We start from the raw sequence: 84,066 nt of genomic DNA, 5'->3' as shown, positions 1-84,066 counted from the left end.
CGGCGGCTTCCAGCCACACGGTATCCAGGCCATTTATCCTGGCCAACGTGGCGCCTGCCGTTACCGTCATCCCGCTTCTTATATCCAGTGCCTGGATCAAGCCTGCGATGGGAGCCGTAATAGTCACGACGGTTTGCGGACGTCCGCTCTTTTCGACGCGGCCGATCAAATCGCTGCTCATCCCGAGCAGTTGAAGACGCTCGCGGGCGGCTTGAGTCAATGCCGTATCGTTTGTCTTGAGCATCGCCAAAAATTCCGCCTGGGCGCCGGCCCATTCAGGAATCAGCAAATCGACCAACGGCGCACCACGTGCGACGACATCGCCGGGGGCCCGTGCATAGACGCGCTCCACAAAGCCGCTGCTGCGGGACTGGACGATCGCAATCTGGCGATCATTCAACTGCACGCTGGCGACGGCGTTCACGATTGCCGACAAACTGCCTCGCTCCACTTTCGCGGTGCGCATCCCCAGATTCTGGACAATGCCGGCATCGATCTTGACGCCGGCGCCACCTGCCTGCTCATCGGCATATTTCGGCACCAGTTGCATGTCCATGAAAGGCGACTTGCCCGGCTTGTCGAAGCGTTGATTCGGCATCATGGGGTCGTACCAATACAGCGCCTTGCGCTCCGCTTGCGCGGCCTGGCCAGCTGCCTCGCCGTGCATGGCCTGAGCACCGCCGGTCTGGCGGGCGAACCAATAACCGCTTGCGCCGCTTACGGCAGCAACCGCGACCATCAGCACGGTAATTTGATAGGTATTTTTCTTCATTGCAGATCTTCTCCGTAAGCGAAATAGAGTTGTGCGGCCATGCCCGTACGCTGAGCTTCCATATCGATGATTCTCAGACGCTGGTCGACGATGTCACGGCGCGCAGCCAGTACCGCCGTCAAGTCGCTCTTGCCCGCGCGGTAGCCGGCGTACTGGAGATCGAGCTTCTGCTGCGCCAGGGGCAACGTGGTCTGATCGGCGCGTTCCAGCTGGCGGGTCAAGGCCTGGTAGTCGGCGAGATCGTTTTCCAGTTCGTTGGCGTGATCGCGCAACATGGCTTCACGATCGGCATCGATCCGAGACAACTCCTGCTGTTTGGCGGCAATGCGGGGATCCTGTCGCGTTGACGGAGAAACAGGGATTTCGAAGGTGAATTGCACCGAAACCATGTTGCCGAACCGCGCATCGCGTCTCTGGTAGGCCAACTCGACACCCCAGTCGGACTTTTTCATGGCCTGGGCTTCGCGGACCTCGGCCTCTGCCTTGCGCGTTTCGGCGACAAAGGCTTGCAGTTCCGGATGCCGGTGCAAGTGCTGCCGGAGACGATCGGCATCGATACTCAGGGCGGGCAAGGCATCCACCAGCGGCTCATCCGCCTCGCCGCCCACATAGCGACGCAAGCCCGCCTTCGCTTTGACCAGATCGCGGATCAGATCGTCGCGACGGTCGGCAAGTTGAGCCGCCTCCTGTTTAGGCATGACGCTATCGGCAATCTGCGTGCGCCCCGATGCGACCTGGGCGCGTACTGCATCTGCCCAAAGCCGATTCTCCTTGTCCAGGTTGTCGAACAATGCAATCTTGCGTTCCAGGTAGTAGCGATTGAGCCATGCCAGGGCAGTCGCCCGACGCAATTTCAAACGCTCGACCAGCCGTTGCGCTTCAGCGGTTTCGATCGAGGCTTCGGCCACGGCAACGCGGGCCTGGCGTTTCGCCGCATTGGGAAAATCCTGCATGACGCCGATCTTTTGCATCGTCATTGAGTCCGCATTGAGCCGTCCCCGATCCGGACCGGACACGGGATAGTTGTCGATGCCGGCAAAGATTTTCGGATCAGGCAAAGCGCCGGCGGGTATCGCCGACGCTTGAGCCGCCTGGATTTGTGCCCTGTTCGAGGCGAGGTTGGGAGACTGGCGCTCGGCAATGTCGAGCGCAGCATTAAAAGACAAGGGGCCGGCGTGGGCAAGACCGGACATCCCTGCGAGCAAAGCAAGCAAGGTACTGGATATCCTGCGAAGGGACATATATTCACTCCATGGCGTGACGGCGCGCGCAAAGGCGCGCAAACAATCGCCCGGCAGCTAGGCCGGACGCATCAACGAATCAATGAGAGTTAGAGCGAACGAGGGGGACGCCACAACCCGGACGGGTCGTGAGAAGGCAAAAACGACTCTGGCAGCAGTGAAACGGTATCGATCAGCGGCAGGATCAATGGATCGATGTCGACGGAAGATGTTGTCGATGGGAAAACCTGGCAAATCTTGCAGGCATCGCCCATTTTGCATGGCGCCGTCGATTTGGATGATTTGCCGGTGTCCGACATGTTCATCACGCAAGTCTCATCCGCGGCGTTGGCGGATGTCGCGGATGTCGCGGATGTCGCCATTTCCATAGGCGCAGAACCGGTGTGCATCATTTCGACCATGCGTACCGCCGCCAATCCCTCAAGGGAAATGGCAATGGCCAACAGCAGGATCAGAAATGTCCGCAGCATTTTCATGGCCCAGATTATAGACGAAGATTCCTCAGCCTTTGTAAATCCCGCAGCCGATCACGAAACCGCCGACTTCTTCGATGTAGGTGGTCTTTTCTTCGAGCACTGCCGTCACCGGGTTCGGCCAGCGATAATCGATCCAGCCCTTGCCGGCGCTCCTGGCGGTGTCGACGAATTGCTTGATGAAGAGCTTGCCGTCGGCGTCTTTCAGATCGATCAGGTTGCGGCCGATCAGTTTGGCGTTTTCGCCGTGGGCCAGCGTGTTGCCGTTGAGGTCGATGACGTTGATGTAGAGGTCGCGCTGTTTGAATTCCGGCGCCGGACGGCTGAAGTCGGCGAGCGCGGCTTCCTTGCCTTGTTGCTTCACATGCTGCACGGCGCGCCGGACCATGGCCACCGCTTCTTCGGTGTGATTTTCCAGCCGGAAGGCGCTGACCGATTGCGCCAGCGACGTCGCCAGTTGCTGCATGCGGACGGCGGCCGACGCAGCCTGCTCGACCATCGCGGCATTCTGTTGCGTCATCCGATCCATCTGGGTGATGGCCTGATTGACTTCGGTGATCCCGCCGCTCTGCTCTTTGCCGGCCTGCGTGATCTCGGCGATGATGCGCTCGACATGTTGCACCGACTCGACGATTTCGCGCATGGTGCCGCCGGCCTGATCGGCCAGCGCATTGCCGCTTTGCACTTTTTGCACGGAGTCGTCGATGAGGGATTTGATTTCTTTCGCGGCGACGGCCGAGCGCTGCGCCAGGTTGCGCACCTCCGCGGCCACCACGGCAAAACCGCGCCCCTGCTCTCCCGCCCGTGCCGCTTCCACCGAGGCATTGAGCGCGAGGATATTGGTCTGGAAAGCAATACCGTCGATGACGCTGATGATCTCGACGATCTTGCGTGAACTGTCGTTGATCGAACTCATGGTCTCGAGTACCTGGCTGACCACCTGCCCGCCTTTGACCGCGAAGCTGGAAGCCGCTTCCACCATCTGATTGGCGCGTGCGGTGTGATCGGCATTTTGCGTGACGGCGGAAGTGAGCTGCTCCATCGACGAAGCGGTCTGTTCCAGCGAACTGGCCTGCGCTTCGGTGCGCGCGGACAGCTCGCCGTTGCCCGCGGCGATCTGGCCGGAAGCCTCGGAAATCACCTGGGTGCTGGAACGCACTTCGCCGACGATATCGAGCAAGCTCTGGTTCATGGCTTGCAAGGCGCGCAACAGATCGCTGACTTCATCGCGCCCCTCGACGACGACCTTGGACGACAGATCGCCGGTGGCGACGCGACGCGCAACCGATACCGCCGCCTGCAAAGGACGCGTGATGCTGCGGCTGAGCCGCCATGCGATAAGGCCGCATGCCAGCACCAGCGCAATGCCGGTGAGCGCGGCAAACTTCAGCAGTACCTGGCGCGCGCCGTCGGCGTCTGCCAACGCCGTGGCGATGGCCTTTTGCTGCGCGGCAGGCACCGTCGCGGCAATCTGCATCAGCTGCTGCGACAATCCGTTTTGCAAGGAAGCCGCCTGCATGGCAATCACGCCCCCCAATGCCGCCAGCAGCACGAACAGCAGCGCAAAGCCGCCGCTCAGACGCACACCGATTGAAAATCGACGCAGGTTCATTGTCTCCACTCCCGTTGTTGTTGCCGGCGCATCTGCTGGCGATCTTCGTCGCAATGCCGCTCCGTTTTGCCTGGCCCTATCCGGCTTTATTCCGTCGTTTCAGTGCTTGGCGAAGCCGAGATAGCTTTCGATGATCTGCTTGTTCGCGGCCAGCTCCGCCGCCGGACCTTCCATCACCGGCTCGCCCATTTCCAGCACGTAGGCATAATCCGCGACCTGCAGGGCCGCGCGCGCGTTCTGCTCGATCAGCAAGGTGGCGACGCCGCTCTTGCGCAGTTCGCTGATGATGTGAAAGATTTCCCTGGTGATCAGCGGCGCCAGGCCGAGGCTCGGTTCGTCCAGCATCAGCACCTGCGGCTTGGCCATCAACGCCCGGCTGACCGCCAGCATCTGGCGCTCGCCTCCCGAGAGCGTGCCGGCGGCCTGCTTGCGGCGCTCCTGCAGACGCGGGAACAAGGCATACACCGAATCGAGCTGGTCCATGTAATTGGCTTCGCCGTTCTTCTTGCGCTTGTAGGCGCCGAGCTGCAGATTGTCTTCGACGCTCATGGTGGCGAACAGCTCGCGCTTTTCCGGCACCAGGCAGAGTCCGCGCGCGACGCGGTCTTCGACGTCCATGCTGCTCAGTTCCTGGCCGAGGTAAACGACGTTGCCGCTGGCGGTGCCGCTGGTCGGCAACGCGCCCATGATGGCGTTGAGCAAGGTCGATTTGCCGGCGCCGTTGGGGCCGATCACGGTGACGATCTGGCCGGCGCGCACCTGCAGCCCCGCGCCATGCAAGGCTTCGACCTTGCCGTAGCGCGCATGCAGGTTGCTCACGTCGAGCAGGACTTCTCCTTTGTTCACAGCATTGCCACTCATCATTCCACTCCTCCGAGATAGGCTTCCAGCACGGCGGGATGGACCTGGATCTGCGCCGGCGTTCCCTCGGCGATCTTGGTGCCGAATTCCATGACCACGATGTGATCGGTCAGTTGCATCACGAAGTCCATGTCGTGCTCGACCAGCAGCACGGCCATGCCCTCGGCGCGCAGTTTTTTCAGCAGCTCGGACAACGCCTGCTTTTCCTTGTAGCGCAAGCCGGCCGCCGGTTCGTCGAGCAGCAGCAAGGCCGGGTCGCAGCACAGCGCGCGGGCGATTTCCAGGATCCGCTGCTGGCCCAGCGCCAGGCTGCCGGCCGGGCGATACAGCATGTCGCCGAGGCCGACGCGTTCCAGCTGGCGTTTGGCTTCGAGCAAAATTTTGCCCTCTTCCTTGCGGTTCAGCCGCAGGATGCTGGCCAGCGCGCCACCCTGGGCGGCCCGATCGCCGCGCAGATAGGCGCCCATCGCGGCGTTCTCGAGCACGCTCATGCCCGGCACCAGACGCACGTGCTGGAAGGTGCGCGCGATGCCGCGGCTGGCGATCTGCCGCGACGACAGGCCGGCAATCGAACTGCCGCGATAACTGACCTCGCCGCTGGTAATCGGCAACACGCCCGTCACCAGATTGAAGGTGGTCGACTTGCCCGCACCGTTGGGACCGATCAGGCCGACCACTTCGCCGGCCTTGACCGAGAAGCTCACGTCGTTGACCGCCACCAGGCCGCCGAACTGCTTGCGCGCCGCCTTGACGTCGAGAATGACGTCGCCGGCCGCGGGCTTGCTTTTCTGTTCCAGCGGCGGTGCTTCGTCGGGCGCCCTGGCCGACGGCTTGCCGGGAAAGCGCGCCTGGATGAAAGGCCACAAACCTTCGTTGGCATATTGCAGGAACAGCACCAGCGCGATGCCGAAGACAATCGCTTCAAAATTGCCGCTGGCACCGAGCACGCTCGGCAACCATTCTTGCAGGAAGTTGCCGAGCAAGGTGATCAGCCCCGCACCCAACAACGCTCCCCAGACATAACCCGCCCCGCCGACGACGACCATCAGCAGATAGTCGATGCCGTACTTGAGGCCGAACGGCGTCGGATTGACCGCATGCTGCAAATGCGCATACAGCCAGCCGGACACGCCGGCCAGCATGGCCGCGTAAGCAAAGATCACGATCTTGATCCAGGCGGTATTGACGCCCATCGCTTCCGGCATGACATAGCCGAACTTGAGCGCCCGTACGGCGCGGCCGGTGCGCGAGTTGAGGAAGTTCTTGACCGAAATCAGCGCCAGAATCACCACCACCCAGATCAGCACATACATCGAGCGGCCGCTGCTGAATTCAAAGTTGAACAGCGAAATCGAAGGAATGCCGCCGATGCCGTCGTACTTGCCGAGACTGTCCATGTTCCCGAACAGGAAGTACAGCGACAAGCCCCAGGCAATCGTCGAGAGCGGCAGATAGTGCCCGGAGATGCGCATCGTGACCGCGCCGATCAGCAACGCCGACGCGCCGGTGATGAGCAAGCCGGCCAGCAGGCCAATCCACGGCGACAAGCCGAATTGCGTCGTGACGTAGGCGGTGGTGTACGCGCCAATGCCGACGAAAGCCGCCTGGCCGAAGGATGTCAGGCCGGCGACGCCGGTCAGCATCACGAGGCCGAGCGCGACGATGCTGTACAGGCCGACGTAGGACAGCAAGGTGATCCAGAACGGCGGCACCGACAGGAACGGCAAGGCCAGCACCACCAGCAGTACGACGACCGGTGCAATGGTAGAAAGAGCGGTCGAGAGAACGAGTTTGTTTTTCATATGATTCGCCTCAAGCTTCTTCATCGACGTGATTGCTGGTCAGCGAGCGCCACAGCAAGACGGGGATGATCACGGTGAAGACGATGAGGTCCTTGAACGAGCTGGCCCAGAACGAGGAAAAACTCTCGATCAGACCGACGCCGATGGCGCCGGCGGCGGCAATCGGATAACTGGCCAGGCCGCCGAAGATGGCGCCGACGAAACCCTTGAGCGCGATCAGGAAGCCCGACTCGTAATTGATGATCGTGAACGGCGCGATCAGGATGCCGCACAAGGCACCGATACCGGCGCTCAGCGTGAACGACAGCTGGCCGGCCTGGTTGGTGCCGATGCCGACCAGCCGCGCGCCGAGACGATTGACTGCGGTGGCGCGCAGAGCCTTTCCCGACAAGGTCCGTTCAAAATAAAAGTAGATGCCGACGATCAGCGCAATCACCGTGCCGATCACGATCAGGCTCTGGCCGGAAATCGTCATCTCGCCGAGAGTGAATTGCGCATCGGTGAACGGCAAGGTGTTGGAGCCTTCCGGCCCGAACATCAGCAGGCCGAGACCGACCATCGCCAGATGCACGCCCAGCGACACGATCAGCAACACCAGAATGCTGGCGTGCGCCAGCGGCTGATAGGCAAGCCGATACACCATCGGTCCCATCGGCACCACGATGGCCAGCGTCAGCGCGATCTGCACCAGCATCGGCAAGTCCTTGAGCGGGGCATAGAGCGTGACGGCGTACACGGCGACGGGAAACAACAGGTATTTGCCGACCAGCACCGGCAACAGGCCGAGCAGTTTTCCGCGACGGTCGGCGCGACGCAGATTGCTCGCCAGTTCGCACAAGATGGTCGCCACGCCCAGCGCCACCAATAGCAGCGCAGTCTGCGGCGCATGGCCGCCCTGAATCGCGGCCAGCGTCAGCGCGCCGAAGGCGACGAATTCGCCTTGCGGCAACAGGATGACTCGCGTCACCGAAAAAACCAGTACCAGCGCCAGCGACAGCAAGGCGTAAATTGCGCCCGTCGTAATGCCGTCTTGCACCAGGACCGCAAAGATACTTGCGTCCACGTCCATCCTCCCTTGGTTGCACGGCGGCAGGCGCGCGCCGTGCAGATTGAAATAATGTTGTCGAAGACGAAGTCAATCAATCGCGACCGCCGCCTTCCGTCCTGCGTGCGCACTCCGAAATCCAGAAGCGCTGCCGCAGGCTTTTTGTTATTGGGTGTTGCCGGGTATTACCGTGATTAACTCTTCTTGGCGACCAGCGTCAGGATGTCGTACGACGCCACCAGCTCGCCATCCTGGTTGGTCACTTCGACGTCCCATGCAACCACGCCCTGGCCGACGCCGTTGGCGTCTTTCTTGTTGCGGTCGATCTTGCGCTTGCAGGTCAGGCGGGCGCGAATCGTATCGCCGATGCCGACCGGCTTGACGAAGCGCAGCGTGTCCAGCCCGTAGTTGGCCAGCACCGGTCCAGGCGCCGGCGAAACGAACAGCCCGGCCGCTGCCGACAGCACGAAGTAGCCGTGCGCGATGCGCTTGCCGAACGGCGATTCCTTGGCGGCGATCTCGTCGAAATGCATGTAAAAGTAGTCGCCCGACAGGCCGCCGAAGTTGACGATGTCGGCTTCGCTCACGGTACGGCGATGCGTCAGCAGCGAGTCGCCGATCTGCAGGTCTTCGAAATGATGGCGGAACGGATGGATGTCCGATTCGCGCACGGCAGCGCCGCGTACATGCTCGCCGGTGACGGCCGCCAGCATGGTCGGCGAACCTTGCACCGCTGCGCGTTGCAGATAGTGCTTGACGGCGCGTGCGCCGCCCAGTTCTTCCCCGCCGCCGGCGCGGCCGGGGCCGCCGTGCTTGAGCTGCGGCAAGGGCGAGCCGTGGCCGGTGGATTCCGCCGCCGCTTCGCGATCGAGGATCAGCAGGCGACCGTGCCATGCAGCGGCAATCGGAATGGCCTTGGCGGCGACCTTGGGATCGTGCGTCACGAGGCTGCCGACCAGGCTGCCGCGTCCGCGTGCCGCCAGATCGAGTGCGCCGTCGAAATCGTCATAGGCGATCAGCGTGCTGACCGGACCGAAGGCCTCGACGTCGTGCACCGCCGGATTGGCAATACCGTCGCGGCACAGCAGCAGCGTCGGCGCAAAGAATGCGCCCTCGCCGACCGCCTCGCCGACCGGATTGAAGCCGTCGCCGGCGCCGAATATCTGCTCATTGCCGGCCCTGAGCAAGGCCAGACGCTCCGCCACGTCGTGCTGTTGCGCCCTGGAAGCCAGCGGCCCCATGCGCACCTGTTCCAGCGACGGATCGCCGACCACGGTCCTGGCCAGGCGCGCGCGCAGGCGTTCGGCAACGGCGTCGATGTGTTGGCGCGGCACGATGGCGCGACGAATGGCGGTGCATTTCTGCCCGGCCTTGGTGGTCATCTCGCGCGCCACTTCTTTGACGAACAGCTCGAATTCTTCGTCGTCCGGCGTGACGTCCGGACCGAGGATGGCGCAATTGAGCGAATCGGCTTCGGCGTTGAAAGGAACGGAATTGCGAATCAGGTTCGGATGCACGCGCAGCTTAGCGGCGGTGTCGGCCGAGCCGGTGAAGGTGACCACGTCCTGGCCTTGCAGGCGGTCCAGCAGATCGCCGGTGCCGCCGATGATCAGTTGCAGGCTACCGGCCGGCAGCAAGCCGGAGGCGTTGATCAGGCGCACCGCTGCTTCGGTCAGATAGCTGGTTGCGGTGGCCGGCTTGATCAGGCACGGCATGCCGGCGAGGAAAGTCGGCGCGAATTTTTCCAGCATGCCCCATACCGGGAAATTGAAGGCATTGATGTGCACCGCGACGCCGCCGCGCGGCACCAGGATGTGCGTGCCGGCGAACTTGCCCTGCTTGCCCAGCGGGATGGCCGGACCTTCATGCACCAGGTTGCCGGACGGGAATTCGTTGCCGCCCACGCTGGCGTAAGCGAACAAGGTGCCGGAACCGCCTTCGATGTCGATCCAGCTGTCGGCGCGCGTGGCGCCGGTGTGGGCGGAGACGGCGTAGAGCTGTTCCTTGTGTTCGTTGAGGTACTTTGCCAGCGCGCGCAGGATGCCCGCGCGCTGCTGGAAGTCGAGCGCCAGCAAGGCAGGCAATCCCTGTTTGCGCGCATAGGTCACGGCTTCGTCGAAATCGATGCTCTCGGCGTGCGTGGACGCGATGAGGCGGCCGTTGACGGCGCTGTTGAGCGGCTGCGCGGCGGTGGCGCCGATCCAGCGGCCGCCGATGTAGCTTTGCAAAAGTGTGGATTGTGCTGTCATTGCTGTTTTCGTTGTTTGCTCAAAAATGCGGAGATGCGAGGACAATCAGATCGACTGCCCCGCCCGCTCAGAAATGCATCGGATTAATTAAGGCTGGTATTTCCAGGCGCCATTGACGATCTTCACCATCACGCGGGCGCGCTGATCCAGGCCCAGGTGATCGGTGGCCGACATGTTGTAGACGCCGTGAACGCCGTTGACGTTCTTGATGGCTTCGAGGGCGTCGCGCAAGGCGGCGCGAAATTCAGGCGTGCCCGGCTTGCCCTTCTTGAGCGCGGTCGGCACGGCGGCTTGCAGCAGCAGGCCGGCATCCCAGGCATAACCGCCGAACAGCGAGACGCTGTCCTTGCCGTTGGCGGCTTCGTACTTGGTCACGTATTCCAGCGCCACCTTGCGCACCGGATGATCGGCCGGCAATTGCGCCGCCACCAGCACCGGACCGGACGGCAGCAACGTGCCTTCCACTACCTTGCCGCCCACGCGCAGGAAGTCGGCGTTGGCAACGCCGTGGGTCTGATAGATCTGGCCTTGATAGCCGCGTTCTTTCAGGGCGCGTTGCGGCACCACCGACGGCGTGCCGGAGCTGGCGATCAATACGGCGTCAGGCTTGGTCGACATGATCTTGAGCGCCTGCGCGGTGGCGGAGGTATCGGTCGGCGCAAAGCGTTCGTTGCTGACGATGTCGATCTTCTTCAGCGCGGCGGCCTTGCTGAACTCGCCAAACCAGCCGTCGCCGTAGGCATTCGAAAAGCCGATGAAACCGACGCGCTTGACGCCCCGCGCCACCATGTCCTGCACGATCGCCAGCGACATCATGATGTCGTTTTGCGGCGTCTTGAAGACCCACTTCTTCTTGGCATCCATCGGCTCGACGATGCGCGAGGAGGCCGCCAGCGAAATCATCGGCGTCTGCGCTTCGGCCACGACTTCAATCATCGACAGCGAGTTGGGGGAAACAGTCGAACCGATGACGATGTCGACGTTGTTTTCCGAGATGAAGCGGCGCGTGTTCTTGACCGCTTGGGTGGTGTCGGACGCGTCGTCCAGCACGATGTAGTTGACCTTCTGGCCGCCGATGGTGGTCGGCAGCAAGGCAATCGTGTTCTTTTCCGGAATGCCCAGCGATGCAGCGGGGCCGGTGGTCGACAGGGTGACGCCGACGTTGATGTCGGCATGGGCCAAACCTGCACAGCTCAGTAGCACCAGCGCACTCAGCTTCGTCAATACGGCGATCTTGCGGACGGATTTCATTCTTGCGGTCTCCTTGGTTGATTTTCTGATCACTTCCTGTTTGAGCGAATCGGCTTGTGGCCGTCCGTTCTTGTTGTTTGTCAGAAGTGACCGTGCTCAACCTGGAGTCCGCGTCACCTCTGCTGCTTCGTTTCCATCTGTTTTGCCTTGGGCTTTTTCTCGGCCTCTTTTTTATGGTTCGCAACGTCCAGGTTCACTGCGCCGATGCCGCCGAACAACAGGTCCGACACCACCACGGCCATTCTTTCGTGCGTCAGCTCGCCGTCCGGCTTGAGCCACATGAACATCCAGTTGATCATGCCGAACAACAGCATCGTCAACGGCTTGGCCATCTTGCCGGCCTCCAGCTCGGGGCGCACGCCGATCATCGCCTGCGCCATGGCTTCCACCACTTTGCGTTCGCCGCCGAGGATGCGTTTCTGGTCCTTGGCTTCGAGAAAACGCACGTCTTCCGTCAGCACCCGATGCTCGTTCTGGGCATCGGCATATTCTTCAACGAAGCGCTGCACCATCAGCCGCAACCGCGGCTCCGGCGCCAGGTCGAGCCGGGCGACTTCGTCGACCAGGGCGCACAGGCGCTCGATGTGCCCTTCGCAGATGTACATCAACAACTGGTACTTGTCCGACACGTAGTGGTACAAGGACGCCTTCGACAAACCGCAGGCCTCCGCTACCTCATTCATCGACGTACCGGGAAAACCGTTACGCGCAAACAAGGTCGCGGCTTGCTCGATGATGAGCTCGCGCTGATTGTCAAATCCTGCTGCACGTTTGCGTGGCATAGTTCTTTATCCTTTCAACAATTTCCAAGAAGCCATGATTGTGCCGCAAATCATGGCTTGTTTCGCGGCATTGCCGGCTGGCAGTCACTTGTCGCCATGCAAGTTCGTGCTGGCATTCCGGCATGTCGCGTCATGCTGAAAGAACGAAAAACTATTCCCCACCCCTGCTTCAATACGGCTCTATCCCGCCATGGTCGCGGCTTTTGCGCGCACCACCCCACGCAGAAAAGACGCCACGAATAACGAAAAAACTTAAAAACATTATTGACCGACCGGTCGGTTGAATTTATTATTAACCAAAATTCGATGCCAGGCAAATGTTTTTTGAAATGCCCGGCCAGGCAAAACAAACGGCTCAAGACGTAAAAAAACTGCCCCGCGCCATGATCCGGGGCAGCAGGCAAACAAGGAGACAGCAATGCCGTGTTATTCGATAGAGGGCGTGATTCCGGTCGTGGACCCGAGCGCCTATGTCCATCCGACCGCCGTGCTGATCGGCGACGTGATCGTCGGCCCGGACTGCTATATCGGACCGGCGGCGTGTCTGCGCGGCGACTTCGGCCGCATCGTATTGCACCGCGGCGCCAATGTGCAGGACACCTGTGTCGTCCACGGTTTTCCTGCGCACGATACGGTGGTGGAAGAAAACGGCCACATCGGCCACGGCGCCGTGCTGCATAGCTGCGTGGTGCGCCGCGATGCATTGGTTGGCATGAATGCCGTCGTCATGGACGACGCCGAAGTCGGCGAAGAAGCCATCGTCGCCGCCAGCGCCTTCATCCGCGCCGGCATGAAAGTGCCGCCGCGCTCGCTGGCCGCCGGCGTACCGGCAAAAGTCCTGCGCGAACTCAGCGAACAGGAAATCGCCTGGAAGCGCGAAGGCACGCATACCTATCAGGACCTGACCAAACGCTGCCTGGCCAGCATGAAGGAAGTCCGGCCGCTGCAAGAGATCGAGGCCGACCGCCCGTCCCTGAAAACGCCCGCCGTGGAGCCGCTGATTACGGCAAAAAGAAACTGAAGCGTCACAGTATTAGAAACAAACAGTCGCGCCGCGGCGAATCATTGATCACCGCACGCGGCCCTATCACCTCAGTGGAGATGAACATCATGTATGCACAACTGGTAGAAACCGGACTCAAGAACGTGCGCTCGCTCGACGAAATGAGTCCTGAAGAACGCGCCTTCCAGGCGCGCATCGACGAAGGCGTCAAGATCGAACCCAAAGACTGGATGCCGGAAGCCTATCGCAAGACGCTGATCCGCCAGGTGTCGCAACACGCGCATTCCGAAATCGTCGGCCAGCTGCCCGAAGCAAACTGGGTCACGCGCGCGCCGACGCTGGAACGCAAAGCGGTCCTGCTGGCCAAGATCCAGGACGAAGCCGGCCACGGCCTGTATCTGTACAGCGCCGCCGAAACCCTGGGCGTGACGCGCGACCAGTTGCTGGCGGACCTGCACTCGGGCAAAGCGAAGTATTCGAGCATCTTCAACTATCCGACGCTGTCGTGGGCCGACATGGGCGCCATCGGCTGGCTGGTGGACGGCTCCGCGATCATCAACCAGATCCCGTTGTGCCGCTGTTCTTACGGTCCCTATGCGCGCGCCATGGTGCGCGTGTGCAAGGAAGAATCCTTCCACGCGCGCCAGGGCTACGACATCATGATGTCGCTGTGCAAAGGCACGCCGGAACAGAAACAGATGGCGCAGGATGCGCTCAATCGCTGGTGGTGGCCGGCGCTGATGATGTTCGGCCCGTCGGACGCCGCTTCGGTCAACAGCGCACAGTCGGCGCAATGGCGCATCAAGCTGTTTTCCAACGATGAACTGCGTCAGCGCATGGTCGACCAGACCGTGCCGCAGGCCGAGTATCTCGGCCTGGCCGTACCCGACCCCGACCTCAAATGGAATGAGGAAACCGGTCACTACGATTTCGGCGAAATCGACTGGGAAGAATTCCACAACGTCCTGCGCGGCAACGGCCCTTGCAACCGCGAGCGCCTGCAGACGCGCAAGCAGGCTTACGACGACGGCGCATGGTTCCGCGATGCGCTGGTCGCCCACGCCGACAAAAAGCAGACGGCTCAGGCCGCCGCATAAAGACTAACCGATACGACAAAGCCACGACCGGCCTGCATGGATTTGCATCACGCAGGACCGGTCCGGTGAGAAGGAAAAAAGGAAAAGATGATGAGTAAAGAATGGCCATTATGGGAAGTTTTCATCCGCAGCCAGCACGGTCTGGCGCACAAGCATGTCGGCAGCCTGCACGCGCCCGACGGTGAAATGGCGATCAACAATGCGCGCGACGTCTATACGCGCCGCAACGAAGGCGTCGGCATCTGGGTCGTGCGCGCCGCCGACATCGTCTCCAGCAGCCCCGGCGACAAGGGTGCGTTGTTCGAGCCGGCCAACAACAAGGTGTATCGCCACCCGACCTTCTTCCCGATGCCGGAAGAAGTAAAGAACCTTTAAACCTTGCGCTCAGGATACCGGCATGTCAGATAAAGCAACTTATGTACGCCGCCTCGGCGACAACGCGCTGATCCTCAGCCAGCGTCTGTCCGAATGGTGCGGCAAGGGACCGGCGCTGGAAGAGGATATGGCCTTGACCAACGTCGCACTGGATTTGATCGGCCAGGCGCGCCTGTGGCTGGCTTACGCCGCCGAGCTGGAAGGCGCCGGCCGCAGCGAAGACCAACTGGCCTTCCTGCGCGACGCGCATCAGTTCAGCAACCTGCTGCTGGTGGAGCAGCCCAACGGCAACTACGCCGACACGCTGGTGCGCCAGTTCTTCTTCGATGCATGGCACTATTTCCTGCTCAACGAGCTGGCGAAATCGAGCGATCCACGCATCGTCGAAATCGCGCTCAAGTCGATCAAGGAAGTGACCTACCACGTGCGCCGCAGCGGCGACCTGATCGTACGCCTGGGCGACGGCACCGAGCTGAGCCGGCGCATGGTGCAGCAAGCCGTCGATCAGCTGTGGATGTATACCGGCGAACTGTTCAGCAGCGACGCCGCCGATCAGGCGATGGTGCAAGAAGGCGCAGCGCCGGCCACGGAGATGATCCGCACCCAATGGCTGCAGCACGTGCAGGAAATCCTTGGCGAAGCGACCTTGCAAACGCCGCCGGCCGACGCCTGGATGCAAAGCGGCGGCAAGCAAGGCAAGCACACCGAGCACCTCGGCTATCTGTTGGCGGAAATGCAGTTCCTGCAACGCGCCTATCCCGGAGCGAGCTGGTGAACGCGAGCGCTTCCGATCGACGGCTTCAGCTCAGAGAGCAGATCTGGGGCTGGCTGCATCAGGTCCCCGATCCTGAAATCCCGGTGATTTCGGTGGTGGACCTGGGCATCGTGCGCGACGTGCACATCGGCACGCCTGCGGACATCGACGCTGCCGATCAGGAAGTGCAATGCACCGTCGTGATCACGCCGACCTACTCCGGCTGCCCCGCCATGAACGTGATTTCCAAGGAGATCATCGCCGTGCTGCAACAGCACGGCGTCTCCGACGTCGCCATCCAGACCAGGCTGTCGCCGGCCTGGAGCACCGACTGGATGAGCGAACACGGCAGGAGCCAGTTGAAGGACTACGGCATCGCACCGCCGGCGCAGCAGGTCATCGACATCAGCGGCATCAGCCGCAAACGGCTGCAGGCGCCCAAGGTGGCCTGCCCGCATTGCGGGTCGATGCATACCGTCTGCGTCAGCCAGTTCGGCTCAACCTCCTGCAAGTCCTTGTACCAGTGCAAGGATTGCCTGGAGCCGTTCGATTATTTCAAGGCCCATTGAGCCATCAATAGGCAACTCCGTATCCAGTATCCAGGACATCAGGCAGACACTCATCATGAGCAAATTTTATCCTCTGACCGTCGGCAGCGTGAAGAACGAAACCCGCGACACCATCGTCGTCTCGTTCGACGTGCCGGCAGAACTCAAAGCGACCTTTCAGTACAAGCAAGGCCAGCATCTGACGCTGCGTTCCGAAGTCAACGGCGAAGACTTGCGCCGCTCCTACTCAATCTGCTCCGCCGTGCAGGACGAGCAGTTGCGCGTGGCGATCAAGCGCACCCAGGGCGGCGTCTTCTCCACCTGGGCCAACGACACGCTCAAGCCCGGCCAGAGCCTGCAAGTGATGCCGCCGATGGGCCACTTCAACCTGCCGCTGGACGCCGCCAACCAGAAGCACTACCTGGCCTTTGCCGCCGGCAGCGGCATCACGCCGATGCTGTCGATCATCAAGACCACGCTGCTGGCCGAACCGGACAGCCGCTTCACGCTGGTCTACGGCAACCGCGCCTCGTCGTCGGTGATCTTCAAGGAAGAACTGACCGACCTGAAGGACACTTATCTTCAACGCCTCAACATCGTCTACGTCATGAGCCGCGAACAGCAGGACGTCGAATTGTTCAACGGTCGTATTACACGCGAAAAGTGCGACCAGTTCTTCAAGTCGTGGATAGCTCTCGACGACATCGACGCCGCCTTCATCTGCGGTCCGGAAGACATGCTCCACGCCGTCAGTGAATCGCTGCAAGCCAACGGCATGGACAAGGCCGACATCAAGGTCGAACTGTTCGCCGCCAGCATCCCGAAACACAAGGCCGTGGCCGCCCGTCCGGTGGTCGGCAGGCAGGAATGCGAAGTCACCGTGATCGTCGACGGTTACCACACCGTCTTCACCATGGAGAAGGAAAAAGAATCGCTGCTGGATGCCGGCCTCAAGCACGGCATCGACATGCGCTACTCGTGCAAGGGCGGCGTCTGCGCCACCTGCCGCTGCAAGATCGTCGAAGGCAAGGTCGACATGGACGCCAACTACTGCCTGGAAGACTATGAAATCGCGCGCGGCTTCGTGCTGAGCTGCCAGAGCTTCCCGGTCACCGACAAGCTGTTGATCGACTTCGATCAGGACAATTAATCCCAGGTCGGCCAACACCCATCATTCAGGAGACAACATGACGACCACTTTTTTTGAGCGCCACCGCGCCACGCTGGACACGGCGCTGCAAGCCATCGCCGAGCGCGGTTACTGGAGCCCGTACAGCGAAAGCCCAAGCCCGCGCGTCTATGGCGAAACCGCTGCCGACGACGGCAAGACCGCTTACGATGCGCACCTCAACCGTCCATTCGAGATCGATCAGGCCGGCACCGTCGGCGGCGCTGGCATCGGCAACGAAGTCTCGCCTTACGGTCCCGCGCTCGGCATCACTTATCCGAAAACCGACGTCGACCAGTTGCTGCAAGGCGTGGCCGCAGCCGGCGCCACATGGCGCAAAGCCGGACCGGAAGTCTGGACCGGCGTCGCGCTGGAAATCGTCGCCCGCCTGAACGCCCGCAGTTTTGAAATCGCCCACGCCGTCATGCATACCACCGGCCAAGCCTACATGATGGCCTTCCAGGCCGGCGGCCCGCATGCGCAAGACCGCGCAGTCGAAGCGATCGCCTACGCCTGGCAGGAAACAAGCCGCATCCCGGCCGGCGCACACTGGGAAAAACCGCAAGGCAAGCACGATCCGCTGAAGATGCAGAAGAGCTTCCGCATCGTGCCGCGCGGCATCGGCCTGGTAATCGGCTGCTGCACCTTCCCAACCTGGAACAGCTATCCCGGCCTGTTCGCCGACCTGGCGACCGGCAATGCCGTCATCGTCAAACCGCATCCCGGCGCCATCCTGCCGCTGGCGATCACCGTCGAAATCGCCCGCGCGGTTATCGCCGAAGCCGGCTACCACCCCGACGTCGTCACCCTGGTGGCGCATGAGGCCGGCGACAAGGTCGCCACCGAACTGGCGCTGCGTCCCGAGATCAAGCTGATCGACTTCACCGGCAGCGCCGCCAACGGCAACTGGCTGGAGCGCAATGCGGTGCAGGCTCAGGTCTTCACCGAAAAGTCCGGCGTCAACCAGATCATCATCGACTCGACCGCCGACTTCAAGGGCATGGCGCGCAATATCGCTTTCTCTCTTGTCTTGTACTCCGGCCAGATGTGCACCACGCCGCAGAATATCTACATCCCGAAAGACGGCATAGCCACCGCCGAAGGCCACGTGAGCTTCGACGCCGTGGTGGCTGCGATCGGCGAAGCCATCAACAAATTGACCGGCGATCCGGCCAAGGCGGTGGAACTGCTCGGCGCGATCCAGAACACCGCCGTGCTCGATCGCATCGAGGCGGCGCGCAAGATCGGCGACGTGGTGCTGGACAGCACCTCGCTGCAGCATCCGCAATTTCCCGAGGCGCGTATCCGCACGCCATTGCTGGTGAAGGCCGCCGACGGCAAGGCCGTGACAGAAGAATTCTTCGGACCGATCTCGTTCGCCATTGCCACCGACAGCACCGCCGCCGGCATCGCACTGGCCGAGAAGACCGTGCGCGAGCACGGTGCGCTGTCGCTGTCGGCTTACACCACCAGCGCCGCCGTCAAGCAAGCGCTCGGCGAGGCTGCCGCCGACGCGGGCGTGGCGCTGTCGCTCAATCTGACCGGCGGCGTGTTCGTCAATCAGTCTGCGGCGTTCAGCGACTACCACGGCACCGGCGCGAATCCGGCTGCCAATGCCGCGCTGGCCGATTCGGCTTTCGTGGCCGGACGTTTCCGCGTGGTGCAGACCCGCGAGCCCGTTTAAACATCAAGGAATCAGCCATGCAATACGAATCCATCCTGTTCGACAACACCGACGGCATCGCCGTCATCACGCTGAACCGGCCCGACAAGCTCAACAGTTTCACCGTCGCCATGCACCTGGAAATGCGCGATGCGCTCGACAAGATCGCCGCCGATCCGAGCGTGCGCGTGCTGCTGCTGAGCGGCGCCGGGCGCGGCTTCTGCGCCGGCCAGGATCTGTCGGACCGCGCGGTAAAGCCTGGCGACAGCGCCGTCGACCTGGGCGAGTCGATCGAAAAATACTACGGCCCGCTGGTGCAGTCGCTGCGCGCACTGCCCTTCCCCGTGATCTGCGCGGTCAATGGCGTGGCGGCGGGCGCCGGCGCCAATATTCCGCTGGCCTGCGATATCGTATTGGCGGCGCGTTCGGCCAGCTTCGTCGAAGTGTTTTGCAAGCTCGGCCTGCTGCCGGACACCGGCGGCACTTACTTCCTGCCGCGTCTGGTCGGCACCGCGCGGGCGATGGGTCTGGCGATGCTGGGCAACAAGCTGAGCGCCGAACAAGCCGAGCAATGGGGCCTGATCTGGAAATGCGTCGACGACGACCAGTTGCAAACCGAAGCGCGCGCCATGGCCCGGCATTTCGCCACGGCGCCGACCAAGGGGCTGGCGCACACCAAGGCGGCGATCCATCAAAGCCCGGCCAATACGCTGACCGAACAGCTGGCGCTGGAACGCGACAGCATGCGCGCGCTCGGCAACAGCCGCGACTACAAGGAAGGCGTCGCCGCTTTCCTTGAAAAGCGCGCGCCACAGTTCACCGGAGAATGAGCATGCCCGGTACAAGTTATCCAAAAGCGCTGGCACTGCCACCATCGCGCACGGTTGCCGTGATCGGCAGCGGCGCGATGGGCGCCGGCATCGCACAGGTAGCCGCCGCCGCCGGCTACACCGTGCAATTGTTCGACACGCGGCCGGAAGCGGTCGCCAAGGCCATCGCCGACATCGGCGGCATGTTCGACAAGCTGGCCGGCAAAGGTCGCATGACGACCGATGAGGCGCGCGCCGCTGCAAGCCGTCTGCGTCCGGCGGCAGAGTTGTCCGCCCTGGCCGAAGCCGGCCTGGTGGTCGAAGCCATCGTCGAAAACCTGGACGTCAAACGCAAGCTGTTCGCCGACCTTGAAGCCGTGGTCGCGGACGACTGCATCTTCGCCAGCAACACGTCGTCGATTTCCATCACCAGCATCGGTGCCGCACTCCGGCTGCCGCAACGTCTGGTGGGCATGCACTTCTTCAACCCGGTGCCCTTGATGGCGCTGGTCGAGATCATCAGCGGACTGGCCAGCGACGCGACCGTGGCCGCCTGCGTGTACGACACCGCGCTGGCCTGGGGCAAGAGCCCGGTGCATACCAAATCGACGCCGGGCTTCATCGTCAATCGCGTGGCGCGTCCCTATTACGCCGAGGCCTTGCGCATCCTCAACGAGCAGGCGGCCGAGCCGGCCACCATCGACGCCATCCTGCGCGAAGCCGGCGGTTTCCGCATGGGACCGTTCGAGCTGATGGATTTGATCGGCCACGACGTCAATTTTGCGGTGACGCAGTCGGTGTTCAATGCCTACTTCACCGACCCGCGCTTTACGCCTTCGCTGATTCAACAGGAACTTGTCAACGCGGGATTCCTCGGTCGCAAGAGCGGGCGCGGCTTCTATCTCTACGGCGACGCTGCCGCCATGCCGGCGCCGGCCACCGAGGCTGCCGCGGCACTGCTCTCCGCCGTGGTGCAGTTGTACGGCACCGGGCCGCTAACCGAGGCGCTGGCAGCGCGTCTGAGCGGCATCAGTGTCGAACGCGTCATTGTTCCCGGCGCCGACAATCTGGTGCTCCAGTGCGGCAGCGCCAGGGCCTATCTGACCGACGGCCGCAGCGCCACGCAGCGCGCCAGCGACAATCGTCATCCGGACACCGTGCTGATCGATCTCGCGCTGGACTTCAACAAGGCAACCCGCATCGCGGTGAGTCGCGCCGATCAGTGCAGCAAGGCCGCCGGCGACGCGATCGTCGCGTTGTTGCAAGCGGCCGGTTTTGCCGTCTCGCGCCTGGACGACGTGCCGGGCATGGCGGTCATGCGCACCGTCGCGATGCTGGCCAACGAAGCCGCCGATACCGTCAACCAGGGCGTATGCAGCGCCGCCGACGCCGACATGGCGATGCAAAAAGGCGTCAACTATCCGCGCGGGCCGCTGGCCTGGGCCGACGCCATCGGCCTGGAAACAATCGCCGACGTGCTGTCGCATCTGGCGAACGCCTACGGCGAAGACCGCTATCGCGTGTCGCCGCTGATCATGAGAAAAACTGCCGCAGGAGGACGATTCCATGGCTGAAGCAAGCATCAACATCCCCGCTCCGCTGAGCCCCGAAGAAGCGCAGACGCTGGCCGACGCCACCGCGAAGGCCATGTATGCGCGCGACAACGCGACGCAATCGCTGGGCATGAAGATCCACGAAGTACGCCCCGGCTATGCCCGCCTCTCGATGCTGGTGCGTTCGGACATGCTCAACGGCCACGCGTCCTGCCATGGCGGGTTCATCTTCGCACTGGCCGACAGCGCGTTTGCATTTTCGTGCAACAGCCGCAACCAGACGACCGTCGCGTCCGGCTGCAGCATCGAGTACCTGGCCCCGGGCGCCGTCAACGACGTGCTCACGGCGGAAGCGGTCGAGCAATCGCTGGCGGGACGCACCGGCGTCTACGACATCACCGTGACCAACCAGCACGGCAAACGCATCGCGCTGTTTCGCGGCAAGTCGTATCGCATCAAGGGCGAAGTCATCGCCGGGCTCGACGCGACTGCGCTGGCGAAAGCCGCGGCAGTACCTGCGCCCTGAACATTGCAACAAAGCGCTTATTAAAAACGCTTCTTGAAAACGATCGCTCACGGAGCAGATCCCGTACGGAGACCCTCATGCAACACCGTTCCAGATTGATCCCTCGCACTTGTGCCGCCCTCGCGCTGGTCACATGCGTGGCCCTCGCATCGGCGCAAGCGCCAGACCACGCCACCGTTCCTGCCGGCAAGATCACCATCAAACGCGACGGCTACGGAATCCCTCACGTCTACGCCAACGACGTGCGCGGCCTGTTCCACGGATTCGGCTATGCGGTCGCCGAGGACCGCCTGTTCCAGATGGAAATGGCCCGCCGCGCCGTACTCGGCACCGTCTCCGAAGTGATGGGGCCGGCCTATGTCGCACTCGACAAGGGAAGCCGTTCCGGTTTCACGCCTGCCGCCATCCGCGCGCAGATGGCGGCGCTGTCGGCCGACGACAAGGCCATCTTCGACGGCTATGCCGCCGGCTTCAACGCCCGCATCAACGAGGTGCTGAAGGCGCAGGCAACACTGTTGCCCAAGCAGTTCAACGATGCTGGCTTCAAGCCCAAGGCCGACTGGACCGGTTACGACGTGGCCATGATCTGGATCGGCACCATGGCGAACCGCTATTCCAATGTGAGCAGTGAAGTCGCCAACCTGCGATTGCTGGATCAACTGCGCAAGGCACGGGGCGATGTCGCCGGCCGCCGGCTGTTCGACCAGATCCGCTGGGTGGAAGACCCTCTCGCGCCAACCACCGTGCCGCGCACGGCTGCCCCCCTCAAGACGGCGTCATCGCCTATCGATGGCAATGCCGTCCGCCTTGCGCCCGTCTCGCCCGGATTGTTGACCGCTCGCAACGACATTGACGCGGCCCGCCGCGGCGTCGCCGAACCCTGGACCCGTCCGGTCGCCAGCAACCTCTGGATCGCCGGACCGAACAAGACCACCGACGGCAGCACGGTCTTCATCAACGGCCCGCAATTCAACTGGTTCAATCCGTCCTATGTGTTCGGCATCGGCCTGCACGGCGCCGGTTTCGACGTCACCGGCAACACGCCGTTCGCGTACCCTGTGGTCCTCTTCGGCACCAACGGCAAGATCGCCTGGGGCGCCACCGCCGGCCCGCTGGACGTGAACGACATGTACCAGGAGAAGCTCAACCCGGCCAACCCGCACGAGTATCTGTTCAACGGAACGATGCGCCCGATGACCAGGCGCACCGAGGTGATCCGTGTCAAGGGCCAAGCCGACCAGAGCGTGGACGTCTACGCCACCGTACATGGCATCGTCACCAATTTCGACTTGCCGAATGGCACTGCCTATGCGATGAAGCGCAGCTGGGACGGCTACGAACTGGCGTCCTTGCTTGGCTGGATCCATTCGATGCAGGCGACGAATTGGGATCAATGGCTGGCGCAGGCCTCGCGCGTGGCCATCACCATCAACTGGTACTACGCGGACACCGATGGCAACATCGGCTACGTGTCTCCCGGCCGCCTGCCGATCCGCCCGGCCGCGCAGGACATCCGGCTGCCCGCGGTGGGCGACGGTTCGATGGAATGGCTTGGCATCCGCCCCTTCAGCGACAACCCGAAGACCTTCAATCCGGCGCAGGGATACATCGCCAACTGGAACAACCAGTCGGCGCCAGGCGCAGTGAGCGACGGCGGCAACTATTCGGTGGTGGACCGCGTGCGCGAGTTCACCGCGCGCCTCGAAGCCAAGCCCAGGCTGACGCCTGACGAACTGTGGGCGCTCAATCGCACCACCGCCTACGCGGACACCAATGCCCGCTACATGCTGCCTTTCGTCCTCGAGGCCACGCGCGACCTTCCCGCCACCGATCCTGCGCGCCGTGCGGCGCAGCTGCTGGCCAACTGGAACATGCTCAACGATGACCCGACCGAACGCGGTGTCTACGACAGTCCCGCCACCACGCTGATGATGCACTGGCTGCCCATCCTCTACAAAACGGTGCTGGCCGACGACCTGCCGCCAGAGGTGTTCGCGGCCTATGCGGACAACGGCTATGCCGGCGACACGCAGATAGCCAGCATCCGGCCCGGCAACGGCATGAAGCTGGTCTACAACGCACTGCTGGGCTCCGGAGCCGGCGTTGCGCAGACCTACGACTTCTTCAACGGCGAAGACAAGAACGCGGTGCTGCGCGCCACGCTCACGCAGGCCATGGTCGAACTTGAGACGCGCTACGGCCGCGATACCGCGACATGGCGCACGCCGGTGGTGAAGCACAAGTTTCTCACCAACAACTTCATCGGCGCACCGCAGGCGGGTGCTGACGAACTGTTGACGCTGCCGAGCTTCATGAACCGCGGTTCGCAAAACGACAAGATGGTGCTCGGTGCGCATGGCGTCGCGCTATGCACGGCTGCGCCGCCCGGCCAGAGCGGCTTCATCGCGCCCGATGGCCGCCAATCGGCGCACTATGCCGACCAGATGACGCTGTTCAAGGATTTCGGCTGCAAGACCGAGGCGGTGACGCCCGCTGAGGTTGATCGCCATACCGAATCGACGAAACAATTAACAAACGATTACCCATAGAGTAAATTCCTTACGGAGACCACCATGCCACAACGCACACCACAACCAGGCGACCTGGAAGCCATCGAAACCGCCAGCAAGGACGAATTGCAGGCGCTGCAACTGCAACGCCTGAAATGGTCGCTCAGGCACGCCTATGACAATGTCCCGCACTACCGCGCCTCGTTCGACGCCGCCGGCGTGCATCCGGACGATCTGAAGACGCTGGCCGACCTGGCCAGGTTTCCATTCACCGGCAAGAAGGACCTGCGCGACAACTATCCGTTCAACATGTTCGCGGTGCCGCGCGAGCAGGTCGTGCGCATCCACGCCTCCAGCGGCACCACCGGCAAGCCGACCGTGGTCGGTTACACCCGGAACGACATCGATACCTGGGCCACCGTGGTGGCGCGCTCGATCCGCGCGGCAGGTGGCCGCAAAGGCGACATCGTGCATATTTCCTACGGCTACGGCCTGTTCACCGGCGGTCTCGGCGCGCACTACGGCGCCGAGAAACTCGGCTGCACGGTGATCCCGATGTCGGGCGGCCAGACCGAGAAGCAAGTCCAGCTGATCCAGGATTTCAAGCCGAGCATCATCATGGTGACGCCGTCCTACATGCTCAACATCATCGAAGAATTCCAGCGCCAGGGACTCGATGCGGTCGACAGCTCGCTCAAGGTCGGCATCTTCGGCGCCGAGCCGTGGACCGACGCCATGCGCGCCGAAATCCAGGCGCGCGCCGGCATCGACGCCGTCGACATCTACGGCCTGTCGGAAGTCATGGGCCCCGGCGTGGCCAGCGAATGCATCGAAAGCAAGGACGGCCCGGTGATCTGGGAAGATCATTTCTATCCCGAGATCATCGATCCGGAAACCGGCGAAGTGCTGCCGGACGGCTCCGACGGCGAGCTGGTGTTCACCTCGCTGACCAAGGAAGCGTTGCCGATCATCCGTTATCGCACGCGCGACCTGACGCGCCTGCTGCCGGCGACCTCGCGCTCGATGCGCCGCATCGGCAAGATCACCGGCCGGTCCGACGACATGCTGATCATCCGCGGCGTCAACGTCTTCCCGACCCAGATCGAAGAACTGATCCTGAAGATGCCCAGGCTGGCGCCGCAGTATCAACTGGTGGTCGGCCGCAACGGCCATCTGGACACGCTCGGCGTCACCGTGGAACTGCGTCCCGACGTGTCGCTGTCGGCCAGCGAGGTCGACGCCCTCGCCTGCGAACTGCAGCATCACATCAAGACCTATGTCGGCGTAACGACGGCGATACAAGTCGTGCCAAGCGGCAAGATCGAACGCTCGGCCGTAGGCAAGGCCAAGCGCGTGATCGACCAGCGTCCGAAGCTGGTGCATGAAGCGCCCACCGGCGCCATCTGAAGATACGAACCGACGCATTCATCTGTCCGGCAACGGACAAGAAACAAACAAAAGACAGACAAGGAACACCATGGAAGCTTTTATCTGCGACGCCATCCGCACCCCTTTCGGCCGTTTCGGCGGTGCTCTTGCCGGCGTGCGCGCCGACGATCTGGCGGCATTGCCGATCCGAGCCCTGATTGAACGCAATCCCGGCATCGACTGGAGCGCGATCGACGACATCATCTACGGCTGCGCCAATCAGGCCGGCGAAGACAACCGCAACGTCGCGCGCATGGCCGGTTTGCTGGCCGGCCTGCCGGTGGAGGTCCCCGGCACCACGGTCAACCGGCTGTGCGGCTCGAGCATGGACGCGGTCGGCATGGCGGCGCGCAGCATCAAGGCGGGAGAATGCCATCTGGTCATCGCCGGCGGCGTGGAAAGCATGACCCGCGCGCCGTTTGTGATGCCGAAAGCGGAGTCGGCCTTCTCGCGCAGCGCGAAGATCGAAGACACCACCATCGGTTGGCGTTTCGTCAATCCGCTCATGAAAGCCAAGTACGGCATCGACTCGATGCCGGAGACGGCCGAGAACGTCGCCGACGAATTCAAGATCAACCGCGCCGATCAGGATGCCTTCGCCGTACGCAGCCAGCAGCGCTGGGCCGCCGCCCACGCCGCCGGTTTCTTCAACGGCGAAATCGTGCCCGTCACGATCCCGCAAAAGAAAGGCGATCCCAGGATCGTCAGGGACGACGAACATCCGCGTCCTGACACCACCGTGGAAGCATTGGGCCGTCTCAAGGGTGTGGTCCGCCCCGACGGCAGCGTCACCGCCGGCAACGCCTCCGGCGTCAACGACGGCGCCTGCGCCGTGCTGCTGGCGTCGGCCGCCGCGGTCGACCGCTTCCAGCTGAAACCGCGCGCCAAGGTACTGGGCATGGCGACCGCCGGCCTGGCGCCGCGCATCATGGGGTTCGGCCCGTCGCCGGCGTCGCGCAAAGTGCTGGCGCAAACCGGCCTGGAGCTGGAACAGATGGACGTGATCGAACTCAATGAGGCTTTTGCTGCGCAGGGCCTGGCCGTGACGCGCGACCTCGGCCTGGCCGACGATGCATCCCACGTCAATCCCAACGGCGGCGCCATTGCCATCGGCCATCCGCTGGGCGCATCCGGCGCGCGCCTGATCACGACGGCGCTCAACCAGCTTGAACGCACCGGCGGCCGCTATGCCTTGTGCACCATGTGCATCGGCGTCGGCCAGGGCATCGCCGTCATCATCGAACGCGTATAAGCGGCGACTCACCATGACCGAGCAAGCCACATCAAGCCATCAGGACATCCTGACCGAACGCGTCGGCGCGCACGTGCTGCTGATCACGCTCAACCGTCCTGACGTGCGCAATGCGCTGCGCAACAACAGCCTGCGCGAAATCGCCGCCGAGCTGACGCAGGCGGAAGCCGACGACGGCATCCGCGCCGTCGTCGTCACCGGCGGCGCGAAGGTGTTTGCCGCCGGCGCCGACATCAATGAAATGGCGCAAACCGACGCCATCGGCGCCCTGCTCGACATCCGTCCGCAATACTGGAAAACCATCGCGAATTTCTCCAAGCCCTTGCTCGCCGCCGTCAACGGCTACGCGCTGGGCGCGGGTTGCGAAATGCTGATGCACGCCGACATCGCGATCGCCGGTCGCAGCGCCAAGATCGGTCAGCCGGAAATCAACCTCGGCACCATCCCCGGCGCGGGCGGCACGCAGCGCCTGATCCGCACCGTCGGCAAACCATTGGCGATGAAGATGGTGCTCAGCGGCGAATTCCTGTCGGCCGACGATGCGCTGGCGGCGGGATTGATTGCCGAAGTCGCCGACGACGAGCAAACGCTGGAACGCACGGTGGCGCTGGCCAACACCATCGCCACCAAGTCCCCGCTGGCTTTGCGACTGGCGAAGGAGGCCATGCTCAAGTCTTATGAGCTTGGCCTGGAGGCGGGATTGAATCTGGAGCGAAAATCCTTCTCGTTGCTGGCGGCGAGCGAGGATAGGCGCGAAGGGATTCTGGCGTTCAGGGAGAAGCGGACGGCGCAGTTTGTGGGGCGTTGATGAAGTGGATAAACATCGCTTCCTGCGTGCTTGGTCGCATCCTGTGCATCGATGGTTTTAAGACGTCAATTTAAACACGCTCACCAACTGCTTCAATTTCTTTGCCTGATCCTCCAATGAATGGGCCGCGGCGGCAGCCTCTTCAACCAGCGCCGCGTTTTGCTGCGTTACGCCGTCCATCTGGGAGATCGCCTGATTGACCTGTTTGATGCCGTCGGCCTGTTCCTGGCTGGCTGAATTGATCTCCCTGACCAGCGTGTTTGCGCTTTGGACGCTGCCGACGACCTTGTCCATGGTCGCGCCGGCCTGCTCCACCAGTTTGCTGCCCGAGGCGACCTTTTCCACCGATTCATTGATGAGGATCTTGATTTCTTTCGCCGCAGTTGCGGAACGCTGGGCCAGTCCGCGAACTTCAGAGGCAACCACGGCAAAACCTCGTCCCTGCTCCCCCGCGCGAGCAGCCTCGACCGCGGCATTCAGCGCAAGAATATTGGTCTGAAAAGCGATGCCGTCGATGACGCTGATGATGTCAACGATCTTCCGGGACGATTCATTGATCGTATTCATCGTTTGTATCAGTTGGGACATGACGTCGCCGCCTTCGCCGACCACTTCGGCGGCAGACGTGACAAGTTGGTGCGCCTTGCCGGAATTCTCCGCATTCTTGCCGACGCTCGAAGTCAATTGCTCGACGGAGGCGGCAGTTTCTTCCAACGCGCCGGCCTGTTCCTCGGTTCGCGACGAAAGATCCAGGTTTCCCGATGCGATTTCCCCGGATGCAATGGCAATGCTGTCGGCGCCGTTGCGCACATTCGAGACGATGACGTGCAATTGTTCGCTCATTTTCTGTAGCGACATGACGAGTTCGCCCACTTCGTCCTTGCTGACGATTGTCGCCGTTGAGGTCAAATCTCCGGAAGAAACCTGCTTGGAAATTTTCAAAGCCAGGTCAATCGGACGCGTGATGCTCCTGGTCAGCATGATTGAAAAGGAGATGCCCGCCAACAGAATGACTGCTTCAAACACAAGAATCAGCTGCCGGCTGTTTTCTGCCGTATTTTCGACATGCTGGGCGATGGAATCGATTCTGTCGCGCTCGAAGTCCAGGAGCTTGCGCATGGCATCCTGGGTCGCCTTGGCAACGGGAAGATATTCGGCGTCAAAAATGCGCGCGATCTCGTCGGCATTGCCGTCCTTCTTCAGTTTGTAAATACTGTCCCTGACTGTTAAAAACTTCTTGCGATAGTCGTTGATGTCCTTGAACAAGCGACGTTCATCGTCAGTGGAAAGCAGTTTCTCAACTTGCGCCAGGGTATCGGCAGAAGCCTTGCTGGACTGCGCCGCCTCCTTCGACAAGAAAGCGTCCAGCTCGGGATCCTTGCTTTTTACGACGGAGGTCGTGCGTTGAATCGCATTGAGCAGCAGGGTATTCCATTCCGAGACGAGCCGTTCCGAACGCAATGGCTGGTCCATCATGGAACGGGTCTCTTCCGTCACCGTTTTCAAACGCAAAATACCGATACCCGCGACCAGCATCGAAAATACCAGCACGACAGAAAAACCACCCCCTAGTCGCGGACCTATTTTTATATTTCTGAACATGAAGTGTTCCGTAATCAAGACCAGCTTTATATAACGCCATGAGAAACAGGACATGCTTTAATCCTGCCCCGGAAAAATACCTTGATGACGATCACCCTCGCCGCGTCAAAGTCACTCCGGATTCTAGAAGTCTCTGCACGTGCCAGCCATATCAATATTGAGAATAAATGCTTGCCGATATGGCAAACCATTGCCAGGCCGGCCGTTTCCCTTAGCGGATGCGGTCGCGGCTCAACGCCTCTGCCTTGACGCCGAAGCTTGCGATAGGCGCCGGCACCGGAAGACCGCGTGCCAGCGCGGCATAGGTTTCCCCTGCCGCCGGCGCGGTCTGGATGCCATAACCGCCTTGCCCCGCGGCCCAGAAAAAACCTTTCAGCGCGTCATCGAAGCCACCGACAAAACTGCCGTCGTCGACAAAAGAACGCAAGCCGGCCCAGACGTGCGACGGCCGGCGAATGGCGAGCGTCGTTGCGTTCTGGATCTGATCGATGGCGATGGCGATATCCAGCTCTTCCGCCTGAACGTCGTGCGGTTCGACCGGGTCGGCATTGGCCGGCGATCCCAACAACAGTCCCGCGTCCGGCTTGACGTAAAAGGATTCGTCGACGTTCATGAACATCGGCCAGGCAGCACTGTCATGCGCAACATCGACGGCAAAGGTGAATGCCGAACGGCGTTTTGGCACCAGCCCGATTGGTTTCGCACCGGCCATTTTTCCAACCACGTCAGCCCATGCTCCGGCAGCATTGATCACCACCGGCGCGCGGAATGTTCCTTGCGAGGTCGATACCTGCCATTGATCATCTGCGTAAGCCAGGGCAAGCACGCCGGCATCGCAAACGACCCGCGCGCCGGCGGCGCGCGCGCCACGCAAGAAGCCTTGGTGCAAGCCGTTCACGTCGATGTCGGCCGCGTCTTCCTCGTAGATTGCGCCGCCGATGTCTTCACGCCGGAGCACCGGTACGCGGGCGCATGCCTGGTCGGCGTTCAATCGTTGCACCTTGTCCGATACCGAACGCACGATCGCTTCATGGGCGTCGAGTTGGTCCAGCTGATCGGGCCGGGCGATGAAGAGCGCGCCGCGTGGCGTCAGCAACGGATGTTCCGTAAAACCTGGCGGCGGATGGTCGAAGAACGCGCGACTGGCGCAAGTCAAGGCGCGCACTTGCGGCGGGCCGTAGCTTTCCATATAGAGCGCCGCGGAACGGCCGGTGCTGTGATAACCGGGCTGGGTTTCGCGTTCCAGCACGATGACGCTGGCATGCGGCGCCAACCAGTAGGCGATGGATGCGCCGGCAATGCCCGCGCCGATGATCAGGAAATCCGCTTGCGCCGCAGCGCCGGAGGAAGAGGACGGATGATCTTGCATAGGTAGATTCCTTCTGGATAAAAGCCGGCTCAGTCGCCGAATCGCTTGCCGTGTCAATTTCCGGTGTAACGCCCGGGTCGGTGATTCATGGCGATCAACAGATTGATCGTGACCGCGCCCACTACCGATGCCGCCACCCTTTCAGACGACACCAGCAACAAGGCGCACAATACGATGCAAAGGTCGACGCCCATCAATACCCAGCCGGCACGCATGCCATAGCGATCCTGCAAATACAGGGCGACGATATTGACGCCGCCAAGGCTGGTGCGATGGCGGAACAGCGCAATGAAGCCGACGCCCATGATCAGGCCGCCAATGACGGCGACATAGAAGGGATTGAGCGTCGCGAGGGCGTGACCGGTGCCCGTGAGCAGCAGGCGCGTATGCAATTCTGAAAATATCGCAATCAGCGCTACGCCGGCGAAGGTGCGCAAGGTAAAGTTCCATCCCATGCGGCGCAAGGACAAGGCATAGAACGGCAGGTTCAGCACGAAGAAAATCGCGCCGAAGGAATGACCGGTAGCGTAGTGCAGCAGAAATGACATGCCCGCCGTGCCGCCGGTCAGAATGCCGACTTGCCTGTACAGCGCCAGGCCGAATGAGATCAGCAGAGTGCCTGCCAGCACCGCCACCAGATCTTCGAAGAAGGAATGCGGAATCGCCGCATCCTTGGCCGCATCCTTGGCTGCGTTGACGGCATGCCTGGCGGCCATGTCGCTCATGTTGAAAAATAGTCCCCGTGTGCCGCAAACTTCAGAGTGCGGCGATCACCGCGACTTCGACATCGAGCCCCGGCAGCATCAGCAGCGCCTGGACGCATGCGCGCGCCGGTGCATGGCCGGAGGGAATCCATTGATCCAAGATCGTATTGAATGCGCCGAAATGCGCCGGGCTGCTGAGCCAGACGTTGGCGCTGACGATCTGTTCACGCCTGATGTCTTGCGCACGCAGCAAGGCATCCACTTTCGCCAGCACTTCCAGCGTTTGCTGTGCAATGTCGCTGCCGGCGTGATCCGGCACCTGGCCGGAGACAAAGGCGAAGCCGTTGGCCATGACGACCTGGCTCATGCGCGTGTTGGTATTGATGCGTGCGATGGTGCTCATGATGATTTTCTCTGTTTGAAAAATGCAAGACTGCGTGTTGCAAATGCGCCGATCAAGCCGCGCCGGCGCTCTGAAACTGATGTTCAGACCGCGGGAGCGCCGGCGCTGTCTGCTGGTCCGCCCGACTGCCGCGGCGGATGGGTAACGATGGATGTGAGGTCGACTTCGCTGCGCCGGAGTTGCTGCAGGTCCGGCCGCGGGCGGCGCAATTCGTCGCTGCCGTCGAACAAACGTTCCAGTGCCGCGGCGCAGCCCAGAAGCCGGCCGTCGGCGCGGAAAGCGCCCGTCACTTGCAGGCCGAACGGCATTTGTTTGTGGTCCACGCCGCAAGGCAGCGAGATGGATGGATTGGTCGCCAGCGTCACCACATAGGTCAGCGCCAGCCAGCGGTAGTAATTTTCCAGCTCGATGCCGTTGATCTGTTTCAGGAACAGCTCGCTCCACGGGAAGGGCGAGACCGGCGTGGTCGGCGACAGGATCAGGTCGAAGTCGGCGAACTGCGCCTGAAAACGGCGGAAGATACGTGTCTGCTCGGCTTGCGCCCAGGCGCTGTCGGCCAGCGTCATGGCGGCGCCCAATTCATAATTGGCACGCGTATTCGGTCCCAGCGAGGATGGATCGCGGCGATACGCAGCTTCAAAGCCGGCGACGAAACTCTCGGCACGGATGACGTCGAAGCAGCGATGCGCCTCGCTCATGTCGACATTGATCTGTTCGCAGACTTTTACGTAGGGACGGATGGCGGCGATCTTGTTGCGGAAGACCTGGCGAATGTCGTTGTCGACATCGCAGACGCCGAAGTCTTCGGTATAGCCGATGCGCAGTTGCGACAGGTCGATGTCCGGCAAGGTCGCAAAAGGATCGTGGCCCAGCGGATAGCTCAAGGGATCGGTGAAATCCATGCCGGCCGTTGCGCGCAATTGCAGCACGGTATCGGCGACGTCGCGTCCCATCGGCCCGACGACGGAGATCGGCGTCCAGCCCAGCAACTTGCGTTCGCTGGGGACCAGGCCGGGAGACGGACGAAAGCCGACCACGCCGCATTTGGCCGCCGGAATGCGCAAGGATCCGCCGGTATCGGAACCGCTGCATAGCGGCAGCAGGTCGGTTGCCAGCGCTGCCGCCGAACCGCCCGAGGAGCCGCCGGCATTGAGCAGCGGATTAAAAGGATTGCCGGTCGCACCCCATACCGTATTGCGGCTGTTGGCGCCGGCCCCCATTTCGGGGACGTTGGTCTTGCCGGTGACGATGGCGCCGGCCGCGCGCAGCCGCGCCACCAGCACATTGTCGCGCGCGGGAATATTGCTGCGGTAGAGCGCCGAACCATAGGTGGTCAGCAATCCTTCGGTTTCCTCCAGATCCTTGATGCCGATCGGCAAGCCATGCAGCAGGCCCAGCGGCGCGCCTGCCATGACCGCCTGTTCCGCGCGTCTGGCCTCCCCGCGGGCGCGCTCGAAACAGGTCGCGGTCACGGCATTGATGCGGGGATTGAGATCTTCGATACGGGCAATGCAGGCGTCCAGCAACTCCACCGGGGAAAGCTGCTTCGCGCCGATCAATGCGCGCAGGGTGACTGCGCTTTTTTCAACGATGCTGTGGTCCGGCATAAGTATCCTCGAGATGGCTGGATGTGATCAGGCGTGCTGAGTGTAGGCAGACGATTTCAGGGTGCGGATGAACAGGCTGACCAGCACCGAGAAGCAGGCGGCGGCAATCAGGAAACCAAACGCGTAATCGTAATTGTTGAAGGCGCTGACCAGGAAGCCGATCACCAGCGGTGAAATGAAACCGGCCGACTGACCGCCCAGGTTGACCATGCCGATGCTGGTGCCGATGAGATTGGCGGGCAGCATCTTGGTTGGCAGTGCAATGCAGGTTGCCAGGACGAAGGACTTGAAGAAGTAGGCGATGCACTGATACGTGATCAGGGCGGCGATGCTGTTGGAGGTGTACATGCAATACACGAAGATCGCCGTCAATATCGAGCTGCCGATCAGCAGATAGCGTTCGCGCCCGTCGAAAAACCGTATCATCACCCAGCCGCCGATGGCCGTGGCGATGCCGGCCAGCACATAGGGCAAGGGCAACAGCAAGCCGACCGATTTCAGGTTCAGGCCGCGTTGGGTCATGAGATAAGTCGGCATCCAGGAATCCAGTCCCTTGTTGACGATGCTGAGGCCGAACCAGACTGCCACGATCTGCCACATCAGCGGCGTCTTCAGCAAAGCGCGGAAGGCCTCCTTGTTGATGGCCTTCTTTTCCGCGTCGGCCGCAGCGTCGCCCTTGATCGCCCTGACCGGCTTCACCACGAACCAGTACACCAGCGCAAACACCAGGCCGGCTATGCCGATGTAATGGAATACGTTGCGCCAGCCGAACTGGATGATCATCGGGGCAATGATCAGCGGCGCCAGCATGCTGCCGACATAGTTGGACGACATCAGCAGCGATGACATCTTGGGGCGCTCTTCCTTGTCGAAGGTTTCCGCCACACCTTTGACGCTGGCGGCGGGAAATGCGCCTTCGCCGAGACCGAACACGAAACGGATGACGACCAGGCTGGAGATCGACCACGCCAGGCCGGTAAAGGCGGTAAACACCGACCACATCAGGATCGAGATCACGATCACCGGACGCGATCCGAAACGGTCGGCGAGCCAGCCTCCCGGCAACTGCAGCAGCGAATAACCGAGGAAGAAGCTGCTCAGCAAGATTCCCAGGTCGGAAGGCTTGAGCTGAAATTCGCCGGCAATGTAGGTCGCCGCAAAGGTGATCGCAGCGCGGTCGATATAAGAAACGCACCAGCCCAGATACAGCAAGGCCAGCACCACATACTTGTATTTGCCCGTTTCTGTCGCTGCCTTCATGCTCGGTTTCCTTCCCAAATGGAATTGGCTCGCTGACGCCAAGGGCATGGTCGCGCAGACTGTCGCGACAACACCGGCATGCAGCATGGAGTCCATCCTACGATTGCCACTGGTTTGCAACAAGAACAATGTTTCGAATAATCGATTGCCGATTCGGCAAACCACTCCTAAAATGGCCGCATGACCAATACCCGTATCCTGCAAGAAACCGCCGTGCGCTACTTTCTGGAAGTGGTGCACCGGGGTTCGATCACCGAGGCGGCGCTGACGCTGAACGTGGCGTCTTCGGCCATCAGCCGCCAAATTGCCCGGCTGGAAGATGAACTGGATACGCCCTTGTTCGAGCGCGTGTCGCGCGGCATGAAGCCGAATGCGGCGGGAGAGTTGCTGGCCGCGCACGCCTTGCGCGCGCAACTGGAAACCGAGCGCATCGGCAATGAGTTGCTGGCGTTGAAAGGCTTGCGGCGCGGCGAGGTGAAGCTGGCCAGCACCGAAGGTTTCGCGCTGGACTTTTTGCCGACGGCGATCGAATTCTTCCGGCGCCAGCATGGCGGCATTCGCTTCCAGCTATCGGTCGGCAGCGCCGGCGAGGTGGCGCAGGCGATCCGCGAAGGCGCGGTCGATATCGGCCTGACATTTACCATGGCGCCGGACCGCGACATCAAGGTGGAATACGCCCAGAGCGCGCCGATTCTCGCCGTGATGCACCCCGGCCATCCTCTGGCCGGACGCAAGCAGGTAGTGCTGACGGAACTGAGCGCTTACCCGTTGGCGCTGCCGCAAAAGAACATCACCATGCGCCGCCTGATCGATGCCTGCTGCAGTCGCAGGAATCTGTTGCTGGAACCGGCGTTGAGCAGCGACTCGATCAACGCCCTGCTGGGATTTGTGCTCTCCGGCGACGGCGTGGGATTCTCGGCGGGCCTGCCGATACGCAAGCTGGTTCAGAACGGCCAGCTGGTGGCCTTGCCGATCCGCGACCGCGACATGAATACGCTGCAAATGGAAATTCAATCCTTGTCCGGACGTACCTTGCCGGAAGCTGCACGCGCATTTCTCAATACCTTGATCATGCGCGCAGGCGATGTTTAATTTCAGTCGAAATCGAATACGCCGTCCATGCCCCCATGCAGAGGCACGACTGCTTTTTCATTTGAGCTGGATCATCGATATGGTTAAACTTGAGCCGTAAGTGGACTGGCCCCATGCCGACATTTGGTCGAACGCCGTGCCCGGCTGACCGCATATTTCAAAAAACACACAATCCACTCAGGAGTCCGCATGCTTATCAAACGTTTGTTCCAGCACATCCGCTCCCTCAACGCCTGCGCGATGCCCGGCGATGGCGGTTCGGATATTCCCTTGCTGTTTCCGCTCGGGCATTTCTATTCACCGATCGCCAACACGGCCGACATCCGTGCACGGGAGGCAAAAATCTGGGCCGAAGTCGACTCCATGCCCGGCATCGATCTGCGGGTCGACAACCAGCTTGCACTGGCAAAGGCGCTCAAGCCTTATACGGCGGATATTGACTGGCCAACGGATCAACCGAATGATCCGACCCGTTATTTTTACAATAACGACCAGTTCCCGATGCCCGACGCCGAGTTTCTGTACGCAGCGCTGCAGCACTTCCGGCCGAAGAAAATGATCGAAGTCGGTTGCGGGTTTTCCTCGCTGGTCACGGCCGAAGTCAATCGCAAGTTTTTTCAGAACACGATCGAGTTCAGTTGCATTGAGCCGTATCCCCGGCAATTTCTGGTCAATGGCGTCGAAGGCATCACGCAACTGGTGCAACAGAAGGTTGAGGATGTCGATCTCGGTTTTTTTGAGCGGCTGGGTCCCGGCGATATCCTGTTCATCGACTCGTCGCATGTGTCGAAGGTCGGCAGCGACGTCAACTATCTGTTTTTCGAGGTGATTCCCCGATTGCGTCCGGGGGTGATTGTTCATATCCACGACGTTTTCCTGCCCGACGAGTACCCGAAAAACTGGATGATTGATCAGGGCCGCAACTGGAACGAACAGTATCTTGCTCGTGCATTCTTGCAGTTCAATCATCACTGGGATGTGATGTGGGCCGGGCATTTCATGGGGACTCGCTATCCGGCGGATATTGCGTCGACTTTCACGCGTCTGCCGGAACGGATCGGTCACGGCAGCAGTTTGTGGCTTCGCCGTCTGTCCTGACCTGGGTGTGACCCGGTTTGTAAAGTTTCCGGGTAAACATGGGAACGAAATACGCCCGCCTGTCGTGCCGTATCAAGGCTGTTCGCACTCAACCGAGGAGGAAATTCCTCGGCGGCGCGCCCTGTATTTCATCGACGGCGACACTTTCATCCTTGAGGCCGACGCCGGTGAGTTGCCGGCGGCTCGCCTCCTGCATCAGATAATCGAGTCTGAAGGCGGCTTCCGCATAGGACAAGCCCGCCGGACGTATGTTGGAGATGCAGTTGCGCTCCGCGTCCGCCATGCCGACGCGCGGCATCCAGCTCAGATACAGCCCCATGCTGTCGGGTGAACTCAGGCCTGGGCGCTCGCCGATCAGCACCGCCACCAGCCTGGCGCCGAGCAGGCTGCCGACTTCATCGCCGATCGCCACGCGCCCTTGCCGCACGATGGTCGGCGCAGCCTGTTTCCAACCATGTCCGCTGATCCGCTGTTGCAATGCTGCAAGGAAAGGGACGGCATGCCTTGCAATCGCCAGCGACGACAGGCCGTCGGCAATGACGATGGCGAGATCGTAAATACGATCGCTGCTCCGCCCTTCCTCCTGTCCTTCCTCCTGCCTTTGCTCCCGTCCTGCCGGCGCCAGCTCCCTCCGCGACGTATCGCTCAACCGTCGTCCCAGGTCGGGCCGCTGCAGATAGGTCTGCCGGTCGCCGGCGGCGCTGTCGAGAATGCGGCAAGCTTCCGATCCTGCAATGCCTGCGTCCGTCAGTTGCCGGCGCAACTGTTGCGCATCCAGCGCCAGATGCACGGCGTCGCGCGCCTGCGCATGCGCCAGCTGGAACGCCAGTTGCGGCGACGTCGGCAGGCTCACGCCGGCACGACCGAGCGCGATGCGCGCCGCGGTGAATTGGCGCAGCGTCTGCCAGGGATTGTCGATGACGGGAGATTTGTCGTTTGTCATGTGCGCCTCGCTGTTTGCGTTTTTCAGGGAGTCGCCATCGTCACGACAGGCGCTGCAAAGCATCGCGAAACGTCGGCGGCAAGCTTTCGCTGAGACGAAACTGCGGCTCGCTGCCGAAGATCTGCATGCGCTGCAGCCACGCCTCGAATTCCGGCGCCGGCCTGAGACCCAGCACCCGCCGAACGTATAGTGCATCGTGAAACGACGTGGTCTGGTAGTTCAGCATGATGTCGTCGGAACCGGGAATGCCCATCACGAAATTGCAGCCGGCCGTGGCCAGCAAGGTCAGCAGATTGTCCATGTCGTTCTGGTCGGCCTCGGCATGGTTGGTGTAACAGACGTCGCAGCCCATCGGCAGCCCCAGCAGCTTGGCGCAGAAATGATCTTCCAGTCCGGCGCGGATGATCTGCTTGCCGTCGTACAGGTATTCGGGACCGATGAAGCCGACCACGGTGTTGACCAGCAGGGGCTTGAACTTGCGCGCCACGGCATAGGCGCGCGCCTCGCAGGTTTGCTGGTCGATGCCGTGGTGCGCGCCGGCCGACAACGCACTGCCCTGCCCGGTTTCAAAATACATGACGTTGTCGCCCACCGTGCCGCGTCCCAGCGACAAGGCCGCGCTGCGCGACTCCGCCAGCAAGGCCAGGTCGATGCCGAAACCGCGATTGGCGGCCTCGGTGCCGGCGATCGACTGGAACACCAGGTCGACCGGCGCGCCGCGCCCGATGGCGGCGATCGTGTTGGTCACATGGGTCAGCACGCAGGACTGGGTGGGGATCTGGTAGCGCGCGATGATCTCGTCCATCATCGCGACCAGCCTGATCACCTGCGGTACATTGTCGGTGGCGGGATTGATGCCGAACACGGCGTCGCCGCTGCCGTACAGGAGTCCGTCCAGCAGGCTGGCGGCGATTCCGCTGGCGTCGTCGGTCGGATGATTGGGTTGCAGCCGGGTGGACAGCCGTCCCGGCAAGCCGATGGTGTTGCGGAAGGCCGTGACGACGCGGCATTTTTTGGCGACAAGGATCAGGTCCTGGTTGCGCATGATCTTGCTGACCGCCGCCGCCATCTCGGGTGTGATGCCGGGCGCGACCGCGCTCAGCGTCTCGCCGTCAACGTCGTCGCTCAACAGCCAGTTGCGGAAATCGCCGACGGTCAGATGACTGATCGCGGCAAACGCGCCGGCATCGTGCTCGTCGAGGATCAGCCTGGTGACTTCATCGTCTTCATACGGCACCAGTGCTTCGCTGAGAAAAACACGCAGCGGCAACGCCGCCAATGTCATCTGCGCAACCACCCGCTGCTCGGCATTGCTTGCCGCCACGCCAGCCAGCATATCGCCGGAGCGCAACGGCGTTGCCTTGGCCATCAAGTCCTTCAGATCACGGAATTGATGCGTGACGGAACCGACCGTATGACTGAATTGATACACCGACATGATTTGTCTTCCTCCATCGCGTCGCCAGCGTGCCGGCCGACGACGCGATTGTCTTCTGATATCGACCCCACTATGCCGTCAGTAGAGGCGTTGTCTTGCCGTACTTGATGCTGGTTTCGACCGGCAGCCAATTGCCGGTCGACTCTTGCCTGCCTTGCAACAGGAAACGCGGCTGCCTGGCGTCCATCTGGGCGGCGGCCAGCTTCGACAATTCACCGATCTTGCCGGTCTTCATGCGGTTGACGATCAGTCCGAAGCGGGTATCCGCGAAGTCTCTGAGCATATCGTAATCGCCATCGCTGTCGCCGGCCACAAAAATCGGGCCGTAGCCCTTGCTTGCCACCAGCTCGCTCTTGATCGCGACGGTCTTGCCCGGCCCCCAGGTCAGCGGCCAGTTTTTCAGATAGGCATTCTTGAATACGGCGCCGTCACGTTCCAGGCGCAAGCCGATGACGTTCTCACGCGAGACGTTGTAGCCGTATTTCGGATTGGTGGCGAACACGGCCACCACATCCTCCAGCGAGGCGGTACAGACATAGACATCGATTCCATGGTCGCGGAAGGTATCCATCATGCCGCCGATTTCGGTGCATAAGCGGATGCCGTGAAAGTGCGATACGCTGACCACGCCGGCCTTGCCGGGGCGATCCGCCGGACTGGTGTATTTCACTTTGGTCAACGCCGCGCCCAGGGCCGCATCGTTGGATGCCTCGGCAAGCGCCATCACCTCGGCGACGGTCATGTTGGCGAAAAAATAAATCACCCAGGGATAGCCGACGTTCACGCCATGGGTGTCGTTGACGGCTTCGTAGAGGTAATACAGCTTGGTGCGGAAGTCGAGGAACTCAGCGGTCGCGACGATTTCTTCCAACGGTTTGCTGCCGGCAAAACCCTTGTAATTGGCATGCAGGAATGCGTAGTCGGCGTCGAGATCGGCGCAAATGGAATCGAGGTCGACGACCTTGCCGGCGGCATTTTTGAAATCAGCCGTGAACGGTCCCGGCGGCACGTTCTGGCGGATGATGGCGCTGAATTCCGATGGCGTCAGCTTGAACGACAAGGTATTGATCTGATGCATCAGCAATGCTTCTTCACAGTCGTTCATGATGCTGGTGTTGTCCCAGTCGAATACCGCGTACGGCCGCTTGCCGCTCTTGTACGTCCCCGACGTATTGCCGCAGGCGGCAATCATCTGTTCAACCATCTGCCGGTTACGCGGCGACCATTTGGCGCGGTCCAGTCCTACCGGTGCGATCGGTACCGCGGCGGTTTTCGCCTGCGCAACCAACGGCGCCCCCACCATTGCCGCGCCTGCGGCGGAAGCCAGCGCACGTCCCAAAAATCCCCGTCGCGCAATTGCCGGTGCGCCAGTTTGTTGTGTCTTGTTCATGTTGTGCATTCTCTGCCTGGTGAATGAAAGTTGAGAGGAAAACCGCGGTGAATCAGTAGAACTCATCTCATTAATAATCGTGAGATGCGTTCTAGGTACTCTTGGCGAGTCCGGAAACTTCGGCGCGGCGGCCTCCGGTCATGAGGAAGTAGCCATAACCGAGCGCCAGGAAAACCAGAAAAATCAGGAAGATCAGCCAGTTGTAATAGATCATCGTCGCCATGCACACCACCGCGCCAAATAAGGCAAACGCCGGAAAGAACGGGTAAAAAGGAGCGCGGAACGGCCTTGCCAGCCCGGCTTCCACACGGCGCAACTTGAACAGGCTCAACATGCTCAGGATGTACATCAGGATCGCTCCAAACACCGACATGGTGACGATATTGGCGGTCAGCGTCTGGCCGCCGATGGTGATCAGCTCGTCGCTGTAAATCGCGGCGATGCCGACCACGCCGCCTGCCAGAATGGCACGGTGCGGGGTCTTGAATCGCGGATGCACTTTAGCGAAATAGGCCGGCAGATAAGCTTCCCGCGCCAGCGCGAAGATCTGCCGCGAATAACCGAGAATAATGCCGTGGAACGACGCCACCAGCCCGAACAAACCGAGCCATACCAGCATATGCAGCCAGTTGCTGTTGGCGCCGACGATCAGCTTCATCGCTTGCGGCAGCGGATCATTGATATTCGCCAGCTTGGTCCAGTCTCCGGCGCCGCCGGCAAACAGCATGACGCCGATCGCCAGCACGACCAGGGTCAGAATGCCCGTGATGTAGGCAATCGGGATCGACCGTTTGGGATCCTTGGCTTCTTCCGCCGCCATCGCCACGCCTTCAATGGCGAGGAAAAACCAGATTGCAAACGGTATCGCCGCGAACATGCCGGGAACCGACGCCAAGGTGAACACATCCTTGCCTGACCACCCTCCTTTGGTGAAATTGATCATGGAGAATCCCGGCGACACCACGCCCATGAATACCAGCAACTCAAAAATGGCGAGCAGCGTGACGCATAACTCAAAGGTCGCCGCGATCTGCACGCCGACGATATTGAGCGTCATGAAAACAAGGTAAGCGCCAAGCGCCGCGGTTTTTGGATCAATCGTCGGAAACTGCACATTCAGATATGCGCCGATGGCCAAGGCAATCGCCGGCGGTGCGAATACGAACTCGATCAGCGTGGCGGCTCCCGCCAGATAACCGCCGGTCGGACCGAAAGCGCGCTTGCTGTAAGCGAACGGACCGCCCGCATGCGGAATCGACGTGGTCAATTCGGTAAAGCTGAAAATGAAAGTCGTATACATCGCGGCAATGAACACCGCCGTGACCGTAAAGCCAAGCGTGCCGGCGGAAGCCCAGCCATAACTCCAGCCGAAATACTCTCCCGAAATCACCAGTCCGACGGCAATTCCCCACAACTGCAACGTGCTCAAAACCGGCTTGAGGCCTTGATGCTGGCCGGACGTCGTAGATTCCATATGAATACTCCTGTGCAATACCCGATGCGATTGATGCTGTTGAGACAAGACCAATCGGAGACGAATCGATGACGGCAGGCATAGGGTTTGCTTGTAATCGTTGTCATCGATCTTCGGATTGAATATAGCAAGGGGGAAAACAACGGCGTTATCGAAAATCGGCAAACATGCAGCATGTATGGCGCTGCGCAGAACACTGCCCTTTACATCACAGGAAAAGCCCTTGTCAGAGTCCATCCTTTCATCTGCACAATCAGCTCCATCGCCGGTGCACAGCCATGAAGCCCTGCGCACCGTTGTCGCGCATGACGTGGACGAACACGCACACAACCTGACCAATTGGGAACAGCGTTACGACCAGATCGCCGCCGGACGGTTTTGCGGCATACTCGACGAATGGCGTGCCTACGGCCTGCAGATTTTCCGCGAGCGCAGCAGCCTCGCCGTACGCCAATCCTGCTGCGTCTGGCCCGATGCTTTCTGGTTCGGTATCGAAACCGGTGTCGGCGGCATGCGCATCAATGGTCGCCAGGTCGGCGCCGGCATGATCATGACGCGACCGGGCCATCGAGAATTTGAACTGATGACGCCCGACCGGCACGAAATCCTCGGTATCGTCATCCAACGCAATATCCTGCTTGAAGCATCTGAACAGTTCGGCAGCAAAATAGAATGGTCAAAACTGGCATCGGCCGAACTGTTGCATGTCGATCAAGCCGCCTTGCATGCCTGTCGGCACCATATCCAGACGCTGCTCGATCTGGACGGCGCCGGCAACGCGCGCGCCATGCAACAAGGCAATGTCATCAGCATGCTGCTGGCGATGCTCGACACCAGCGAAATAGAAAATGAAGCCTGCACCAGCCTGGCCCGACGCCGCCGCATTGTCAACGATGCGCGCGACTATGCGATGCGCAATCAGGACCTGGCGGTGACGGTGCCGATGCTGTGCGACCATCTGCACGTGAGCCGTCGCACGTTGCAATACTGCTTTGAAGACATACAGGGAATCAGTCCGATGGCTTACCTGCGGTCATTGCGGCTGAACGGAGTACGGCGCCAGTTGCTGCATGGCCGCGCCGACGGCGCCCCCCATAGTTCGCGTATCGGCGATATTGCCGCTGCCTGGGGCTTCAGCAATTTCAGCCAATTCTCATGCGACTACAAGAAACTGTTCGGTGAGTCGCCGTCAAGCGCCGTCAAGTCGCTTGCCTGAATGCCGCCGGCGGACAATATGACGCCCCTCTCCTCTACTGCGCTGCCGACGTGCCTCTGCGTCAGGCGCCCACGAGTTTCTTGAACGTCGCCAGCACCGCGTCGCCCTTGAACGGTTTGACGATCCAGCCCTTGATGCCGGCAGCCTTGCCGCGTTCTTTCATGATCGGCGAGTTTTCGGTGGTCAGCATGATGATGTTGACGCCGGCGTTGCCGAGTTCGCTGCGGATTTTCTCTGCCATGGTCAGGCCGTCCATGTTGGGCATGTTGACATCGGACACCACCAGCTTGATGGAAGGATCGCCCTTGAGCTTGGTCAGGCCGTCGCGGCCGTCGACGGCCAGGGCGACATCCAGGCCGTTCTTCTTGAGGAAATCGCCCACTTCGGCGCGGACGGTGCTTGAATCATCGACTACCAGGATTTGTGCCATGAGATTTTCTTTTGATAAGGGTAAGAGTTAAAACAGCTCGAGCTCGCCGGTATCGCTTCCCAGTTCTTCGGCGGACACACTGAAGTCGATATCCGCGTAGGCCGATACGCACAAGCTCACGTGAAATCGTGGGGAGCCGTCCATATCGACGGCGAAATGCCGGACATGCTGGCAGTTGAGTTTTTGCAGATAGGCCGCACAGTTCTTGTCGATCACATTCGGGGTCGACATGCCGATGTGCGGAAAGAAATTACCCAGATCGCGGTTGAGGATGCCGCAGCACAGATTGCCGCTTTCGGCGATGGCGTCCATGAAGCTCTGCTCGCTCATCTCGGCCTCGTCGATATTGTTGAGACGGGCGAAATGATTGCGCGTGGCGGCATTGGGCGTAAAGTAAAACATCACCATCAGCCGAAATAAATAGGATGACACCGTCAGCACGACCATCTGCTTTTCCGGGAAGTCGCTCATGTCAGGCGGCGTGGAAATCTGCGCCTCGACGCCGGACGGCGCAAGGCTGCTCTTCAGCGACTGCGTCAGCAGCAGCTCGAAGCCGTCTTTGGCGGATTGGCTCAGCATGGACTCGGTTCCTTAAGCAGCCAGCGCTTCTTTGGTTTTCTTGTTGATCAGGTCGAGGCCGATGATGGCGCCGATGATCATCTTGCCGCCGGCCTGCAGATCCTGGAAGGTGGTGGTGGTGATCAGGTCGTTCTGGTACAGGTTGGCGCGGTAGCTCTTGGACAGTTTCTCGGCACGCTGCGCCAGGTCGCGCACTTCCGAGGCCACCACCGCAAAGCCGCGGCCATGGGCGCCGGCACGGGCCGCTTCGATGGAGGCGTTGAGCGCCACGATGATGACCTGGTTGACGATCAGCGCGAACTCGTCGTTCTTGCGATGCATTTCACGGTTGTGCGTGATCAGCACGTTCATGTCGTCGTGCCAGCGCTCGAAGGTGCGCATCAGGCCGAGCAGATTGCCGATGGTTTCCTGCGAGGCATCGCAGTTTTCCAGTACGCGCGCCATGCTTTCCGAATTGCGCGAGCTGAGCTGGGCGACGACCTGTTCGGTTTCACGCCGGGTATGCACCAGGCGCAGGTCGTTGTCGCGGCGTTGTGCTTCCAGTTCTTGCTGATGCGCATCGATGTTCTGCTGTTGCTCCTGCAGCGTCGCCTCGACGTTACGCTTGAGTACCTCGACCTGCTCCAGGTCGACCATGCGCTTCATGCGCCTGCTCTGCCGCCTGAGCAGCAAGGCCAACGGCACGCCGGACAACAGCGCTCCCAGCACGACAAACAGAATCGAATTCACCATCATGAAACACATCCTTGCAATGAAACTACACAACTGAACTGCACCACCGACTACTGCCAGAGCGGCGATCTTGCGATTACGCGACCTGCGGATCGTTGCCCGCCGCCGGCGTGCCGACAGGCAGAGCCTGATCGTGCTCAGGCACCGGGTAAGCCACGTCGATGCCGTCGACTTCCACGGCGACGTTTTCCGGCAGCAGCACATTGACCTGGAATTGACGGAAGTCGGCGCCCTCGGCCTGATCCAGGAACTGAATCTCGATGCGGCCATGCTCGCGGGTCACAAAATCCAGCACCGCGTCCATGCCGACACCGCGTCCCGACACGTCGGTGACTTCGCTGCGGGTCGAGAATCCCGGGCGCATGATCAGTTCGGCCGCTTCGGCGTCAGTCAGAACCTGGTCGACGCCGATCAGGTTCTTTTCAATCCCGGTACGGCGGATATGCGCCAGCGCCAGGCCGCGGCCGTCATCCGACAGCGCCATGTGCAGCATGTTGTCCATCACGCCCATTTGCAGACGGATCGTGCCGGCTTCGCGCTTGCCCGCGGCAAGGCGTTCTTCCGGCGTTTCCAGTCCATGGTCGACGGCGTTGCGGATCAGATGCATGAAGACGTTCTTCAGCAGCGCCGAGGAATGCGCATGGATGACGTAGCCGTTGTCTTCGATGTCGACCACCGGCGCGGCTTTACCCAGCTCCGCAGCCAATGCCGGCAGCGAGTCGGTCACGCTTGCCAGTATTTCGTCGATCGATTCAGTACCCAGCAGGCGCAAGGTCTTGCGCACGGCATTGCGCACGCTTACCAATTCGTGCAGGTTGGCCGTGTTGACCGTTTCCAGGCGGTGCAGGCTTTCCAGGATGTGCTTGCGGTCGATGGTCATGATGTGGCGTTCGACGGCAGCGGCTTGTTCCGGTGCGGCCTGACGCCCCAGGGTGACTTCGTTGATGCGGGCATAGCGGTCGATGGCCACGCGCACCTTGGCCAAATCCTGCAGCAGATGTTCCTGATTCCAGACGGCGCCGGTTTCCGGGTGGCGCAGGTCGTCGTAGTGCTCTTCGACGCTGTGCACCACGTTGCTCAGGTGCAGCAGACCGTAAGTGCGGCCGTTGCCCTTGATGGTGTGCATGTTGCGGAACAGCTTGGCGATGGCGAATGCGGTGGCTTCCGGGTTCTGATGCACCAGCTGTTCGTTCTCGTCGAGGAAACGGCGCGACGTGACGATGAACTCCTGGAACTTCGGTGCGCTCACGGCCAGGATTTCGCCGATCATTTCCAGTTCGTGTTTTTGCTCGTTGGCTTCGGCCGCCAGCTTGCGCAGTTCGGTCACGTCGCGCACGCACAGCATCAGGCGGATCACCTGATCGGCGTCGTCGGTGATCGGCGACCAGCTCAGGTCGAGGATCTTGACGCGGCCGTCGGCCATCTTCTTCTCGACTTCGCCGACCATCAGGTGTTCGTTGAATTCGAAGTTCATCACGTCTTCGCCGATGCAGGCGCCGCCGATGGCTTCGATCTGCGACAGCGTGTCGGCGCCCAGCGTGGTATCGGTAAAGACCAGGTCCATCAGGTCGCGACCGGCGATGTCGGTGGTCTCGAATACGGTTTCCAGGAAGGCGGAATATTCCGGATGCACCTTGTTGCCGTCGACCACGGTCAGGATGCCTTGCGGGATGTTCTGCAGCATGGCCTGCATGTCGGCGGTCTTTTGCCTGACCTGTGCCGAGGCTTCCTGGATCTTCTCGATCATGCCGTTGAAGGCGACGATGGAATGGCCGACTTCATCCATGCGATCCACCGGCAGGCGGCGCGTGAAGTCCTGGTTGACGGCGATCTCGGTCATCATGGTCTGCATGCGGCTGATCGGGCCGGTGATCTGGCGATACAGCAGGAAACCGATCAAGGTCAGCGCCACCACGGCGACTGCGGTCACGATGGAAATGGTTGTCGTGGTCGACGCCAGATTCGCATTCAGCGCGGCGATGGCGGTGTCCTTGCTGCGGTTCTTTTCGATGCGCAAGGTATCGACCACGCCTTCCAGCTCGGCCTGGTATTGCACCACGCCGCCGAAGAACGACGCCTGCGCCAGCGCATCCTTGCCGGCCAGCTTGAACTTGGCAGTGTTGTCGATGGCGCCGAAATAGTTGTCGAGGCTTTCCCTGGCTTGTTCGATCAGGCCTTTTTGCGCCTGGCTCACAGCCTGGCTGGCCTGGAATTCAAGGGCTTTTTCCAGCGCCGCCTTCTTGGCGGCCAGCTTTTCGTTTTCCTGACCGACCAGGTTGTTGTCGGTCTCGGTCACCATGACCATCGCGGCCAGTTGCACGTCCTTCAATTGCCCGACCAGGTCCGACGACGCCAGCACGCTCGGCACTACGCCTTCTGTCACCGACTTGACTTCCACGGCGCTGCCGCGGGACTGGAACACGGCATAACCGCCGATGGCGGAGATCGCGATGAACGTGAGAATGACGAGCAAGGTAATGCGCAGACGGATGGTCATGTGGAATTCTTCCCTGGTGGCGGTAGGCATTCGGGTGAGCTTGTTATCCAACTGATCAGCCACTCTCGACGCCGCAGCATTCTTGCACCCCAGTATTACTTCCGCATGACAACAAAATGCAAACAGGAAAAGAGAGGGGTAAATTTCCTGCATCAGCGTCGATGGGAAAAACATGAATTCATTTAATTGATGCTGCGTGGAAACAATTCGACTACTGTCATGGAACGCAAGTCACCATCGGAATTCTTTTCCAAAGACGCCGACAACGGAGAAACCGAAAGCGCGCTACCATGTTCCTTTCGTCCCATCGGGACAATGAACACCCGACTACACGCCGAGAGCACACACCGCCCGGAAAGGAGACATGCATGCAAGCATCGCCGGCCGTAGAACATATCAAACCGCCCTTCGCCCGCAGCGCCCGCCATCCCGGCGCGCCGGATCCGGTTCGCATCGTCAGTCTGGCGGGCAACGCCGCCACGACCAGCTTCACGCTACAAGCGGGAATGAATCTGCGCGACGCTATCAGCATTCCGCTGGCCGCCGCCGGCATCAGCGGCGCCACGGTACGGTTTGAAAACCTGCACGTGTCGCCGCACCATTTTTTGATGCCGGCCTTGTCGCACGACGGCAAGCACGCCGCTTTCTACAGCGCGCCGCATGAGGTCGCGGGCGGCGTGGTCATCGAACTGGCCTGCGCCACTTACGGCCGCCGCGACGGCGCGCCCTTCGTGCATTGTCACGCCATCTGGCGCGATGCCGACGGCAAACGCCAGGGCGGACACATGCTGATGGATCAGACCATCGTCGTTGCGCCGGCTGCGGCGCAGGCCTGGGGCCTGCGCAACGCCACGATGGAAACGCGCTTCGATCCGGAAACCCATTTCACGCTGTTCCACCCCGCCGTCGTTGCCGCCGTTGCCATCGATATGCAGGCCGACAGCAAGATCGACGGCCCACGCACGGTGCTGGCGCGCATCCGTCCCGATGAAGATCTGAACATGGCGATTGAAGATGTCTGCCGCATGCACGGCATCCGCCATGCGAAAGTGCGCGGCAGCGTCGGCAGCATTATCGGCGCCGAGTTTGAGGACGGTCGCGTGGTGGAAGATCTCGCGACCGAAATCCTGGTGCGCGAGGGACAGGTGAGCCCGACCGCAGACGGCCTGCGCTGCCGACTGGACATTGCCCTGATCGATCCGCGCGGCAAGGTCTGCGAAGGCGTGCTGGCGCGCGGGCGCAATCCCGTATTGATCTGTTTTGAGCTGGTGCTCGAAGAGCAGTCGGACGACTGACAGCCACCAGGCCGCCGTCGTCTGGCGACAAGTCTGCCAGACGACTTCATTACATCTCAACAGGGAAAATCAGCAACACAAACTGCCAAGTATGATTTAAGTGCGCAACTCGAAATGATTGACAGTGAGCGCATCCCTCATTCATAGTCGAATCGACTTCCTATACGCAAGACCTTGGCTGTCCACAAGAATCGTACGTCGCATAACATATTCGGCAGGGAGACAATAATGAGTCGACCGGGGGATGATTCGAGATCCGAGCTATTCTTGGTTTTCCGCTGCGACTTGCGTCTATGCGCGCTGCCCGTTGAGCACATAGTGGAAACGATGCGGTCCTTGCCGATAGAACCAATGCCGGACATGCCGGTTTTCTTGCTCGGTGTATCGATCATTCGCGGAGCCGTCATGCCGGTGATTGATGTCGCTTGCCTGCTTGGCTCCGGCGACGCTCCCATTCATGCTCGCCATGCCCGTTTTGTAACGCTCAAACTTGGCGCGCGGCGCATTGCATTTGCGGTCGACGACGTCGTCGGCGTACGCAGTTTAAGCATGCTGACAGCGGAGATTTCACCGTTGCTGGGCGCGGCCGACACCAGTTTGGTCGAGGCCATGAGCATACTCGATGCCGAATTGATCCTGATATTGCAGGCTGCACGTGTCATTTCGGATGCAGCTTGGGCTGCGCTCGATCTGCAAGGCGGCCCGCGATGATCGCCCTGCCCGACCCGCAAGAAGTCCGTCGCTTTCAGGTGCGCATTGTCGAGCTGCTGGGCCTGTATTTCGATGAGTCCAAGTTCGGCAATCTCGCCAGAATATTGCATAACCGTCTACTTTCCCGCGGCGGCACCTATACGCAATACATCGAGAGTCTTTCCGACGCGCCTGCCAATGACGAGATTGGATCTCTGGCCCGCGAGCTGACCGTCACCGAAACCTATTTTCTGCGCAATATCGAACAGTTCAAGGCTTATGCCGCTGTCGCTCTGCCCCAGCGCGCGGCTGCCGCCGGCAATGGTCAATGCATCCGGATACTGTCCGCCGGTTGCGCATCCGGCGATGAAGCCTATTCGCTGGCGATTGCCGCGCGCGAATATTTTCCCGCGCTGGCGGAAAATATTTCCATCACTGCCGTGGACGTCAACCCCGCCATGTTGCAAAAGGCCGCGCGGGCGCACTATACCAACTGGTCCTTGCGCGAATGTCCGGACGAACTGAAAGCGCGCTGGTTCAAATCCGATGGAGATACCTTCATCCTCAACGATGCAATACGGCGCATGGTCAAATTCGAAGCGCGCAATTTGACGCATGACGATGCGGACTTCTGGCAGCCGCTCAGATTCGACATCGTGTTTTGCCGCAACGTCCTGATGTATTTCAACGGCGAGCAAATGCAGGCGGCCGTCCGACGCATTGCGCGTGCGATGGCGCCGGGTGGCTATTTGTTTCTCGGTCACGCTGAAACCTTGCGCGCCATTTCCAATGATTTTCATCTTTGCCATTCGCATGAAACGTTTTATTACCAGCGCAAGGATCAACTTGCTTCGCCGGCGCCTGTGCCTATACCTATGGGCAGCCCGGTCCAGGCCGGCTGGCAGCCGGCATCGACCAAACTGGATACCGGCTGGATCACTGCAATTCAGGAGGCATCGGAGCGCATTCATGCCCTGATCCCGCAGGAATCCAACGAGGCCATCAAGCGCCCTGCACTGGCCTCGCGCCCGGTTGCAAATTTGCATCGCGCACTCGAATTCCTGCACAATGAGCAATTCGATTTGACGCTGGAACAGATTCGCGATTTGCCCATTGAACAGGCCAACGCCCCGGATGTCTTGCTCCTCAAGGCTGTATCGCTCAGTCATAGCGGCGCGTTGGCGCAGGCCGAAGCGGTATGTCGCGAATTGCTGCTGCGCGACGCGTTAAGTGCGGGCGCGCACTACATATTAGCCTTGTGCAGTGAAGGGGCCGGCGACGTCGAGGGCGCAATCGAGCACGACCAGGCGGCAATCTATCTCGATCCCGGATTTGCCATGCCGCGTTTTCATATCGGCTTGCTGGCGCGCAAGCGCGGCGATCGTCAAAGCGCGCATCGCGATCTGAGCGAAGCCCTTGTTTTGTTGCAAAAGGAAGACGCCTCGCGCGTATTGCTGTTCGGCGGCGGTTTCAAACGCGAGGCGCTGATCGATTTGTGCCGGGCGGAACTGACTGCTTTGGGAGAGTCCGCATGAGCCAGGCCAAGGCAACATCACATGCACAATTACTCGCTTTGCGAGAGGAGTTCGATCGTGACTTCACGCAAGCCCCCAGTCCGGAAAACGGCAGCATTGAAAAACTGCTGTCCATTCGCGTTGGCGCCGGCAGTTATGCAATGAGAGTCGCCGATATCGGCGGTTTGTATGTCGACCGCCGCATCGTGCCATTGCCGTCACCTGTCGGCGCGCTGCTGGGCATGGCCGGATTTCGCGGCCAGATCGCCGCCGTGTACGACCTGGCGGTACTGCTTGGCTACGTGCGCCAGACGCCGCCGCGCTGGCTGGTCTTGTTGCGCGAGCGTGAACCGGTAGCGCTGGCCTTTGATGCCTTCGACGCCCATTTGGCGGTGCGTTCCGAACATATTTTCCTCGCCGATCAAGTTGCCGCCGTCGCGCCGGCGGCGGCCCGCCCTCACCTCAATGATGCCGTGCGCACCGAACATGCATTACTGTCGATCATCAATTTGACATCGTTGTTGAAAAACATTCGCGACCAGAACATTCGGCGATAAAACAAGGAGCGATCATTCATGAACAAGCACTGGACCTTTGGCAGAAAACTGGCATTCGGCTTCTCGATATCCGCCCTCTTTTTGATCATCGTCGGCGCCGTCGGTTATTGGAGCACCTACGCCTTGATCGATACCAGTTACTCGGTCACCCGCTCGAATAAAGTGACGGCGCAGATTGCGACTTACCTCAGCAATCTGAAGGATGCAGAGACCGGACAGCGCGGTTATTTGCTGACCGGGGACAGCGCCTACCTTGAACCGTATGCCGCGGCGGTTAAAGCAGCCCCCAAATTGCTCGGCGACTTGCGCGCATTGACCTTGGACAGGCAGATCCAGCAACGTCGTATCGATCAGATCGATACCATCACGGCAGCCAAATTTACCGAACTCAAGCGCACCATTGATTTGCGCAAGGACGGCCATGCCGACGAGGCATTGAAAATCGTGCTGTCCAACGAAGGAAAGTCCCTGATGGACGAGCTGCGCAAGATCGTCGACCAGATGAATCAGGACGAACGCGAGTTGCTCGACAAGCGCGCCGCCGAAGCGGAAGCAACCGCGGCCACGGCGAAGTTCACGATCGTCGGCGGCACCCTGGTTTGCCTGCTATTCGTCAGCGTCACCGGTTTCATGATTGCGCGTTCCTTGGCGACCCAGCTCGGCGCCGCGGTCGGACACGTACAAAGTTCCTCGGCGGAACTGCAGGCAGCCGCAACCCAGCAAGCATCCGGCGCCAAGGAACAAGCCGGCGCCATGACTGAAATCAGCACGACCATCAGCGAGCTGGGCGTGACCTCTCGCCAGATCGCCGAAAGCGCGCAACGGGTGGCGCAAATAGCCGAACAGACCGCCACCTCCGCGCGCGCCGGGGAAAATACGGTCGACAAAGGGCAGGAAGCAATTTCCGTGATTCGGAGCCAGATCGACCAGGTGGTCAGCCACATGCTCGATCTCGGCCGAAAATCGCAAGAGATCGGCGCGGTGCTCGATATCGTTTCCGAATTGGCTGAACAAACCAATATTCTGGCGATCAACGCCACCATCGAGGCGACCGGAGCAGGCGATGCGGGCAAGCGCTTTGCGGTCGTGGCCGAGGAAATTCGCAAGCTGGCCGATCGCGTGGCAAACTCCACCAAAGGCATCCGTAACCAGGTCGACGATGTCCGCGGTGCAGTCAATACCACGGTCATGGCCACTGAAAGCGGCGCCAAGGCGGTCGACGCCGGAGCCCGTCAATTTACCGAAGTGGCCTCGGCGTTCAAGCAGATCGCCGGTTTGGTCGCCACCACGACCGAGGCTGCTCGCGAAATCGAACTGTCGACCAAGCAACAAGCCACTGCTGCCGAACAAGTGCGCATTGCCGTCACGGATGTCGCCCAGGCCACCCAGGAAACCGAAACCAGTTCGGCGCAAACGCAGCAGACCGCTTCGCAACTTGCCGGCTTGTCGCTCGACCTGCGGCGCATGATTCAACCGCAAGCCATTTAAAAAAAGCGATATGGCAAAAGATCCGTATCGCTACTTCAGAATCGAGGCCGGTGAGCTGCTCGAGCAACTCGCCAAAACCGTGCTCGATCTGGAAAAAAACAGCGCCAGTGCGGAGCTGGTCATGCAGTTGCTGCGCCAGGCGCATACCTTGAAAGGCGCCGCCCGTGTCGTGCGGCAAGCAGAGATCGCCGATCTGGCGCACAGCATTGAGGATAGCCTGGCCGCGTATCGCGAAGGAGCGCAGGCAGTACCGCGTGAACAGGTCGATGAAATACTCGCCGCGTTGGATGCCATCGCCGCAAAAATCGCCCAATTGCCGCGCCCCGAAAACAACGAGGCGCGCCCGGCCGCGACGGATGCAGTCCTGCGCGTTGCGCGCGCCGATGTTGCCGAGGTCGATATGTTGCTGGAAGGATTGGGGGAAATCGGCAACGAACTTGCCAACGTCAGGCGTGTGCATGCTTCGGTCGAACGCATGCGGAATCTGATTGCGCTGGCATCTCAGAAAAATACCCTGCCGGCCGCCCAGATCAGCGCCAGGATGGCGGAAATACTCGCGTTGGCCGAGACCGTCGAACGCGACATGGCGTACGGCGTTGAACGCATGGACCGTGAACTGCGACAAGCACGCGATGTCGCCGAACATTTACGGCTGGTGCCGGTGTCGAGTGTCTTCAATGCGCTGGAACGGACCGCGCGCGATGCCGCCCATAGCAGCGGCAAACAAGTCGTCTTCGAAGCCATTGGCGGCGACATGCGCATCGACGGCGAAGTGCTCGATACCGTCCAGAGCGCGCTGATTCAGTTGGTGCGCAATGCCGTAGCGCATGGCATCGAAACGGTGCAGCAGCGCCAGATGGCCGGGAAACCGGCGACCGGACGCATTACGTTGACCATCTCGCGGCATGGGTATCGGTTTTGGTTTCACTGCCATGACGATGGCGCCGGCATCGATCTCGACGCCGTACGGCGCGTGCTGCAGAAAAAAGAAAATGTCTCCGGCGACACGCAACAACTGGATGCGCCGACTTTGCTGGCGCGGCTATTGCAGGGCGGCATCAGCACCAGCAGCGTGGTGACCGAGCTGGCCGGACGCGGAATCGGACTTGATCTCGTGCGCGACGTCATGCAACGTCTAAATGGCGAAGTGATCGCCAATACCGAACGTGGCAACGGGACGTCAATTGAATTGCGCGTACCCTTGTCGCTGGCGGCACTGGACGTATTGATGGTGCAAGCCGATGGCGAATTGGTGGCGTTACCGCTGGACGCCGTGCGCCGTACCTTGCGCGTCGGAACGGAAGATATTTCCCGGACCCCTCAGGGCGATACGATTATCCATGAAGGCAAGCAGATCCCTCTGATACGTCTGCAACTGGGCATTCGGCAAAAGAAAACCGGCCTCAAGCCACTGCTAACCTCCCCTGCCGTAACGGCCATCGTGATTGCCGCCGCCGACATGATCGTCGCCTTGTCGGTCGAGCGCTTGCAGGGCATGGATACCATAGTTCTGCAACCCTTGCCGGACCTGGCTCCGGCCGATCGCATCATCCTGGGCGTGCACCTCGACGACGAAGGCAATCCGCGCATCGTACTCGATCCTGAACAACTCGTGATGCAGCAATACCGAAGCACGGCGGAATCGACAGCCTCCATGTTGCCGATTCCGGCATTGCGTCCCGTTCTTATCATCGACGACTCCCTCACCACCCGCATGCTCGAATGCAGCATACTGGAGTCCGCCGGCTTTACCGTGGAAACGGCGGCATCGGCCGAAGAAGGACTCGATATGGCATCGCGCAATACCTATGCGCTGTTTCTGGTTGATGTCGAAATGCCGGGCATGGACGGTTTCAGCTTTGTCGAACGTACGCGCAACGACCCCGCATTGCGCGAAGTACCCGCCATCCTCGTGACATCGCGCAATGCACCGGAAGACCGCCAGCGCGGCCGCGCATGCGGCGCCGCCGACTATATCGTCAAGGGCGAGTTCGACCAGGTCGGATTTCTGGAACGCGTCACCGAGTTGGTGCAGCAATGAAACGGCTGCGCGTCCTCGTTGTGGAAGATTCCCTAACGGTGCGCAAGCGTTTGTGCGAAGTACTCGACGGCGATCCCGCCATCGAGGTCGTCGGTGAAGCGGAAGATGGAAAACAGGCCATTGAGCTCTGCCGCTCCTTGCGTCCGGACGTGATCTCGCTGGACATGATCTTGCCGGTCATGAGCGGCCTGACCGCGACGGAATTCATCATGGCTTATTGTCCGACGCCGATTCTCGTGGTGTCTTCCTCGGTCAACCGTGGCGAGCTGTTCAAGACCTATGAGGCATTGGCCGCCGGCGCGGTGGACGTGCTGGAAAAACCGCGTCCCGATGATGCCGACGGCAGTTGGGAGGAGCGTTACATCGCCATGCTCAAGCTGGTGGCGCGGGTAAAGGTTGTCACGCATTTGCGCGCGCGCCTGGGCGCCATCCGCGAATTGCCGGTAACGCCACCGGCGTCGGCGCCGGAGCCGTCACGCGCGCCCAATACTTGTCAGATCGTTGTAATCGGCGCTTCCACCGGCGGCCCGGGGGCGATCGTTGAAATCCTGCATGGCTTGCCGGCGACTTTTTCCCTGCCGGTGCTCATCGTCATCCACATCAGCGCGCCTTTCGATACGGCGTTCGCCGACTGGCTCGATGCACAAACGAATCATCAGGTTCGCCTGGCGGTGGCGGGCCAGTCCTTGAGCAAGTCCTGCATCTACCTGGCGCCCTCCGGCCGGCATCTTATCGTGCAAGGACGAAAATTGCAGCTGACCGATGAAGCGCCGCGGTATTCCTGCCGCCCGTCAGTGGACATACTGTTTGAATCCGTCGCCGTTGAATACGGCAGCACTGCTGCAGCCTGCCTGCTCACCGGCATGGGGCAGGACGGCGCGCGTGGATTGCTGGCGCTGCGCCAGGCCGGCGCACTGACGATTGCACAGGACGAGGCAACTTCGGTGGTCTACGGCATGCCGCGCGAAGCGGTATTGCTCGGCGCGGCGCAACGCATCTTGCCGATATCAGAAATCGCACCGGCATTGGCGGCACTGACCAAGGGAGATCAATCATGACCCGCGCCATCCTCATCGTAGACGACAGCCTGACAGTGCGCGCCGATCTGGAGGAGGCGTTTGCCGACGCCGGCATGCCGACCATCTCTTGCGCCAGCGCCATGGCGGCGCGCATGGCGCTGGCGACTCAGCCGGTCGGACTGGTCATCCTGGATGTATTGCTGCCGGATGGGGATGGCATCGAACTGCTCAGGGAATTTCGCGCCACGACGATGGGCGCCGATCTGCCGGTATTGATGCTCTCTACCGAGGCCGAAGTCAAAGATCGCATCCGCGGACTATTGACCGGATCAAGCGACTATGTCGGCAAGCCCTATGAGCGGGAATACGTGGTCGCACGCGCAGCGCAACTGCTCGATGACGCGGCGCGTGCGAAGACGCAAGATCGGCCAGCCCCCCACTCTCGCTCTGTCCGCCCAACGGTGCTGGTCATCGACGACAGTACAACCTTCCGCGAAAGATTCAGCGAATTGTTGCAGGAACAAGGCTTCGATGTCATCAATGCGGCAAGCGGCGAGGAAGGTTTGCGCAGTGCGGCAGCCAATCGCCCGGCGGCAATCGTGGTCGATGGCATCCTCCCCGGCATCGACGGCCAAACGGTGGTGCGCAAGATACGTCTGGATGCCGCTTTGCGCCATACGCCTTGCATCCTGCTCACCGGGTCAGAATCCTATGGCGCCGAACTGCACGCGCTGGATTCCGGCGCCGATGCCTTCGTGCGCAAGGAAGAATCGCTGGACATGATGTTGGCGCGGGTCACTGCGGTCTTGCGGAAAATCGACAAGGTGGAGGCCCGCCATGCGACGGCAAGCCTGCAAAGTCCCAAGAAAATCCTGGCCGTGGACGACAGCATGACTTACCTGCATGAACTCAATTCCACACTGGGCGGCGAGGGTTACGACGTGATTCTGGCGCACTCGGGACAAGAGGCGCTCGATATGCTCTCGGTGCAAACGGTCGATTGCATCCTGCTGGACCGGCTCATGCCCGGACTGGACGGCACCGAAACCTGCCGCCGGATCAAGGCGTCGCCGGCCACGCGGGATATTCCGCTCATCATGCTCACCGCGATGGAAGATCAGGAGGCGATGATCGAAGGCTTAAGCACGGGCGCCGATGACTATGTCCTGAAATCCCATGAACTCGACGTTCTCAAAGCGCGCGTGCGCGCCCAATTGCGTCGCAAGCAGTTCGAAGAGGATAGCCGCCGGATTCGCATGGAAATGATGAACAAGGAACTGGAAGCCAGCGAAACGCGCGCTGCCCGGGCCTTGGCGGAGAGCCGTGCGGAATTGCTGGCCGTGCTGGAACAGAAAAATCAGGATTTGGAACGGGCCATCGCCCAACTGCGCGATCGCCAGCAGGAAATTGCCGAAAAAAACCTGCAATTGGAACAAGCCAATCGTCTCAAATCCGAATTTCTGTCACACATGAGCCACGAAATTCGCACGCCGATGAACGCCATTCTTGGATTCGCCTACTTGCTTGATCAACGCCATCTTGCCGGAGATACCGGCGACATGATCAGGAAAATACGCAGCGGCGGACAAACGCTGCAGTCCATCATCAACGACATCCTCGATTTTTCCAAAATTGAAGCGGGACACCTGGAAATCGAACATGCGCCTTTCCGGATCAGCACCACGCTGGATGAACTGTCGGACATCATGGCTGCGAACGCGGGGCACAAGGATCTCGAACTGATCCTCGCGCCGCCGCCCGAGCTGGGCGGGCAACTGTTTGGCGATGCGCTCCGGCTTGAGCAGATTTTGATCAATTTGACCGGAAATGCGATCAAATTTTCCGACCATGGCGTCGTCAAGGTGGAAATCAGCCTGCTTGAACAAACCGAACACACGGCGACATTGCGATTTTCCGTCAGCGACACGGGTATCGGCATTTCGCTTGACAAGCAGTCTCAGATTTTTGCCGCATTCACCCAGGCCGACGCGTCAACCACGCGGCGCTTCGGGGGCTCCGGGCTGGGGCTGAGCATTTGCCGGCATCTGGTCGAACAGATGGGCGGCGAAATCGGCGTCATCAGCGAACCGGGGCGCGGCAGTGAGTTCTGGTTTTCGATCCCGTTCGAATGGAGTGCGAACTCGGAATTTTCCGCCCCCGAAATGATGACGCTCAATGCCTTGATCGTCGACGACAATGACATGGCGCTGGAAAATCTCGAACTCACGGCGCAATCCATGGGTTGGAATGTCGTCAAGGCGCTGTCGGGCGAAGAGGCCATCGAGAAAGTACGCAGCAAACAGGAAGGCGGCGGCAACTTTGACGTTTTTTTGCTTGATTGGAATATGCCCGGCATGGACGGGCTAAGCGCGGCCATCAAGATTCGAGAAATGTTGCGGCAGGAAGCCGCGCCGATTGTGCTGATGGTGACCGCATTTTCGCGCGAAGAGTTGCTCAGGCAAACTCGCATTGATGCCATCGATGGCATTCTTTGCAAACCGGTCACGCGTTCCACCCTCCATAACAACGTCACGGAAGCCTTGAACCGCCGCAGCCATGAATCTGCAAGCGGCCTGCGCATGCAGGCCCAGAAAAAAAAGCGGCGGCGCTTGCCCGGCGTGCGTGTGTTGATCGTCGACGACAATGAAATCAACCGTGAAGTTGCCATGCTGGTCGTCTCAGCCGAAGGAGCCGTGGTTCAGCTCGCCAATGACGGAAAAAATGCACTCGACTGGCTGCTTGCCAACCCGGATGCAATCGATATCGTTTTGATGGACGTGCAAATGCCCATCATGGACGGGTATGAGACCACCCGACAATTACGCACCTTGCCGGCATTGGCGCAACTTCCTGTCGTCGCTCTCACGGCCGGCGCTTTCAAGGCACAACAAGATGCCGCATTGAACGCGGGCATGAACGCCTTCGTGAGCAAACCGTTTAATGTCGAAGAGTTGATCGCGACCATTCAACAGTTGACGCATTGTCACTCGGAGCAACCGGAGCAACCGGAGTCTGCCGCGCCGGAGCAGCCCGAAGCCTCCCCTCTTGCCGAAGAGGCGCCCTTCGATGACAGGAAGTTTCCCGGCATCGCGGTCAATCATGGTTTGAAAGTCTGGGGCGACGTGGCGCTCTATCGCAAATATCTGCTCAAATTCTGCAGCGATTTCGCAGAATACGACAAGCAACTCTCCAGCCATGCGGCGGACGATCAAAAGGCCCTTGGAAAATGGCTGCACAAACTCAAGGGCGTTGCCGGCAATCTGTCGCTCGTCGATGTCGTGCGGCTTGCCGCCGAAGTCGAGGCCATCGAAGCCATCGAGGACGGCAGCGACGGCCAGGAAATGCGGAGCCGTCTCCACGCCGCCATGGAAGTTGCGTTTGCCTCAATCGCCTTGTTCGCTGCCGATACCGAATCCGGAGCAATAGCTGCAGACAACAAATAGGCCAGATTCGCCCAGCCGGTGCTCAGTGCGCCAGATTGCCGGCACGTTGCAGGTCACGGCTGATGACGTCGAGGATGCTTTGCAACTGGTCGATGTCGTAAGGCTTGGGTAACGAGAACGAGGCATTGCCGACGTTCTTGCTGATCTGTGCGCCGTAGCCGGAGGCAAAGATGATTTTCAGCGCCGGCACCCGGACGTTCATCTGTTGCGCCAGTTCGATGCCGGACATGCCCGGCAGATTGACGTCGGTAAACAAGACGTCGAAGCAATGCCGCTCCAGCGCGATCAGGGCATGCTCGCCGCTGTCGACGCCTTCTGCGTGATGACCCAGCGCACCGAGCAGTTCACAGACCAGTTGTTGCGAATCGAGATTGTCCTCCACCACGAGGATGTGCAGACCGGCGCTGCCGCCATCAGCGGAGGGTGTCGATAAAGAAGTGGATAAGCTTGTCATCATTGTTTGTCAGTGTTGTTGATTCAACATCGTTTTTGTATGCCGCATGCGGCTGCACTCCGGCAAAATCCGGCAAGCATCGCCGCCGCATCACCGCCGAAATCCACAGCATCGATAGTAATGCATCCCTGCGGCAAATTCACGCGCCGCCGGCAGAAAGACATTTTCTCGTCAAAACGCAAAAAACCTTTGCTGTGGCGGCTTGGCGGGCGGACTTCAGATTGTCTTACAACGCTTTCAGGAGTCATCTGACAGGGGCACAAAGCCCCTGCTGCTACAGTGAGCCATCATAAAAAGACGTTTTATTTTGTTAACAGGCCCGAGAGACTGTGATGGACAGACAAAAAAATAACCTCACTTCAGGTCGCCTTCCAAGTTACTCCGATCGCGCTGCAACCGGCATCGCCGGCCTTGATGTCATCCTTGCGGGCGGCCTGACGACGCATCGTCTCTATCTGGTGGAAGGCACGCCCGGCACCGGCAAAACCACCTTCGGCCTGCAGTTTTTGCTGGCCGGCGTCGCCAAGGGCGAATCCGGTCTCTATATCACCTTGTCGGAAACTGCCTCCGAACTCAACGCCGTGGCGGCTTCGCACGGCTGGTCGCTCGAGGGCTTGTCGCTGTTCGAGATGATCGACGAGGAGGATCTCAATCCCGACTACCAGCAATCCATTCTGCATCCGTCCGAAGTCGAGCTGGGCGAGACCATCAAAAGCGTGATGGCGCGCGTGGATGAACTGCGGCCGTCGCGGGTGATCTTCGACAGCCTGTCGGAAATGCGCCTGCTGGCGCAGAACCCGCTGCGCTACCGGCGCCAGATTCTGGCGCTCAAACATTTCTTCGCGACGCGCAACTGCACCGTGCTGATGCTGGACGACCGCACCAGCGATCCGAGCGATCTGCAATTGCACAGCATCGCGCACGGCGTCATCACGCTGGAGCAATCGGCCCAGGAGTTCGGCGCCGAGCGTCGGCGCCTGCGCGTGGTCAAGATGCGCGGCATCAAGTTCAGCGGCGGCTACCATGACTTCTTGCTCGAGACCGGCGGCATGCGCGTGTTCCCGCGGCTGATTGCGGCCGACCATGCCATCGATTTCGAGGACGCCACCCTGAGCACCGGCGTGGACGAACTGGACACGCTGCTCGGCGGCGGGCTGGTGCGCGGCACCAATACCCTGCTGAGCGGTCCTTCCGGCGTCGGCAAGACGACCACTTCGATCTGCTGCGTGCTGAGCGCCCTCAAACGCGGCGAACGCGCGGCATACTACCTGTTCGACGAAGGCATCGGCACCCTGCTGATCCGTTCGCGCGCGCTCGGGATGGACATCTCGCCCTACATCGCCGACGGCAGCCTGGCACTGCACCAGATCAATCCGGCCGAGATGTCGCCGGGCGAATTCGCCAGCGGCATCCGCCACGCGGTCGAGCGGGAGGAACGCACCTTCGTCGCCATCGACAGCCTCAATGCCTATCTGCAGGCGATGCCGGGCGAAAAATTCCTGCTGCTGCAGATGCATGAAGTGCTGACCTATCTGAGCCTGCAAGGCGTGACTGCCCTGCTGGTGCTGGGACAGCACGGCCTGGTCGGCGAGATTCGCTCGGACGTGGATTTGAGTTACCTCAGCGACGCCATCCTGATGTTCCGCTTCTTCGAAGCGCACGGCGATATTTCCACTGCGGTTTCGGTGATCAAGAGCCGCACCAATCATCATGCAAGGACCATTCATGAATTCCGCCTCAGCGCCAGCCACGGTTTGCAGATCGGCGCTCCCTTGCAGGATTTCGAGGGCATCATGAGCGGCCTGCCGTCTTACCGCGGCAAGACCCCTATGCTGAACAATGCCGGTTAACTCTTCGCTCGAAGAACGCATCCTGATTCTCGCCCCGCACGGACGCGATGCGGAAGTGATCGCGCAGACGCTGTCGCGCGAGCAGCTGAGTTGCACCGTCTGCCCGGATTACGCGACGCTGCTGCAGGAGCTCTGCGGCGACGCCGGTGCGGCGCTGATCACGGAGGAAGCGCTGGTCGGCATGGACTTCAGCATGCTCCAGCAATGGGTCGAGGCGCAGGACTCATGGTCCGATTTTCCGTTCGTCATTCTCAGCGCGCGCCAGCGCGGCCAGGATCGCCATCCTTCCCTCGATGTGCTGGAGCGGCTGATCAACATGATCCTGCTGGAACGTCCGGTCAACGCCGAGACCTTGCTGCGCGCCAGCGTCTCGGCGCTGCGCGCCCGGCGTCGCCAGTATCTCAGCCGCAGCCATCTGCACGAGCGCGCGCGTTCCGAAGAACATCTGCGGCTGGCCTTGCACGCTGGCCGGCTGGGGTCATGGAGCCTGGAGCTGGCAACCTCCATCCTGATCGTGTCGGAAACCTGCAAGATGCACTTCGGCATCGCTCCCGACAGCGAATTCAGCTATGACGACTTGCTGCAGGCCATCCATATGGACGACCGCCAGCGCCATCTCGACGTCATCGAAGCCGCCATCCTGTCGAAGGAAGATTTTTCCATCGAATACAAGGTGGTCTGGCCCGATCAGTCCGTGCACTGGGTGCAGATCCGCGGCCAGACCATGCGCAATCGCATCGGCGTGCCGGTGCGCATGGCGGGGGTCTCGCTCGACATCAGCGAACGCCGCGAAGCGGAAAACCGCTTGCTGGAAAGCCAGAGCGCCTTGCAACAATTCAATGAAACGCTGGAAGCACGCATCGAAGAACGCACCTCGGAACTGGCGCAGGCCAACGATCGCCTGATGCGCGAAATGGCCGAGCGCGAGCGCACCCAGATCGCGCTGGTGCAGGCGCAAAAGATGGAGGCCATCGGCCGCCTGACCGGCGGCATCGCGCATGATTTCAACAACCTGCTCAATGTCATCATCGGCAACGTCGACCTGATCGAACGGCTGTCGGCCGACGAACGCATCAAGCGCATGGCGGGCTCGGCGCGCAACGCCACCAAGCGCGGCGCCAAGCTGACCGGGCAATTGCTGGCGTTTTCGCGCAACCAGAGCCTGGACCTCAAACCGGTGGACATCGAGTCGGTCATCGACGGCATGAAGGATCTGATTGCCGTTTCGGTCGGCACCGGCATCCATGTCGCCATCGACGTCTCTCCCGCTTTGCCGCGCGCCATCGCCGACGCCAACCAGATCGAAATGGCGATCCTGAATCTCGCCATCAACGCGCGCGACGCCATGCCGGACGGCGGCAACCTGCGCATCGAAGCGCGCCAGCGGAAAGCCTACGACGGCGTGCTCAAGCACGGCGTGTATGTCGTGATCGCCGTCCAGGACACCGGTTCCGGCATCACGCAGGACATCCTGAGCAAGGTGTTCGACCCCTTCTTCACCACCAAGGCGGTGGGCAAAGGCACCGGCCTCGGCCTGAGCCAGGTCTACGGCATTGCCGACCAGTCGGGCGGCCTGGCGCGCATCGAAAGCGTCATCGGCAAAGGCACGACGGTGGAAGTCTGGCTGCCGGTCGCGGCCGCCCGGTCTACGCGTGAACATTATCAGGAGGCGCTCGACCATGAACTGGCGCCGAAAGAAAGCGGCAACATCCTGGTGATCGAGGACGACGATGAAGTCCGGCAATTCATCGTCGAGTGCCTGGAAATCCTCGGTTATACGGTGGAACAGGCGGAGAACGGCTGGTTCGGCCTGGAGAAATTGCAGGCCGGACGCTTCGACCTGCTGATCGTGGATTTTCTGATGCCGGGCATGAATGGCGCGGAAGTCATCGCCGCCGCGCGCGCGCGCCATCCCGATTTACCCATCCTCATGGCCACCGGTTACGCCGACATGCAGGCCGTGGAAAAAGTCATCGCCCTCGATGCAGTGCTGCGCAAGCCGTTTCAGATTTCGGAACTGGCCGGCAGCGTCAAGCGCGCGATGCAGGCCTAGGGCCTGTTCACATTAAATCTACGAGATGCGTTGCTGCGCCTAGGCAGTCAACGCCTGCTGCGCGTTCGCACTCGCAGATTTAATGTGAACAGGCCCTAGTACTGTCCCCGGCTTTACTTCACGCGCTGTTTTTCCAGCTTGCGCGCCAGCGTGCGCCGGTGCATGCCGAGCCGGCGTGCGGCTTCGGAAATGTTGAAGTCGGTTTCCACCAGCACTTCATGGATGCGTTCCCACTCCAGCGTCTTGATCGAGGTCGAACGATTGCTCAGTTCGAGCTCGGTATTGCCGGCGACGTGGCCGAAGGCGGCTTCGATGTCGTCGGTATTGGACGGCTTGGCGAGATACTGGCAGGCGCCCAGCTTGATGGCTTCGACCGCGGTGCCGATGCTGGCGAAGCCGGTCAGCACCACGATCAGCATGTTCTCGTCATGCTGATGCAGCATCTGCACGCAGGCCAGTCCCGAGGTGCTGCCGTTGAGCTTGAGATCGACCACGGCATAACCTGGGTTGTGCTGTCCGAGCAAAGCTTGGGCCTCGTCCTGGCTGGCCGCCAGCAACACCCGGTAGCCGCGCCGCTCGAACGAGCGCCCCAGCGTGCGCGCGAACGCGGCGTCGTCTTCGATGATCAGCAGCAGACGCTCAGTGGACATGTTGCGAATTTTCCTTCATGGATTCCGTTGTTTTTTCTTCCGCCTGCGGACCGTCTTCCGGCGCCTGCTCGTCGGCTTCCAGGCTGATGGCGGACAAGGGCAAGGTCAGGCTGACCGTGGCGCCCGCGATGATACCGTCTTCTTCGCGATTATGCGCGGTGACGGCGCCGCCCAGCTTGCGGGCGACATTGACCACGAAAAACAATCCCAGTCCGCCGCCGGTTTTGCCCTTGGTCGACTGGTAGGGCTTGCCCAACTGATCCAGCATGCCGGGTACAAAGCCGGGGCCGGTGTCGTCGATGATCAGGCTGAGCACGTCGCCTTCGCGCATGGCGCTCAGGCGCAGCCAGCGCGGCGAGGCTTCCAGCGCATTGTCGAGCACGTTGCAGATCATTTGCTTGAGTGCGGAATCGAAGGCCACGGGCATGTCTTGCGCGATGTGGTTCTCATAGTCGAAGGCGACGATGGGACGCGTGGTGCGGAATTCTTCGGCGATGTCGCCGAGGAAGGTATTGAGCGTGGTCTTGACCGAGGATTCGCCGCGCGCTTCGCCGGCCGACAGCAGCACGCCGCTGACGATGGTCTTGCAGCGCTGCAGCTGAATCTGCATCTCGCCGATTTCTTCCAGCAGCTCCGGGTTGCTGCTGAATTCAGGCATGCGCCGCCAGTCGCCGAGGATCACCGACAGGGTCGCCAGCGGCGTGCCGAGCTCATGCGCGGCGCCGGACGCCAGCAGGCCCATGCGCACGATGTGGTCCTCTTCCGCCGCGCGCTGGCGCAAGGCCGCCAGCTGGGCGTCGCCGGCGCGGCGGATACTGCTGATGCGCGTGATGAAAATGGCCAGCAAGGCGGCGATCAGGATGAAGCAGATCAGCATGCCTTCGACGTACAGACTGAAGACGCCGTTGCCATGGTCGGGCGGCAGCGACAACGGCACGAAAAACTGCGACAACCCGGCGAAACACAGGCTGGTGATGATGACGATGGTCCAGGTCGACCAGGCCGCCAGCAGCACCGCGCTGATGATGATTTGCAGCAGGTAGAGGAAGGCGAACGGATTGGTGGCGCCGCCGCTGAGGTAAAGTTGCACCGTCAGCGTGGCCACGTCGACCAGCAAGGCAAGAAACAGCTCGCGGTTGGTCACGAAGGGCCGTTCGTGCCAGCGCAGGTGGCTGCCGATGTTGAAGGCGATCAGGCAGGCCAGCACCTCCAGCATGTGCGGCAGCGGCAAATGGATATCGAAACCGAAAATCACCACGATGATGGTGGTGATCTGTCCGAACACGGCAATCCAGCGCAACTGGATCAGTTGCAGCATGTTCTTGTGACCGGCGGCGCGGTCGGGGGCGTTGGCGTTTTTTTCCGCGCCGAGCGGCGAAATATCGTCCGTCAGCTCATCTTGCCGATGAGGAGGAATTTCGTGCGGGAGTGTGAATTGTGTATTGTCAGCCTTGCTTGCCATTGTTGCTTTCCTGGTCCAGTCGGGCCGCGCGGCGGCGTTTTTCGTCGCGCATGACCCAGAAGCCGGCACCGGCCGTCATCAGCGCCAGTCCGTACCAGGTGAGAGCATAAACCAAGTGGTTGTTGGGGAAAGCAATTACCGTCAATCCGCCTATGGGTTCGCCGGCGGCGCGGCCTTGTTCAGCCGGGGAATTGGCCGAAGCAGCGTCGGCGTCGACGAAGTACGGGGCGGTATTGTCCAGCTTGCGCGCCTGGGCGATGGCTTGCACGTCGCGTGAATACCAGCGGTCGGCGGCAGGATCGTTGTGGCGCAGGAAGCCGCCGCCCCGCTCGCTGATCCGCAACAGACCAGTGACCTCGGCCGGGCCGTCTGCGGCGCCCTCTTTCACGTCGTGCGCACCCGTGGCGATGTAGCCGCGATTGATGAGCGTGATCGTGCCGTCGGCGCTGCGCAGCGGCGTCAGCAGCCAGTAGCCGCTGCCGTAGATGGTGGCGGCCTGCACGCGCGCGGTTTGCGCATACAGATACGTGCCGGTGAGGCGGACGTGGAGGTATTCGTGAGTATCGGCGGTAATCGCCGGCCAAGCGTCAGGCCCCGGTGCGGCAACGGGCGCGGCATGGACGCGGCGATCGACGCGCTCGATCAGGTCGAGCTTCCAGAACAGGCGTTTGACCTGCCAGGTGCCGAGTCCGAGGAAACCGAAAAATACGACGGCCATGCAAAGCGCCAGGAAAAGACGCAGGCCGGAAGACCGAGGGCGCTCCGTTGCTTCCCTTGTTGCAGAAGCTGCGGCGCGCCCTGGAGACTGACTATCCGTCACTGAACGATGCGTAGAAGATGCGGATCAGTTGCAGATCACTTCATGCCAGGCATGTTGTGTTGCATATTCTGCTGCATGTTTTGCATCGAACCCGGTACGGCTTCCTGGATCAGGTCCTGGCTCATGCCGGGCATCATGTTGTGATTGAGGTGATACATGACCCACAGGGAACCGGCCAGCATGATCACCACGACCATGATCGTGAAGATCAGCGCCAGGATGGTCCAGCCGCCTTCGGACTTGGAGTTCATGTGCAGGAAATAGATCATGTGCACGACGATCTGCACCACTGCCAGGCCCAGCAGGACCAGGCCTGCGGTGCTCGATTTTTCGATCACGTTGGCCATGACCAGCCAGAACGGGATCGCGGTCAGGATCACCGCCAGCACGAAGCCGATGGTGTAGCTCTTGAGGGTGCCGTGGTCGGCGGTATGGTCGTGATGGTGGACGTCAAAGCCGTCCTGATGGCCGTACTTCTCAGCGTGCGACGGATGTGCTTGGTGTTGCGGCGCGCTCATGGCAGAACTCCCATCAGATAAACAAAGGTGAAGACGCCGATCCAGACCACGTCCAAAAAGTGCCAGAACATCGAGAGGCACATCAGGCGACGGCCGTTTTCAGGCGTCAGGCCATGCTTGTTGACCTGAAACATCAGGGTGATCAGCCACACGATGCCGAAGCTGACGTGCAGGCCGTGAGTCGCCACCAGGGCGAAGAACGAGGTCAGGAAGCCGCTGCGTTGCGGGCCCGCGCCTTCATGGATCAGATGGATGAACTCATACAGTTCCAGGTAGATGAAGCCGGCGCCCAGCAAGCCGGTGACGGCCAGCCAGATCAGCGTGGTCCTGACCTTCTTCTTTTGCATTTCCAGCATGGCGAAGCCGTAGGTGATCGACGACAACAGCAGCAAGGAAGTATTGATCGCCACCAGCGGCAGATCGAACAGCTCGGCGCCGGTCGGGCCGCCCGCATAGTTGCGGCCCAGCACGGCGTAGGTTGCAAACAGGCAGGCGAAAATCAGGCAATCGCTCATCAGGTACATCCAGAAACCCAGCAAAGTGCCGTTTTCCGGATGATGTTCCTTGACGTAATAGCGTGAGCTTGGCGCTGCGCCCATGGTTGCGGCGGAGGAGTTAGAAATCTCAGACATGGCTATCCAGCAAGCGTGTGCGGTCGGCTTCAACACGGACGACGTCGTCGGCCGGGATGTAGTAATCGCGTTTGTAATTGAAGGTATGGGTGATGATCGCGGCCATCAGGGCGACGAAACCGGCGCCGGCCAGCAGCCACATCTGCCAGATCAGGCCAAAGCCGATCACTGCGCTCAGCGCGGCGATGATGAAGCCGGCGCCGGTGTTCTTCGGCATGTGGATAGGCACGAAACCATCTTGCGGACGGGTGTAGCCGTTGGCCTTCATGTCAGCCCAGGCGTCGTTGTCATGCACGCGCGGCGTGAACGCGAAGTTGTAATCCGGCGGCGGCGACGACGTCGACCATTCCAGGGTACGGGCGCCCCATGGATCGCCGGTCGTGTCGCGCAACTGGTCGCGGCGCAGGTAGCTGACCACCAGCTGGATGATGAACGAACCGATGCCGGCGGCGATCAGCAAGGCGCCGAAGGCGGCGATCTGGAACCAGATCTGCAGCGACGGATCTTCGAAGTGGCTCATGCGGCGGGTAACACCCATGAAACCCAGCACGTACAGCGGCGTGAAGGCGACCCAGAAACCGATGCACCAGAACCAGAAGCTGCAACGGCCCCAGAAATCGTCCAGCTTGTAACCGAAAGCCTTGGGGAACCAGAAGTTGATGCCCGCGAACATGCCGAACACCACGCCGCCGATGATCACGTTGTGGAAGTGAGCAATCAGGAACAGGCTGTTATGCAGCACGAAGTCGGCCGGCGGCACCGCCAGCATCACGCCGGTCATGCCGCCGATGACGAAGGTGATCATGAAACCAATGGTCCACAGCATGGGCACTTCGAAACGGATGCGACCGCGGTACATCGTGAACAGCCAGTTGAAAATCTTGGCGCCGGTCGGGATCGAGATGATCATCGTGGTGATGCCGAAGAACGAATTGACGCTCGCCCCGGAACCCATGGTGAAGAAGTGATGCAGCCAGACCAGGTAGGACAGGATGGTGATCACGACGGTCGCATACACCATCGAGGTGTAGCCGAACAGGCGCTTGCCGCTGAAGGTCGAGACGATTTCAGAGAAAATGCCGAAGGCCGGCAGAATCAGGATGTAGACCTCGGGGTGACCCCAGATCCAGATCAGGTTCACGTACATCATGGCGTTGCCGCCGAGATCGTTGGTGAAGAAGTTGGTGCCGAACACGCGGTCCAGCGACAGCATGCCGAGGACGGCGGTCAGGATCGGGAAAGCCGCGACGATCAGCACGTTGGTGCACAGTGCAGTCCAGGTGAAGACGGGCATCTTCATCATGTTCATGCCCGGCGCGCGCATCTTGACGATGGTGGCGATCAGGTTGATGCCTGATAGCAGCGTCCCTACCCCGGCAATCTGCAATGACCATATGTAATAGTCCACCCCCACATCAGGACTGCCGAGGATGCCCGACAGCGGTGGATAGGCCAGCCAGCCGGTACGGGCGAATTCGCCGACGAACAGCGAAGCCATCACCAGGCCGGCGCCGAATGTCGTCATCCAGAAGCTGAAGTTGTTCAGGAACGGGAACGCCACGTCGCGTGCGCCGATCTGCAGCGGCACGACGTAGTTCATCAGGCCGGTCACCAGCGGCATCGCCACGAAGAAAATCATGATCACGCCGTGGGCGGTGAAGACCTGGTCGTAGTGATGCGGCGGCAGGAAGCCGGCCGAATCGCCGAAGGACAGCGCCTGTTGCGCACGCATCATCAGCGCATCGGCAAAGCCGCGCAGCAGCATGACGATGCCGAGGATGACGTACATGATGCCGATTTTCTTGTGGTCGATGCTGGTGATCCAGTCGCGCCACAAAGTACCCCACAGGCGGAAATAGGTAATGCCGCCGAGTACGGCGACGCCGCCGATCAGCACGCCGATAAAGGTGATCAGCAGGATGGGTTCATGAAAGGGAATCGCTTCCCAGCTGAGACGGCCGAAGATCAGCTTGGTCATGTCAATATGGTCTGGCATCGTTACTTTCCGCTGAAAAAGAAGGTCGCGGCGCCATGCATTGCAGCCTGCATGGCACACTTGCCGGCTGCGTGCATCGACATCGATGCTGCCGCCGGCGATTCTTTCGATTGATTATTCATGGTGGTGCTGGCCGGCTGCCATGGCGACTTCCTGCGGCGCAGCCTTGGCGGCGCCCTTTTCGGTCTTTTCGCCCTTGGCGTCATCCTTGACGTTCTTGTCGGTCATCATCTGCTGGTCCATGCAGACCTGGCCTTCGGCGACGCAACGGTTCAGGATCGCGTGGAACAGCGTGCCGTCGACGGCATTGAAGTGCTGCACCGGATCCTTGATGCTCGGCTTTTCCAGCGCGATATATTCAGCGCGCTTGAGGGCGCCGCCGCTGGATTTGACCTTCTTGACCCAGGCGTCGAAGTCCTCATCGCTCACGCCGTGGAACTTGAAGCGCATGTCCGAGAAACCGGCACCGCTGTAGTTGGCCGAGAAGCCTTCAAACTCGCCCGGCTTGTTGATGACGGCGTTGAGCTTGGTCTGCATTCCCGGCATCGCATAAATCTGTCCTGCCAGCGCCGGGATATAAAAGGAATTCATCACGGTCGAAGCGGTAATCTTGAATTCGATCGGACGGTCGACCGGCGCCGCCAGTTCATTGACGGTAGCAATGCCTTGCTCCGGATAGATGAACAGCCACTTCCAGTCCAGCGCGACGACTTCCACGGTCAGCGGTTTGACGTTTTCAGGCATCGGGCGCTGCGCGTCGAGGCGCGACAGCTTGCGGTACGGGTCGAGCGTGTGGGTGCTGATCCAGGTCAGCAGGCCGAGCGCGATGATGATCAGCAGCGGCGCGCCCCAGATGACCAGCTCGAGCTGGGTCGAGTGATCCCAGTCCGGCTCATAGCGGGCCTCGGTATTGTTCTTGCGATAGCGCCATGCAAAAAGGACCGTCAGCGCAATCACCGGAACGATGATCAGCAACATCAGGATGGTGGAAATAACGATCAGTCTGCCTTGCTGGCTGGCGATGTCTCCGGAAGGATTCAGGACGACCGTATTGCAACCAGCCAGCAAAACTGCAGGCAGAAAAATGAGTCCGCGGCGAATGAGGTGTGAAAACATGCAGGGAAAGTCCAGTCGGAGCTATCAAATCATGCTAATGTACACTTACCGTAAAGCATTGGCGATTGGACAATTTGTCCTACCCTGATTCCTGTCTTGACTGTCAACAGACCGTCAGCATGATGTCAGAGCGACAATACAGGACGACAATAAAACCAATCGGCAAATATTCAACAATGCTTCGCGGAACGTAGCGGCATTACAGACCGAACCAAGAAAGAGAGACAATGATCATGGCTAGCACTCATATTCATCACCCTGAAGTTCCTGGCAAATTTTCTGCAAATACGCCTGTCGGTGGTTCTGATAATGTAAATAATGCCAAATCTGATCATCCAGTGATTGCACCCGGCGATATTGCAATCGGCGTGGTCATCGGAAGGGCTTCAGAATACTTCGATTTCTTCGTGTATGCCATAGCCTCGGTGTTGGTTTTTCCCACTATCTTCTTCCCCTTTGAGCAACGCCTTGAAGGCACGCTTTACGCCTTTACCATTTTCGCCTTCGCATTTATTGCGCGACCGTTCGGCACCGTTATCTTTATGGCAATACAGAGAAAACTGGGGCGCGAGGTCAAGCTGACGCTGGCGCTCTTCCTGCTGGGCTTGTCCACGGCCGGAATCGCCTTCCTGCCGACGTATGACCATCTGGGCTTCACGGCCATCGTCCTGCTCGCGGTGCTGCGCATCGGCCAAGGCCTGGCGCTGGGCGGCTCGTGGGACGGCCTGCCGTCGCTGCTGGCGCTGAACGTGCCGAAGAACAAGCGCGGCTGGTACGCCATGCTCGGCCAGTTGGGCGCGCCGGTCGGCTTCATCGTCGCCGGCCTGGTGTTCGCTTACCTGATCGGCAACCTGACCAGCGAAGACTTCCTCGACTGGGGCTGGCGCTACCCGTTCTATGTCGCGTTCGCCATCAACGTCGTCGCGCTGTTCGCCCGCCTGCGCCTGGTGGCCTCGGAAGAATATGCCAGCCTGCTGGCCGAACGCGAACTGGAACCGACCAGCGTTATCGAAATCACCCGCACCCAGGGCCGCAACCTGATCATCGGCGCCCTCGCCGCCTTGGCCAGCTACGCGCTGTTCCATCTGGTGTCGGTGTTCCCGCTGTCGTGGATCTCGCTGTACTCGATGCGTTCGATGAGCGACTTCCTGATGGTGCAGGTGTTCGGCGCCGTGTTGATGATGGTGGGCATCGTGCTGTCCGGCCCGATTGCGGACCGCTTCGGTCGCCGCACCACGCTCGGTGCGCTGGCGGTGCTGATTGCGGTGTTGAGCGGCTTCGTGCCGACGCTGATCAACGGCGGCGATACCGGCCAGGACATCTTCATCCTGGTGGGCTTCGCCCTGCTCGGCTTGTCTTATGGCCAGGCTGCCGGCGCGGTGACGGCCAACTTCCCTGCCAAGTATCGCTACACCGGCGCGGCGCTGACTTCCGATCTGGCATGGCTGGTCGGCGCGGGTTTTGCGCCGCTGGTGGCGCTGGGCCTGTCGGCGCACTTCGGCCTGGCTTACGTCAGCATCTATCTGCTGTCGGGCGCCGTCTGCTCGCTGGCGGCATTGAGCGTGAACCGTGCGCTGGACGTACGCTGAGCGCCTGAGCATCAAATAAAAACGGCCTGGCTTGCATCTCTGCAGCCAGGCCGTTTTTTCGTTAACCCTCCCCGGTTTTAAGCTACCCGCCCCAATACGTCGGCGCCGCTTTGCTGGTAGATCTTGTGCGCCGGACGCGCCAGGCCAAGATTCTCGCGCAGCGTCTTGCCTTCATACTCCGTGCGGAACAAGCCGCGCCGGCGCAGCTCCGGCAGCACCAGCTCGACGAAATCGTCCAGCCCGCCCGGCAGCGTCGGCGGCATGATGTTGAAGCCGTCCGCGCCGCCATGCAGGAACCAGTCTTCCAGCCGGTCGACGATGCTCTCCGGCGTACCGTGTATCGACCAGTGGCCGCGCGCCGTCGCCACGCGCAGATAAAGCTGGCGGATGCTCAGGTTTTCGCGGCGCGCCAATGCCGTCACCAGCTGGAAGCGGCTCTTGGTGCCGTTCGGCTCCTGCAGGTTTTCCGGCAGCGGCCCGTCGAGCGGATAGCCCGACAAATCGATGCCGCCCAGATGCTGCTGCAACAGCGACAACCCAACCGCCGGATGGATCAGCGACTGCAACTCTTCGAACTTCTCCCGCGCCTCGCTTTCGCTGCGGCCCACTACCGGGAACACGCCAGGCATGATCTTCAGTTCGTCCGGATGGCGACCGTATTTATCCAATCGCGACTTCAAGCCGCTGTAAAAATTCTGCGCATCCTGCAGCGATTGCTGCGCGGTGAAAATCACTTCGGCCGTGCGCGCCGCCAGTTCCTGCCCCGGACCGGACGACCCGGCCTGCACCACCACCGGATGTCCTTGCACCGGACGGGCCACATTCAACGGACCGCGCACGGAAAAGTGTTTTCCCTTGTGATGAATCGCATGCAATTTATTGAAATCGAAATGCACGCCCTCGGCCTGATCGAAACGGAAAGCATCATCCTCCCAGCTATCCCACAAGCCGCGCACCACGTCGACGAATTCCTCGGCGCGCTCGTAGCGGGCGGCATGTTCGGGATGCTTGTCGAGGTTGAAGTTGTGCGCCTCCGACTCCGACCACGACGTCACCACGTTCCAGCCAGCGCGGCCATTGCTCAGATGATCGAGCGACGCGAACTTGCGCGCCACGTGATACGGCTCGTTATATGTCGTCGACACCGTCGCCACCAGGCCGATGTGCTCGGTCGCCTGCGACAACGCGGACAGCAAGGTCAAGGGCTCGAAGGTCGCCGCACGCGACGTCAGATGCAAGGTCTCGGCATCGTGCGAACGGATCGCCACGCCGTCGGCCAGGAACAGCGCATCGAATTTGGCGCGCTCCGCAGTCTGCGCGATCTGCCGGTAATGCGCGATGTTCTGTCCGGCATCGGCTTGCGCCCGGGGATGGCGCCAGCCTGCGACGTGATGACCGGTTGCCTGCAAAAAGGCGCCAAGTTTCAGTTGTTTTTTCGGTGTGCTCATGATGCCACCGCCACCGTAGAAACTGTCTCGGCAGAACGTGTCTTCTCCGGCACGTTGCGCGCCACGCTGCGACGACCGTCGACGCTGACCGGAATGTCGCCGGCGATCGTCACGCGCCGTACCACGCGATGTTGATCGCCATAGTCGTTGATCGCATAATGCTGCGTCGCGCGGTTGTCCCAGATCGCCACGTCGCCCGCCGACCAGCGCCAGCGCACGGTATTTTCCAGGCGCGTGACATAGCTGTCGAGCAGCTTCAGCAGATGCTCGGAATCCGCAGTCGGATAGCCCAGCAGCTTCTTGACGAAATGCCCGAGCACCAGCGTGCGCTCGCCGGTTTCCGGATGCACGCGCACCACCGGATGTTCCGCTTCGTAGATGGTCGAGGTGAACACTTCGCGATAGCGTTTGAGTCCCGTTTCGCTGGCATTGAAGCGCGAGGCGTAATCGTAGTCGTTGGTGTGCAAGGCCCACAGATTGTCGGCCAATTGTCGCAGCGCCGGCGGCAGATCCAGATAGGCCTGCGCCGTATTCGCCCAGACCGTGTCGCCGCCATGGGCAGGAATCTCCACCGCGCGCAGTATCGATGCCTGCGGATACGCCACGTCGAAGGTCACGTCGGTATGCCAGGAATTGGCCCGGCCGCCGTGCGCGGAATCCAGCTCCAACAGATAGCCCGTGCCGTCCCGCACCGGCACCGTGGGATGCGCCACCGGCTGTCCGAACAATTTGGCGAAAGCTTCCTGCCCGGCATCGTCAAGATGCTGCTGGCCGCGGAAGAACAAGACCTTGTACTTCAGCAGCGCATGGCGAATGGCGTCGAAAGTTGTTGCGCCCAGATCACCGGACAGGCGCACGTCGCGAATTTCCGCGCCGATGCGTCCGGCAACGGGATGCAAATCAAGCAATGCTTCTGACATCTTGTCTCTCCTTGATTGAAATAACTAAGATTCCGTCTTACGGTTGTGCTGCGGAAGACGGACGACAATTTTTGCGACAGGCGACATTGGCGGTGTCCGGGCGACTGTCGTTGATGAAGCCGTCACGATTGGGCATGCGCACTTTCGGCAAAGACTGCGCATCGAGCACAGCGTTGTCGGCCACGATGCCATTCAGATGGAGCAGGTACGCCGTCACCGAATACACCTCGTCGGCGCTCAGGCTCTGCGGCGCGTTGTACGGCATCGCCCGGTTGATGAAATCGAATACGGTCGTCGCATAGGGCCAGAAGCTGCCGATGGTTTTGACCGGCTTTGCCGTCGCCAGCGAACCTTTGCCGCCGACGAGCTGATCGGCAAGTCCACCCTCGCCCTTGGTTCCATGGCAGGCGGCGCATTGCCGGGCATAGACGTCGCGACCGCGCTCAACGCTACCGCTCCCTTTGGGCAACCCTGCGCCGTCGGCAGCGACGTCGATATTCCACGCCGCCAGATCGCGCTCGCCGGCGGCATGGCCAATGCCGTAGATTTGCGCCTGCGCAACCGGCTGCGCGAGCAAGGTCGCACTGAAGGCAACAATGGCAGCGACGGAAAACGGCTTAAACCTGGACATTGGTGATGACTCCGTCGCTTGCCACTTTCCAGCTCTGTATGGCGTTGAAGTGATAATTCGATTCGACGCCGCGCGCTTCAACCAATTGCGTTGCCTTCGGCTGTACATAGCCGGTTTCGTCCACCGCCCGGCTTTGCAACACCATCGGCGCGCCATCCCAGCGCCACGGAAAGCGAAAGCGCGTCAGTGCGCGGTCCAGCACCGGCTCCTGCAATTGCGCCGTGCTCCAGCTGTGCCCACCGTCGGTCGACACGTCGACGCGCTTGATGCGTCCGCGTCCGGTCCATGCCAAGCCAGAGATTTCGTAAAAGCCTTTGCCCCTGAGCCGATGATCCGGCGCAGGAAAGGTAATCACCGACTTGGTTTCCATCAGAAACGTAAACTGGCGCGCCGTGCCGTCCGGCATCGAATCCGTGTACTTCGACGTTTCTTCGCGTGTCATGAAAGGTTCGCGCCCGACCTTCAGGCGACGCAACCACTTGACGCTCATGTTTCCTTCGAAGCCAGGCAGAAAAAGACGCAAGGGATAGCCATGCTCCGGTCGCAGGCGCTCGCCGTTCTGCGCATACACCAGCAAGGCGTCATCAAGCGCCTTGCTGAGCGGGATGCTGCGCGTCATGCTCGCCGAATCGGCGCCCTCGGCCAGAATCCACGCGCCTTCCGGCTTGATACCAACTTCCTCCAACACGACTGCCAACGGCACGCCGGTCCATTCGCAGCAAGACAGCAAGCCGTGGCTGAACTGCAGCGAAGCGGTACCCGGCCCCTTCCATTCACGGCCGGTGTTGCCGGAACATTCCAGAAAATGAATTCGCGACACCGACGGCAAGCGCACCAGATCTTCCATCTTGAAAATTGTCGGCCGCTCCACCAGTCCATGCACCGCCAATCGGTGCTGGTCGGGATCGATCTGCGGTATGCCCGCGTGATGCCGTTCAAACACCAGACCGGTCGGTGTGATGATGCCGTGCAGATTCTGCAAAGGCGTCATCGACGAGTTCGCTCCCGGCAATGGCGCTGCACCACGAGAACGACGCACCACATTTTTTTCATACGGCGACGGCTGGCCATAGGGATGCCACAATACCGGCTCACCCGGCGTCTTGCTCCATGGCGCCACCTCCAGTGGTTCGGCCCGTGCGCCCGGCGCGAAGGCTGCGCCGACCAGCGCACCGCCCAGACCAGCGCCGCCGCGCAGGAAACGCCTGCGCCCTGCTTCAGAATTCGTCTTGCGGCTCATCGTTGCGGTTGTCTCTGTTCGCTCTTCTTGTTCTTTTAAATGGCGAATTGCCATTGACGGATCTGTTCAAGATCGATTGCATCCGCACGCAAAGGCGGCTCCGCCAGGCTGGCGCTGTCGCCGGAGAACTCCTTCAACACCTCCTGCTTGACCTCCGCAAAGGCGGTGGCCGCCCGCTCGCGTGGATGCGCCAGGTCCACCGGAACGATGCGCCGGATGCGCCCCGGGCGCGGCTCCATGACGACGACTTTGTCGCCGAGATAAATGGCTTCTTCCACATCGTGCGTCACCAGGATCATGGTGATGCCCTCGGCCTGCCAGATGCGATGCAGTTCTTGTTGCAGATACGCGCGCGTCAATGCATCGAGCGCGCCGAAAGGTTCGTCCAGCAGCAATATCTCCGGCTTGCTGACCAGCGCGCGCGCAATCGCCACGCGTTGCGCCATGCCGCCCGACAATTGATGCGGATAAGATTTCTCGAAGCCTTCAAGGCCGACCAGTACGATGTGTTCGCGCACCGCCTGGCGCTTTTGTCCCGGCGTCAGGTCGGCATTGAGCAAGCCTAGCTGGATGTTGTGCTCCACCGTCAGCCAGGGAAACAGCCGATGCTCCTGGAACACGATACCCCGTCGCAGACTGGTGCCGACGATGCGCTGACCGTCCAGTAAAACCTGCCCTTGATAATCCTCTTCCAGTCCGACGATGAGACGCAGCAAGGTTGATTTCCCGCAACCGCTGGAACCGACGATGCTGACGAATTCACCCGGCGCTATGGTCAGGGTCACGTCTTCCAGCACCGACAGGTCGCCATTTTTGACGGGATAGGATTTACTCAGATGCTGGATATCCAGCGTACCGGCCAATGACATGTCTACTCCTTAAAATTGTGCGACCGAGCGACCGCGCCATGCCAGCAGACGACGTTCCAGGCGCGCCGCCAGCCAGTTCAGCGCGAAACCGACAAAGCCCACCACGATCACGCCGAAAATCACCAGATCCATCAGAAACAATTCGCGCCCGTCGATCATGGTGTTGCCGATTCCCTTGCCCGATACCAGCAGGTATTCCGCCCCCAGCGTCGCCAGCCACGCGTAGATCAGCGCCAGATGGATGCCGGCGAGGATAGACGGCGATGCCGCCGGCAGGATCAGCTTGAACAGCCACTGACGCCGGTTGAACTTCAGCACGCGCGCCGCTTCGATCAGTTCGCCCGGCACGCTGCGTATGCCTTCAAAGGTGTTGAGCACCACCGGGAAAAACGCCGCCAGCGACAGGAAGGCCACCTTGGCCGCATCGCCCAGGCCGAACCAGACCGACAGCAAGGGAATCCAGGCAAACAGGGAAATCTGCTTGAGCGTATGGAAGGTCGGGCCGATCATGCGTTCGAACAGGCGCGACAAACCGAAGGCGACGCCGAATGCCAGCCCCGCGCTCACACCGATGGCAAAGCCGATCAGGTCGCGCCGCAAGCTGGCTGCGAGCGCAGTCCACAATTCGCCGCTGCGCACCTGTTCGACGGCGGTATCCCACACTTTCCCCACCGGCACCAGCAAGGGCGACGTCGTCCAGTGATAACGGGCAGCCAGCCACCACAGCGCCAGCAGCGCTACCGGCAAGACCCAGCCGCGCAGCACCTTGGGTACGGGATGCTTGTCTTCGGGATGAAGAAACGACATGGCGCTCTCCTCTCAGAATCCGCTGCGGCGCCAGCCGAGCAGGATCACTTCAATCCGCGCCAATACCTGATCCAGCGTGTAGCCCACCACGCCGACCACGACCACCGCCGCCATCACGACATCCAGTTGGAACAACTGCCGGCCGAAGACGATCATGTAGCCCAGCCCCTCCGACGATGCCAGCAACTCCACCACCACCAGTGCCAGCCACGCATGCGTAAAGCCATAACGCACGCCGTTCCATATCGGCGGCAAGGCGGCCGGAAAAATCACGCGCCACAGCAATTGCCAGCGCGAGAATTTCAGCACGCGCGCCACCTCGACATAGCGCGCCGGCACGTTCTCGATGCCCTTGTAGGTATTCAACGCAATCGGCACCAGCGCCGCCTTGGAAATCAGGATGATCTTGAGCGCCTCGTCGATGCCGACCAGCAGCATCAGCAAAGGCAGCCAACCCAGCACCGGTACCTGGCTGAAAGCCTTGAACAAGGGATAGACATAATCCTTGAACACCGGCGACAAGCCCATCGCCACGCCGAGCAGCAAACCGCCGGTCAGTCCCACGCTGAAGCCCAGCAACACGCGCAGCAAACTGATTTTCAGGTTGTCGAACATCTCGCCCGAAGCCACCAGATCGGCGAAGGTCAGCAGCACCGATTGCGGCGACGGCAATACCTGCGGCGCGACCCATTCAAAGCGGGCGGCGACATACCACAGCAACAATAGAAACAAGGGAAAAGGCAAGGCCAGCCAGCGCGGCGACCATTGACTGAAGAAGCGCGCATGCAGTGATGCCACTGCAGCCGCAGTGGCAGCAGGCGCCGGTTTCGATTGCGCAGATTGCGCCGATGGCGATAACTCCAGGGCAGCCTGCTGCGTACTCATGACTCAGGTCCCCAGAATCTTGCCATTGACCTGGAAGATCGGCCAGTAGTTTTCCAGCCGCAGCTCCTTCAGTGCAACCTTCAGATAACTCTGGTCGATCCACTGGTCGACATCGAATTTGGCGCGGCTCAGTTTGAGTCGATAGGCCTGTTCCACCGAATCCTTGTAGCGCGCCACAAGGAAAGGATCGAAATTCGGATTGATGCGCACGCGCAGCGGTTCGCCGTCGTAGTCTTCGCGCCAGTGCTCGTAGGGCGTCCCGGCTTTGGCCCACAGGCGCAGGACTTCTTCGCGGTTGGCTTCGTCCGATGCCCACTTCGATGTCTTCACGAAAGTCTTGACCACGCGCGCGGTAATCGCCGGATATTTTTGTGCGAACTCTTCCGTCACCAGGACGTGCGACTGTGTGGTGAAAACCGGCGAGCCGCCCTTGCTGCTGTAAACGATGCGCGCCGCATTCTTGTCGCGCAGACGCAGCAGGTTGATGTTGCCGAATGCGGCGTCGATATCCTTGGTGCTCAACGCCGCCAGCGTCGTGGCCTGGTCAAGATTGATGGCGCGCAGATCGCGCTCCTGCAAGCCGTTCGCTTCGAGCACGCGGTTGATCGGCAACTGGGCGTTGGTGCCCTTGAAGATGGCGACGCGCTTGCCGCGCAAATCCTTGACCGACTGGATGGACGAGTCGGGCGGCACGGCGAGATAGATGTTGGAACGCACGCCGGTGGCGAGCACGAGTTTGGTCTTGAGTCCCGCCGACTTGGCCACGATGGCCGGCAAATCGCCCTGAAACGCAAAGTCGAGCTGATTGTTGGTCAAGGCTTCGTTGACCGCGGGTCCGGCGCCCTTGAAGAAGAACCATTCGACCTTGATGCCGTCGGCCTTGAACTCCTCTTCGACCCAGCCTTTGGCGTTGGCGACCGCCGCGGAGCTTCCCGAAAACTGCGGCGGGTTGCCGATGCCGGGCTGCGCCACGCCGATGCGGATGGTGGCCGGCTGATTTGCCGCGCGCGCTTGCAGACCCAGCAATGCGGCACCGGCGCCGACGCCACCGGCAGCGAGATGCTTGAGTACGGTTCTGCGATCCAGAGTCATTGGTTTCCCTTGCTTGTTTGTCGATGCAGACGGCTCCGATGGCGAAGCGAAAATCTGCGATCAAGTATAGGCAAGGGAAAACCGGCGACAAACGAATGAATTCGTATGTCCTTATGCGAAACTTTTTTCCTGAAGCGGCGATACCGCGCGATATCAACGATCCATCTCAGCGATCCATCTTGAAGCCGCCGACGATCGTCGCCAGTCGCGTCGCCTGGTCCTGCAAGGATTGCGCAGCGGCGGCGGCCTGCTCCACCAAGGCGGCATTCTGTTGCGTGCTCTCGTCCATGTGCGTGATGGCGCGATTGATTTCTTCGATGCCGGTGCTTTGCTCGGAACTGGCAGTGGCGATTTCGCCGACGATGGCGCTGACGTTCTTGACGCTGGCCACGATCTCCACCATGGTCTGTCCTGCTTTTTCCACCAACTGGCCGCCATCGGTCACTTTCGACACCGACGAATCGATCAGCACCTTGATCTCTTTGGCGGCCTGTGCGCTGCGTTGCGCCAGGCTGCGTACTTCGCTGGCGACCACCGCAAAACCGCGTCCCTGCTCGCCGGCACGCGCCGCTTCGACGGCGGCATTCAAGGCGAGGATATTGGTCTGGAACGCGATGCCGTCGATCACGCCGATGATGTCGACGATCTGACGCGACGACTGATTGATCGCTTCCATGGTGGCGACGACGTTGCCGACCACCTCGCCGCCTTCTGCCGCAATGGCCGACGCCGCCAGCGCCAGTTGATTGGCCTGGCGCGCGTTGTCGGAGTTCTGTTTGACGGTTGACGTCAGTTCCTCCATGGCGGAAGCGGTTTCTTCCAGGGCGCCGGCCTGCTGTTCGGTGCGGCCCGACAAGTCGAGATTGCCGCTGGCGATCTCGGACGACGACACTTTGACGGCGTCGCTGGTGCGCCGGATCTCTTGCAGGATGGTGGTGATCTTTTGCACGAAGACGTTGAACGACCGCGCGATCTGGCTGACCTCATCCTTGCCGTCTTCCGGCAGGCGCATGGTCAGGTCGCCGTCGCCGGAACCGATGCTGTCCATGGCGTTGCGCACCTGCGACAAGCGTTTGAATACGGCCCTGGTGATCATGCCGAGAATCAGTGCCGCCAACGCCGCCACCAGCACGATGGCAACCAGCGACGATTGCGTCGCGTGGCGCATGCCGGCATTGACGTCGGCCTTGTCGATCGCCACCAGCAAGGTCCATTCGGTGCCTTTCACGGGAATCGCCTGCACCAGCTTGGCGGCGCCGTTGAGCACGATTTCTTTTTTGGCGGTGTTGGCATCGTCGCCGGCGAAGGCATTAAGACGTTCCGCCGTCAGCTCCGGGTTCCAGTCCTTCACCGGCTTGTTGATCCATTGCGCATCGGGATGCGCCAGCATCATGCCGTCACGATCGACCAGAAAGGCGAAGCTGGCCGGCGTCGGATGCACCGCCTTGACCACGTTGCTGACGCCGTCCAGAAACACCGCCGCCGCCACCACGCCTTGCAGGACGCCGTCCTTCTTCACCTGCGCGGTGAAGGACACCATCGGTTTCTTCGTGACGACATCGGTGTAAGGCTTGGTCACCACGGCCTTGCCGGCCTTGACCGATTGCTGATACCACGAACGTCCGGTCGGATCGTAGCCGGGCGGCAGTCCCTCGGCGGCGGAAGTGAAGGCAGTCTTGTCTTCCTTGCCGAAGGTGGTGACGTAAAAGCCGCCGCTCTTCTGCAACTGCTTGATGACGAACACCGGGTCCGCCTGCAGCACGCCGTCGGCAGCCGCTGCCGCCATGCCGGCCTTGGCCGCCACCCACTCGTTGATCGCCGAGGCATAACCGTCGGCGATGGAACGCGAACTCTGGTCGATGGCGTTGTCGTTGTCGGTTTTGATAATCACGTACGACACCGTACCGACCAACCCCAGGCTCGCAATGAGCAAGGCAATACTGAAAAACAGAATACGCGTTCTGATTGAGGTAAACATGGCTGACCTTCCCTGGCTATTTTTATTGAACTACTTGATACGAACGCTTCAAACGAACTTGCCAATCCGACCGACAACAGCCTCACGCACCGACCCGCTGGTGATGAAGGAATGCGCCACCTCAATATCGTTGTGGAACCAGCGGTCGCCATCCAGGCAAGCCGGGATCTGCTTGCGGATTTCTTCGTAAGCCGCCTGCGTCCCCTCGCCCAGCACGAAGTCCTTGAGCAGGTCTTCCGTCATGGTCAGCCCCTGCGCCGCCAGCAGCATTTCCACGCCGACGATGTACTGCGTGTTGGCAACCACGGTGGCCGCCTTGCGCGCGCACCAGGTCGAGTTGGAGACGTGGTCTTCGCTGTTGCCCTTGGAGGGAATGCTGTCGACGCTGCCCGGCATGGACAACGTCCGGTTTTCCATCACGAGCGAACTCATCGAGCATTGCACCACCGGATAGCCGGTATTGACGCCGCGCACGCCGCTCATCAGATTGCGCGGCAGGCCCCACGACAGGGTCGGATCGATCAGGCGCGCGATGCGGCGTTCGCAAATGCTGCCCAGGTCGGTGATGGTCATCGCCAGCAAGTCCATCGCCTGCGCCAGGTACTGGCCGTGGAAGTTGCCGCCGGAAATGATCTCGAAGCCGCCGCCCTCTTTGTCGAAGATCAGCGGGTTGTCGGTGGCGGAGTTGATTTCCTTGTCGACGATGGTGTCGATGTAGTCCAGTGCGTCGAACACCGGGCCGTAGACTTGCGGCGCGCAGCGCAGCGAGTAGACGTCCTGGATACGGGAGGAATACGGGATGTCGGTGCGGCGCAGTTCGTCCGGCAGTTGCACCGAACGTGCTTCGTGGGTGGTGCGGGTCGAGCCTTTGAGCAAGCTGCGGATGACGGCGGCGGTCTTGATCTGGCCGGCATGCGGACGTGCTTGCTGGATGCGCGGATCGAAGGCGGACATCTCGGCGCGCATGGCTTCCAGCGTCAGGCCCAGCGACAGGCAGGCGTCGGTGAGCAGGTTGCGCGAGTCGTGCGCGGCCAGGACCGCCACGGCCAGCGAGGCGGTGCAGCCATTGATGAGGGCCGAGGCGTCTTTGGCCTTGAGGTCGAATTTGACCGGGCCAATGCCGGCCTGGGTGATGGCTTCCGGAGCGCTCATGCGCTTGCCCTGGTACATCACTTCGGCTTCGTCGAAACCGACGATGGCGGCGGCCAGGTAGGCCAGCGGCGCCAGGTCGCCGGAGGCGCCGACGGAACCCTTCTGCGGCATGATCGGGTGGATGCCGGCGTTGATGAAGGCCAGCAGGCGATCGACCACTTCCACGCGCGGCGCCGAGTAATTGCTGGCGAAGGCGTTGGCGCGCAGCAGCATGGTGGCGCGGCTGACTTCTTCCGAGAACGGTTCGCCGATGCCGGCGCTGTGGGCTTTAATTAACTGCGTCTGGAACAGTTCGATGTGTTCGACCTTGATGCGGGTGTCTTTCAACAAACCGACGCCGGTGTTGAAGCTGTACATCATGGGCGCTTCGTCGTGCATCCAGGTCGATTCGATGAAGTCGCGGCTTTGCTTGAGGGCGGCGCGCGAGGAGTCGGCCAGGGC

Annotated in this window: 71 protein-coding genes; 29 read left to right on the top strand and 42 right to left on the bottom strand. The window is 61.0% G+C overall.

Features of this window, described 5'->3' with window-relative positions; genetic code table 11:
- The 10 genes from PMI16_RS08650 to PMI16_RS08605 form a co-directional block, all read right to left on the bottom strand.
- On the bottom strand, window positions 1-772 hold a 772-nt coding region (locus tag PMI16_RS08650), incomplete at its 3' end, for an efflux RND transporter periplasmic adaptor subunit (RefSeq protein WP_007878543.1).
- Window positions 769-2,013: a TolC family protein gene (locus tag PMI16_RS08645; RefSeq protein WP_007878542.1), complete on the bottom strand. Its 1,245-nt coding sequence runs from the start codon at window positions 2,011-2,013 to the stop codon at window positions 769-771. The genes PMI16_RS08645 and PMI16_RS08650, both read right to left, overlap by 4 nt.
- An 89-nt stretch (window positions 2,014-2,102) precedes the next feature.
- Entirely contained in the window at window positions 2,103-2,483 is a 381-nt protein-coding gene (locus tag PMI16_RS08640) for a hypothetical protein (protein WP_007878541.1), read from the bottom strand.
- Between the two features lie 31 nt (window positions 2,484-2,514).
- Window positions 2,515-4,098, bottom strand: coding sequence for a methyl-accepting chemotaxis protein (locus PMI16_RS08635; protein WP_007878540.1), 1,584 nt, complete (start codon window positions 4,096-4,098; stop codon window positions 2,515-2,517).
- A 99-nt stretch (window positions 4,099-4,197) separates the two neighbouring features.
- On the bottom strand, window positions 4,198-4,959 hold the full coding sequence (locus PMI16_RS08630) for an ABC transporter ATP-binding protein (protein WP_007878537.1): 762 nt from the start codon (window positions 4,957-4,959) through the stop codon (window positions 4,198-4,200).
- Window positions 4,959-6,761: a branched-chain amino acid ABC transporter ATP-binding protein/permease gene (locus PMI16_RS08625; protein WP_007878531.1), complete on the bottom strand. Its 1,803-nt coding sequence runs from the start codon at window positions 6,759-6,761 to the stop codon at window positions 4,959-4,961. Before PMI16_RS08625 ends, PMI16_RS08630 begins: the two co-directional genes overlap by 1 nt.
- Before the next feature lie 10 nt (window positions 6,762-6,771).
- On the bottom strand, window positions 6,772-7,824 hold the full coding sequence (locus tag PMI16_RS08620) for a branched-chain amino acid ABC transporter permease (protein WP_007878530.1): 1,053 nt from the start codon (window positions 7,822-7,824) through the stop codon (window positions 6,772-6,774).
- 176 nt (window positions 7,825-8,000) lie between these two features.
- Entirely contained in the window at window positions 8,001-10,055 is a 2,055-nt protein-coding gene (gene paaZ / locus PMI16_RS08615; protein ID WP_007878529.1) for a phenylacetic acid degradation bifunctional protein PaaZ, read from the bottom strand.
- A gap of 87 nt (window positions 10,056-10,142) precedes the next feature.
- Entirely contained in the window at window positions 10,143-11,306 is a 1,164-nt protein-coding gene (locus PMI16_RS08610) for an ABC transporter substrate-binding protein (protein ID WP_007878528.1), read from the bottom strand.
- 113 nt (window positions 11,307-11,419) lie between these two features.
- A complete protein-coding gene (locus tag PMI16_RS08605; RefSeq protein WP_007878527.1) occupies window positions 11,420-12,088 on the bottom strand; it encodes a TetR/AcrR family transcriptional regulator in 669 nt (222 codons plus the stop codon).
- Window positions 12,089-12,506: 418 nt separating this feature from the next.
- On the opposite strand from PMI16_RS08605, the gene paaY reads away from it, so the two are divergent.
- The 14 genes from paaY to PMI16_RS08535 all read left to right on the top strand — a co-directional run bounded on the left by paaY (window position 12,507) and on the right by PMI16_RS08535 (window position 27,582).
- The gene (gene paaY / locus PMI16_RS08600; protein ID WP_007878526.1) at window positions 12,507-13,109 is read left to right on the top strand and encodes a phenylacetic acid degradation protein PaaY; all 603 of its coding nucleotides are present in this window, start codon (window positions 12,507-12,509) and stop codon (window positions 13,107-13,109) included.
- Between the two features lie 89 nt (window positions 13,110-13,198).
- Entirely contained in the window at window positions 13,199-14,188 is a 990-nt protein-coding gene (gene paaA / locus PMI16_RS08595; RefSeq protein WP_007878525.1) for a 1,2-phenylacetyl-CoA epoxidase subunit PaaA, read from the top strand.
- Window positions 14,189-14,278: 90 nt separating this feature from the next.
- Window positions 14,279-14,563 (top strand): 1,2-phenylacetyl-CoA epoxidase subunit PaaB, encoded by a 285-nt coding sequence (gene paaB / locus PMI16_RS08590; protein ID WP_007878524.1) that lies wholly within the window; start codon window positions 14,279-14,281, stop codon window positions 14,561-14,563.
- 22 nt (window positions 14,564-14,585) lie between these two features.
- Entirely contained in the window at window positions 14,586-15,338 is a 753-nt protein-coding gene (gene paaC, locus PMI16_RS08585) for a 1,2-phenylacetyl-CoA epoxidase subunit PaaC (protein ID WP_007878523.1), read from the top strand.
- Window positions 15,335-15,886, top strand: coding sequence for a 1,2-phenylacetyl-CoA epoxidase subunit PaaD (paaD, locus tag PMI16_RS08580; RefSeq protein WP_007878522.1), 552 nt, complete (start codon window positions 15,335-15,337; stop codon window positions 15,884-15,886). Before paaC ends, paaD begins: the two co-directional genes overlap by 4 nt.
- Before the next feature lie 55 nt (window positions 15,887-15,941).
- Window positions 15,942-17,015, top strand: coding sequence for a 1,2-phenylacetyl-CoA epoxidase subunit PaaE (paaE, locus tag PMI16_RS08575; RefSeq protein ID WP_007878521.1), 1,074 nt, complete (start codon window positions 15,942-15,944; stop codon window positions 17,013-17,015).
- Window positions 17,016-17,052: 37 nt separating this feature from the next.
- Complete coding sequence (gene paaN / locus PMI16_RS08570) at window positions 17,053-18,717, top strand: phenylacetic acid degradation protein PaaN (RefSeq protein ID WP_007878520.1); 1,665 nt, start codon at window positions 17,053-17,055, stop codon at window positions 18,715-18,717.
- A gap of 17 nt (window positions 18,718-18,734) precedes the next feature.
- Window positions 18,735-19,526: a 2-(1,2-epoxy-1,2-dihydrophenyl)acetyl-CoA isomerase PaaG gene (gene paaG, locus PMI16_RS08565; protein WP_007878512.1), complete on the top strand. Its 792-nt coding sequence runs from the start codon at window positions 18,735-18,737 to the stop codon at window positions 19,524-19,526.
- A gap of 2 nt (window positions 19,527-19,528) precedes the next feature.
- Window positions 19,529-21,079, top strand: a complete 1,551-nt coding sequence (gene paaH / locus PMI16_RS08560; protein ID WP_007878511.1) for a 3-hydroxyacyl-CoA dehydrogenase PaaH — start codon at window positions 19,529-19,531, stop codon at window positions 21,077-21,079.
- Window positions 21,072-21,584: a hydroxyphenylacetyl-CoA thioesterase PaaI gene (gene paaI / locus PMI16_RS08555; protein ID WP_007878508.1), complete on the top strand. Its 513-nt coding sequence runs from the start codon at window positions 21,072-21,074 to the stop codon at window positions 21,582-21,584. Before paaH ends, paaI begins: the two co-directional genes overlap by 8 nt.
- Window positions 21,585-21,661: 77 nt before the next feature.
- On the top strand, window positions 21,662-24,133 hold the full coding sequence (locus PMI16_RS08550) for a penicillin acylase family protein (protein ID WP_007878507.1): 2,472 nt from the start codon (window positions 21,662-21,664) through the stop codon (window positions 24,131-24,133).
- A 24-nt stretch (window positions 24,134-24,157) separates the two neighbouring features.
- Window positions 24,158-25,501, top strand: coding sequence for a phenylacetate--CoA ligase PaaK (paaK, locus tag PMI16_RS08545; RefSeq protein ID WP_007878504.1), 1,344 nt, complete (start codon window positions 24,158-24,160; stop codon window positions 25,499-25,501).
- A 70-nt stretch (window positions 25,502-25,571) separates the two neighbouring features.
- Window positions 25,572-26,774 carry a 3-oxoadipyl-CoA thiolase gene (pcaF, locus tag PMI16_RS08540; protein WP_007878503.1) on the top strand — a complete coding sequence of 401 codons (1,203 nt, stop codon included), beginning with the start codon at window positions 25,572-25,574 and terminating at the stop codon, window positions 26,772-26,774.
- Window positions 26,775-26,787: 13 nt separating this feature from the next.
- Window positions 26,788-27,582: an enoyl-CoA hydratase-related protein gene (locus PMI16_RS08535; protein WP_007878502.1), complete on the top strand. Its 795-nt coding sequence runs from the start codon at window positions 26,788-26,790 to the stop codon at window positions 27,580-27,582.
- Between the two features lie 57 nt (window positions 27,583-27,639).
- Here PMI16_RS08535 and PMI16_RS08530 read toward each other — a convergent pair whose 3' ends face one another.
- The 6 genes from PMI16_RS08530 to PMI16_RS08505 form a co-directional block, all read right to left on the bottom strand.
- Window positions 27,640-29,184: a methyl-accepting chemotaxis protein gene (locus PMI16_RS08530; RefSeq protein ID WP_034379632.1), complete on the bottom strand. Its 1,545-nt coding sequence runs from the start codon at window positions 29,182-29,184 to the stop codon at window positions 27,640-27,642.
- 211 nt (window positions 29,185-29,395) lie between these two features.
- Entirely contained in the window at window positions 29,396-30,553 is a 1,158-nt protein-coding gene (locus tag PMI16_RS08525; RefSeq protein WP_007878500.1) for an NAD(P)/FAD-dependent oxidoreductase, read from the bottom strand.
- A 53-nt stretch (window positions 30,554-30,606) separates the two neighbouring features.
- Entirely contained in the window at window positions 30,607-31,278 is a 672-nt protein-coding gene (locus PMI16_RS08520; protein ID WP_007878499.1) for a YitT family protein, read from the bottom strand.
- A 31-nt stretch (window positions 31,279-31,309) separates the two neighbouring features.
- Window positions 31,310-31,660 carry a RidA family protein gene (locus PMI16_RS08515; RefSeq protein WP_007878498.1) on the bottom strand — a complete coding sequence of 117 codons (351 nt, stop codon included), beginning with the start codon at window positions 31,658-31,660 and terminating at the stop codon, window positions 31,310-31,312.
- An 83-nt stretch (window positions 31,661-31,743) separates the two neighbouring features.
- On the bottom strand, window positions 31,744-33,267 hold the full coding sequence (locus PMI16_RS08510; RefSeq protein WP_007878496.1) for an amidase: 1,524 nt from the start codon (window positions 33,265-33,267) through the stop codon (window positions 31,744-31,746).
- Window positions 33,268-33,294: 27 nt separating this feature from the next.
- Window positions 33,295-34,527 carry an MFS transporter gene (locus PMI16_RS08505; protein WP_007878495.1) on the bottom strand — a complete coding sequence of 411 codons (1,233 nt, stop codon included), beginning with the start codon at window positions 34,525-34,527 and terminating at the stop codon, window positions 33,295-33,297.
- A 180-nt stretch (window positions 34,528-34,707) separates the two neighbouring features.
- On the opposite strand from PMI16_RS08505, the gene PMI16_RS08500 reads away from it, so the two are divergent.
- Window positions 34,708-35,619: a LysR family transcriptional regulator gene (locus tag PMI16_RS08500; RefSeq protein ID WP_007878494.1), complete on the top strand. Its 912-nt coding sequence runs from the start codon at window positions 34,708-34,710 to the stop codon at window positions 35,617-35,619.
- A gap of 123 nt (window positions 35,620-35,742) precedes the next feature.
- Window positions 35,743-36,717, top strand: a complete 975-nt coding sequence (locus PMI16_RS08495; protein ID WP_237719823.1) for a class I SAM-dependent methyltransferase — start codon at window positions 35,743-35,745, stop codon at window positions 36,715-36,717.
- Window positions 36,718-36,805: 88 nt separating this feature from the next.
- Here the strand turns inward: PMI16_RS08495 and eutC are convergent, their stop codons facing one another.
- The 4 genes from eutC to eat all read right to left on the bottom strand — a co-directional run bounded on the left by eutC (window position 36,806) and on the right by eat (window position 41,962).
- Window positions 36,806-37,660, bottom strand: coding sequence for an ethanolamine ammonia-lyase subunit EutC (gene eutC, locus PMI16_RS08490; protein WP_007878492.1), 855 nt, complete (start codon window positions 37,658-37,660; stop codon window positions 36,806-36,808).
- A gap of 40 nt (window positions 37,661-37,700) precedes the next feature.
- Window positions 37,701-39,098, bottom strand: a complete 1,398-nt coding sequence (locus PMI16_RS08485) for an ethanolamine ammonia-lyase subunit EutB (RefSeq protein ID WP_007878491.1) — start codon at window positions 39,096-39,098, stop codon at window positions 37,701-37,703.
- Between the two features lie 70 nt (window positions 39,099-39,168).
- Window positions 39,169-40,497, bottom strand: a complete 1,329-nt coding sequence (locus PMI16_RS08480; protein ID WP_007878490.1) for a haloacid dehalogenase-like hydrolase — start codon at window positions 40,495-40,497, stop codon at window positions 39,169-39,171.
- An 82-nt stretch (window positions 40,498-40,579) separates the two neighbouring features.
- A complete protein-coding gene (gene eat / locus PMI16_RS08475) occupies window positions 40,580-41,962 on the bottom strand; it encodes an ethanolamine permease (protein ID WP_007878489.1) in 1,383 nt (460 codons plus the stop codon).
- Between the two features lie 178 nt (window positions 41,963-42,140).
- Here eat and PMI16_RS08470 point away from each other — a divergent pair, with 178 nt between their 5' ends.
- Window positions 42,141-43,178, top strand: coding sequence for a helix-turn-helix domain-containing protein (locus PMI16_RS08470; RefSeq protein WP_007878488.1), 1,038 nt, complete (start codon window positions 42,141-42,143; stop codon window positions 43,176-43,178).
- 61 nt (window positions 43,179-43,239) lie between these two features.
- On the opposite strand, the gene PMI16_RS08465 is transcribed toward PMI16_RS08470, so the two are convergent.
- The 4 genes from PMI16_RS08465 to PMI16_RS08450 all read right to left on the bottom strand — a co-directional run bounded on the left by PMI16_RS08465 (window position 43,240) and on the right by PMI16_RS08450 (window position 47,416).
- A complete protein-coding gene (locus PMI16_RS08465; RefSeq protein WP_007878487.1) occupies window positions 43,240-43,608 on the bottom strand; it encodes a response regulator in 369 nt (122 codons plus the stop codon).
- Window positions 43,609-43,635: 27 nt separating this feature from the next.
- Window positions 43,636-44,187, bottom strand: a complete 552-nt coding sequence (locus PMI16_RS08460; RefSeq protein WP_007878486.1) for a hypothetical protein — start codon at window positions 44,185-44,187, stop codon at window positions 43,636-43,638.
- A 12-nt stretch (window positions 44,188-44,199) separates the two neighbouring features.
- Complete coding sequence (locus PMI16_RS08455) at window positions 44,200-44,919, bottom strand: methyl-accepting chemotaxis protein (protein WP_034379644.1); 720 nt, start codon at window positions 44,917-44,919, stop codon at window positions 44,200-44,202.
- A gap of 76 nt (window positions 44,920-44,995) precedes the next feature.
- Window positions 44,996-47,416: an ATP-binding protein gene (locus tag PMI16_RS08450; RefSeq protein WP_034379627.1), complete on the bottom strand. Its 2,421-nt coding sequence runs from the start codon at window positions 47,414-47,416 to the stop codon at window positions 44,996-44,998.
- A 368-nt stretch (window positions 47,417-47,784) separates the two neighbouring features.
- Here PMI16_RS08450 and PMI16_RS08445 point away from each other — a divergent pair, with 368 nt between their 5' ends.
- The 8 genes from PMI16_RS08445 (at window position 47,785) to PMI16_RS24970 (ending at window position 59,463) form a co-directional block, all read left to right on the top strand.
- Window positions 47,785-48,711, top strand: a complete 927-nt coding sequence (locus tag PMI16_RS08445; RefSeq protein ID WP_007878480.1) for a PCC domain-containing protein — start codon at window positions 47,785-47,787, stop codon at window positions 48,709-48,711.
- Window positions 48,712-48,939: 228 nt separating this feature from the next.
- The gene (locus PMI16_RS08440; RefSeq protein WP_081493387.1) at window positions 48,940-49,422 is read left to right on the top strand and encodes a chemotaxis protein CheW; all 483 of its coding nucleotides are present in this window, start codon (window positions 48,940-48,942) and stop codon (window positions 49,420-49,422) included.
- Window positions 49,419-50,936 (top strand): CheR family methyltransferase, encoded by a 1,518-nt coding sequence (locus tag PMI16_RS08435; RefSeq protein ID WP_007878478.1) that lies wholly within the window; start codon window positions 49,419-49,421, stop codon window positions 50,934-50,936. Before PMI16_RS08440 ends, PMI16_RS08435 begins: the two co-directional genes overlap by 4 nt.
- On the top strand, window positions 50,933-51,472 hold the full coding sequence (locus tag PMI16_RS08430) for a chemotaxis protein CheW (protein ID WP_007878477.1): 540 nt from the start codon (window positions 50,933-50,935) through the stop codon (window positions 51,470-51,472). Before PMI16_RS08435 ends, PMI16_RS08430 begins: the two co-directional genes overlap by 4 nt.
- Before the next feature lie 18 nt (window positions 51,473-51,490).
- Window positions 51,491-52,960 (top strand): CHASE3 domain-containing protein, encoded by a 1,470-nt coding sequence (locus PMI16_RS08425; RefSeq protein WP_007878475.1) that lies wholly within the window; start codon window positions 51,491-51,493, stop codon window positions 52,958-52,960.
- Window positions 52,961-52,970: 10 nt separating this feature from the next.
- A complete protein-coding gene (locus PMI16_RS08420) occupies window positions 52,971-55,001 on the top strand; it encodes a hybrid sensor histidine kinase/response regulator (RefSeq protein ID WP_007878473.1) in 2,031 nt (676 codons plus the stop codon).
- Window positions 54,998-56,059, top strand: coding sequence for a chemotaxis-specific protein-glutamate methyltransferase CheB (gene cheB / locus PMI16_RS08415; protein WP_007878471.1), 1,062 nt, complete (start codon window positions 54,998-55,000; stop codon window positions 56,057-56,059). Before PMI16_RS08420 ends, cheB begins: the two co-directional genes overlap by 4 nt.
- The gene (locus PMI16_RS24970) at window positions 56,056-59,463 is read left to right on the top strand and encodes a response regulator (protein WP_007878470.1); all 3,408 of its coding nucleotides are present in this window, start codon (window positions 56,056-56,058) and stop codon (window positions 59,461-59,463) included. The genes cheB and PMI16_RS24970 overlap by 4 nt, the downstream gene beginning before the upstream one ends.
- A gap of 22 nt (window positions 59,464-59,485) precedes the next feature.
- Here PMI16_RS24970 and PMI16_RS08405 read toward each other — a convergent pair whose 3' ends face one another.
- On the bottom strand, window positions 59,486-59,920 hold the full coding sequence (locus PMI16_RS08405; protein WP_007878469.1) for a response regulator: 435 nt from the start codon (window positions 59,918-59,920) through the stop codon (window positions 59,486-59,488).
- On the opposite strand from PMI16_RS08405, the gene PMI16_RS25795 reads away from it, so the two are divergent.
- Genes PMI16_RS25795 through PMI16_RS08395 form a run of 3 tightly spaced genes read left to right on the top strand, consistent with a single transcriptional unit; the run spans window position 59,911 to window position 63,820 of the window.
- Complete coding sequence (locus PMI16_RS25795) at window positions 59,911-60,210, top strand: hypothetical protein (RefSeq protein WP_157212569.1); 300 nt, start codon at window positions 59,911-59,913, stop codon at window positions 60,208-60,210. The genes PMI16_RS08405 and PMI16_RS25795 overlap by 10 nt on opposite strands.
- 39 nt (window positions 60,211-60,249) lie before the next feature.
- The gene (locus PMI16_RS08400) at window positions 60,250-61,767 is read left to right on the top strand and encodes an ATPase domain-containing protein (protein WP_007878468.1); all 1,518 of its coding nucleotides are present in this window, start codon (window positions 60,250-60,252) and stop codon (window positions 61,765-61,767) included.
- The gene (locus PMI16_RS08395; protein WP_007878467.1) at window positions 61,757-63,820 is read left to right on the top strand and encodes a response regulator; all 2,064 of its coding nucleotides are present in this window, start codon (window positions 61,757-61,759) and stop codon (window positions 63,818-63,820) included. The genes PMI16_RS08400 and PMI16_RS08395 overlap by 11 nt, the downstream gene beginning before the upstream one ends.
- A gap of 113 nt (window positions 63,821-63,933) precedes the next feature.
- Here the strand turns inward: PMI16_RS08395 and PMI16_RS08390 are convergent, their stop codons facing one another.
- The 7 genes from PMI16_RS08390 to cyoA all read right to left on the bottom strand — a co-directional run bounded on the left by PMI16_RS08390 (window position 63,934) and on the right by cyoA (window position 71,014).
- Window positions 63,934-64,470: a response regulator transcription factor gene (locus tag PMI16_RS08390; protein ID WP_007878466.1), complete on the bottom strand. Its 537-nt coding sequence runs from the start codon at window positions 64,468-64,470 to the stop codon at window positions 63,934-63,936.
- Complete coding sequence (locus tag PMI16_RS08385) at window positions 64,460-65,932, bottom strand: ATP-binding protein (protein WP_007878465.1); 1,473 nt, start codon at window positions 65,930-65,932, stop codon at window positions 64,460-64,462. Before PMI16_RS08385 ends, PMI16_RS08390 begins: the two co-directional genes overlap by 11 nt.
- Window positions 65,916-66,650, bottom strand: a complete 735-nt coding sequence (locus PMI16_RS08380; protein ID WP_007878464.1) for an SURF1 family protein — start codon at window positions 66,648-66,650, stop codon at window positions 65,916-65,918. Before PMI16_RS08380 ends, PMI16_RS08385 begins: the two co-directional genes overlap by 17 nt.
- Window positions 66,651-66,787: 137 nt before the next feature.
- Window positions 66,788-67,270 carry a cytochrome o ubiquinol oxidase subunit IV gene (cyoD, locus tag PMI16_RS08375; RefSeq protein WP_007878462.1) on the bottom strand — a complete coding sequence of 161 codons (483 nt, stop codon included), beginning with the start codon at window positions 67,268-67,270 and terminating at the stop codon, window positions 66,788-66,790.
- Window positions 67,267-67,902: a cytochrome o ubiquinol oxidase subunit III gene (gene cyoC / locus PMI16_RS08370; protein WP_007878460.1), complete on the bottom strand. Its 636-nt coding sequence runs from the start codon at window positions 67,900-67,902 to the stop codon at window positions 67,267-67,269. The genes cyoD and cyoC overlap by 4 nt, the downstream gene beginning before the upstream one ends.
- Complete coding sequence (gene cyoB, locus PMI16_RS08365) at window positions 67,895-69,898, bottom strand: cytochrome o ubiquinol oxidase subunit I (RefSeq protein ID WP_007878459.1); 2,004 nt, start codon at window positions 69,896-69,898, stop codon at window positions 67,895-67,897. Before cyoB ends, cyoC begins: the two co-directional genes overlap by 8 nt.
- A 114-nt stretch (window positions 69,899-70,012) precedes the next feature.
- Entirely contained in the window at window positions 70,013-71,014 is a 1,002-nt protein-coding gene (cyoA, locus tag PMI16_RS08360) for a ubiquinol oxidase subunit II (RefSeq protein WP_007878458.1), read from the bottom strand.
- A gap of 233 nt (window positions 71,015-71,247) precedes the next feature.
- On the opposite strand from cyoA, the gene PMI16_RS08355 reads away from it, so the two are divergent.
- On the top strand, window positions 71,248-72,603 hold the full coding sequence (locus PMI16_RS08355) for an MFS transporter (RefSeq protein WP_007878457.1): 1,356 nt from the start codon (window positions 71,248-71,250) through the stop codon (window positions 72,601-72,603).
- A 77-nt stretch (window positions 72,604-72,680) separates the two neighbouring features.
- On the opposite strand, the gene PMI16_RS08350 is transcribed toward PMI16_RS08355, so the two are convergent.
- The 10 genes from PMI16_RS08350 to PMI16_RS08305 all read right to left on the bottom strand — a co-directional run.
- Window positions 72,681-74,051: an LLM class flavin-dependent oxidoreductase gene (locus tag PMI16_RS08350; RefSeq protein WP_007878452.1), complete on the bottom strand. Its 1,371-nt coding sequence runs from the start codon at window positions 74,049-74,051 to the stop codon at window positions 72,681-72,683.
- Complete coding sequence (locus PMI16_RS08345; RefSeq protein WP_007878450.1) at window positions 74,048-74,971, bottom strand: TauD/TfdA dioxygenase family protein; 924 nt, start codon at window positions 74,969-74,971, stop codon at window positions 74,048-74,050. Before PMI16_RS08345 ends, PMI16_RS08350 begins: the two co-directional genes overlap by 4 nt.
- A gap of 37 nt (window positions 74,972-75,008) precedes the next feature.
- On the bottom strand, window positions 75,009-75,602 hold the full coding sequence (locus PMI16_RS08340; protein ID WP_007878448.1) for a c-type cytochrome: 594 nt from the start codon (window positions 75,600-75,602) through the stop codon (window positions 75,009-75,011).
- Window positions 75,589-76,842, bottom strand: coding sequence for a sulfite dehydrogenase (gene soxC, locus PMI16_RS08335; protein WP_007878445.1), 1,254 nt, complete (start codon window positions 76,840-76,842; stop codon window positions 75,589-75,591). The genes PMI16_RS08340 and soxC overlap by 14 nt, the downstream gene beginning before the upstream one ends.
- 35 nt (window positions 76,843-76,877) lie before the next feature.
- Window positions 76,878-77,711, bottom strand: a complete 834-nt coding sequence (locus PMI16_RS08330) for an ABC transporter ATP-binding protein (RefSeq protein WP_007878443.1) — start codon at window positions 77,709-77,711, stop codon at window positions 76,878-76,880.
- A gap of 9 nt (window positions 77,712-77,720) precedes the next feature.
- The gene (locus PMI16_RS08325) at window positions 77,721-78,518 is read right to left on the bottom strand and encodes an ABC transporter permease (protein ID WP_007878439.1); all 798 of its coding nucleotides are present in this window, start codon (window positions 78,516-78,518) and stop codon (window positions 77,721-77,723) included.
- A gap of 12 nt (window positions 78,519-78,530) precedes the next feature.
- Entirely contained in the window at window positions 78,531-79,403 is an 873-nt protein-coding gene (locus PMI16_RS08320; RefSeq protein ID WP_007878438.1) for an ABC transporter permease, read from the bottom strand.
- Window positions 79,404-79,406: 3 nt separating this feature from the next.
- A complete protein-coding gene (locus tag PMI16_RS08315; protein WP_007878437.1) occupies window positions 79,407-80,495 on the bottom strand; it encodes an ABC transporter substrate-binding protein in 1,089 nt (362 codons plus the stop codon).
- Window positions 80,496-80,661: 166 nt separating this feature from the next.
- Window positions 80,662-82,473: a methyl-accepting chemotaxis protein gene (locus PMI16_RS08310; RefSeq protein ID WP_007878436.1), complete on the bottom strand. Its 1,812-nt coding sequence runs from the start codon at window positions 82,471-82,473 to the stop codon at window positions 80,662-80,664.
- 48 nt (window positions 82,474-82,521) lie between these two features.
- On the bottom strand, window positions 82,522-84,066 hold a 1,545-nt coding region (locus PMI16_RS08305), incomplete at its 5' end, for an HAL/PAL/TAL family ammonia-lyase (protein ID WP_007878435.1).

Origin of the sequence: Herbaspirillum sp. CF444 (assembly GCF_000282135.1) — a bacterium.
In the GTDB taxonomy this organism is placed as follows: domain Bacteria; phylum Pseudomonadota; class Gammaproteobacteria; order Burkholderiales; family Burkholderiaceae_D; genus Herbaspirillum.
The sequence above is the reverse complement of the archived record's forward strand: the minus strand, read 5'-3'. Positions and strand labels throughout refer to the sequence as shown.

Bases quoted from the DNA above. Each gene is read 5' to 3' on its own strand.
- PMI16_RS08350 (WP_007878452.1), bottom strand. From the start codon at position 74,051: ATGAGCACACCGAAAAAACAACTGAAACTTGGCGCCTTTTTGCAGGCA.
- cyoC (WP_007878460.1), bottom strand. From the start codon at position 67,902: ATGTCTGAGATTTCTAACTCCTCCGCCGCAACCATGGGCGCAGCGCCA.
- paaN (WP_007878520.1), top strand. From the start codon at position 17,053: ATGACGACCACTTTTTTTGAGCGCCACCGCGCCACGCTGGACACGGCG.
- PMI16_RS08455 (WP_034379644.1), bottom strand. From the start codon at position 44,919: ATGGTGAATTCGATTCTGTTTGTCGTGCTGGGAGCGCTGTTGTCCGGC.
- PMI16_RS08400 (WP_007878468.1), top strand. From the start codon at position 60,250: ATGGACAGACAAAAAAATAACCTCACTTCAGGTCGCCTTCCAAGTTAC.
- eutC (WP_007878492.1), bottom strand. From the start codon at position 37,660: ATGACAAACGACAAATCTCCCGTCATCGACAATCCCTGGCAGACGCTG.
- PMI16_RS08505 (WP_007878495.1), bottom strand. From the start codon at position 34,527: ATGAAGGCAGCGACAGAAACGGGCAAATACAAGTATGTGGTGCTGGCC.
- pcaF (WP_007878503.1), top strand. From the start codon at position 25,572: ATGGAAGCTTTTATCTGCGACGCCATCCGCACCCCTTTCGGCCGTTTC.
- PMI16_RS08405 (WP_007878469.1), bottom strand. From the start codon at position 59,920: ATGATGACAAGCTTATCCACTTCTTTATCGACACCCTCCGCTGATGGC.
- cyoA (WP_007878458.1), bottom strand. From the start codon at position 71,014: ATGTTTTCACACCTCATTCGCCGCGGACTCATTTTTCTGCCTGCAGTT.
- PMI16_RS08440 (WP_081493387.1), top strand. From the start codon at position 48,940: ATGAGTCGACCGGGGGATGATTCGAGATCCGAGCTATTCTTGGTTTTC.
- cyoD (WP_007878462.1), bottom strand. From the start codon at position 67,270: ATGAGCGCGCCGCAACACCAAGCACATCCGTCGCACGCTGAGAAGTAC.
- PMI16_RS08645 (WP_007878542.1), bottom strand. From the start codon at position 2,013: ATGTCCCTTCGCAGGATATCCAGTACCTTGCTTGCTTTGCTCGCAGGG.
- paaK (WP_007878504.1), top strand. From the start codon at position 24,158: ATGCCACAACGCACACCACAACCAGGCGACCTGGAAGCCATCGAAACC.
- PMI16_RS08520 (WP_007878499.1), bottom strand. From the start codon at position 31,278: ATGAGCGACATGGCCGCCAGGCATGCCGTCAACGCAGCCAAGGATGCG.
- PMI16_RS08550 (WP_007878507.1), top strand. From the start codon at position 21,662: ATGCAACACCGTTCCAGATTGATCCCTCGCACTTGTGCCGCCCTCGCG.
- PMI16_RS08630 (WP_007878537.1), bottom strand. From the start codon at position 4,959: ATGAGTGGCAATGCTGTGAACAAAGGAGAAGTCCTGCTCGACGTGAGC.
- PMI16_RS08420 (WP_007878473.1), top strand. From the start codon at position 52,971: ATGGCAAAAGATCCGTATCGCTACTTCAGAATCGAGGCCGGTGAGCTG.
- paaG (WP_007878512.1), top strand. From the start codon at position 18,735: ATGCAATACGAATCCATCCTGTTCGACAACACCGACGGCATCGCCGTC.
- PMI16_RS08345 (WP_007878450.1), bottom strand. From the start codon at position 74,971: ATGTCAGAAGCATTGCTTGATTTGCATCCCGTTGCCGGACGCATCGGC.
- paaZ (WP_007878529.1), bottom strand. From the start codon at position 10,055: ATGACAGCACAATCCACACTTTTGCAAAGCTACATCGGCGGCCGCTGG.
- cyoB (WP_007878459.1), bottom strand. From the start codon at position 69,898: ATGCCAGACCATATTGACATGACCAAGCTGATCTTCGGCCGTCTCAGC.
- PMI16_RS08535 (WP_007878502.1), top strand. From the start codon at position 26,788: ATGACCGAGCAAGCCACATCAAGCCATCAGGACATCCTGACCGAACGC.
- PMI16_RS08635 (WP_007878540.1), bottom strand. From the start codon at position 4,098: ATGAACCTGCGTCGATTTTCAATCGGTGTGCGTCTGAGCGGCGGCTTT.
- eat (WP_007878489.1), bottom strand. From the start codon at position 41,962: ATGGAATCTACGACGTCCGGCCAGCATCAAGGCCTCAAGCCGGTTTTG.
- PMI16_RS08500 (WP_007878494.1), top strand. From the start codon at position 34,708: ATGACCAATACCCGTATCCTGCAAGAAACCGCCGTGCGCTACTTTCTG.
- PMI16_RS08385 (WP_007878465.1), bottom strand. From the start codon at position 65,932: ATGGCAAGCAAGGCTGACAATACACAATTCACACTCCCGCACGAAATT.
- PMI16_RS08435 (WP_007878478.1), top strand. From the start codon at position 49,419: ATGATCGCCCTGCCCGACCCGCAAGAAGTCCGTCGCTTTCAGGTGCGC.
- PMI16_RS08395 (WP_007878467.1), top strand. From the start codon at position 61,757: ATGCCGGTTAACTCTTCGCTCGAAGAACGCATCCTGATTCTCGCCCCG.
- PMI16_RS08355 (WP_007878457.1), top strand. From the start codon at position 71,248: ATGGCTAGCACTCATATTCATCACCCTGAAGTTCCTGGCAAATTTTCT.
- paaA (WP_007878525.1), top strand. From the start codon at position 13,199: ATGTATGCACAACTGGTAGAAACCGGACTCAAGAACGTGCGCTCGCTC.
- PMI16_RS08515 (WP_007878498.1), bottom strand. From the start codon at position 31,660: ATGAGCACCATCGCACGCATCAATACCAACACGCGCATGAGCCAGGTC.
- PMI16_RS08310 (WP_007878436.1), bottom strand. From the start codon at position 82,473: ATGTTTACCTCAATCAGAACGCGTATTCTGTTTTTCAGTATTGCCTTG.
- paaB (WP_007878524.1), top strand. From the start codon at position 14,279: ATGAGTAAAGAATGGCCATTATGGGAAGTTTTCATCCGCAGCCAGCAC.
- PMI16_RS08445 (WP_007878480.1), top strand. From the start codon at position 47,785: ATGCAAGCATCGCCGGCCGTAGAACATATCAAACCGCCCTTCGCCCGC.
- PMI16_RS08480 (WP_007878490.1), bottom strand. From the start codon at position 40,497: ATGCACAACATGAACAAGACACAACAAACTGGCGCACCGGCAATTGCG.
- paaI (WP_007878508.1), top strand. From the start codon at position 21,072: ATGGCTGAAGCAAGCATCAACATCCCCGCTCCGCTGAGCCCCGAAGAA.
- PMI16_RS08610 (WP_007878528.1), bottom strand. From the start codon at position 11,306: ATGAAATCCGTCCGCAAGATCGCCGTATTGACGAAGCTGAGTGCGCTG.
- PMI16_RS08430 (WP_007878477.1), top strand. From the start codon at position 50,933: ATGAGCCAGGCCAAGGCAACATCACATGCACAATTACTCGCTTTGCGA.
- PMI16_RS08450 (WP_034379627.1), bottom strand. From the start codon at position 47,416: ATGACCATCCGTCTGCGCATTACCTTGCTCGTCATTCTCACGTTCATC.
- PMI16_RS08510 (WP_007878496.1), bottom strand. From the start codon at position 33,267: ATGCCGGACCACAGCATCGTTGAAAAAAGCGCAGTCACCCTGCGCGCA.
- PMI16_RS08325 (WP_007878439.1), bottom strand. From the start codon at position 78,518: ATGTCGTTTCTTCATCCCGAAGACAAGCATCCCGTACCCAAGGTGCTG.
- paaH (WP_007878511.1), top strand. From the start codon at position 19,529: ATGCCCGGTACAAGTTATCCAAAAGCGCTGGCACTGCCACCATCGCGC.
- PMI16_RS08380 (WP_007878464.1), bottom strand. From the start codon at position 66,650: ATGGCCGTCGTATTTTTCGGTTTCCTCGGACTCGGCACCTGGCAGGTC.
- PMI16_RS08625 (WP_007878531.1), bottom strand. From the start codon at position 6,761: ATGAAAAACAAACTCGTTCTCTCGACCGCTCTTTCTACCATTGCACCG.
- paaC (WP_007878523.1), top strand. From the start codon at position 14,586: ATGTCAGATAAAGCAACTTATGTACGCCGCCTCGGCGACAACGCGCTG.
- PMI16_RS08425 (WP_007878475.1), top strand. From the start codon at position 51,491: ATGAACAAGCACTGGACCTTTGGCAGAAAACTGGCATTCGGCTTCTCG.
- PMI16_RS08340 (WP_007878448.1), bottom strand. From the start codon at position 75,602: ATGTCCAGGTTTAAGCCGTTTTCCGTCGCTGCCATTGTTGCCTTCAGT.
- PMI16_RS08530 (WP_034379632.1), bottom strand. From the start codon at position 29,184: ATGTTCAGAAATATAAAAATAGGTCCGCGACTAGGGGGTGGTTTTTCT.
- PMI16_RS08390 (WP_007878466.1), bottom strand. From the start codon at position 64,470: ATGTCCACTGAGCGTCTGCTGCTGATCATCGAAGACGACGCCGCGTTC.
- cheB (WP_007878471.1), top strand. From the start codon at position 54,998: ATGAAACGGCTGCGCGTCCTCGTTGTGGAAGATTCCCTAACGGTGCGC.
- PMI16_RS08315 (WP_007878437.1), bottom strand. From the start codon at position 80,495: ATGACTCTGGATCGCAGAACCGTACTCAAGCATCTCGCTGCCGGTGGC.
- PMI16_RS08330 (WP_007878443.1), bottom strand. From the start codon at position 77,711: ATGTCATTGGCCGGTACGCTGGATATCCAGCATCTGAGTAAATCCTAT.
- PMI16_RS08465 (WP_007878487.1), bottom strand. From the start codon at position 43,608: ATGGCACAAATCCTGGTAGTCGATGATTCAAGCACCGTCCGCGCCGAA.
- PMI16_RS08320 (WP_007878438.1), bottom strand. From the start codon at position 79,403: ATGAGTACGCAGCAGGCTGCCCTGGAGTTATCGCCATCGGCGCAATCT.
- soxC (WP_007878445.1), bottom strand. From the start codon at position 76,842: ATGAGCCGCAAGACGAATTCTGAAGCAGGGCGCAGGCGTTTCCTGCGC.
- PMI16_RS08485 (WP_007878491.1), bottom strand. From the start codon at position 39,098: ATGTCGGTGTATCAATTCAGTCATACGGTCGGTTCCGTCACGCATCAA.
- paaE (WP_007878521.1), top strand. From the start codon at position 15,942: ATGAGCAAATTTTATCCTCTGACCGTCGGCAGCGTGAAGAACGAAACC.
- paaY (WP_007878526.1), top strand. From the start codon at position 12,507: ATGCCGTGTTATTCGATAGAGGGCGTGATTCCGGTCGTGGACCCGAGC.
- PMI16_RS08460 (WP_007878486.1), bottom strand. From the start codon at position 44,187: ATGCTGAGCCAATCCGCCAAAGACGGCTTCGAGCTGCTGCTGACGCAG.
- PMI16_RS08605 (WP_007878527.1), bottom strand. From the start codon at position 12,088: ATGCCACGCAAACGTGCAGCAGGATTTGACAATCAGCGCGAGCTCATC.
- PMI16_RS24970 (WP_007878470.1), top strand. From the start codon at position 56,056: ATGACCCGCGCCATCCTCATCGTAGACGACAGCCTGACAGTGCGCGCC.
- PMI16_RS08640 (WP_007878541.1), bottom strand. From the start codon at position 2,483: ATGCTGCGGACATTTCTGATCCTGCTGTTGGCCATTGCCATTTCCCTT.
- PMI16_RS08470 (WP_007878488.1), top strand. From the start codon at position 42,141: ATGGCGCTGCGCAGAACACTGCCCTTTACATCACAGGAAAAGCCCTTG.
- PMI16_RS08525 (WP_007878500.1), bottom strand. From the start codon at position 30,553: ATGCAAGATCATCCGTCCTCTTCCTCCGGCGCTGCGGCGCAAGCGGAT.